Source organism: Rhodococcus sp. 06-156-4, assembly GCF_002259345.1.
In the GTDB taxonomy this organism is placed as follows: Bacteria; Actinomycetota; Actinomycetes; order Mycobacteriales; family Mycobacteriaceae; genus Rhodococcoides; species Rhodococcoides fascians_E.
Map to the genome: position 1 here is coordinate 287,968 of NZ_NPGB01000003.1, position 115,343 is coordinate 403,310.

Consider the following 115,343-nt stretch of genomic DNA (forward strand, 5'->3'; position numbering starts at 1 on the left):
TCGGAGTCGTTGCCGACGGTCAAACCCAAGGGTCTGGCCGTGAAATCGGGCTTCAAGAAGCCAGGCGCGAAAACGCCGGGCAAGGCTGCTGCAGCCCCGGACACCGCGACCGAAACGCCTGCGGAACCGCAAGCACCTGCGTCGGAGACGTCGGCACCGGAGCCTCAGGGCACGGACGTCGACAGTTCCGCACCGGTCGAGGAGTCCAAGCCGACGGTCGCACCCAAGGGTCTGGCCGTGAAGTCCGGCTTCAAGAAGCCAGGCGCACGGACACCGGGCAAGGCCGCGACTCCTGCACCAGCCGAATCGCCTGCAGAGGCCCCGGCAGAACCCGAGGACACCGAACCTCAGGAACCTGCCGAGACGTCGACCAGCGACACGCAGTCCAACGGTGCAGCAGATTCCAACGGCGCAGCAGATTCCAACGGCGCAGCGGAATCCAACGGGGAGACCAGGACTCCGCCTCCGGCCAAGCCGGGTGGACTCGGGTTCCGTCCGGGCACCAAGGTTCCGGGACGAAAGAAGTAACCTGACACCCTTTTTACCGACTCCGCACGCCTGTTCACTTCAGAGCAGGCGTGCGGAGTCGTCAGTAGGGGTGCCAGGTCCCTATAGCACGCTCCGCCCTCGACACTCCGCGAATGTGCACGCGAACGCCCCAGTTATCCACAGCCCCAGGCGTTGTCCACATTTCCGAAACCGCTCTTGTTCCGCGCCGGAGCGGTTGCCACGATTCGGTCATGACGAGAATCGTTTCCAGATCCGATGCCCTGACTCGCGGAGTGTCCGACGCTGAGTTGCAGCGCTTCTGCCGCACGAAGGCCTGGCGACGACTTCGGCCTGGAAGGTTCGTCAGCAGAAGCGACTTCGATGCGCTCACCCCCGCCGAGAAGCACCGCGTCGTCGCCGAGGCGGTACTCGACGCCGCTACTGCAGGCGACGCGATACTGAGCCACACGACGGCTGCGGTCTTCCACGGTCTCGATGTGAACGCGTCGGATCTACGGTACGTGCACATCACGCGGAACCGGACCGGCGGTGGCCGGCGCAACGGTTATCGCATCGTGCACGGGGCGCCGTACTCCACTTCGGACGTGGCCGTCGTCGACGGGGTTCGGGTGACCGCACTACCTCGGACCGTTGCCGATGTGGCGCGATCGCTGACGTTCGCGGACGCCGTCTGTATCGCCGATCTCGCTGCACGAACGAAGAATCTGACTCCCGAGCAGGTTGTTGCGGCGCTCGACGCGTGCGCCCACCATCCGAACAATAGACAGGCTCGTCGGGTGGCCGAGTTCATGACCGGGAAGTCCGAGAGCGTCGGCGAATCTCGTTGCCGGGTGGTGCTGCACCAGCTCGGCTACACCCCGAGGCTTCAGGTTCGAGTGTCCGACGGCAACGGTGTCTTCGCCCGCGTCGACTTCTACCTGGACGGCATTTTCACCGTGATCGAGTTCGACGGGTTCGTCAAGTACGGTCGGCTGGTCCCCACGGGCGAAACACCGGCCGACGTCGCATGGAAGGAGAAGGTCCGCGAGGATCGGATCCGTTCAGGCGGAGCGCAGGTGGTCCGGCTGACCTGGGCCGATCTCGACCGGCCGGAGCACATCGACCGGTTGATCCGTGCGGCTGCCGAACGTGCCGGAAATTCCCCGCGCCCCACTCTGCTGTTCGCCTGAGCTAGCACCTTTTTTGCTGACCTGACACGCCGAATCAGGTCCGAGCACGTGTGCGGACCCCACAAAAAGGGTGCTGGCTCCCGAACCGACCAGCACCGCTCACGGTCGCCACAGCTCCAGTTCAGGAATGCCGGGAGGCGTGAAGCCGAGCACCTGACCGTAGAAGGACAGTTCGGACTCTCGTGCGTTCACCTGTGTCTCGAGTTTGCGGAATCCGTGCGATTCGCCCTCGTACGCCAGGTAGGCGTGGGGAATTCCCTTATTCACCAAAGCATCCCGGAATCGTTCGGCTTGCGACGGTGGAACGATCGGATCCGCCAGGCCCTGCAGCAACAGAACCGGGCACGACAAGCCGTCGACGTTGTTGACCGGTGCGCGCGTGCGGTACAGGTCCAGCGCCTCCGGGAGCGGTCCGATCAGCCCGTCGATGTAGCGGGACTCGAAATCGTGAGTCTCGGCGACGAACATCTCCAGCTCGGCGACGCCGTAATACGATGCACCACAGGCGAAGACATCCGACGACGTCAGCGCAGCGAGCACGGTCCAGCCGCCGGCCGAGCCACCCTCGATGGCCAGACGCGCCGGATCGGCCAGGCCCGCGTCGGCGAGGCCTCGGACAGCGGCGACGGTGTCCTCGACGTCGACGATTCCCCACTGGCCCCGCAGCCTGTTCCGGTATGCACGGCCGTATCCGCTCGAACCGCCGTAGTTGACGTCGACGACGCCGATGCCCCGGCTGGTGAAGTACGCGAACACCGGGTTCAGTGCAGGTGCCACGTGCGCTGTCGGGCCACCGTGAACGAATGCCACGTACGGCGGCAGTTCGCCGTCCAGCCCGGTGTACTCCGGATTGCGAGGTGCGTAGGCGATAGCGTGGACTTCGCGTTCGGGCCCCTGGAACGTGACGGGCTCACCGTGCGGGAGGTAGTCGGCGTCGGGCACGGTTTCGAGTCCGGAACGCACCAGCGTGGTGTCGCCGGATTCGAGGTCCAGCAGTCGCAATCCGCTCGGACTCTGGGCACCACCGGCTTTGAGCAGGACCGATGTTCCGTTGCGCGCCCCGAGTGTCACCGATGTGAGTCCCGGCAGATCGATGTCCTGCAAGGTGCCCGTCTCCGGGTCCAGCACGGCGAGGGTGTCGGTCCCGAACGTGCGGACGGTCAGCAGCTTTCCGTCGTCCAGCACCGAGTACCACCGCGCCCCGAGCTGCCACAGCGGCGCTCCGAAATCGGCTTCGGCCTCGTGCAGTGCGGTTACGTTGCCGGACAGATCGGTTCGGTAGATGTTCCACCACCCGGTCCGGTCGCTGATGACGTAGAGCGTGTCCTCGTCGATCCACTCGGGCTGCAGAACGGATTCCTCGTCGCCGCCGAGAACCACGGTGATCTCACCGGTGGACAGATCCGCGACTCGTAGTTCCGTTCCGTCCCAGGGCATCCGAGGGTGATCCCACGCGATCCAGGCCAGTTTGCTGCGGTCGGGAGACAAGCGAGGGAACGCGAGGAAGTGAGATCCGGACACCAGCGATCGGACACCTGTTCCGTCGAGCCGAATCGCACAGATGTCGCGAGCGACCGCCGTACCGTCGTGCACCTCACGGACCGCGACGACCTCGTCGCCGACGACCGTCAATTCGCCGAAACGCACCGACGACGGAGTCTCCGGCTCCGGCGTCAGCGGAACCGGAGTATCGCCGGGCCTGGTGACGTAGACGCGCTGATCGGAGAACTCGGAGAACACGATTCGCCCGTCGGACACGGTGGTCCAGGCTCCGCCCCCGTATTCGTGAACACGTGTGCGGGCGTTGTACGGCTCCGGTATCACGGTCTCGACGTGCCCGTCCCGATGCCGGCACACCGTCGTCCTGCCGCCCTCCGTCGGCCGCATCTCGGCCCACCGGATCTCGTCGCCGACGAATCGCCCACCCTCCACCGGATGGCCGCTCGCGGACAGATCCGCAGCGGAAATCGGGGACGGCCAGGAACCGAAGGGCAACGAGGTCGCAGTCATGCGGACCAGCGTAGGCAACCGGACAAGCCAGGTACGAGCTGCGGTCGTTACGCGCCGTTCATCCCCCGGACAAATGTGCTGGACAAAATGGAGTCTCGACCCAAGGGGGAACCGTGCGCAACACGACATCGAACAGCGTCGACGACGCAATCCTGGCATTCGGCCGATCCTGGTACGGATACGGCGGAGGCAGCGACGAGGACATCTACGTCCACTTCGGCCTGCCCGCGCGGTCCTACTTCACCCGTCTCAGCGCCCTGCTCGACGGACCGGCAGGCAAGACCCTCGACGACGAGACCCGCGAGAGCATGCGGGCCGTCTGCGCGCGGCGGCTTCGTTAAGCGACCGGATCCAGCAGTTCGGGGCTGTTGTTGCGCACACTGTTGACGGCGGTCCCCACCTCGTAGGGAAGCAGGCGAGGCTCGGGAACGGTGGCCAGCATCTCCTGCACCGATTCCAGTTTCGTGATGGACGGGCTGAGCCAGTCGTCGCGAAGGCCGTCCGGGATGACCACCGGCGAACGGTCGTGGATGTGCCCTAGCGCATCGGCTGCAGGCGCCGTCAGCACGGTGACGGACCAGACCCAGCGATCCTCGTCGTCGTCGGACTTCGTGGGATCACGCCACAGCTCGTACAGCCCCGCCATGGCCAGGACACCTTCTGCGTGCAGGAAGTACGGAACCTTCGCCCCGTCGCGCTTCTCCCACTCGTAGTAACCGTCGGCGGGGACGATGCACCGACGCTTCGACGCAGCCTTCTTGAACGACGGCTTCTCGGTGATGGTCTCCGATCGCGCGTTGATCATCCGGCTGCCGATCTTGGCGTCCTTGGACCACGACGGAATCAGGCCCCACCTCACCGACCGGAGCTGACGCACGGCGTCGGACTCCGGCTCGTCCTTGGGGGTGCGTTCCAGCACCGTACGAACGGTCTGCGTCGGCGCGATGTTGTAGGACGGGGGAAGCTCGTCCCCCACCGATTCTGCGATGTCGAACACCGCGCGGAGATCACTGTCGCTCTGGGTGCTGGCATAGCGTCCACACATGCCGTCGATTGTCGCACCGATTACCGACAAGTAATCCGCTCGCGGTGAGAGAACTTCACCTGGCACGATAAGGGCGTGAGCAATCCGCAGACGATCCACCAGACGCGCCATCGCACACTGCAACAGTCCACGAAGCTGCAGAACGTGCTGTACGAGATCCGTGGGCCGGTACACGCCCACGCGGCGCGGCTGGAAGCGGAGGGGCACCGCATCCTCAAGCTGAACATCGGCAACCCCGCGCCGTTCGGTTTCGAGGCGCCCGACGTGATCGTTCGCGACATGATCGCCGCTCTCCCCTACGCCCAGGGTTACTCGGAATCGAAGGGCATCCTGTCCGCTCGCCGTGCCATCGTCACCCGGTACGAGCTCGAGCCGGGCTTCCCCGAGGTCGACGTCGACGACATCTATCTGGGCAACGGCGTCTCCGAGCTCATCACCATGACGATGCAGGCTTTGCTCGACGACGGCGACGAGGTGCTGATTCCGGCGCCGGACTACCCACTGTGGACGGCGATGACCACGCTGTCGGGCGGCAAGGCCGTGCACTATCTGTGCGACGAGGAGAACGGGTGGAACCCCGACCTCGCGGACATCGAATCGAAGATCACCCCGAAGACCGTCGCACTGCTGGTGATCAACCCCAACAACCCGACGGGCGCGGTCTACTCGCGAGAAGTTCTGCAGGGCATCGTCGACCTCGCCCGTAAGTACCAGCTGCTGCTGCTGGCCGACGAGATCTACGACCGGATCCTGTACGACGATGCCGAGCACATCTCGTTGGCGAGCCTCGCTCCCGACCTGCTCTGCCTGACCTACAACGGCTTGTCGAAGGCGTATCGCGTCGCGGGCTACCGCTCCGGTTGGCTCGCGATCACCGGGCCGAAGGAACACGCAGCCGGCTTCATCGAGGGCATCGACCTGCTGGCGTCGACTCGCCTGTGCCCGAATGTGCCTGCACAGCACGCGATTCAGGTGGCACTGGGTGGCCATCAGAGCATCGAGGATCTGATCCTGCCCGGTGGCCGCCTCCTCGAGCAGCGCGATGTCGCGTGGGAGAAACTCAACGCCATCGACGGCGTCTCGTGTGTGAAGCCCCGCGGCGCACTGTATGCGTTCCCGCGTCTCGACCCCGAGGTGCACGAGATCCACGACGACGAGAAGCTCGTACAGGATCTGTTGCTGCAGGAGAAGATCCTCGTCGTCCAGGGCACCGGCTTCAACTGGCCGGGGCACGACCACCTCCGCATCGTGACGCTGCCGTGGGCTCGCGACTTGTCCGTTGCCATCGAGAGGTTCGGAAACTTCCTGGCGTCGTACAAGCAGTAGGTCGGTTGTTTCGCTTTTCCCTTCGAACCGCCGCGTCAACTGACGGGAAAGTAGGGAAAGTGATTGAAAAGTGACACAAAAAACATCCCCGCTGCCCTACACACGGACCCAAGTTTCTGTAGATTGGCGGTCGGCACCTTGTGTGCCCGAGCACTGGTCGTACCCCACCCCCCCGGGGCGATCAGGAAGGTGGCGGGGAGCAGGGGGGGCGTTCCCCGCCACCGAGCTCCCAAACCTCCCGACCCCCGCGTCGCGCTGGGTCCGACGCGTCGTCACCCACTAGCCTTGCACCGTGGATTCACACGGGCATGGACACGGTCACGGTCACAGCAACGAGCCGGCTCCACTCGGACCCGTCGCCGCCCGGATCGTGATCGGCCTACTACTGGCCATCGGTCTCGCTGTCGTTGCCGGAGCCGTGCTGCTCTGGCCGAGCAAACAGAGCGTCGAGATCCCGCTTCCGTTCCAGACCTCGGGCGGCGGGGCCGTGAACACCGAAGCCGGGACGGTCGTGTCCCAGGACATCGGCGCCTGTGGCAGCGGTTCCGCCGGACGCGTCTTCACCGGTAATCCGACGCCACCGATCGGCGCCGGATACGAATGCCAGCGCAGCATCGTGACGATCGATTCCGGGCCGAACGCGGGGACACGAACTCTCATCGAGATCGTGCCCGGTCCAGGCCAACCCGACATCCGTACCGGTGAGAGCGTGCGACTGGTCCGGCAGACCGATCCGAACGGAACGACGCAGTATTCGTTCAACGATTTCGCTCGCGGATTGCCGCTGTCGATCATCGTCGCCGTCTTCGCGGTCGTCATCTGCGTCGTGGCCAGGTGGCGCGGCTTCCGTGCGTTGATCGGTTTGATCATCGCCTTCGCCGTTCTCGTCGGCTTCATGTTGCCTGCGTTGCTCGACGGCGCCCCGGCGATACCCGTTGCGTTGGTGGCGGGGTCGATCATCCTGTACGCGGTGCTGTATCTGGCGCACGGAGTGAACCTACGCACGAGCTCCGCCTTGCTCGGGACATTGACCTCGATGGCGCTCGCTGCGGTGTTGTCCTACGTCGCGATCCGAATGACTCATCTGACGGGTCTGTCGGAAGAACAGAACACCGACGTCCAGGCCTACATCCAGCAGGTGAGCATCACCGGGCTGCTGCTCGCCGGCTTCATCATCGGATCGCTCGGTGTGCTGAACGACGTCACCATCACGCAGGCCTCGGCGGCGTTCGAGATCGCGTCCGCCGACGCCACCGCCACCCGACGGCAGATCTTCTCGTCGGCGATGCGCGTCGGCCGCGACCACATCGCGAGCACGGTGTACACCCTCGTGCTCGCGTACGCGGGTGGAGCGCTGCCGTTGCTGTTGTTGTTCAGCGTGGCGGGCAGGTCCATCCAGGACGTGCTGACGGGTGACGCCGTGGCGATCGAGATCGTGCGATCGTCGGTCGGAGGCGTAGCCCTTGCTCTGTCCGTTCCGTTGACGACGGGCATCGCCGCACTGCTCGCTCGACCGGGCGGAGTTGCCGGACCGAAGCGGGCGGCACCGAAGAAGTCCGGTCGCCATTCACGCTGAGTGTCAGACGAACGCCGCGGCGACGGTCTCGGACAGCAGTTCGCCTGCGTGCGTGCTCAGCCCGGCCTTCAATCCGGAGTCCTGGGCGACTGCGGCTTCCCATCCCCTGTCCGCCAGTGAGATCACGTACGGCAGAGTCGCGTTCGTCAACGCGTAGGTGGAGGTGCGCGGCACGGCGCCCGGCATGTTCGCGACGCAGTAGAACACCGATTCGTGAACGCGGTACGTCGGATCGGCATGCGTCGTGGGACGCGAGTCCGCGAAGCAGCCGCCCTGATCGATTGCGATGTCGACGAGAACCGAGCCCGGCTTCATGCGCTGAACCAGACTGTTGGAGACGAGCTTCGGAGCCTTCGCGCCGGGAACCAGCACTGCGCCGATCACCATGTCCGCATCGAGAACTGCGTGTTCGAGCTCGAGCGCGTTGGACACCACCGTCTTGACGGCGCCCTTGTACTGGTCGTCGATTGCCCTGAGCGCCTTGACGTTCAGGTCCAGCACAGTGACGTCGGCGTGCATGCCGTGAGCGATGGCCACCGCGTTACGGCCGGACACACCGGCTCCGATCACGACAACGTTGGCGGGGCGCACTCCGGGGACACCGCCCATCAGAACTCCGCGCCCACCTCCGCTGGCCATCATGTGGTAGGCCCCGGCCTGCGGCGCGAGTCGACCGGCGACCTCGCTCATCGGCGCGAGCAAGGGCAGCGTGCCGTCCGGAGCGGTGACCGTCTCGTAGGCGATCGACGTGGTTCCCGACGCCAGCAGTGCATCCGTGCACTCTTTCGATGCCGCGAGGTGAAGGTACGTGAACAGCACCTGGCCCGAGCGCAGTCGGTGATACTCCTCGGCAATCGGCTCCTTGACCTTCAGGAGTAGATCCGCAGCTTCCCAGACCGCATCCGCGGAGGTGAAGATCTGAGCGCCCGCCGCTTTGAAGTCGGTGTCGCTGAACGACGATCCGGTACCTGCTTCGGTTTCGATGATGACTTCGTGTCCGCGCGAGACCAATTCGTGAACACCGGCCGGGGTGATGGCAACCCGGTACTCGTGGTTCTTGATCTCGCGTGGAATTCCGATTTTCATGACGTGCTCCTAAGCCGAATCGATTGAGCTGTTACGCCAACTCTGAATTATCAGCGGTCAAGCCACAACTGATGTGAACATAATTCTGTACAGTCGCATCATGTCTTCGGAAAATTCATCGGGACGCCCCTCGAAGGGTCGCCCGTCGAACGATGTTCGGCACGTTCGGCTCGACGACATCGACCACATCCTGATCGACGAACTTCGCCGCGACGCGCGTATCCCCAACAACGCTCTGGCTGCGGCCGCAGGAATCGCCCCGTCGACAGCACTCAGCCGAGTCAGGTCACTCGTCGAACGCGGGGTCATCCGCGGGTTTCACGCCGAGATCGACCCCGAGGCACTGGGGCAGGGCATCCAGGCGATGATCTCGGTGCGCCTCCAGGCCGATGCGCGCAAGCGAATCAGCGAGTTCGGAAGCCAGATCGCGGCGTTGGAAGAGGTGCTCAACATCTACTTCATCGCAGGCGCCGACGACTTCCTCGTTCAGATCGCCACCGTGGACACCGCTGCGCTACGCGACTTCGTCGTCGACAATCTCAGCGCACACCCGGCCGTCGCCGCGACGGAGACGATTCTGATCTTCGAGCACGTCAGACCGCGAAACAGCCCGTCCCGTTGAGCTAGGGCGCAGGCGGGAACAGCGGCGGAATCGTCGGCAAGGTGAAGTCCGGCAAACCTGGAATCAGCGGCGGCGGCGCGGGCGCAGGTTCGGGAACCTCCTGCGTCGGTGCAGGCGGTGGCGCTTGCTGAGTTTCCGTCACCTGAGTTTCCACGCTCTGCGGCTGCGGAGCGACGGTGGCCTCGGTCGGCGCGGGCGCTTCCGTGGTGGTCGTGACCGGCGGCGGTGGGGCGACCGGCGCGACGGGCGTGCTCGGAACCGTCGAGGGTGGTGTAGTCGCAGCAACACTGGGCGCAGGCGCCGGGGTCACTGCAGTGTCGACCACTGCCGGCTCGCTGCTCGGCCGGGTCAGCAGAAACCCGGATACCGCGATCACCGCTGCCGCGGCGACCCCGACGACGGACCAGGAGCGGACTCGGCGACGAGTCCGCTCGGACTCGTCCTCACCGTCGTCGTCCTCGTAAGCGGCATCGAGCCAGTAGACGTTCTTCAACGCGAAATGGGACACCGGCTTCTCGGACCCCGGCGACTCGGACCCCGGACGCGACGACTCGTCCGGTTCCGATCCCGTAGGCGATGCCGGTTCGGCAGGAGCTACCGGGGGCGGCGTGAACGGCGGAGGCGTGGACAGCGGAGGCGTGGACAGCGGAGGCGTGGACAGCGGAGGCGTCGCACGACTGGGAGCCGCGGCAGCGGACAGAGCCGATGCGCTCACCAGAGGCGGCAGGTCGGCGGGAAGGTCGTCACGTGAGATCGAGATCGTCGGTGTCGCATCGGTCGGGCGCGGCGCGACGGGTGCCGCGAACGCTGCAGGACGCGCGGGCACCGGGCGACCGTTCGGGGCGCCGGAGGGTGCCGGGGCCGCTCCCTGCGCCACTGCACTCTGAGCCACTGCACTCTGAGCCACTGCACCCCGAGCCACCGCAGCCTGACCCTCCGCAGGCCTGGCCGAGAGCGCCGCGCCGCGGGCGGCGACCGATTCCGGCTCGTTGGGGGTCAACGCCGGAAGGTCGAGCGACGGCCCTACCCTCTTCCGGACGAGCGGGATGCGCGAGCCGCCGCCGACGAGAACCACGGCGTCGATGGGTACGTGCGCGGCGATGAGCACGTCGCGTGCGAACTCGATGGACCGGTCGACCTCGTCGGTGATCAAGGTCTCGTAACTGTCCCGGGAGAGCAGGATCATTCCGCTCTCGTCCGGAAGGCACACGGCGTCGTTGCCGGACAGTCGTTCCTTGGCGACGCGGCAGCGTCGGGTGAACAGATCGATGTCCGGTGCGTCGAGGGGCTTGTGGAGCCGCTGCAGTTGATTGTCGCGCAGGATCTCGTCGAAGCGGTCGCCGCTGAACTCGGTGGTGCGACGGGTCGTGATGACACGGCGAGCGTCGAGATCGACGACGCTGACGTTCAATCCCGAGCTTCCGAGGTCGTAGAGCGCGACGGTGGAGTACCCGGCCGCCTCACCGCTGGCGACCAGATACTCGACGACGGCTTCCACCTCGTGCACCAGGCGGTAGTTGTGCAGGTGCTGGTTGTCGAGAGCCCGCACCAGCGTGTCGGCCTGGTGCTCGTCGCGGTAGGCGACGCCGGTGGACATCGACGGCTCGGACTCGGCTGCGACAGCGCTGATGGACTCGGCGGCGAGGTATTCGACGTCGTCGTCGACGGTGTCGATCACCTGGTTACGGAAGAAGAGTTGCTGCGGAGCTTCGAGAACGCGGGGCGGCAGGAGAGCTGTGCCGTTCCGTGGCAGGGCCATACGGACGGCATGGGCGCCCATGGACACCCCCAACAACACGGTCATCGACTGCCTCGTTTCGAAATGCACGGTCGGACGAGAAGGGATCGTCCTCGAAGCGCCACGCTACCGGGTGCATGGAGCCGATGCGGCTCTGGCCCGAGGAGCCGAGCGGTCAGTTTCCGACGTCGAGTCCGGTACCGGAGCCGAAACCGACTTCGGCATACTGCTCCTGCCCCGACTCCGGGTCGACGGTTTCGTTCTGGTCGACGATCCCCGTGTCGCCCGGGAGAGCGCCGAGCAGTTCGGGATCGGGCACCACGGGTTCGGGCAACTCAGGATCGGGAGCAACCACGGTCGGAATTCCTTCGGCGACGGAGACCTGGCTCGTCGGGCTGTCGACGGGATCGATTCCGATTCCCGGCGGCGGGGGCGTGTCTCCACGAACGAAGACGACTGCCCACACCAGCACCACGACCGCCGCGACGGCCGCCATCCCGGCCGCGTCTCGAACGGACCACCGCAGACGCCGACGGGGTTTCGGGGCGGCGGCCTGCGTCGAGGATTCGTCGGTGTCGGCCGTCGTGCCGTGTCCAGGGCGAGAGGCGTCTTCTCGCTCGCGGACAGGCGCTGCCGGGCCGGGCGCGACGATACGAAGAGGCGTCGTGGCTGCTTCCGTGTCGTCGAGTGTCCGGACTTCCAGTACATCCGTGCCGTCGTCGTTCCGGTCGGCGTCGTTCCGGTCGTCGTCGTTCCGGTCGTCGTCGTTCCGGTCACTGTCGGATTCCTCGAACAGCCCGGGGTACTGCTCTTCGAGAACGTCGTCGAGACCCACTTCCGGCGCGATCGGGAGAGCTTCGAGCGCAGCTCCCTCGACGAACACCGATGCGGGCGACGCCGGGACGACGAGCGGGCAATCCCACTCTTGCTCGACGAGGGCTCCGACCAGAGGAATCTGCGCCTGGCCGCCGACGAGCAGGATCGCGTCGGGATCTTCGGGCGACGCCCACGCGAGAGTCTGGAGAAGCGAGGACGTGATTGCTTCCTCGAACTCCTCGCGGGTGAGGAGCATGGGGCCGTTCCCGGGCGCGCGCACACCGGCCGACGCGGTGATCAGTTCCTTGAGCTCACGGAAGAACGCGCGGTATTCCTGTTCGGCGTCCGCTCCGTGGGCAGGCGGCAGGATGCCCTTGGCCATGACGAGACGTTCGACGACGTCGTCGAGTACCTCGCCGGAGAACGCGGCACGTCGCGAAGTCCGAGTGACTCGACCTGCGGCGACGTCGAGCGTGAACGCCGAGGTGCCGTACCGACCCAGATCGAGAACCAGGAGCGCACGTGCGTTCGCGAGCTGATCGACGGACCGTGCGTAGGCGAGCAGGGCTGCGGACTCGTCGACCATCCGGATCGTCGAGGTGTTCCCCGCGTCGATGGAGGCCAACAGCGTTTCGACTGCATCCGAGTCACGACCGGTGAGAACGACGTCGTCGAATGGTCCGCAGTCGGCCAGTTTGCCGTTCAGGAGCCACTTGGCTCCCTCGGCATCTATCGAGTCCTCGATGCGTTGTCCGTCTCGGAAATAAGAGATGCGGACGGCATCGGACTCCACGGCCACGCCGCAGACTCCACCCATCGGTACGTGTTTCCTTCGAATTTCTGTGGTCCCGACCCCATGACCACTGTACTTTGCGCACGCGGTCGCAGCCGTCGATCGAACTCCGGCAGATGCGACATACACCACAGCACGGGCGGGTTCCCGGCTGGTGGCACGGAACCGACAAAAGGTTCTTGGAGCAAACTACCCCGACTCGGTAACGCTTCAAAACAATCTAAGATATTGTTTGGGTGGGTCTGGGGAGACTTCTGGGTTGGAACAGCAGTGCAACTTCCTACCCACGGTCGTGAGTCGAGGCCGTCCGGTCTCGGACATCAAACGAGATTCGGTGGAGGTACTCGGGTGGAAACGCTCAATTCTGGTGACGTTGCTCGTGTTCGGGACGTTCTGGACAAGTTCGGAAAGATGCCCGTGTCCGCGGCGGATATCGACACCGACGCAGATTTGTACGACAACGGCCTGACCTCCCATGCGAGCGTCAACGTGATGATCGCGCTCGAGGACGAGTTCGACGTGGAGTTCCCGGACACCATGCTGCAGAAGTCCACGTTCGGCAGCATCGATGCCATCGCTACCGCGCTCGCGCAGCTGACGGACTGATCGCCGATGTCCACCGTCTACCAAACCGACGCCCCGACGCTGTCCGACGTCCTTGCGGTGTTGCGTGAGCACGCGGACTCGGTCGACCGCGACGCACGCTTCCCGACGGAATCCGTCGAGGCCATGCGCGGAGCTGGGCTGCTCGCTGCGGGCATTCCCACGGAGTTCGGCGGCGGTGGGAAGTCCCTGACCGACCTCGCGCACATCGCCCGTTCCCTGGGAGCGGAGTGCGCGTCCTCGGCGATGATCTTCGTGATGCACCAGTCGCAGGTGCTGTCCATCGTTCGCCACGGCAAGTCCGACGCCATGATCGCGCTGTTGCAGCGTCTCGCTGCCGAGCAACCCTTGGTCGCATCGGCCACCACCGAGATCAACATCGGTGGTGACGTCCGAACCAGTGGCTGCGCGGTGGAGTACAACGGGGAGCACATCACACTCTCCAAGACAGCCCCGGTCATCTCCTACGGCGAGTACGCGCAGTTCGTTCTCGCCACCGCACGCCGTTCTCTGGACAGCCCTCCGAGCGATCAGGTGCTGGTCGTCTGCGAGAAGCCGGACGTGGTCCTCACCAGGACGGGCGAGTGGAACACGTTGGGATTCCGTGGAACGTGCAGCCCAGGATTCCAGCTGGAGGCGTCGACGACGTCGTCGAACATTCTGGGTGACAACTACGGAGACATCTCGGCGCAGACGATGCTTCCCGCGGCCCACGTTCTGTGGGGTGCGGCATGGCTCGGCATTGCGGATGCGGCAGTTACCAAGGCACGCAAGTCGGTTCGCAAAGCGGCCAGTCGTACGCCCGGTGTGACACCGCCCGCGGCACTGCGCCTCGCCGAGCTCTACGTGGTGCACGAGCAGTTGGTGGACACGGTGTTCGGAGCCGCGGGGAAGTTCGAAGCGATCTCCGATTCACCCGCAGAACTGGGAGCGATCGGGTTCGCCGTCAGGATCAACAACGTCAAGGTCACTGCGTCGACTCTCGTCATCGACATCGTCGGGAAAGCGATGCAGATCTGCGGCATCTCCGGTTACCGGCAGGACGGCGAGCTCAGCATCGGTCGCCACCTTCGCGATGCGCACGGCTCGGCCATCATGGTCAGCAACGAGCGCATCCTCGGCCACAATTCGCAGCTCGCACTCGTGTACAAGGGGAAATAGATGACAGTCACCCACGAAGCAACCGAACTGGACACCGCGCGCGCACAATTCCGCAACGAACTCGTCGAGGCCGGCCTGCTGGTCCCCAGCTCCGTCGAAGGCCTGTACGGCCGATCCGGCGAGTTCGAGGACATCATCGAGACCATCGACGAGCGAGTGAAGGCTGCGGGTGCATCCGAGCACGGTTACGCCGCACCGAGATTCCGTTTCCCTCCGGTCTTCCCACGGGAGGCCTTCGAGCGCACCGACTACATCGCATCGTTCCCCAATCTCACCGGCGCGATCAACACGTTCGACGGCGACAACAAGGCGCACGCCGCACTCCTCGCCGACCGTTCGGAAGGCAAGGACTGGGATCACCACCTGGAGTCCGCCGGCACCATGCTGGTGTCGGCCGCATGCCATCCCTCGTACTCGATGATGACCGGAACGTTGCCGGAGGACGGTCGTCTGCTCGACATCTACGGCTACTGCTTCCGCCACGAACCTGCTGTCGATCCCGCACGGATGCAGGCCTTCCGGATGCACGAATACGTTCGTGTCGGTACGCCCGACGACGCCATCGCGCACCGCGAGCGTTGGGTCGCCCGGGGACTGGAGGTCCTCGCGGATCTCGGGTTGGAGGCAGAAGCAGTCATCGCCAACGATCCGTTCTTCGGACGCGCCGGCCGAATGCTGGCCGCGAACCAGAGAAACGAGAACCTCAAGACCGAACTCGTCGTGAAGCTCTACGGAGACCTCGACGAAGGCACCGCGGTCGTCTCGTGCAACTGCCACCGTGACCACTTCGGGCACACCTTCGGGATTCACACCGTCGACGGCGAGCCCGCTCACAGTGCGTGTGTCGGATTCGGCATGGAGCGTATCGCGTTGGCGATGTTGCGCACCCATGGTCTCGACCGCAGCAAGTGGCCCGCCGCCCTGTCCTGACCCTCACGGCAGGCATCTCTCAGCACGTCTCCCCCCTCGACCCGTCTCTCGACCTGATTGGAAGGACGCCGAAGTGAACAGTCGAAGTACTGCACTGCACAATGCCGACGTGCCCAGCGCGGCCGATCCGACCGCCGAGGGGAAGTTTTCGACGTGGTTCGGGCCCGAGGACGCCGGACTCTTCGGAACGGTGCACGTTCCCGCCGGTGGTCTCGCGCGAGGCGCAGTCGTCCTCTGCCCGCCGCTCGGCAAGGAACAGGTCGATTCCTACCGCGGCCTGACGCTTCTCGCGCAGAAACTGTGCGCGCGCGGGCTTCTCGTTCTTCGATTCGACTACGCAGGTACCGGTGACTCGTACGGAGCGCAGGATGCGGCGGACAATGTCGCACTGTGGCAGAACAGCATCGCGACGGCCGTCGACTACGTACGCGGATGTGGCGTCACCGACGTCGCCTTGGTGGGACTGCGGGCGGGTGCACTGCTCGCCGCGTCCGTCGCTTCGGAGGTCGGACCTCTCGCCGCGGTCACTCTGTGGGATCCGGTGGTGCGCGGCCGGTCTTATGTCCACGAGCAGAAGGCCCTGTACTCGGTCAGCGTGACCCAGGACTCGGACGTCGACCCCAGGGTCTCGATCATCGGTGCTGTACTGCACCCGGACGCCGCGAAAGCTCTCGGTCGACTGGACACCACCGCCGTGCCGTCGCTCATGGCTCCCGTGTTGGTCGCGACCCGTTCCGAGCGGGGCGATTCCAAGCCGATTCGCACCGTCGTCGCGAACCAGAACGCCGACGAGCACACCCTGTCCCGCCACGACGCGTTTCTCGAACCGAGCGATTTCGAGGTCGAGCTTCCGACGTCGGACATCGCGCACATCGCAGAGTGGGTGGCGGACAAGTTCGGCGACGTCACCTCCGAGGTGTCCGTGCCGCTGCGCACCGTCTCGAACCTCGGCGCGGTCCGCGAGGAGATCGAATCCGTCGGTCCCGATGCGCTGTTCGGTATTCGCACGTACTCGTCGGAGTGCATACCCGGAGGCCCGGCTGTCGTGTTCTATCCGACAGCGAACGAGCACCGCGTCGGTCCCGTCCGCAGCTGGGTCGAACTGTCGAGAGTGCTTGCTGCTCACGGCGTATCGACATTGCGTTTCGATCGGCGGGGCACCGGCGAAAGCGGTGAGGTCCTCGACGACGAGATCACTCGCCTCTACAGCGACGCGGGGAACGAGGACGCGCTCGCTGCCGTCCGAGCAGCGGGAACTGCGCCGCGGAACGTCATGGTGGCGGGAATGTGCTCCGGCTCGTGGTACTCCAGCTACGCCGCCCGCGAGTTGGGCGTCGGCTCGGCGGTTCTGCTCAACACACTCGACTGGACGACGAAGCGCCTGGAATTCGTCAAACGATCCTCGATGCGCACCGAGGACACCGGCCTCGTCGGCAAAGCTCTCGACGCACTCCACGACATCGGGGTCACGGTGAAGAACCGCGCCCAGTCGGCCATGCCGTACCCCCTGTGGTTCTGGCTCGGCAACCGCGGCCTGATTCAGGTGCCGGAGATCTCCCTGCGTCTGCTCGAGGCCGGAAACGTACGTACCACCGTGCTTCTGTCACCCACCGACACCGAGTGGTTCGTCGACAACCGCGGTCCCGAAGGGATGGAGCGACTGCGCGGCAAGCGTGCGGCGAGGCGTCGACACGGCGGGTCGGTGCGGCCGGCCGTCGTGAAGTCCTTCGACAGTGGTGATCACTCGCTGTACGGTCGAGACCTGCGAGAGACCGTGCGCGCCGAGTTGCTCCAGGCCGCGGCCGAGTCGTTCGACGTCGACATCGTCGCGCCGTCGCCGCCTGTACCGGTCGGGTGGAATCGACTGTGAAGCACCGCGCTCCGAAAATTGCTCCACCCCGGCACGACAATCTGCAACGGCTCGAGTGGTATCCGCTCGAACCGGTTCGCTGGGACATGGGCCTCATGGCTCACACCATGCCGATCCAGAAAGTGCAGGCACCCGAGCCTCACCTTCACGGCACCCCGCTGCTGCAATCCACGAACCTGGACACGTCCGAACAGAACGCGTCGGGCACCGACACCAAGAGCTCCGACCGCAATCTTGCGCTGAACTCGCTGGCCATGATGCTATCCACCGTCGTGACCGGCGGTCTCGGTCTGCTGTTCTGGGCCGCGGCCGGACGCCTCTATCCGGTTGCGGAGGTCGGCAGCGCATCGGCCGTGATCACGTCCGCGGTGATGCTCTCGACGCTGTCCAATCTGAGCCTCGGGTCGATGTACGAACGCTTTCTACCTGTCTCCGGCAGGCTCGCCAAGTCGTTCGTCGTGCGGGGGTACATCACGGTCACCGCGTTCGCGTTCGTGTTGGGCTGCGGATTTCTCCTCGTCGCACCGGTGGACAAGATGTTCACCTCCACCGCCGAGATCGTCTCGTTCCCACCCTTCGTCGCTGTTCTCGCGGTGTTCGCTCTGCAGGACCAGACGTCCTCCGGGCTGGGAGTCGCGCGGTGGGCGGCCGGAAAGAACGTCTTTCACGCTGTCGTGAAATTCGTTCTCCTGCTTGCTCTGTTCTCGACCGCGCGCAGCACCTCGATCATCGCGGCGTGGGCAGTCCCCGCGATCATCGCGTCGGTCGTCGTCTTCCGAGCAATGTTGAAGAACCTCAGGAACGAGCCGCGCTACAAGTCGGAACCGGATCTTCCTCCGAGGCGCGAGCTGTGGTCCTACTTCGGATCCGCCTACGGCATCACGGCGCTGGGCTCGCTCGCTCCGTTGCTCGTTCCGATGATCGTGGTCGCCACCCTGGGCGCCGAGGACAACGCGTACTTCTCGTTGACCTGGTCGATCGTCAGCGCACTGTACATTCTCATCAGCGTGCTCGTCGGCCCGTTCGTCGCCGAAGTGGCGGCCAACCCCGAGCAGTTCAACCGTCTCACCAAACGCTTCATGACGATGGTGTGCATCGTGGCCGTCGGCGGTTCCTTCTTCCTCGCCGTCATCGCGCCGTTCGGTCTGGGGATCGTCGGCGAGCAGTACCGCGAGAACGGCACCATCATCGTGCAGTTGGCGGCGGTGACCATTCCGCTGTCGGTCATCGGCTCGTTGTACGACGGTTTGGCCCGTGTGCAGCGCCGGATGCGGCTCGCCGTCGTCGTTCAGGTCGTTGCCACCACGATCATCATCGTCGGTTCTCTGACCCTGTCGTCCAGGCTCGGAATCGCCGCTGTCGGGTGGGCGTACCTCGCCGCGGAAGCGTTCGGCGCGCTCGTGTTGATAGTTCCGTTGATCAAGTGGATCCGCGAATTGTCCTCACGTGGCGAAGAGCCGCCCGATGATCCGTTCCCGCCCAGCGGCCCGTACCCACCACCACCTGCACGCGACAACTCGTCTCGTGAATTCGGTCCATCGACGCACCGCACCCAGGATCGCGAGTTCAGTTCGGCAGGTGCGCATCACCTCCGAACCGCGCACCTCGAAACCACGGACCCGTTACGCGCCCCCTATCGAAAACCTGCACCTGGAAGAAGCGCACCGTGAGCCGAGCACACTACAAAGCCAGCGCGATGGACATGCTGCGCTCCGAGGGCCGCATCGTCTGCGCTCTCGGACCGGCGGACTTCGGCGGCATCGACAGGGTCAAGGAACGACTTCTCCGGCTCGCGTCGTCCGGCCGCGAGACGCGCCTCGGTTTGCGGGTGGATCCGAACTCGAGGAAGTGGTCCTACCGTCCGGAGTCGGTCTGTGACCACGTCACGACTTCTGCTCCGATCGGTCGCGCCGACGTGGTCGAGCAGTTGGAGCAGCTGTCCGATTCGGTGTCGATCGATGTTCCGATCCGGGTGGTACTCGCCGGTGAATACTTGCTGCTGGATCTGTCGCACGGGTTCAGCGATGCGGTTCTGCCGATCGAATTGTTTGCGTTTCTCGCGGATCCTGTTGCCGTTCCTGCTCTTCCGGGGTGGGCCGAGGCACGTACGCTTCGCAACCCGCTCCCCCGTGCACTGGCGGGCTGGATGGCGCGCAACCCCGGCAAAGTCGTCGACGTTCTCTACGGCAAGTTCGGACAGCCCCCGGCCGAACTCGTGACTCCCGCGCTCGCGCCGATGGAGCAGGCACGGGTGCCGTGGGGCCGCTCGCCTGCGGTGGCAGCAGCGACGTCGGCTGCCGGTGCACCCGCGGCGATCCGTGCGTGGCGACGGGACAATCTCCCCGAGGTGTCCGTCACGTCCATTCTGTGCGCTGCCATCGCGACGGCGCTGTCCACGCGCGGCATCTCGACGTCGTATTCGGCCGGATTCCTGTTCGATTGCAGGCGTTACCTACGTACCGACGGCGTCGCACTCGGCAACTTCGCCGTCGGGATCGACTTCGAGGGGGTCGACCCGACGAACGCGACCGCGTTGCACGAGTCCGTTGCGCACGCCATCGACAAGGGCCGCCCGCTCGCTGCCGGGGCGCTCAGCACGATGACGTACCTGCGCACCCGTTCCGCTCGCCCGGCCATCTCGACGGCGACGGCTCCCGCGACGGCCGATGCGCGGCTCACGTTCTCCGACGTCGGGCGTATTCCGCAATTCGACGGCATCGCGTGGACTGCGGACCCGGAACAGAGCGTCTTCGTGCCGCTCAGCGAACCGAGTGTGCCGGAGTCCATCGTCGTCACCTCCATGCACATTCGCGACGTGTTCCATGTGACCGCGTCGTTCCACGACAATTTCTTCGACCGTGACGCAGTACAGTCCGCGTTGAACCTGGCGATGTCCGATCCCGTTGCTCTACTCAGTGCGCAGGAAGTGTCCCGATGAGCATTCACATGCAGCAGGCCCGCCGGGCGCTGCGCGGCAACCCGACCACCGGACCGGACGCGTCCCTGTGGGCACGCATCGGCTACTGGGCAGGTCTGTCGGTGGTGCAACTGTTCGTGTTCGAGTTCGTCGTCGCGGCGACGTGGCGGGGTCTGTACAGCTACCGGACCAACTTCATCAGCGAACTGGGCGTTCCGTTCTGCGGCCCGACCGGTTCGTGGCCGTGCAGCAAGCTCTACGTGTTGGCCGACGTGTCGATCGCGCTCGTCGGCGTTGCCCTCGTGGTCGCGGCTGTGGCGTGGATGGTCACGGGTGTACTCGACGTCCGCGGCGGTGTCCTCCTTGCTGTCGCCGGGCTGGGTGCCGTCGTCGCCGGGTCGATCAACCAGGGTCTGAACTACAGCGTGCACTCGTTCGGCGCGACGCTGATGTTCGTCGTCGGATCGCTCGGGCTCATCGTGGCGGGTGGGCATCGCTCGCTGCACGGCTCGGTCCGGATCACGGTCACGACGCTCGGGTGGATCGGACTGGCCGCGTCGCTGTGCTTCATCGGTGGACACAACTTCGGGTTGGGAATCGGCACCATCGAGCGCGTCGTCGTGTACGCGATTCTGGTCGCGACGGTGGTGCTCGCCGTCGCGCATCGCAGGACTGCGCGCCGGCTGAGAATTCTGGACACCGCAGCGGGCAGTGAGGCGGACGAGTCCGCCGATACGTACAGCCCCGACGAGCGTCCGGTCTACGGCAGCACGAACGCCGACCGGCACCGTGGACCGATCGGCACGAACGATCGATGACCCATCGCTATGATCCGCCGACGGTCGAGGTATCACGACTTCCGTCCTCCGGGACTCCGCCGCGTCTTCCGCATCGGCGGACACGACGGTGGCCGTCGTTCGCAGTCCTTGCTGTGGTTCTGCTTCTGGCTGTCGGGGTGGGTGTCGTTGCGTACCGCGAGTTGTGGCCGCAGTCCGATGCGACGGGTTCACAGGCAGCGGACGCCGAAGCGGTGAACGGTTTCACGGTGTACGACCAGTTCGACGGACCGTCCGGATCCAGGATCGACTCCAGCAACTGGAGTTACGACACCGGCCGGACCGGGTGGGGTAACAACGAGAAACAGAACTACACCGATTCGGTCGACAATGCGTACCAGGACGGGTCCGGCAACATGTCCATCTCCGCGTTGCGCACGCCGGACGGCTACACCTCCGCGCGGGTGACGACGAAGGACAAGTTCGAGTTCACCTACGGCCGCGTGGAAGCGCGTATCAAGATGCCTGCCGGCGCTGGGTTGCATCCTGCTTTCTGGATGCTCGGGACCGACATCGACGACGTCGGCTGGCCGATTTCCGGTGAGATCGATGCGATCGAGACGTTGAACGAGGCGGACAACTTCCACATCGGTGTGCACGCTCCACAGGCGGACAGTCTGAACAGCCAGAAGGTTCAGCTCGCCGGGTACCCGGCCAACAACCTGGCCGACGAGTATCACGTCTATTGGGTCGAGAAAGCGCCCCGGAAGATCGTGATCGGCATGGACGATCAGGTGCTGCAGACGGTCACCCCGGCGCAACTCGACGGCGCCGACGAATACTGGGTGTTCGACAAGCCGTTCTACCTGCTGTTCAACGTCGCGGTCGCCGGCGATTGGCCAGGTCCTACCGACGCCGACACCGAATTCCCGGCGACGATGTCGGTCGACTGGGTCCGATACCGAACCGACTGACTCAGCCTGCTCCAGAACACGTATTTCCCCGTGCAGTATCGAAAGGATCCACCCCGTGTCGACATCATCCGTTCTCCAGCCTGCACTCGTCAGCGCGCAGCCGCCCGAGTGGTCCGGCGCGGTGTGGATCGGAGACGTCGACATCGAAGCCGCGTTGCCCGATCGTCTCGCCCTCGACGGGGCTGAGGGATATTCGCGCGCGCGGCTCCTCGTCCGACGTTCCGCCGACCCGCTCGGATTCGTCGATCTCCCGATCGTCTCGGAGGGCATCGACACCCATGAGCTCGTCGAGGCCGTTCGCAAGCTCGACGTTCACGGCGCCGAATCACTTCCGGAGGGTGACGGCGCGGAGCCGGACATCACGGTCGTGATCTGCACCAGGGACCGGATCGATCACCTGCGCGGTGCGCTGGCCTCGGTGTTGGAGGTGGATTACCCGAGCTTCGAGGTCGTCGTCGTGGACAACGCTTCCGCGACGGACGCGACCACCCGCTACGTCACCGAACTCGGTGATCCTCGCGTGCGCGTCGTGTCGGAACCGGTTGCCGGACTGTCTCGCGCGCGCAACACGGGCCTGCGTGCTGCGCGGCATTCCATCGTCGCGTTCACCGACGACGACGTCGCGGTCGACGCGCGGTGGTTGTCCTCGATCGCTCGCGGCTTCGCCCGGGATGCCCGCGTCGCGTGTGTCTCGGGGATCGTCCCCAGCGGCGAGATCCGCACTCAGGCCCAGGCCTACTTCGACCGGCGTGTCGGGTGGGCGAGCTCGGTGACGCCTCGTATCTTCTCGCTCGCCGAGCCTCCCGCCGACGTTCCGCTGTTTCCGTTCCAGGTCGGCATCTACGGGACGGGCGCCAACTTCGCGGTGCGCCGCGACCGAATGTTCGACCTCGGTGGTTTCGACGAGGCTCTCGGTGTCGGTTCTCCCACGAACGGTGGTGAGGATCTGGACATGTTCTTCCGCGTCCTGATGGCCGGAGACAAGTTGGTGTACGAGCCTGCCGCGATCGTGTGGCACCGGCACCGTGCGGATTCCGACGCCTTGGCCGTGCAGGCCAGAGGCTACGGACTGGGCTTGGGTGCGTGGCTGACGACGGTGGCGACGAACAGGCGTTCGGCATTGCTCGCGGCGCGAGTTGCGTTCCGCCGGCTCGGCAGCACGGTCGTGTTGTCCGCACGGATGTCCAAGGTTGCCTCTCCTCCCGAGGATCTCGCGGACGATCTTCCCGAGGGCATCGGCAGAATGGAACTACTGTCCATCGCGAAGGGCCCGGGTGCGCTGCGTCGCAGCCGCAAGGAAGGCCGCAAGCGTCAGCCGTTGTTGGAGGTGAACCGTGCCCCGGTCCTCGGTTGATCGTCGGTTCTCGCTCGATCGGCAACCGTCGATCGCGGTGACGCCTCTGCCTGCACCTCGGCCCGAAATTCGATTCGCCGACGTAGCCGTCGTCGCGTCGGTGTGCGCCGCGGCGGCGATGCTCCCTCTTCCCGGTGTCGTGCGCGCGGTTTTCCTCGCGGTGCTGATCTTCGTCGGACCCGGCGCGACGATTCTGACGTGGGTCTACGTTCCTCCTCGTGCCCGTTTCGCAGCGGTTCCGGTGCTGAGCTTGGCACTGATGACTCTGGTGACGACCGGTGCCATGTGGGGTTATCAGTGGAACCCCCGGTGGATCACCGCGCTCGTGGCTCTCCTGCAGATCGGCTCGTCGCTGTTGTGGTATCGCAAGTACAGGGCGTGGCCCGATGCCTCGGGGTGGTCGACGTGGCTGCGACGGCTGGTCGATCGACGCCAACTCGGTGAACACGCGACGACGCTCGTCGGCAGGGTATGGGATCGAGAGTACTTGCGCCGCAACGTCGCCGGGCTGATGCTCGCGCTCGCCCTCGTACTGTGGCTCCCGTCGTTGCCCGGCCTGGAGAAGGCCGGTTACTCCCAGTTCGGGTTGCTGACTGCCGGTACCGGGCCGGTGCTGGTGGTGTGCATGGCGTTGGTCGTCGGGGCATTTCTGTTGGCGGTCAAGCGTCATCAGTTTCGTTCGGCGGTCGCCGCTGTAGCCGTGGCCATCATCGTGCAGCGTCTGACGGTCACACTCGTCACCGATGCTCCCGTCTACGAGTGGACGTACAAGCACGTCGCTGTCACCGAGTACATCCTGTCGTTCGGCTCGCTGCCGCCGAACGGCATAGACATCTACGCTCAGTGGCCCAGTTTCTTCGTGGTCACTGCATGGTTCAGCGACGTGACCGGGTACGGCATCATGTCGTTGGCGCATGTGTTCGCGCCGCTGGTGCACGTGTTGATCGCATTCTTCGTCTACGCCTTGGCGCGCGTGTTGAAGCTGAAGCCTCGAACAGCCGTGACCGCCGCGATGCTCGCGGAACTGGTCAACTGGGTGGGGCAGGACTATTACGCGCCGCAGTCGCTCGGCTTCGTTCTCGCCATCGGTTTCCTCGTTCTGCTGATGGCCTCGACGCAGCTTCGTGTCGCGGGATTTCTTGCGCTCGTTCCTTTCGCGGCGTTGGTACCGACCCACCAGTTGACGCCGTACTGGCTGTTCGCTGTGGCCGGGGTCCTGCTGGTCACTCGCCGCGCGAAGCCGTGGTGGCTGATGTTCCCGCTGGCCTTGATCCTGATCGGGTACCTGATTCCACGGCTGGACATCGTCGCCCCGTACGGCCTGTTGTCCGGGTTCGATCCGGTCGAGAACGCGGCGAGCAACGTGCAGACGCCCGGCATCCTGGGCAAACAGGTGACCTCGCTCATCTGCCGGGCTCTCTCCGCGGGCGTGTTCGGCTTGGCCATGATCTCGATCGTCTATGCCTGGCGGACGAAGAAGCCGTTCTGGGCTCCGATGGTGATGGCATTCGGTTCCATCGGGCTTCTCGCGGGCCAGAGCTACGGCGGCGAGGCCATCTTCCGTGTCTATCTGTACGCGATTCCCGGATGTGTCCTGCTCATCGCGCCGATGCTGATCGCTGCACTCGACGCGGATGTCGCGGGTGCACGCAGCACGGTACGGATGGTGTCGACGCGAGTGGCGGTCGCCTGCGCGTTCGCCGGAACCGTCGGCGCGGCGACGTTCGGACTTCAGGGGTACTTCGGCCTGTGGCCGTTGGTCGTGGAGAACAAGTCCCAGGTCGACAACACACAGGCGTTGGTGGCGAATTCGCCTGCGGGATCGAAGTTCACGATGCTGTATCCGGCCGGCTATCCGATTCGGTCCACGGCCAAGTACGTGGAGCAGGCGGAAGCCAACGAGATGTTCGACGCGCCGCTGAACTACTACGGTCCCGAGTACATGTTGGAGTTCCCGACTCCGGATCAGCTCGAGGCGTTCGAATGGGAAGCGTCACAGCAGGGGGCGCCGTCCTACGTCATTCTCACGCGGCAATCGCTCGAAGCCATGAACTACTACGGTTTCATGAAGAACGGTGCTCCGGAGGCCTTCGAGCGCTGGTTGCGGTCCAATCCTGCGTGGTCGTTGCACTACCAGGACGCCGACACGATCGTGTTCGAGAGACGGAACAGCTAAACCACCCGCAGGTATGAGCAATGTCTCTCGAAACCGCCATACGGTTTGTTTATTCGTAGCTTGACAAACTCGTAGCTTCTTTTAAGGTTGTACACAGTCGATGAAAACGAGATCCTGACCCTTAGCGGGGCGCAGGTAACGTCTCTGTGGATCCGCCGGGGGTCGCGTCACAGATCTTCTGAGATCAGTCGGAAACACTGCACTCAACCCGTCTGGAAAAAGGATATGTCGAACTCCCAGAACCCTCGCATCAGCGTTGTCATCCCAACCCTCAACGAGGCCGCCAACCTGCGCCACGTACTGCCGTTGCTGTCCCACGACTACGAACTGGTCTTGGTCGACGGCGGCAGTGTCGACGGCACCATCGACGCTGCGCGTGAAATACGCGGAGACATCCGCATCATCAAGCAGACCCGCAAGGGCAAGGGCAACGCTCTCGCGTGCGGATTCGAAGCTGCTACCGGCGACATCATCGTGATGTTCGACGCGGACGGCTCGGCCGATGCGGACGAGATCCCGCGCTTCGTCGACGCCCTGCTCTCGGGCGCGGACTTCGCCAAGGGCAGCCGCTTCACCGCGGGCGGCGGCAGCCACGACATCACTCCGCTTCGCCGCGCAGGCAACGGCGGGCTCCACCTCGTCGCCAACACACTGTTCGGAACCAAGTTCTCGGACCTGTGCTACGGCTACAACGCTTTCTGGCGCGACCTGGTGCCGGTTCTCGACCTTCCCGTGGTCGATCAGGAGGACGTGGCGCCGGGCGAGATGCTCTGGGGCGACGGCTTCGAGATCGAGACCATCATCAATTGCCGGTTCGCCGAGGCGGACGTCCGGATCCAGGAAGTACCGAGCGTCGAGCTGGCTCGTATCTACGGGCAGAGCAACCTTCGCACGTTCTCCGACGGCTTCCGCGTCCTGCGCACTCTTTTCACCGAGCGTCTGCGCGCACGCAAACTGGCGAAGAACTCCATCCCGCGTCCCGACCGTCGTACCAACGTTGCACGGACGGACATGGACTTGGAGTTCGAGGCCTTCGAGGTGTTCGACGAGCTTCCGTACCAAGAAAAGTCGGCGTGATCGACAGGTCGTCGGGGACTGACACAGCAGGCGAATCCAGGGCATCTCAGCTGGCGAGGCCCACGTGCTCGGTAGTCATCTGCGCGTACACGCTCGATCGCTGGGACGATCTGAGCGCAGCGGTCGATGCTGTGCTCGGCCAGTCGAACCCCGCGTCCGAGCTTCTGGTCGTCATCGACCACAACGATCGTCTGTTGTCTCGCGCGCGTGAGCAGTTCCTTCCCCGCGGGGAAACCGTCGTCGTCACCCCGAACACGCATCCCCGTGGATTGTCCGGAGCTCGAAACACGTCGTTGGACATCGCTACCGGTGATGTCGTCGTATTCCTCGACGACGATGCGACGCCGCGGTCGACGGAGTGGTTGGCGTCGATTCTGGGCCACTACTCCGATCCGTCGGTGTACGCGGTCGGCGGATCTGCCTATCCCGTGTGGCCGACGTCGCGTCCCCCTTTTCTCCCCACCGCTGTAGCGGGTCAACCGGGCGAGCTGGATTGGATCGTGGGCTGTACGTACAGGGGGCAGCCCACGACCACTTCGGCAGTGCGCAATCTGATGGGCGCCAACATGTCCTTCCGACGTGAGCCCGTCGTGGCTCTCGGTGGGTTCGTGTCCGGAATCGGCCGTATCGGTCGAATTCCTCTCGGCTGCGAGGAAACCGAGCTGTGCATCCGGCTCCGACAGACACATCCGGACGCGGAGATCGTCTTCGACCCGTCCATCGTCGTGGATCACACGGTCAGCGCGGACAGGACCCGCCCGAGATACTTACTGTCCCGCAGCTACGCCGAGGGCGTGTCCAAGGCAGCGATCGCGCGGCTGATCGGATCGGAGGACGCGTTGTCGTCCGAGCGCGCATATACCGCGAAGATCCTGCCACGTGCCGTCGGGCGTGAAGCCTCTGCCGCGGCCCGTGGAAACCCTGTTCGTGCCTGGGGAGCCATGGCTGTGGTTGCCAGTGTCGGCGCTGCCGGATTCGGTTACGTCCGAGGCCGACTCAGCCGTATCGCGGCTAGCTGATCTGCGCGCGCTTGATCGAATTGAGCGCGCGCACGTGGCCGGACACCTTCGCCTTCGATCCGGTCAGGGTCAGCACCCGCTCCGCCCCCGGTGCAAGGTGGAACCACGAGTCACTGACCTCCATGCCGTCGGTGTCGACGCAGACGTAGTGCGCCGCCCATCGACTCGACACGGTCAGTGACCACTCACCGGGGCCGACGTTGTGTGCCGAGGCGCTCAGACCGACGTCGTTCTGACGAGGGTGCCGCTCGCCGATCAGGTGAGTTGCCTGATCGAGAACCGCTCCGTCTGCGCCGACGAGTTCGACGACCACGGCGGAGTACTTCTGCGCCCCGAACCTGTAGGCATGGTTGGCGTCGGTGAACGATCCCAGAACGCGGTCCAGCGACACACTGTCGGTCGTGTGCGGTCCGAGGTCGATGTGCACCTCGGCGGGCTCCCCCACCGGGCCCGTCGTCCCGTAGAGCACAGCTCTGAGATCTCCCGACACCGATTCACCCGTGTCGTTGGCGACCTGGATCGTCAATCCGTCCAGACCGTCGTCCACGACGAAGACGCAGATCGGGCTACTGAGTCGAGCCAGGCTGTACCACGGGGCTTTCGATGTGCCCGTGGAGTCTCGCATGCCCCAGCCCGCACCGGGCACGAGGTCGCGCAGTGTCAACACCAGTGCGCCTGCACACTCGGAATCCGCCCGACGCCAGTGCGAATACGCGGACTGTACTGCCTCGCACACGGCCGCTCGCCCGTAGTCCAGATACAACTCGGAGTCGTCGCGGCGTATCAGGTGTGGATCGACGCCGAATATGTCTCGCACGTAGTGATCGCGGACATCCTCGAAGTCCCACGACGATCCCCGGTCCCTCGGTATCGCCGACTTCCAATCGGGGTGGTGGCCTGAAACATTCGCGCTTCCGAACATCGCGTCGACGGCTCGGCGCTCCGGCGGGACGGCGAAGGCAAGGCACTCGGCAGCGAATCGAACGCGCGCAGTACGGACGTCGGACAACGGCCGCAGATAGCCGCCGACACCGAAGTAGTGAGCGATACCGTCGCCGACGTGAGTGTGGAGCTCACCGGAGGTGGACGACGGGCTGGATGTCACGTACGGCGTTCCAGGAAGTCGACGTTCGAGATGATCGGGAATGACGTTCTCCAACAGCTCCATCCGCTGGTTGTCCGATGGAACACCGAGCATGGTCGGCTGCTGCTGGGTTTCGCTACCGCCACTGACGACGGCCAAGGCGGGATTGCCGCCGACGATCGCGAAGAATGCGTCGAGCTCGCGGCGGACTGCATCGAGGAACTCCGGATCGGCGGGCGGGTCGGTGGTTGCGAACATCACGTCCTGCCACACCAGGATCCCGAGTTCTGCACACAGTGACCAGAATTCAGGTTGCTCGTACACCATGGTGCCGACTACTCGAACCATGTTGAATCCTGCATCGCGGACATCGGTCAATTCCGCTCGGAGAGTGTCGGAATCGACCCACATCCGCACCGGATCGAGCGGTACCCAACACCCACCACGGGCAAACACGCGAGTTCCGTTGACCGAGAATGTCACCGACGCACCGGACTGCTCCAGCTCCACCTGCCGAAATCCCAGACTACCCCGTCCCTCGACACGGCCGTCGACGTCGAGCTCCCATGGATACAGGGCCGGCCGGCCGTGCGTGTGGGGCCACCAGGGTGCCACGTCGGCGACGGTCACGGTGACGTCCAGGTCGCCCTCGCCGCCGGGAAGGTCGAAGTCGTGTTCACCGACGCGCAGGGACACCGAGTCCGCCGGCGACGTCAAACGTGCGCGGACCCGGACGGTACCGTCGTCACCGGACAGCGTCGCGTGCACCCGAATGTCCTCGGCGACACCCCGTTCACGGAGACGGACGGATCGCCACAGACCGACCACAGGGGGCACCTGCCCGTACACCGGCGCCCGCCCGAGGAGACTCGTGCGTTCGTGTCGTAGACCTTGCCGATCGATCAGAGACGACCGCCAGCGTCCGCGCGGCGTGCGCTTCTTCAGGCGAGCGTCCATCGAGTCGACGCGGACAGTGACCTGCACGCGCCCGTGCCCGGTAGGGATGTCGACGGACACCGGGACGAACATCGACGTCGTCGTTGCCGATTCGATCCCGTCGACCCAGACGGTGGCGTGGGTCGCGATACCGTCGAACGTCAGGACGAACGCGCTGTCACCGGATGCGGGGACGGTCGTGGTGAACCACCAGTCGACGGAATCGGGTGGCGATGCCACCGTCGACGCCGCCACACCGCCGGGCACCAGAGCAGGGGTCCACACGACATCGTCGTCGAGCTCGTCGGGATGATCCACCGAGCCCGGCGATACCGACGTGACGCTCCACTGCAGTTCAACGGCATGCGCGTCGGACACGCGATTGGGTCTCACAGGCGATGAATACTTCCTTGTCGGCTGGGTCAGAGTACAGCCGAGACGATGTCCATCGCCGCCGACCAGTTCGACGCCATCTCGGCGAGGGGCTCACCGAGTGTCACGGCACGACCGCGTGACGCCCGCGCCATCCGGAATTGCACCGCTTTTGCGCCCTGGGCGACCTGGAGGAAGTGCGGGACGGCGTCGGCGATTCCGGCGACGCCACGGCCGTCGAGGTAACCGACGAGGTCGGCTGCCAGTTCCGCGGTGGCTCCACATTGACGAAGCAGCCCGAAGGACCACAGATGGAACGCATCCGGGCCTGCCGTCTGCACGAGTGGGATGTCGGCGGTGATTCTTTCGGCGAGACGTTCGACCGGATTGCCGTCGGCGCGCCGAGCCAGGTGCGCGCGTGCCACAGCGAGGTCGCGGTCACCGACTCCGTCGGCGATCGTGTTCTTCCGCAGACGAACCTGCTCCACGTAGGGCAGAAGGACCTCGGGGTGCGGCGCGGGAGCCAGATTGAAGACGCCGTCGAAGTCCGCGCCGGACAGCTCGAAGTATCCGCGATTGTGGAAGTAACCGAGCACCTTCTCCGTCTCGTCCAGCATGTTCGGAACGATCGTGGTCTTGGTGTGCTGATTGCGGTAACTCGTTCCGGCAGTGTCCGGGAGGTAGAAGCCGTCGACCTCCACGGTGAGCAGAACGCCGTCCTCCAGTCCTTCGCGGACGTGCTCGACGACGGATCGCCACACGTTCATCTCGCCGACCTCGAGGCCGTAGAGGGTGCGCAGATCTTCCGACTGCATCTTGACGAAATCCCACTGGCGACCGTCGCAATCGGCACTCAGCACGAACGCCAACGCGGGAACTGGATCTGCACCGAGCGAGTGGAGAAGTTCGATCCACAAGTCCACGTAGCAGTTCGTTTCCGTCCAGACGCGGTCGTGTGCGTGGATCGAGTGAGTGAGATAGGACTGCGGCCGAAGGTGCAGCACTCGGTGCGCCGTCGTGGGGACCGCTTCGGCGGACAGAACATCGTCCGCGTCGATGGATACGCTGGTCGGAAGTGTGTAGTTCGACATGCCTGGTGCCTCCTGCCGGATCACAAGCTCACGGTCCCCACGCCGAAATGCCCGTATTGCCTGATTCAAACGCTCATTCTAACCAATCGGTTTGTTTGACGCTTCTTTTTGGTCCGTATGATCGGAAATACGGTGCCGAGCTAACGATTTACCGTTCCGGTGAGGAATGCGAGAATCGGCCGCCTGAAACGGTCGCATTCACAGAGGGAACAGTCGCTTCCGCGCCTGTAATGCTGATGCGCGGTACGCGCATGGCCACACTTGCATACGGGGTCTGAGCTGGGCACATACGGAGTCTAGTCACCGTAGGATCGACCGATTGCCGCTTGCGGCCTGGAAGAAATGGAGGCGTGCGGATGCGCCGCGTCCTACGCACATCAGCCGTCGTCGTCGCCAGCGGAATACTTGCCTTTTCCACGGGGATGCTGGTCGCGCGCGAAGTAGGTGTGACTCAAATCACACTGGTTGCGTTTCTGGTCGGTATGCCATTCGCGGCCATTCCGGCAGCGGTCTCCGGCGGCCTGTTCGCACTGGCCAAGTCGAGGGTGGGCGTCGCAGTGTCGTTGACCGCGGCCGCTGTATTCGTAGCGATCCAGGTGCCGAGTTTCGTCACCGCCGACCACGTTGCCGACGGCACCGAATTGACCGTTCTCACGATCAACGTGGCCCACGGCGAAGCGGACGCAGCGGCCATCGTCGCCCAGGTCCGGTCGTCGGGCGCTGACGTCCTCGCCGTGCAGGAGCTGACCGACGAGGAAGTGAACGATCTCGTGGCGGCCGGTCTCGAAGAGGTCCTTCCCTACAGTGTCACCGCCCCCCGACCCGTGGCCGACGGAACCGGCCTGTGGAGCAGGACGCCGCTCACCGACGGGGAGGAATTGGCGGACTTCGGGTTCGTGCCCGTTCGCGCTCGCACCGTCGTCGACGGCGTCGGACTCACGCTCGTGTCGTTCCACGCGATGTCGCCCGCGACTCCCCGCCACACCGAACAGTGGGACCGAGATCTCGCTCGCATGCGCGACCTCATGAACAGCTACCCGGGTGTAGTCGTCGTGGCGGGCGACTTCAACGCCACCGGGGACCACCGCCAGTTCCGCACGCTGGCCTCGGACGGCTTCCAGGATGCGGCGGACGCGGCCGGGGCCGGCCTGTTCCGCACCTTCCCTGCGTCGCGGCCGCTCGCGCGGTTGGACCACGTCGTCACCAGCGACGGCGTCGACGCGCTCGAGGTGAACCCGGTGAACATCCCCGATTCGGACCATCTCGGTGTGGTGGCCCATCTACGACTGCCCGCAGCGGAGGATCTATCGCCGACGAGCGCGGATCAGAATCGAGGCAGTTCGATGACCGGCGGCGGCGGAAGCTGAATCTGCGGTAGCTGGAACTCCGGGAGTCCGGGGATCAGCGGCGGAGGCGGCGGGGGCGCTGGAGCCGGTGCGGGCGCCTGGTATTCGGGCTCCTGGTACGTCTCGACCGGCGCCGGTGCGGGGGGTGGCGCTTCGACGGTGGTCGTCGGTGGGATTGTCGTCGTCGTGGGCGCGGCGGTGGTGCTCGGAGCCGACGACGGAGCCGAGGTCAGCGGCTTCTCGTTGTCGGCAGGTGCGCTGGTGGAGTCCTCGGAGCCGCCGTAACCGAGTGTCAGGCCCAGGGCTGCGACGACGGCGAGGCCACCTGCCACGAGGGCTGCTCCGCGAATCTTGCGCTTGGAGGTCGCGGACCGATCCGCCGGATCGGGACTGAGCCAATCCGGCGCGCCGCTCAGCTCCGTGGCACCGTGCTGCGTTCCCGTGCCGTGCTGCGGTCCCGTGCCGTGCTGGTTGCCGGCATCGGTCTGGCCGCTGTACGCGGCGGGTGCCGAGTCGTGGGGAGGCATCGGGGACGCACCGCCGGCGGGGGCAGCTCCGACGGGAGTGGCGAGCAGTGCCGCACCTTTGGCGGCAACCGATTCCGGTTCGACAGGCGTGACGACGTGGAGTCCGGTCCAGGACCGGAGGATTGCCTCGACCAACGGGATCCGTGCACCGCCGCCGACGAGGAACAGTGCGTCGACGTGTTGGGGGGATCGCGAGATGACGTCACGCACCAGTCGCGCGGAGTATTCGATCGGGACGGTCACGAGCGCCTCGAACGATTCGCGGGAAATGAGGATCACGCCGCTCTCTCCCGGCAGGCACACGGCGCCGGAGGTGGAGAGTTGCTCTTTGGCGATGCGGCATCGCGTGATGAACTCGTCGAGACCGACCGAGTCGTTCAGGTCGACGCCTTGCTTGGCGAGCTGGTTGTCGCAGATGAGTCGGTCGAAGTCCGAACCGCTGATGTCGGTGGTGCGCTCGGCGAGAAGCACCTCGCCGGAGGCACGATCGACGACGCTGATGGTCAGGCCGGAACTGCCCAGGTCGTACAGCGCGATGGTGCCGAAGTCGCCGATCTCGCCGGAGGCTTCCAGGTAGGCCAGCGCGGCGCGGGCCTCGGGTACGAGCCGATAGTTGTAGAGCTGCTGGTCCGACATTGCCTGCTGGATGTCGCCGAACTGCTGCTGGTCGCGGTAGGCGACGCCCGTTGCTTCGACGTAGCGGTCACCGTGGTTCTGCGCGAGCATCACTCCGATGGTTTCGGCAGCGACTTCCTCGGCTCTGTCCCAGTGGGCGTCGACCGTGTCGTTCCGGAAGTCGAGTTCGCGGGCACCGGAGCCACGCAGGCGAAGGTCGGGCCGGGCCATGCGAACAGCACTAGCCCCCACCGACACACCGAGAACCTCAGTCATGACCTGCCTCACTTGGACTGCAGGGGACTCGCCGACAAGATTTGTAACGATCCAGTCTCGAACCCCCGCTCGGCCATCACTGTAGCGCGAGACCTTCAGGATTGCGATTACTGGGGAGCCTGCGGAACGGCCGGGGTCTAAGGTGACCGACGTGCATGTCCTTTTCGTTTGTACCGGCAATATCTGTCGATCTCCTACGGCGGAGAGGCTGGCTGCGGCGTATGCGCAGGAGAGTGGCCAGGAGTTGACGACGTCGAGTGCGGGGACGCACGGACTGTCGGGGCATGCGATGGACGAGACGGCGGCGACGGTGTTGCGTCAGCTGGGCGGTGAGTCGGAGGGCTTCGTGGCTCGTCGGATTTCACCACGGATCGCGGACGAGGCGGATGTGATCCTGACGATGACGACGCGGCATCGGGACGAGGTGTTGGCGATTGCTCCGCGGAAGCTTCGGAGGACGTTCACACTTCTCGAAGCGGCTGCGCTGGCGGAGGCGTCGGGGGCGCAGACGATCGACGGTATCGCCGAGGCACGGGCGCGGCACCGGGTGGACGCCACGGACATCGACGATCCGTATCGCCGTGAACACGAGGTGTACGAGTCGGTCGGTCAGCAGATCGCCGATGTTCTGCCTGCGGTCCTGCGCCTGCTCTGACCGCGCGCGAATTCCTACGCCGAGCGCACCTGCGATGCCCTGCGGTAGCGTTCTCGCAGCACCGCCACAGGTCGATGTGGCGGTCCGAGCGGACAAGGCTTATCGAACATGCGCGACAAAGTCATCGCGATCTCGGCGGTGGCGATCGCCGGAGTTGCCGTCGTCGTCGGTCTGTCGATCGGTGCACTGGGTGGGGCGTTCGACGACACCAGCGACAGGGTCCAACCGCCTGCACTTCGTTCGGATCTGAGCACGGTGGTCAGCGCGACGACTTCGTCGGTGATCACGGTCCCGCCGTCGCCGACATGGCAGGTCGCTGTTCCCACGACACCGAAGCCGACAACGACCGCGCCGACGACGACCGCGCCGTCGCGAACTCCGGGGTCCGAGACGACGAGCAGGTCTCCGCGTAATCGTGGTACGACCACGACCGAGACCGAGTCGGATTCGGAAGACACCACGACGACGCGGTAGGTCGTACTTTCGGAGGACGTGAATCTCGCTCCGACAGCCGACGCGGCGACGTGCTGTTCTGCGCGACGCTGTCTTCATGACATTCATGGGCTTCGAACGATGATCGCCGCCGTCATCGTCGTCTGCGAGATCGGGTTCTGGGCGTTGATTCTGAGCGGCCTTCTGGTCCGTTACGTGCTGGGGAAGCGTCGAATCGCGACGTGGTTACTTGCGTCGGTTCCGGTGCTGGATGTCGTCTTGATCGTCGCGGTCGCGTTCGACCTCGGTCGCGGCACGCCGGTCGGTTCGGTGCACCACCTTGCTGCCTACTATCTGGGGTTCAGCGTCGGGTTCGGGCCTGCGATGATCGCGTGGCTGGATGTGCGCGTCGCTCATCGCTTTGCCGGTGGCCCGCCGCCGGTGAAGTTGGACAAGGATTCGGAGGCGTACCGCCGTTACCTGTGGGAGGACTGGTTCCGCGCGGTCAAGGCCTGTGCGATCGCGGCGGCAGTTCTGGTGGGCCTGGCGTACACGGTTGCATCGGACGAGCAGGCGGCGACGTTGTTGTCCAGCATTCGTCCGCTCGGATTGATCCTGGGCATCTGGTTTCTCGCCGGTCCGGCGTTCTCGCGGGTCAAGCAATCGGTCCAGTGATCCGCCGGCGTCGTCACCGTCCGGTGAACCCGATCTCGGCCAGATCGGCCACGAACTGCGTGCCCGACGGTGCCAGCTCGGCCACCCAGATCAGAACCGCACGTAACCCGGTGGGTGCGTCGACGGTGATGTCGGTGGCACCTGCGCCGAGGGTCCCGGCCCCGAGGAGTTGCGTCGACGCGAGGGTTCCGTCCGGTTCCGGTGGGGTTCGGATTTCCACGACGGCTCCGGGCTGCGGCGTCGCGACCCATACTGTCGTCAGGTCGACAGCGTCGGCAAACGCCACGACGACTCCTATCCCGTTGTCGGTGTCTCCGAAGGGTGCGCGATAGAGGTCGGTGGACCACGAGGTCGACGGGTCGGCGTCGACGGCGCGGGTGGCGTCGGCTGCGTTGTCGGGCGCTCGGACGGCCGACCATATTTCGGCACCGGACGGCAGGATCGGAGTGTCGACGGGTGCTGCGGCCACTGGTTGGACCTGCGCGGTGGGCAGCGTGGGCACGGCTACGGCGCCGCGCACGTCGCCGTAGTCTCCGCCTGCGATGCTCGTCGACACCAGCCATCCTCCGCCGCCGAGGACGGCCAGGAACGCCGCAGCCACGGCTGTGAGACCCAATACCTTTGCTGCGCTTGGCTTTTCCCGGCCTGTTTCGGCGCGGTGCGTCGACGGGGCCGCGTAGTCACCGACCACGGCGACGTAGGGCACCGTGGTCGATGGGTCGACCACGCGGACTCGTCCGACACTGCTCGTTCGTGCCGATTCACAGAACCTGCGGACCGCATCAGGTGAGGGATCCCTCGCGTGGATCGAGTCGACATGAACCAGCGTCAGGGTGGTGTGCCTGCCGGTCGACAGGTCGTCGGCCGTCCAACGCGTCAGCCACGGTGCGGAATCCTGCCTGGCCAGCAGCCGATAGCGTCGCGCTATTACTTCCCCGGGAACGGGTGACGGAACCATGAGCGCCTCCGTGTGCGGCGCTCCTGCCCGGGTCGTCCCCCAGGCTCCACTCTCGGGCCGACGCCGGAATGGACGAGCCGCTCTCGACGGTTATTGTGCTCCGTCACAAACAGCGCTGTCCGCGCTTTGACCACGCGAAATTATGTGGCGGGATCCCAGACCATATGAACGGTTGTCCCGTCGTGATCGGAGGTGACGGCCGTCGAGTCGGCCAAGGCGTGCATCAACGGCACTCCACGTCCACGGGTGGCGTCGGGGGCGTGTACCGCCCAGGCACCGTGATCGCGCACCGTCACTTCGATACGCCCGGAGTCGGGCGTCCACAGAGCGTACAAATCGAGCGTGCCCGAACTGCCTGAATACGCGTGCTCCACCGAGTTGGCCAACGCCTCGTACGTCGCCAGAACCACGTCGTACACGCGTTCCGGCGCGATCTGCAAGCCCGTCAGCCACTCACCGAGCGCAATGCGCAGCGCGGACGCGCGCTCCGCGACCGCCGACTCTCCGTCGAATTCAAGGCGCATGACGTCCCCTGGAACTTGTGCGGAAGGCGGCTTGGTAGCAGCGGCCACGGCGTCTTCTCCACCGAATGCAATTGCCATCATGATCCCGTCATACCCAGAAGTTCAGGAATTACCCGTCTGTAGCGCAGCCAGCGCTTCGTCGACGGTCGCGTAGATACCGAACACCTCGTGCAGACCGACCAGGGTCAGTGGACGACCGGTGGAGGGACCGTCGGCGACGACGGCGAAGCCCGCCGCACCACCCAACTTCTGGTGGGTGGATGCCAGGAGGGACATGCCTGCCGACGCAAGGAACGACACGTCGGAAAGATCGATCACCACCGACGAAGGGCCCTTCTCCAGGACCAACTCCACCGACTCGGACAATTGTGGGGAAGTCACCAGGTCGAGTTCCCCCGACACGGTCACGATCACGGCGCCGTCGCGCCACTCCACAGCCACATCGAAATGCTGGGGGCCTGGCCCTGCCTCGTCTAGCGTCACAGCCGCCAACATACCCGAGTCCGTCCTGTGATCTCCCTCCGCGGACAGTGCCGACCGACTCGGTGGCCGATAAGGTCTCGTTGTGTGATCCCCACCCGCCCCGCAGTGAGCGCGACGGTGGCATTCGGCGGAGCGGTCGGTGCGGTGGTTCGGTACGAGATCTGGCACTGGCGGGATTCGCCGAAGTGGCTGTTGATCAATACTTTCGGCATCAACGTGGTCGGGTGTCTGTTGCTCGGCGCGACGTTGGGCTACCTGTCGGGACGGAATGCGCCGCTGGCGCGTGCTGCGGCCACGGGCCTTGCCTGCGGATTCACGACGTTCAGTTTCTACGCGCTGCAGGGCATCACTCACGACGGAGCGTGGAGGTCGGTTCTGTACATAGTCGCGACGCCGGTCGCCGCGGTGCTGGCTCTTGCTGCTGGAGCTCTCGTGACAAGGCCTGCGCCGCGATGACTCTGTTGCTGCTCATCGCGGTGGGTGGGGCGTTGGGTGCCCTGGTGCACTATCACGTCACTGCTGCTGTGTCCGATCCGGAACGCGTCGTGATGCTCACGCTGATCACCTGCGGGGTTCTGGGGTTCTTCACGGCCGCTGCACCGCCCGATCGGCTGGTCGGCGTCGCGAGTTTCGGATTTCTTGCTGCACTCGCGCCGATGAGTTCCGTGGCGCTGGTCTTCGTCACGCAGGTCAGGGCGCGGCGGTACAGGCGCGCGGTCGTGGTGCTCGCCGCGACGGTGATCGGCGGTATCGCGTGCGCGATGTTGGGGTTCCTGCTGTACAGCTCGGGGCTGACGCTCTACCGCAAGTTCTGACAGTCGCCCTGCACGGCGGCCTTCGCGAACCCTGCCAGCTGGTAGAGGTACGTGTACTCCCAGTAGACGAGGGAGAAGTTGTACGTCCGCGGGACGGCCTGCATGGTGACGTCGCCGTCGAAGCACTGTCCGAAGATGTGCTTGGCCCTGGGCAGGTGATAGCGCCAGCTGACCACGATGACGTGGTCCCACCCACGTTCCTCCGCCAGGCGCTGCGTGAAGATCGCCTCGCCCCGAGTCGTGCTGGGGATCGGCTCTTCGCACAGAACGGAGTACTTCTCGGTCGTCACGCCGCAGTACTTCTTCATGTAGGGGTCCGACGGCCCGTAGGGGTCGGAGAGTACGACGGTGTCCGCCACCCCTTGCTCCGCCAGCGACACTCCGTACGCCTCACGGCCGTCGTGCTCGCCACCGAGAACGACGATGGCGTCGGCTTTCGTGATCGGGTCTATCCGGGCTTTGGTGAACGCCAGATAGCCACCGACACCGACGACGGACACCACGAGTACCGGCAGCACCACGGCCAGCACCACGAAGAGATTCCGACGATTCACTCGTCAAGGGTATGCAGGGTGATCCCCAGCGCGCCCGGTCGGCGATGGACATCACGTTCTCGCCGGTGTGTGTGCGCGATCTGCACCAACCCGAACAACGGCGCAGGCTGACCCGCGCCGTTGGTTCGGTGAGCCCGGTCTACTGACTCGGCTCGGGGAGGTTGCAGTCGGTGACCTTGGGGTTCACGCCTGCGTAGTTGAGTGGGCCTGCGACCACGGTCAGTGCGATGGTTCCTACGCCTGCGCAGTTCTCGGGTGCACTGTCGAAGTACCCACGTTGGAAAACGGCGAAGGCGCCGATGACGAGCCAGACTACGACGATCAGAGTGACGAAGCGCATGATTTTCCCCTACCCGTAGCCGTGTCTCGGCTACCGCGAATCGGGCGAGTACCCGAATTCCGGCATGCTAACCGTCGACTACACGGTCACGGGCCGGAACCTGCCACCCTTTGTGCAGAGTCGACACGCCTTGTCACGTCAACGCAGGCGTGCCAGGTCCGCACAAAGGGTGCCAGGTCCATCACCCGAGGTATCACCGTCAGGCCCGTACCGCCTGCGCTCTCGGAGCCGGGGTGAGTGAGGCGTCGGCCAGGCCGAGGTGATCGCGCAGTGTCGTGCCGGTGTAGTCGGTGCGGAACAGTCCGCGTCGCTGCAGCTCGGGCACCACGTATTCGACGAAGTCGACGAAGGTGCCCGGCGCCTGGGCTGCGGACAGGATGTAACCGTCGGCCTCCCCGCCGTGGAAGCCTTCTTCTATCTGGTCGGCGATCTGAGTGGCGGTGCCGACGAACTGTGGCAGCAGAACGCCCTGGGCGTAGAGCTTGCCGATGTCGCGCAGGGTCAGTGCGTCCTTGTCGCTGAGCCGTCGGGCCAGGTCGAACAGGCCTTGACTGCCAGGAACGGCGACTTCGGTGATGGGTGAGTCCAGGTCGTACTGCGAGAAGTCGTGGTCGGTGTGGACCGACAGTGTGATCAGCCCGGAGATCGGGTCGGCCAGTTCGTTGTGGAATGCCTGCTTCTCGCGTGCGATGGCTTCCGTCTCGCCGACGAACGGGACGAACGAGGGGAAGATCTTGATGTCGTCGGGGTTGCGGCCGAAGTTCGACGCCCTCGACTTCACGTCGTCGTAGTAGGCCTTGCGACCTTCTTTCGTGGGGTCGATCTCGAAGATCGCGTCGGCCCAGCGGGCGGCGAAATCGCGACCGGTCGGCGACGAGCCTGCTTGGAAGATGACGGGTCGGCTCTGCGGCGAGTGCGGTGCGGTCAGCGGTCCGCGGGATTTGAAGTAGGTCCCGTCGTGGTCGATGGTGCGTACCTTGTCCGGGTCGGCGAACACTCCGGAGACCTTGTCCTGCACCAGAGCGTCGCGATCCCAGCTGCCCCACAGGTCGTAGGCGACCTCGAGGAATTCGTGGGCGCGGTCGTATCGCTCGTCGTGCGGCAGGTGGTTGTCGATCCCGAAGTTCTGGGCCTCGGCTTGGTTGAGGGAGGTGACCACGTTCCAGCCCGAGCGGCCACGGCTGAGGTGATCGAGCGTGCTGAAGATGCGTGCGACCTCGTACGGGTGGAAGTACGTGGTGGACTTCGTGATTGCCAGACCGATCTTCTCGGTGACGCCGGCGAGTGTTGCGGCGACGAGGGAGGGATCGATCGTCGCCGACGCCTGGGTTCCGCTGCTGAGCGGCACTTTGATGTCGTTGCCGTAGCGCACGGGTGTCGCCAGGAGGTCGGCGAAGAACAGGAAGTCGAACTTGCCGCGTTCGAGGATCTTCGCGACTCGCTCGTAGTAGTCGGGGCCGAGGTAATCGGTTTCCGACGCCGGGTGCCGCCAGGCGGCGTGCGAGTGGGTGACGTGGGATGCGATGAGAAATCCAGCGAGGTGAAGTTCACGAGACATGTGAAAGCCCTTCTCAGAAGTAACCGTTGAACGGCAACGGTTCGCCGTTGAGTACGTAGTTCCCGATCGCCGACGCTTTGTAGGCGGCTGGGTTGTGCAGTGTGATGGTGCGAATGTTTCGCCAGTGTCGGTCGAGGTTCTTGGCGCGTGATGCGGCGGATGCGCCACCGACTTCGAAGAGCACTGTTGCTGCGCGGGTGGCGATCTCGTCGATGTGGACTTTGGCTTCGGAGGCGCGAAGGGAGGCGTTCGCCGCGAGGGCCGCGTCGGGCACCCCGTTGTTCAGTGAGGCGTGGGCGGTGTCGATGGCGTCGGCCGCGGCGAGGGTGGTGGCTTCGGCGGCGAATGCCGTGCTGGCGAGGGTTCCCAATGCGTTCAGCAGGAGTGGGTCTCGGTGGAGTTCTTCGGTGGGTCCGTGTGCGAATCCGCGGGTACGGCTCTGGATCAGGGTCTTGGCGTCGCTGACGACGTTACGGAGAATTCCGCTGACCAGGCCGTGCAGGTAGAGCTGCAGGAAGGCGAATTGGTACGACGGGTCCGGTGCTGCGTCGAGTGGGATGCGCGAGACGATGTCGTCGTCGGTGACGTGCACCTTCTGGAATCGTGTCGTTCCGGTTCCGGTGCGGCGCTGGCCGATACCGTCCCAGTCGTCGACGATCGTGACGCCGTCGCGGTCGGTGGGGACGATGACGGAGGCCACGGCGACACCGTCGACGTCGGCCCAGATGCTGACGTAATCGGAGAACAGTGTGCCGGTGGAGTAGAACTTCTCGCCGTCGAGGAGGTATCCATCCGTGTGTGGGGTGAGGTGGGTTCCGTACTTGAAGTTTCCGACGGCCTGCGCGCCTCGTTCGCTGCTGGCGTTGCCGAAGATCTTGCCCTGCAGGATCAGTTGGATCCATCGGTCACTGTCGTACCCGGCGTAGTCGACGGCGGTTGCTTCGCGCAGTCGCTCTTCGACGAACCAGTAGTGCGTGCGGAGGATGTGCGCGACGATGGGGTCCGCTTCGGCGAGATCGATGATGACGCCGAATGTTTCGCGGACGGTCAGTCCTGCCCCGCCGATCTCCTTGGGCAGCCGCAGGGCACCGAATCCGGCGCGTCGGAGGGCGTCGATCTGCTGGTGTGGGTTCTCGTCGGCGAGGTCGCGGGCGCTCGCGCCTTCGGCGATGGAGGCGAGCAGTTCTCGGTATCGGGGCGAGCCCGGCTCGACGACCCCGACGGACTCGACTGTGGATGTCATGCAAAAGCCCTTTCGATCGTGTGCAGTCCGACCGATCAAACTTTCAATATCGAGGGCTCGGTGTCACCAGTTGCGATCACGGTGAGCCTGAGAGTTGACTGTGACCGGGCGTCACTGTCAACGTGTCGAGCTCCTTCCCCTTGGTTTCCGGCGCGGCGTAGGCCATCCACAGCACCGCGAACACGACGAACGCGGTGACGATGGCGAAGGTCAGTGGCAGTCCGAGGATCGGCCACATCACCGACCCGAACAGCAGGGGCGCGAAGCCGGTCGCGATACGGCTGACCGAGGAGGCGTACCCGAATCCCGACGCACGGAGCTCCGTCGGGTAGAGCTCGGAGACGTAGCAGTACAGGACCGGGATGGCGATCTGGATCACGAACCCGAACACTGCGAGACACACCAGCACGCCGGATCCGACGTCGAGCATCACCGCGAACAGCACCAGCGCGGCGCCTGCCAGTGGCCCGGAGATTCCGATGACCCATTTCCTGCCGACGACCTCGACGAGGTACGCGGACACGGCGACGCCGACGATGCCGACGGCGGTCATCAGCGTCGTTCCGGCGAAGGCCGCGAAATCGTCGTAGCCCTCTCGGCGCAGGATCGACGGCATCCAGCTGAGTGCGGCGTAGTAGAGCAGCATGATCGACACGAACAGCAGCCACGACGCCGAGGTGATCCGTGGGCTGTAGCGCCAGACTGCGGCGAGGCCTCGTTTCGGCGAGGCCTGGGCGACGATCGAATAATCTTGCGACGCAGCGCCTGTACGGGTGACCATGTCGTCGATGATCGCTCGCGCTTCTGCCTCACGGCCCACCTTGGCGAGGTAGATCGGAGATTCGGGGATCCCGCGCCTGACCCAGAACAGAAGCAGTGCAGGAAGAATCATGAACAGCAGCATGATTCGCCAGCGCACGTCTCCGTCGATCGGCACCAGCAGGGTGGCGACGACGCCGCAGATGGTGGCTCCGATGGGCCACCAACCGTCCATGGCGGACAGTACTTTTCCGCGAATCCGCCGCGGCGAGAATTCACTGACGAGTGCGTAGTCGACGGGGATGCAGCCGCCGAGGCCGAAGCCCGCGAGGAACCGCAGCAGTACGAAGGTCTCGAAGTTGGGCGACAGCGCCCCGAGCACCGAGAACAACGCGAAGATCAGCAGGGTGAGCGCGAAGGCCTTCTTGCGTCCGAGACGGTCCGCAATGGTGCCCCACACGACGGCGCCGACGGCCATTCCGATGAGGTTGCCGGTGGCGACCAGGCCTCGCTCGGCCTGCGACAGGTCCCAGTAGGACCCGAGGAGTGGCGTCAGGAAGCCGTTGAGGGCCACGTCCCAAGCGTCGAACATGAAGCCGAGACCACCGATGACGAAGATGCGGCCTTGCACGCCCCACTTCCACGGAAGTTCCTGGACGATCTGTTCACCGGTTTTCACCGATGCATCCTCTCACTGCTCGGCCGTATAGTGTCATCTCCATGCGAGCTGGGGTGGCGCTGCTGGCGGCGGCGAGCCTGTTTCTTGCCTCGTGCAGCAGTAACGAAGTGCAGTCCGAGACCGAGTCGACCACGGAAGCGACTGCCGTGGATCTGCGGTTGGTGTCGGGTTCCTTCACCGTCGGCAGCCCTGTTCTGGAAACTCCCCCGCCGTTCCACGGGGTGCCGTCGGACTCGACTCCCACCGCTCCCGGTGACGAGTACGGAGATTTCGGGATCGCGGACGTGCAGGTCGACGATGCCCGGGCGGTGTTCACGTTCACCGGCGAGGGCGTGATCAATTACGTGGGCCGGTACGTCGACTCTGCCACCACCTACGCGGGAGGCGACCTCGATGTGCCGGGGACGTCGATTCTGCAGGTCGAACTGATCTCGTCGCCGTCGGCGGATCCGCGGAACGACGTCGAGGTAGCGGCCGACGGCGGCATTCGGTCGCTGCTGACGTCGAGCGCGACGCCCGGGGTCACCCAGGCCTTCGTCGGGACGGGGTCCGAGCGTCCGGATTTCACCGTCACCACCGAATCCGATCCACCGGCACTGATCGTCACTCTCCTCGGTTAGTTCCCCTCGTCAACGGTTTGAGCACTCGGCTGGGCACCCAGTGCGTCACCGTCTCGCATCGATCCTTGGACATGAGTTGGTAGGTGACGCGGCCGATCCAGTCACCGTCGACGGTCATCGACCACTCGGTCAGGTCCCCCGGCACGACTCGTCGGACGTCGAAGCCGTCGGCGGTGAAGGTTCCACTGTGGTGCGGAGGTTGCGGGTACAGGACGGACAGGTCGATCAGGACCTTGACTGCAGGCGTCAGAACCTTGAACGGCCGACGATGCGGATCCACTCCGCCGCTGGAACCGTTCACTCGCATCGTTCGATCATATGTTCGAAGCAAGATCGACTCAATCCAGCGTTGACGTACACTGTACGGCGAGGAAAGGGCGCGCCATGATCTTCACTCTCCCGCCGCTGGAGCAGCAGGCAGCCACGCTGATCGAACTCGGTGTCCACACCTTCGCAGGTTTGACCGAGAACGATGTTGCCAACGCCGTCGCGGACAACACCGACGACGCCCTCCTGGTCCTGAGCCGTGCGCAGCCGTCGCAACTCGCTCCCCTGCTGCGGCGCAGCGGCCGGGCCGGGTTCGTGGTGACCGACATGGTCGACGTCGACCGTTTCGAACCGATCGAGTCGCTGTCCATGCCGCCGGGACCGGCCTATGTCGTCGACAGCCCCGAGCGTGGGGACGAGATGAAGAACTGGAGCCCGGACGAGGCGCTGCCGTCGATCACGGCGGCCGGCCGCAGCCCTCTTACCCTTCTCGAGGGTATTCACTGGCTACTGCAGGTACCCGAGGTACTGGAACGGGGGCACTGCTTCATGACGATCGGCTCGCGGCTGCGTAAGCCCGACGGCGCTCTGGACACCCGTACGCCCGCGGTGTGGATCAGCAACGGCACCGGCCGCGACGGGGTGGACAACCGCAACGCCCCCAAGGTCGGGTGGTGCTGGGCGGGCAACAGGCACACCTGGCTGGGTTTCGCCTCGACTGCAGGCAGGCGTCCGCTGTGACCCAGCCTGTTGTCGTTCGTCACAACGGCCCGTATTGCGAGATTCGACATCGCAGCGCGGAACTGTGACTGTGGAGGACGCAGAATCCGCCGAGAAGTTTGGAGAAGTACCCGCATGAAGGCCTCGTGTCGCTCGATCGCAGTCCTCGCAGCCACCCTGAGCTTGGGCCTCGCCGGTTGCAGCTCCGACGAAGGGACCGACAACGGCGCCGAGGCGTCGGGCGGCGACCTCTGCACGCACCTCGAGGACATCTCGACGTTCGAGATGAACTCACAGACTTCGGCGCAGATCGATCCGGCCGACTGGCCGGGTATGCAGGCGGTACTCCAGGAGTACGGCGACGGACTGTCGGAGCACTACGACCCGGCCATCGCCGCTGCCGATCCGGACATCGCGGCCGATCTGACGACGGTCCGGGACGCGAGCGCCCAGGTGACGAATCTGGTCACCGAGGCATCGACGTTCGAGGAGTACCAGCAGAAGACCGAAGCGACCATCGACGTGGACAGCTTCACCGCGGCCCGCGATGCGAGCGCTCGTATCGATACCTACGCGCAGTCCAACTGCGAGTTCGCGAAGCAGATGCAAGAGCAGCAGCAACAACCGCAGCAGCCTCAGCTCGAGGAAGTCCCCGCTCAGCCCGGCGGCTAACCCCTACGTGAGTGGAAAATGTAGGCCAGGGCCTACATTTCCACTCACGTACGAGTACCCTTGCCGTCATGACACAGCAGAAAGGCGCATGAGCGCCCCGCATTCGCTGGACGGGCAAACTCGCCGTAGGTTGTTGCGGCCCCGCCACATTCATGTCGCTGCCGGGTACGTATGGGTCATCGATGAAACCCAGCCCGTAGCAGCCCTCTTGGATCCCGCGACCGGCACTCTCGAGCGCTTTGTCTCGTGGCCGGAACTTCCCGCGACTTCCAGAACCCTTGACATCTCGAGCGACGAAGGCGGTCTTTGGCTCCACTACCGAGGCGCCGACGCCTTGGCCCGCGTCACTCCCGACGGTCTCCGTCATGCCGAATACATCGGAGGAGCAGCACTTCTCACTTCGGGCAGCATCGGAGCATGGTGTTATCGACCGGGGCGGACCCGGCGGGACGTCGCGCGGAATCCGGATACTCCGCCGCTGCGGCGTTCGTACGCAGGCCCGCAGCTGCTGCTGGCGAAACCGGACGGCGGCACGGCGGTTGTCACCCTCCGCGGCCATCTGATCACGGCCGACTTCGATGAGAAGTCACTTCATCTAGGCGTCGAGCACGAACCGTGGTCACGCACCCACTCCGGGCCCGACGGATACGCGGTGGCCTGGACGCAATCCTGGGTCGAGCTTCCTCTCGACACTGTGGCCACGAGCATCGATCCGACCGACTACCCGCGTCGCCCCCTCGACGGAGACTGGCACACCGGTGAGTACGCCGACGTCACCTACAACGAGTCCCATCGACGCAAGCGAGCCGTCGGTAACGGAATCAGATGGCATTGGGGTCAGGACACGTCGTGGAAGACGATGATTGTTCAAGCTGTTCGCGGCGACCGAGTGGTGCATCGCCGGACTTTCGCCGGCACGCGAGGGGTCGAAGGCGCGGCCATCGGGGAGGACCTGTATCTGATCACCTCTCAGCGGAGCCTCCTACACTTCTCTACGCATTCCGAGACCCGAACGATAACCAGCACTGAAGAACTCGACATTTCCGAGCACTGCCGTCCTGTCGCACCGTGTCCACCGGATCATGAGTCCTACGTCGCATACTGCATTCGTCGGCTTCACGGCAGGCAGTTCTCCTCGCGCATGCGAGATGTCGACGTCCGCTTCGTCGGCGAGTGGCCTGACGGCAAGCTGCAGGTCAGCTTCACTCATGACAACTACGAGGGCATCACCCTTGTGTCCACTCTGAATCTCTACGACGAGGAAGGCAAGCGACTCGACGACGTGACCCGTTATGCCCCCGTCGAATTGATGGAACAGGCAGACACCCAGGCCTACCCGGATCCCTCCCTCGCCGTCGACGGGGTGCTCCATGTATGACTGTTCCTGTTCACCCAGGCTGCGGAGACAAGAGTGTCACCAACCTCGGTCGGCCATCAGGAGACCTCCAGGCCCGGCGTCAGGGCGATCGATTCCAGGAGTTCGATCGAAAGCGATTGAGATCCTGCAGAACTGGCCGAGATCTGCACGCGGGTTCCGCCCGGCCGCGTCACGGTGACAGTGTTGGAGGAGCGCTGCTGGTAGTCACCGTCGCCTTCGCCCGTGACACCGTAGTAACCGGCCGACGTCTGCACGACGGTCCCGTCGGCGAGGGAACGGAACGTGTCCTGTGTGCCCGAGTACGGGTCCGGCCGGATCTCGTCCTCGACGGGTACGGCCTGGCCCCCGGCGATGCTCAGCTGCAGTGTCTCGTCGGCGCCGACGACGTTCGACGCCATGCACAGCGTGTCCAAACCCATGTCCGACGGTTGGAGCGTGTCGAGCTTTCGATCGAGGGCCACCGCTCCCAGGTCGACCGATGCGAGTGCGGAGTTCAGTCGTTGCTGGTCTTCACGTGTGAGATCGGGTCCCCCGTTCTCGGTGTAGCCGCTGCATCCTTCGCTCGGCGGGGGTGTGCCGGGCGGAACCGGCGTGCTCACTCGTAGTGCGGGTTTTGTTGCGATCAGTTCCAATTCGGGGAGCGCCAACGGGATTTCTCCGCTGTTCGCCGGCTCCGGTGTATTGGTTCTGTCGTCGGCGCTCACGTGAATCCAGGTTCCGTCGGTTGTGTACGCCTGCACGCTGCGACTGATGGTGCGGACGCCGTTGATCTCGGCCCAGGTGTCGAGCAGATCGACGACCGTGCCGTCGGGCAAGGTCTTGCGTTCGTCGAGCAAACCTGCGACGCAGCCCGGCACCGTGTGTGGCCCTTGTTGCACACTGACCTGGACCGAGCCCGACGCGTCGCCGCGGTTTACGGCACCCCAGGCGTCGGTCGATCCGCTGTAGGGGGGTTCGTCGCCGTCGCCGAAGTCGAAGATCGGGCCGAACAGCAGCGATTGTTGCGGCGCGGCGAAGGCGAGTTCGACGTCGTCGGGAAGCGCCGAGGCGACTGCGTCGGACATGGCGGTTGCTTTGGGTCCGTTGAACCATGGGAACCTGGGGTTGTCGTAGGACCGCTCCCCGACGACGCTCATGCTGAATCTCTCCTCGTCCGCTTCGACGACGGTGTCGCATCCGGGGATGGGCGCGGAGGTATCGACCGGCTCACTCACCCGCACGTATTCTTCGGGTGCGGTCGGCTCGGGTTCGACGGTGGGAGATGTTGCTGCCGTTGTCAATTCGGGCTCGGCAGGGGCCTGCAGGGCTCCGGCCACGACGATTCCGACCGCGACGATACTGACGACGACGAGACCGTCGGTCCACCGTGCTCTGGCCGATCTTTCGCTCATGATGCTCGCCGCCTACTCGATGTCAGTACGACGGCATTGTCGTTCGTACCGACAGGTTCGTTACGAGAGGCAACGATAGGCCATTGCGAGTCCCGACCGCCTAGCCCTGCGTCAGTTCCTGTACGAAAGTGACGGTGTTGCCTGCTGGGTCCGGGGCTGCGACGGTTTTGACGACGCCGGGGTATTCCTGAATTTCGCCGACGGTGATGCCCGCGGCCGTCAGCGCCGTCGCGTGGGCGTCGATGTCGCCCACACCGATGACGACCGAGGTCTTGCCCGCCGAGGCGGTGTCGATGCAGACCTGAACCCAGGCGTTCTCGGCGATCTGCCATTCGGCGGTGTCTTCCATGGGTTCGACGTCCGGCTCGCGGCCGAAGAGGGTGGTGTACCAGGCACGCGCTTCGGCGAAGTTCTCCACCGGAAGAATTGCAACCACACTGTCGAGCGTCATCTGGCCTCCTGGTATGCGGGTGATCTGGACAATACCGACAGACCACGACACCTACAACCGATGTGCTTGCCGAGGCGGTAGCGTCCGACCGATGCGAATTCTTGTTGCTGCCAGTGGCGGTGAAGGCCATCTCGGTCCGCTGCTTCCCTTCGTCGACGCTGCGGCCGAGGCCGGTGACGACGTCACCCTCGTCGTGCCGCCGGGGCAGGTGGCCACTGCGCGGTCGACGGGTGCCGATGTACGCGTCGTCGATGCACCGCCTGCCGACGAGGTGGCCCGGGTGCGGCGGGCGTTGGCGTCGAGCGACCGGGAGGTGCGGGTACGTGCTGCCGAGGTCGAGTTGTTCGGCCGCATCAACACTGCGGCGGCACTGGAGAAGACCGTCGCTGCGGTCGCTGATGTCGAGCCTGAGTTGATTCTGCGGGAACCCTGCGATTACGCGAGTGCCATCGCCGCGGTGCGGAGCGCAGTACCTGTGGCCACGGTGGGCATTTCGCCTGGACTTGCCGATATTTCCGGCTTGCGAATGGCGAGCCGAGTCATCGAGGATTACGCACCGGGTGTCACGACGACACTGGAGGCCGCGCCGTATCTGACGCGTTTTCCGGGCGACGATCCGACGGGGTATCCGGATACGCGCCGTTACGGATTCACGATCGATCTCGATGCACGTACCGAACAGAACCCGCCGTTGGTGTGGCTGACGATGGGCACGGTCAACACGCAGCTCGAGAACATTCGCGGCACGTGGGATGCTGCGGTGACCGCGTTGGCCGACCTCGATGTGCGCGTCCTGGCCAGCACCGGCCGCGGTGGATCGACTGTGCGCGGCACCGATCGCATGGAGGTCGTCGACTGGGTCGAGCTGCAGGACATTCTGTCTCGTGCAAGTGTCGTCGTATGTCACGGGGGTTCGGGCACGACGCTGGCAACGCTGGCTGCGGGTGTTCCGTTGGTGACCGTTCCGATGATCGCGGATCAGCCGACCAACGCAGCGATGGTCGAGAGCCTGGGCGCGGGGATCACCGTCCCGCCCAGCTCGCCCGCCGCCGGTCTGACCGTCGAGGATGCTCCGCGGTTGCGTCGCGCGATCCACGATGTCCTGACCGATCCCACCTACCGTTCCTCGGCACGCCGAGCAGCGGCCAGCTTCTCCGAAGTTCCGTCGGTCAGCGAACGCTTGGCCCAACTCCGGCTCACGTGACGAGGCCCTCGCTCCGCAGCCATTCGTAGGCGACGTCGGCTGGGTCTTCGCCTTCGATGTCGACCTTGCCGTTGAGTTCCTGCATCAGGTCGTCGGTGAGGCGCTCGGAGATCACCCCGACGAGGTCGGCGATTTCCGGGTGCGCTTCGAGGACAGGTGCGCGGACTACGGCGGTGCCGCTGTAGGGCAGGAAGAACTTTCGATCGTCTTCGAGCACGGTCAGGTCGAGGTTCTTGATGCGACCGTCGGTGGTGTAGACCATGCCGAAGTTGCAGGGCGAGCTCTGCGCGGTGGAGGTGTACACGACGCCCGCGTCCATACGGGTGACGTTCTTGCCCTCTACGCCGTTCGGTCCGTCGAGGGGAATGTCGTAGGTGTCGAGCATCGGACCGAATCCATCTGCGCGGGAGAAGAATTCGTCGTCGACGCAAAAAGTGCGTTCGTTCGGGGGCAGCGCGGCGACGTCGGACAGGGTTTTCACGCCGAGCCGCTCCGCGGTGGCCGAGGAGGCCGCGAAGGCGTAGGTGTCGTTGAAGTTCGCCGGCGGCAACCATTCCAGATTGTTGGAGCTGAGCTCGAGGTCGTGTACTCGCTGCCACAGCTCGTCGGGATCGGCGATCGTCTCGGTTTCACCGTGGTAGTTGACCCAGCCGGTGCCCGTGTACTCCCAGAGGATGTCCGCGTCTCCGTTCAGCTGGGCCTGGCGTGACGACGCTGATCCTGGTGCCCCGGTGAGGTCGCTGACGTTGGCGCCGGCTGCCGCGAGGTACGTCGCGGTGATCTTGCCGAGCAGTACGCCCTCGGTGAAGCTCTTCGAGGTGACGACGAGAGATGCGCCGTCCAAGGGTTTTTCGCCGTCGGTCAGGCTTGTGGACTGGAAGGTGCCGGACGAGCTGACGAGTCCGCAGCCGGCGGCGACGCTCGCGATGAGCGCGAGGGCTCCGACCCGTAGAGAATGCCGAATCATGCCACTCCTCGTGGGGTTGCGAACAGTTCGACGAGGCGTCCCAGCCAGTCGATCGTCAGCGCCAGCAGCGCGACGAGGATGGCGCCGGAGATGAGCAGCTTCGGGAGGAACAGCGTCACGCCGGTCGTGATGAGGGTGCCGAGGCTGGTGGCGCCGATGAACGTGCTCAGCGTCGCGGTGCCGACCAGGATGACCAGCGCGGTCCGCACTCCGTTGAGAATGACGGGAACGGCCAACGGCAGCTCCACCTGGACGAGTGTGCGGATACCGGAGTACCCGATGCCTCGGGCGGCTTCGATGGTTCGCTTGTCCACCTGGTCGATGCCGACGATGGTGTTCTGGAGGATCGGCAGGATGGCGTACACGACCAGGCCGACGACGGCCGTCCGGAAGCCGGTGCCGAGCCACATCGTCAGCAACACGATCAGTCCGACGGCGGGTGCGGCCTGGCCGATGTTGGCGAAGTTGATCGCGAACGGTTTGAACGGCTTGACCTTCTCGCGGGTCAGCAGGATGCCGAGCGGGATCGCGATGACGACGACGAACACGGTTGCCGTCAAGGTCAATTGGATGTGGTCGAGGATCGTGGTCTTCAGGGTCGACCAGCCGAGCGATGCTTCTTCGGTCGGAGTGAGCGTCGTCGATCGGTACCAGAGGAAGTAGCCGACGCCCAGAACGATGATGAGCAGCGGCTCGAACCACACGTCTATCGGTGTGCGGCGCAGTCGATTCATGTGGCCGACCCCTCCGCGTGCTGGGTGTAGGAGACGTGCCCGTCGCCCTCGCGGGCTTCGTCGAGTTGTCCACGGACGACCGACATGACGGTCTTGATGGTCAGCGACCCTGTGACGACGCCGCGGCCGTCGGTGACGACGACTCCGCCCTGGCTGGCGGCGAGCATGACGTCGAGTGCGTCGTTGAGCGTCGACGACGGTGCGACGACGGGTAGGCGCGGGTCGATGTAGTCGGAGACCGTGTCCTTGGTGGCGACTTCGTCGAGCGATGGCCAGGACCGTGGTTTGCCGTGCTCGTCGACGACGACGATCCAGGTCACGCCTGCGGCGCGTGCGCGGCCGATGACTTCCTGCGAGGAGTCGCCGACGCGTGCGGTGACGACGGGCTCGTGTTCGACGTCCTTGACCCTCGAGAGCGTCAGGTGGGCAAGCGTCGCGCCGGAGCCGATGAACTCTTCGACGAAGGCGTTGGCGGGCTTGGCGAGAATTTCCTCGGGGGTGGCGTACTGCTCGATCTTTCCGCCTTCGGAGAGGATGAGCACCTTGTCACCGAGTTTGGTGGCTTCCTCGAAGTCGTGGGTGACGATCACGATGGTCTTGGCGACTTCGTGCTGGATCGCGATGAGGCTGTCCTGCAGGCGGACTCGGGTGATGGGGTCGACGGCACTGAAGGGCTCGTCCATCAGCAGAACCGGTGGGTCCGCCGCGAGTGCACGTGCGACGCCGACGCGCTGTTGCTGTCCGCCGGACATGTCCTTGGGGAGTCGGTCTCGGAAGGTGTCCGCGTCGAGGCCGACGAGGTCGAGGAGGTATTCGGTGCGCTCGGCGATGCGTTTCTTGTCCCAGCCCAGCACTCGGGGGATGGCGCCGATGTTCTTCTGCACCGACCAGTGGGGGAAGAGTCCGCCTGCCTGGATGACGTATCCGATGGACTGACGCAGCTTGTCGGGATCCTCGCCGGTGACGTCGCGGTCGCCGATGAAGAGCCTGCCCTCGGTGGGCTCGATCAGCCGGTTGATCATCTTGAGGGTCGTCGTCTTGCCGCAGCCGGACGGCCCGACGAAGGCGACGATGTGTCCGGCTTCGATCTCGAGGTCGATCTTCTGGACGGCGGGCTTGGTCTGGCCACGATACTGCTTGACGACGCCGTCGAGCCGAATCGAAGCACCCGAGACGGTGCGGTCGGTGTCGGTCATGACAATCCCTTCGAGATGGTGAGGCGCCCGAGAAGGACGAGCAGGGCGTCGAACACCAATGCGATGACGACGATGAGAACGGTTCCGGTGACTGCCATTTCGACGGAGTTGGTTCCGCCGAGCCTGGACAGTCCGTTGAAGATGAGCGATCCGAGGCCGGGTCCGAGGACGTAGGCGACGATCGCGGCGACGCCGACGACCATCTGGGTGGACACGCGGATGCCGGTGAGAATCACGGGCCACGCGATCGGCAGCGATACGGAGACGAGAATTCGCCAGCGGGACAGTCCGATTCCGCGGGCGGATTCGATGGTCGCGTCGGGTACCGATCGCAGTCCGACGATGGCGTTTCCGATCACGGGCATCGCGGCGAAGAACGCGAGCATGATGAACGACGGCACCACGCCGAGCCCGAACGGGACGATGAGCAGTGCCAGCAACGCGAGCGACGGGATGGTCAGTGCCACTCGACTGCTCGTCAATGTAAGTGCCGAGAACAACGGGAGTCGGTGTACTGCGACCGCGACGACAATCGCGACGAGACTGCCGACGAGAACAGTTTGAAATGCCAGTGACGCATGCTGATACGTCAGAAAGGAGAGGAACTGCCCCCGCCCCTGAAGATAGTTCCACAAATCCACGCGTATCTCCCTTTTGCAGCCGCGTATTTCACCGAACACAGTGCTGCCGGTTTCAGTTCGGGGACGTTACCGGCATTTCCCCGCCTTCGCGGGGTTTTACCCCTCCGGCGGGTGTAGGGTCGATGCGTCGCGAGAACGGGATCGTGGCCCGTTCACCTGCAGGGATTCCGACCTCGGGGACGCTTCGCGGAACGCTGGTCGCACTTAAAATCAGCTCGAGCAGAATTGCCCACTCCCGTGGCCGCCGGACCGTCGAGCGGTCGGGTTCATCGAAGAAAATGAGCGACTCGACGGGATCGAGCGCGGCTCGCGGGCGGGCCGACGGTTTGCGGACACGCGCGGTCGACAGGGGCCCCACGCTGGGGCGATGCCTCGGGTACCGTTATCGGACCGGGAAGTTCGGTAATGAATTGTCGCCTACTCCCGATGAACCAGACACATTCCGAGCCAGGAGGGACATGCCGAACCGCAGCCGAGCACCCAGGCACGCTGCTGCCCTGGTGAGCGCGGCTGTCTCGGTGGGGGCTGCGGCCCTGCTGCTCGCCGGATGTACCGCCGACGCCGAGGCTCCGACGCCGGTGAGTTCCGCGGCACCCACCACGACCGCGGCCGCGGACAGCACGTCCACCAGTTCGGTGCCGCCGCCTGCACCTGCCGCCGAGGCGACGACGCCCCTGTTGGTGCCACCGAGTGTCATTGCCTCGGCGTCCGAGCCGCCGCCGTACGAGCCACCGTCGTACGAGCCACCGTCGTACGACCCGGCGACGCAACCGCAGGACGTCACCTACGATCCGCCGCCGGTCGCCTCTTTCGATCCGCCCGAGCCCGTGACGCCGCCTCCGAACCCGATCGACTCGCGAGGATTCCCGCTGGGCACGACGTGTGGGCCGGTGTCCTGCACCTCTCCCGACGGTCTGATCTTCGTCAATCCCGAAGCGGTCCCCAATTTGAGCGACCGGGGCTTCGACCTGTGTGATCACACGTACTGTCCGCCTCCGGGACTGCCGATCGTTCCGGATCAGCTGCCGTCGACGGGCAGCTCGGGCGGGACTCCGACGTCACCTCGCTGAGTGCGTACGGCACAATTCGGGCGTGCTGAAGACGCGGCGGTATCGCATTCTCCTCGCGGGCGGAGTTCTGCTGGTGATCGTCGCGGGGTTGCTCCTCGGCCCACTCAGGAAGCCTGCGCTGTACGTATGGAATGCCGAGTGCTTCGGCTGGAGTACCTCCGACAGTGGAGTTCGTATCGCCGCTCTCGGCGATTCCATCGCGGAGGGAAACTCGGCCGTCGGGTGGGGAATCCACGGTGACACCTCGTGGTATTCCCATCTGGTGTGCGGGGCGGACGCACGCGGCGCCGATGCAATCAATGCAGGTCGACGAGGGCAGACGACGGCTCAGATCCGGGCCCGTATCGACGAAGTCCTGGACGCGGAACCCCAGGTACTGGTCGTGGGCGGTGGCACGAACGATCAGGCCCGCGGGGTGCCGCTCGAGCAGACCATGGACAATCTTCGTTTCATCCTGGACAAGGCGCGCGATATCGAGACGGTTGTACTGACGACGGTGCCGCGGTCGAGATCTGCGACGGACGATCGTCTCGACACTGCGATCAGAATCCTTGCGGCTGAGCGTGGGATCCCCCTCGTCGATTTCGCGTCGACGCTGACACGACCGGGCGCGACGTTCGACGGAATCCATCCGACGGCCGATTCGGCCAGGATCATGGCAGATCAGGTGGCCGATGCCGCCGGTCTGCGCGTAAGAATCGCGTCGAGCGAATAGCTCACCCGAATCGTCTCGATGGTCCACTATTGACGCCATGAACTCGGACCACGGCATGTCGACTCTCCCTGATGTGGAGAGCGCGCAGTCGATCACGGCCGTCCTGTTGTCCGCCGGCGGGGAGTCCGACGGGTGGTCCGGGGAGGTGCTCGAGGCACTGTGCCGCACCCATGCGCGTGCGCATCTGCATTTCATCCTTCCTCCACCGTCGAACATCTCCATTCAGTTGTGCAATTCGATGTCGGCGGCGTTCGGCGCGTTCACCGGTCCGTTGCCGGATTACTCGTCTGCGGAGACCGTGATCGAGAACCTTGCCGAGCAGTTGGCACCGACGGGGCGCGGATGGTCGTGGGCCCCGAGTCCGTCGGTGATCGGTAAGTCGGCGACTGCTCGCTCGAAGCCTCGTACGGTGCTCGGAGCTCGTCGTCGGCCGCTGTACGCACTGTGGTTCCGGGCGTTGAATTATCGGCCCATCTGACCGTTCACGGCTTTCGTTCACACTGATCCAATACGTGGTCGATCCGGCTGTGGTGCGCCACCATAGCGGTCATGACGACGGTAATCACACGTAGCGCTCCACCCGCTCTCGATTCCGACGAGTTGCGTTCCATCATCGAGGAAATCGCAGCCGACGCGAAACGTCGACGCGACGGCGAGGACGGACCGCCGTTCGTGGCCATCGACCTGATCCGTGAGCACCGATTGGGTGCGGTGCGCCTTCCGGTGGAGGAGGGTGGAGCCGGATACACGCTCCGAGAACTGTTCACACTGTTGATTCGTCTGGCGGAGGCCGACCCCGATGTTCCGCACATCATCCGTATTCATCTCGGTTTCGTCGAGGAACGTCGACGCACACCCGATCGTGTGTCCGGGGAGTTCTGGCTCGACAAGGTGCGTGACGGACTGCTCATCGGCGGCGCGAACAGTGAACTGACCTCTCGCGCAGTCGGTGTCTACACCTACGACACCACGCTGACGCCGGACGGAGACGGTTATCGCCTGGACGGCACCAAGTTCTACAGCACCGGAAGCCTCTTCTCCGACTACCTGCGTGTGTCCGCGAACGATTCGGAAGGAAAACAGGTTTCGGCTGTGGTCCCTGCCCACCGCGAGGGCATCGAGCACGTGAACGACTGGGACGGAATCGGTCAGCGCCACACCGGTAGCGGCACGACGCGGTTCGTCAACGTGAGAGTCGAGAAGTCGGAGTTGTTGCCGTTCCAGTGGTCCGAGCACTCGGTGCGTCCGCGGCAGGCGTTCCCTCAGTTGCTGCTGCATGCCGTCGGTGCGGGAATTCTGCGCTCCGTGGTGTCCGACGCGTCGGAACTGGTGCGCGGACGCGCTCGCTCCTACACCTTCGCGGCAGCGGAGGAGCCGCGCCACGACCCGCAACTGTTGCAGATCATCGGATCACTGTCGGCCGCAGCGTATGCCGCGGAGGCGATCGTGTTGACGGCGTCGGATGCACAGGACATCGCGTCGGCGGCGTTCCTGGCGTCCGGAGAACCGGACGAGAAGCTCGAGCACGACGCAGCCCTCGCCGCAGCGAAAGCCAAGATTTCCGTCGAGGGTCTGGCATTGAACGCCGCAACCGAGCTGTTCGGCGTCGGTGGCGCGTCCGCGACCAGGCAGAGCGCGCACCTGGATCGGCACTGGCGCAATCTCCGTACCTTGTTCTCGCACAACCCAACCGTCTACAAGGCACGGACCGTCGGGGACTTCGTGGTCAACGACGCCGCACTACCGTCGGTCGGTTTCTTCTGATCGCTCGACAGGGTGGAGATGCATGGGCTGTGCATCTCCACCCTGTCGACGGGGTTACCGATCGAAGGCGAGGATGGCGCGGTAACGAGGCGATCCCCACCACGCGAGCTCGTCGAGTGTCTCGACCGGAACCGGGTGGTTGTGCAGGTCCACCCAGGTTTCGCCGACCTCGACGGCGGTCGAGGAATCCTGCACCAGGAAAACCCCGTCGTGGAAGCCGTGGACGACGATCCAGTGCGGTCCATGCCTGCCGCGCTGGTAGTGGGAGTCGATCAGCGGTATCAGAATCTTGCCCGACTCGGCCAGCTCACGGATGAAGTCCGCAGAGATGTCCTGCACGACGGTCTCGACTCCGAGCTCGGCTGCTTCGTCGGCGAACTGACCGGAGACGAAACGTCGCAGCTCGCGGTCCTCCTTCGAGCGAGAGGTGTCGGTCCGCTCGGGGTCTTCGTCGGTCAGGTACAGCGTCGGGACGTACCCTCGCCTCGCCGCAGCAACCGCAAGCCCGTAGGGCATGGTGCCGCCGCTCGCGGTCCCTTCGCGCCACAGGCCCAGCTCACGGGTGCGATCGAGGCCCTCCCCCGCACCGAGCAAGTCGAACGTCACCATCAACGACACAGGCCCACAGGTGAATCCTGTGGTCTGACGGTAGTACGGCGGCTCGACGGGATCGGCCAAGGCGACACGCCACTTCACCAATCCGACCGGAACGGCACCGTAATCTGTTATGTCATCGGCGAGTTCGTCGACGACGGGCCGTACCGGGTTGATCGGCTCCCGCAAGGACTCGTAGCCGAGCGCCTTCACCTGCGCGACCAGCGGACTTTCCTGTGGTAGTTGCCATTTGACAGCTACCGCAGTACGCGCGAATGCGTACTCCTCCAAGGCTGCCACCAGTTCGGCGAGCACCGGCTCACCCAGCCAGGCGCCCACCACCTTCACGTACGCTGCGTGCGGACGGTTGACGACGAGCAACAAACCCTGAAGTGCGCCGTCGGCGATCGCGGTGACGGTGTGCGCTTCCTGAACACCGCCGTAGATCTCGGCCTCGGCCACGAACTCGGCAGGCAATCCGTCGATTTTCGCCAGGGCTTCGACCGGCCGTGTGTCGAGCAAGGTCACCTCGATCTGCGTCATCGGACCACCGCCGTGAACTCCTCGGTGATACGTGCTTTGACAGCGGGCTCACGTGCTTCGCGCTCGGCGAGATCGGCGACGACGGCAGGTGCCTCGTCCTGGGTCAGGACGGCGATACCGTCACTGTCACCGAAGACGATGTCGCCGGTGGCGATCACTGCGCCGCCCGCGTCGACGGGCTGTCCGACCGATCCTTCGCCGCCGATTCGGCGCGTGGTGCGCGGACTGACCGACCGGTAGTAGACCGGCAGTCCCGACGCTGCGATCTCGTCGAAGTCGGTGATCGCGCCGTTGATGACGATGCCGTTCGCTCCCGACACGGCGATGCGGTGCGCGACGATGCCGCCGATCGAAGCACGACTTCCCGAACCCGGTTGCGAGACGACGAGAACGGTACCCGGGGTGAGCTGATCGAGCGCCTCCTTCAGGGCCGAGGCGTCGTATTCGCCGATCTGGACCGTCAGCGCGACACCCGTGAGCCTGATCGGACGCGAGATGGGATGGAGCTCGGTGACGAACCCGTGGTCACGGTGATGCCCGAGGGTGGATGTTCCCACCGTCGTGAGGTGCCGGAAGGTTGTCTCGTCGATCTCCGGTCGTCGTGTCTGGGTGCTCATTCCCTCTCTCCTTCAGTTGATTCCACCACTAGAAACTTCTTCAGCGACTGTTCGAGGGCTGCGGTGGTGAGTCGGATCGATTCGACGTCGACGCGTTCGTCGTCACCGTGGAATCGGCTACGGAACGACGCCATGTCGACCTCCCGGGAGTACAGACCGAATCCGTAGACGATCGAGCCGGCGGCCCGTAGGTGGCGTCCGTCGGTACCACCGGGCATGATCATCGGAACAAGATGCGCGCCTGGGTAGAACTGCCTCATTGCGTCCTCGATGACGGAGTAGAACTCCGTTCGAGGGGGCGAGCTGCTCGCGGCACCGGTGAACTCCTCGATCACGTCGATGGACGACAAGAGTTCGTCCAGAACAGTTTTCAGGTGACGTTCGACGTCGTTCTCGTCCTGGCCTGGCAACAGGCGGATGTCGAGTCCGACGGTGGCGCGACCTGGTATGACGTTGCGCTTGTCCCCAGCATCGACGATGTTCGGCGAAACGGTCATATGCGTCATCGCGTGGCCGTAGCCCTTCAGATCCCCGAGTTCGCTCAGCGCGTCGTTCAGAGTCGTCGGATCGAGCAGTCGTGCGCGCAGTTGCGGAGAGAAGTCGGAGGCCTCGACGAAGGACTGCCAGTGCTCGAGAACCACAGCTTGGCCCGGTTCGTTCAGTAATCTGGTGACGGCCTCCGCGGCAATACCCGCCGCGTTGCGCGCTCCCCATGGCGTCGATCCGTGGCCGGGTCTCCCGTGGATCTCCAACCGACGCGGCGCTCCGCCTTTCTCTCCTACTGTCAGCGTGACGCCGGGCGAATCCTGCTCACTCAACACGATTCCGCCGTTCTCGGTGAGCGAGTACGTCGCCGCGATGAGTTCGGGCCGGTTCTTGGTGATCCAACCGGCTCCCCACGTACCGCCGGCTTCCTCGTCGGCCGTCGCCGCGAAGACCAGATCGCCGCGTAGCCGAATCTTGCTCTGCGCGAACGATTTGAACACCACCGCCATCGAGGCGACGAGTCCGAGCATGTCGATTGCGCCTCTGCCCCAGACGGTCCCGTCGATCAACTCACCGCCGAAGGGATCGTGGGTCCACCCCGACGGGTCGGCCGGAACCACGTCGAGGTGGCCGACCAGCGCCACCGACGGAGCTCGAGGATCGGTTCCTCGTAGCCTGCCGATCAGGCTCGCACGACCTGGCGCAGGTTCGACCACCTCGAAGTCGACGCCGATGTCCCCGAAGAACTGCTGCAGCACCGCGACGTTGCGGGTCTCCTGACCCGACTCCACGGTGCCGTCGTTGACGCAGGCACTGCGAATCAGCGCCTGCAGCAGTTCGACTGTCTCGCTCACGACGCCACCACCGCGTCGATATCGGTCGGAAACAGTGCGTCGACGTCAGCGGGCGTGTCCAGCAGGCCCTGCTCGTAGTGCTCGGTGAGAAAGTCGGAGATCATGGTTCTGTTCTGCTCCAATCCGTAGGGCATCCAATCGCGGCCGAACACCCGCTCGGTGGTGCGGAGTTCGTCGACCAACCACGGGGTGACGTCGGCGAGTTTGTTGTGACGCAGGATGCTGAGACGCTTCGAGTCCTCGATGGCGCGTACGACGGCCAGGACGGTGTCCGGCGATTCGTCGAGCAGCGCCGTCCGCGCGGCCAGAACGTGAATGCCGGGCACGTACCCGACCCGCAGGTAGTACGCGGTTTCGGCCGCTCGGACATCCGGGAGCAGCGGGCGCAGCAGCGAGTCCGCAGCATCGAAACCCGGCGGCATGAACGGGGTCATCACAGCGTCCAGGCTCTTGTCCGACAAGCCGCCGACCAGCGTGTCACCGTGGTCGAGGTGCTGCACGTGCGGGCCGGGGCGTGTGGGCCCGATCCTGTCGTGGGCTGGGTGGGCTGGGGTCAAAGGGCCTACGCGCCAGTCGATGTCCTCCAGAGCTACGCCTTCGTCCCGTACCAATGCGCGGGTCCAGGTGTTACCACTGTCCGGCCATCCGGTCAGGCCCACGGTGGCCCCGCGCAACTGTGTGAGCGAGTGCAACGGCGAGTCGCTGCGAGTGATGATGCATCGATGTCGAAACCCTTGCATGACGAACACCGGTAGTGCGGTCACCGAGTGGTCCCCGCGGGCTCGGTGTTGGACGTACTGGCTGAACGAGGTCTCGGCAACGTCGATCCGTGGTTCGGCGTAGATGTTCGGGGTGCTGTCCCGACGTTCGAAGTGCAGGTCGACTCCTTCGGCCGTGACGTCTCCCAGCGCGAGTGGCAGCAGGTGGTCCCAGTGCCGCGCGACGAATGTCAGCGTCATGCCGCCCCTCGATCCGAGGTTGTCGCCTGTCTGATGGACTCACCCAGCACGACGAATCCGGCCACCGCGAGAGTCAGCACTCCAGCGGGGTACACCAGCAGGTGCGGTGCCGCCTGGAAGTAGTTCTGTGCTGCCGACAATTGCAGACCCCACGACTGCGCCGGAGGTTGCAGGCCGATTCCGAGATAGGTCAGCGTCGCCTCGGCGGAGATGACTGCGCCGATCTGCAGTGTCGCCAGGACTATGACCGGGCCGACGGTGTTGGGCACCACGTGGCTGACCAGTATGCGTAACGTCCCGAGACCGGACGATCGTGCAGCGACGATGAAGTGGCGGTTTCTGATCGACAACGCTTCCCCGCGGGTCACGCGCATGGCGGTGGGCCAGGCGAACACCGCGAGAACGACGCTCAACAACCAGACACTGCGCCCTTGAATGGAATTGAGTACCACAATCGCGCCGAGCAACAGTGGTAGCGCGAAGACGATCTCGGACAGTCGCGAGACGAAGGCGTCGACGAGCCCGCCGAAGTAACCGGCCGCAATCCCCAGGACCACAGCAACGACGGACGTCAGCAGGGTCACCGTCACTCCGACGACGATCGATGCACGAGCGCCGTGCACGACACTGGCGAACAGGTCGCACCCCTGCACGGTGAACCCGAACGGATGTCCGGTGGACCAGTCGGGAGCGCCCCTGCTCAGTGACAGTTCGCACACACGCGGGTCCCCGTGACCGAAGAGTCCGGCGATCGGGCCGGGGAGTACTGCGATGAGGAGGAAGAAGGCAACGATCGGAGCGCCGATCCAGAAGCCGGGGCTGCGTTTCAGGCTCGTCCAGACTCGTCCGGTCTCGATGTCTTCCCCGGGTGGAAGTTGGATCATCTACTTGTCCTGTCGAATACGTGGGTCGAGCAGGTGATGCGCGATCTCGACGACGATGTTGACCGCGACTGCGACCAGCACCAATGCCGACACGATCCCGACCACCACGGTTCCCTGTTGTGAGCTGATTCCGGTGAACAGTTCGCCGCCGACACCGGGAAGATTGAAGATCCCCTCGACCACCACCGATCCGCCCAGTAGGCCACCGAGATCGAGACCCAGGTAGGTCACTACGGGCACGAGGGCATTACGCAGGATGTGCCGCACCGTCAGTCGTCTGGTCGAGATGCCCTTGGCACGAGCAGTTCTGACGAAATCCGCCGACCGCGTCGACAACACACTCGACCGAGTCAGACGCGCAACCGGCCCGAATCCCAGTGTGGCCAGGCAGATTGCAGGCAGCAGGTACGACGTCGGCCAGCCCTCGGAAATTCCGGCCACCGGGAGGATGCCCCAGGACACCCCGACGATCGACTGTACGAAGAAGGCCAACACGAACGTGGGAACCGCGAGCGTCAGTACCGTCGCCGCCAGTACCGCTTTGTCCAGCAGACCGCCAGGTCGCAGCGCGGCGAGCGTGCCCGCGGTGACACCGACGATCAGTTCCAGGACCCACGCTGTCAGAGCAAGTTTGATCGCTACCGGCCACGCACGCGCGAGAATGGTTCCGACGTCCTCACCGCCGACAGTGGTACCGAAGTCTCCGCGAGCGATACCCGAGACATAGCTCCAGTACTGCACCAGCAGTGGATCGTCGAGATGGTATTTGGCGCGGATGGCCGACTCGACGGCGTCGGTCAGTACTGCGTCGCCGATCAGTGCTTGCACCGGATCACCAGGGAGGGCGAACACCGCGACGAACACTATGAGTGACGTGCCGATCAGAATCAGCAGGGCCTGGCCTAGCCGCGCCGCAATCCGTCGTGCAGTTCGTGTCTTCGTGGCGCCCGCGGTGGAGGCGGACCGAGGCTGTTCTCGGTCCGCCACCGCGAGTGCCTGCTCAGGCAACGGTCACCGTGGTGAACGGGCTCTTGTTGAACGGATCCTCGGTGTAGCCCTCTACGTTGTCCGCGACTGCGACCGCCCGCCCGGCACTCCACAGCGGAATGTTCGGAAGCTCGTCGAGCAGGATGTCCTTGGCCTGGTCGTAGAACTGGGTCGATTCCTCGTTGGTCGCCGCCGCCGCCTGATCCAGCAATGCGTCGAATTCGGGGTTCGAATAGCCGTTGTAGTTGGTGCCGCCTCCGGTCCGGTATGCATTGCCCAGCAACGCGAACGGCGACGGGTAGGCAACAGGGGTGTTGAGCGACACCGGGTTGGGGACTTGCCTGCCCCGAAGTGCAGCATGGGTGTTCTCCGACGGAATGAATTCCAGTGTCACATCGGTCAGACCCAGCACCGTCGCCCACTGGTTGAGGACGGCCTCACTCCACTCGTCGCGTCCGGTGCCGGTCACGACCGTGATCTTCACCTGGCCGTCGATACCGCCTGCTTCGTCCCACAGCTGCTTCGCGCGTTCAGGGTCGTAGTCGAGGTTGGTCGAGTCGGTGTCGGCACGGTAGCCGTTCCCGGACGGCGCACTGAAATCGGTCAATGGCTGGGTCGACGAGTCGAGGAGCGCGTCGATGATGCCCTGACGGTCGATCGCCAGCGACAGTGCTCGGCGGATTCGCGGATCCGCGTAGGCCGGGCTCCAGGTCGGCACCCCGAGGTAGGTGAAGTTGGAGCTGGCTGACTGGACGAACTTGTCGCCGAGGGTTGCCTTTGCGCTTTCCACGTCCTGCTGCAGCAGTGCGGTCACGTCGACTGCACCGGCCTGGAAATCGCGGTAGGCGACGTCGTATCCGGTGTAGATCTTGAAGGTGACGCCGCCGTTCTCGGCTTTCTCACCGCCATACTCGTCGTAGCGGACGGTTTTGATCTCCGGTCCACCTGTCCACGGCTCGCTGATCTCGTAGGGGCCGTTGCCGATCGGCTTCGTCGCGAAGGCTTCGAGATCATCCAGCGCTGCTGCCGGCAGAGGATAGAACGCCGGTTGGCCGATCTGGTACAGGAACTGGCTCTGTGGTTTGGTCAACGTGACGGTGAGGCTCAGCGGCCCGGTGACCTCGACGCCGGACAGGGAGTCGGCGGTCGGTGCGCCTTCGTCGGGGTTGAGCGCGTCGTAGCCTTCGATGCCTGCGAGCTGCGAGCTGCCGACCCAGGCGTTGGCTGGGTCTGCTGTGGTGTTCCATCCTCGCGCGAAGGACTCGGCGTCGACGACCTCGCCGTTCTGGAAGGTCCATCCGTCCTTCAGCGTGATGTCCCAGACCTTCTGGTCGTCGGTCTCGATCGAGTCGGCAACGAGGTTGACCGGTTCCCCGGTGTCGCTGTCGTACTTCACGAGTCCGGAGAACAAGGTCTCGGAGACCGACAGTGCGAAGTACCCGCCTGAGTTCCCGGGCACGATGGATGTCGGTTTCTGCGTCGCGACGCGGAGGATGTTGTCCGACGGCTCGCCGGACGCCTCACTGGACGAACCTCCGCCGCAGGCGGTCAGTACTACTGCTGCGACAGCGAGCAGAGCACTGCCGATCAGGGGTGTGCGTTTCATCTGTTCTTTCCATTCGACTTGCCCGAACCTGGTCAGGTTCGGTTGTGCACCGTTGTGTTTCAGACTTCGATCGGCACGCGAAGACCCGGAACGGCACCGAGCAGTTCTCGGGTGTAATCGTGTTGCGGGTTGTCGAACACCGTTGTTGTCGAGCCGTATTCGACGATCTTCCCTTTGGTCATCACGGCCACGTCGTCGGCGATCCGGCGCACGACGCCGAGGTCGTGCGAGATGAACAGGTACGTCAACCCCAGATCTGTCTGCAGTGTCTGCAGCAGGTCGAGCACCTGCGCCTGGACCAGGACGTCGAGCGCGGAAACCGGTTCGTCGCAGACGATCAGCTCGGGTTCGGCGGCGAGAGCACGGGCGATGGCGACGCGTTGGCGTTGCCCACCGGAGAGTTCACTCGGTCGCCTGCGCAACGTGGCCGCCGCAAGTCCCACAAGGTCGAGCAGCTCGGCTGCACGGGCCTTGCGGGAGGATCGATCACCGATACCGAACGCAGACAGGGGCTCTCTCAAGATTCGGTCGACGGTGTACGTGGGGTCGAGCGAGGCGTACGGGTCCTGAAAGATCGGCTGGACGCGCCTGCGAAACGCACGAAGTTCGCGCCCCTTCAACGACGCGACATCGGTGCCTTCGAAGAATACGCGGCCCGCACTCGGGGTGTTCAGACCGAGGCACGACCACGCTGTCGTGCTCTTTCCCGAGCCGGATTCCCCGACGAGTGCCAGCGTCTTGCCTCGCTCGAGAACGAAGGACACGTCGTCCACCGCGGGTACTCCGCCGAAGCTCTTGGACAGGTTTCTCACTTCGAGCACGATCGACGCCTCAGCCGGGGTCGCGGCTTCTCGAACCGGCCGCGCCGAGGGGACGGATGCCAGTAGCGCCCGGGTGTAGTCGTGTTCGGGTTGGCCGAATACCGCAGCTGCAGTGCCGGATTCGACGACACGGCCGTGACGCATCACGACGATTCGATCGGCGCGTTCGGCGGCGAGCGCAAGGTCGTGCGTGACGAGAAGAATCGCGGCACCGGAACCGGCGACGACCTCGGCCAGGTTGTCGAGGATGCGCCGTTGCACGGTGACGTCGAGCGCTGAAGTGGGCTCGTCGGCAATCAACAGTGCGGGCGAATTCACCGACGCCATGGCGATCAACGCGCGCTGACGCATACCGCCCGAGAATTGGTGCGGATACTTCCGGCGCTCGGCACCGGGAAGGCCTGCACGAGTGAAGGCCGACGCAGTCTCGTCGTGCACCTCTGCGCGCGGCAGGCGCCTGTGCGCCCGCACGGCCTCGTCGACCTGGTGTCCAATTCGTAGCACCGGATCCAGGTTGGACATCGGGTCCTGGGGCACGAGGCCGATGCGGCGTCCTCTGATCGTTCGCCAGTCGTTCTCTTTCCAGCTCGTGGTGTCCGAACCGTCCACACGAATGGTGCCGGAGGTGACGGACGCGGAACTGGGGAGCAGCCCGAGGATGGCCGATACGAGAGTGGACTTGCCGGACCCCGATTCTCCGACCACAGCGACCACTTCGCTCGGTCCGATCTGCAGGTCCACGCCGTCGACGGCGACGTGCTTGTTCTTGCCCGATCCGAACTCGACGACCAACCCGGCGATGTCGACGATGGAATTCGACTCGGGTACTGCACTTTCCGACACTGGCTGCATCCTTCGCTTCTCAACGCTTGCTCGCTTCGGTTTGAAGCGAGCCAGGTTTTGCTCGGAAGCACCCCGCCGCTGAACGAGGGTTGCTGTCCACCAGCCGAGCCATACGGTGGATCTCTGAACCGAGTTCGAAGATAGCGACTTACTGATGAGTTGTTTAATTTACATACCTATGACTATTGCCACTATCCAGTAACCACGGACGAGGTGGACCCGTCGTGACCTGCGCAAACGACCCACCGGCCGAACCATCTCATTTCGGACATCGGCTCACGTCGGAATCAGACTGAACGAATATATTGACAAACTCGGGTTACATCGCGTCGTAGAAGAACGATGCGACTTTTGGGCCGTCCAGGCCTGAGAATCGGATGGAAACCTTCCACTCCCCCGGCGCTGGGACGACCAGGTGCTCGCTGCGCCAGATGGTTCGGTCACCGTCGTGCACAGGTTCGGTGAGTTCGACGGGCAATCGGGCGACGTTGGCGTCCACCGAGGACAGGTCGGCGCTGACGCCGACGTCGGAAGCCCCCGCACCTTCGTACGTGACGGTGAGCTGCTGGGGTCCTCGCCTGATCGAGTCGATTCCGATGTCGAGGACATCCGAGGAACCGAAGTCGAGGGTGGTGGCGATGTTCGTCGTGTACACGTCCTTGGCCGGCGTGTGCGAGGACAGGATCGAGGTCAGGGCCAGAACCGCTACGGCCACTGCGGTTTCCACGAGAAGGGTCCGGCGTCGGAATCGTCGGTACGCCAGATGTCCGAGGCCGACGACGAACGCGACTGCGAGAACTTTGGCCAGCAACACTGCTCCGTACGACGTCCTCCACAGCGCCGGCAGCGGCTGGACCTGCAGCAGCGACAGACCGAGGCCCGCAACGACCACGAGTCCGACGTGCACCGTCGCGATGCGGTGCCAACGCTGCAGTCGGGGTGCCGCACGCAGTACGAGCAGCATCACCGCGAGGCCGCCCAGCCACACCGTCATGCCGTAGACGTGCAGGAGCGTCGCCAGGAACGCCCACGGCCATCCTCCGGCAGAGCCGCCGTGGCCGCTGAGAGTCACGGCGAGAATCGCCGCGCCGGCGTACACGAGACCGAACACGATCGGGGTGCGCCCGATTCCGGCCGCAACCATCGACAATCCCACTGCCACAAGCAAGGCCGAACCGTGCGGCGTGACGAGCACAGTACCGAGTCCGGCGGTCGAGATCTCTCGTGCTCCCCCGGATTGTTGCGCGACGAGTACGAACAGTCTGCCTGTCAGTCCGAGAGCCACTGCGAGAGCACCGATTCGGTACACCACCCGAAAACGGGTCGTACCCACCGCTGATCTCCACACGAGCAACGAGGACAGCAGAACACCCGCAGTGGCCACCAAGCCCAAATAGGCAAGGGTTTTGGCCGGGTAGTTCAGGTATTGTTCGACGCCACCGCCGGACTCCCCTGCGTCGAATTTTCCCTGCTGAGTCACCGATCCGACGGTGAACTGGATCGACAACGACACCACGTGTGTGTCGGCCGAGACGACGCGAGCCGTGGCCAGGTACGCACCGTCCTGGACGGTGACGGCGGGGACGAGGACGATCCGGCGTCGACCGTCGTCCACGCGTACGTCGGAGAAGTCGAATGTCTTTCCGTCCCCGTCGATCAGCTGCGCCGACCCCTCGATGAGGGTGACGGGTTCGTTCAGCTGCAGAGTCAGCTCGCTCGGGGCGTCGTCGACGTGCGTTCCGGTGGTCGGAGTCGTCGAGATCAGACTTGCGTGTGCGGACGCGGTCCCGCTGCCGAGCAGTAGCCCGGCGGCGAGCACCACGAGCACGATGCCGAGGTCACGAACCCGCGCCACGACCCCGCCGCACCACCAGTCCCAACCCGGCGATCGCGGCTACGGCGAGCACCAGGCTCACCACCGAGACGGTCGGCCACACCCAGGTGGTGCCATCGGTTTCGGTGTCCTCGTGCCGGGCCGACGCGGTGTCCCCGTGTCCGTCGCCGTGGCTGTGCGCGTCCGACGCCGCCACCAACGCGACCTCGGGTGCGGGGTGCTCGGGTTCGCTGGCGTCGTCGACGGCGACCTCGTTCCAGGACACGACCGAGCCGTCCGAGTAGGACTGGTCCGACGGCAGTGCGATGGAGTCGACGTCGTCCGGCCACGGTCCGCCGGAGAACGAGAAGTCACGGAATTCGTCGACGCCGTATCCGCCTGCGGGGTCGGCGACCGTCCAGCTGATCCTGGCGACGCGGCCGGTGTCGCCACCTTCACGCTCCACGGTCGCCGTCCACCCGGGGACGGGAAGGGTGCGCGCCGACGTCAGGTCGACGCCGTCCGGCAGCGTCACTGTCAGCCGGACGGTCGACGCCGTGGCCGATTCTCCCGGCACGATCAGTCGGACGATGCCGTAGCCGCCCTGGGGGACCGGATCGCCGTCCGTCCGTACGTGTGCTGCCGCGGGTGCCGCGAACGCGAGGAGTGCCACCGCTGCCGTCGTCGTGACGGCACCTGCCCGGCGCAAGGAATGGGTCATCGTCTTCTCTCTCGTCAGTTGGTGTGTGCGGCAGTCACAGGGATGTTCGCGCCGTGGTATTTCGATTCGAGGAACTGTGCGGTTTCGGGGCTTTCGAGCGCGTGCGTCAGTTCGAGCACCCGCTCGTCGCCTGCGAGACGTGACGGGGCGACGACGACGTGTGCGTACGGATTCTCGGGTCCTGGTTCGACGGCGAGTGCGTCGGTCGCCGGGTCGAGTCCGATGGACTCTGCCTGCTTCGGGGTCAGGACGACGGCGTCGTAGTTGTCGTACAACCCGTCGACGAATTCGCCGTACTCGAGCGGTAGCAGGGACAGGTGCCGCAGCGAGTCCACCACGTTCGCTTCCGTGACGGTCAGGTCCTGCACGGTGGTGCCGCCGAAGGGTCGGTCCAGCTGCGTCAGGCCGGCGCTCTGCAGCAAGTAGAGTCCGCGGGCGAAGCCGGTCGCGGTGTTCGGCAGGACCACCTTGGAGCCGTGCGGCAGGCTACTACCGGTGACCTGGTCCTCGACGAGGTCGACGTTCAGCCAGTCGGCAGTGTCGGCGAGGTCCTTCCATGTCGACGAGTACAGCCCGTAGGGAACGACATTGACCTTGGACACGATGCTCAGCGCGTCCAGGCCGTTCTCCTGCTGGTCCGCCTCGAACGCCGGAATGTGCTGGTAGTACGACAGATCTCCCTCCCCGGCCGCCACCTTGGAATTGGAGTGCTCGTCGGCATCGATCAGTTCGAGCCGAAGGTCGGGTAGCAGAGTGTCGGCCGCGTACTGCAGGATCTCGCGGTCGTCACCGGCACCGACGTACACCGTCAGTGTGTCGGTGCCGGCCGAACCGTCGTCGATCCGAATGTTCGAACCGCACGCGACCAGCAGCGGAATGACGAGTGCTACCAGTGTTGTTCGGTATCTCATCTACTCGTGAGTCCTCGTTGCCATCCGGTCACCTTCCACTCGACGCCGGTCATGACGGCGTTGACCAGAATGCCGATCAGGCCGAGAGTGAGGATGCCTGCGTACATCTGCGGAGTTTGGTAGCGAAGTGCCGCGTTGTTGATGTAGATGCCGATGCCTTGTGCACCGCCGACGAGTTCGGCCGCGACGAGCGCCGTGAACGCGTTGGCAGCGGCCAACCTGATGCCGGGGAAGATGCCGGGAATGGCGGCGGGCAGCACGACCTGGGTGAAGATGTACACCCGTCCTGCACCGAGCGTGCGTGCTGCATTCAGCAGGATCCGTTCGACGCTCGACACTGCGCCGACGGCGGTGATGAAGATCGGCCAGAAGCACGCCCAGAAGACGATGGCGATCTTCGATTCCTCACCGATGCCGAGGAAGACGACGAACACCGGCAGCAACGCCAGCAGCGACAGGTTGCGGAAGAACAGCAGCACCGGCTCGGTGAGCTTCTGGAAGATCTTCACCGAGCCGACGAGGATGCCGAGCGCGATACCCCCTACCAACGCGAACGCGAACCCGACGAGTGCGCGCTGCACGCTCGGCCAGATCTCCGACGTCAGGGTGCCGTCGACCAGGCCGTCGACGAACGCCGAGAACACGTCGAGCGGCTTGGACAGGTAAAGGTCGGAGACGTAACCGAAATCGACGACAGCCCACCAGACGACGAGAAATCCGACCAGTCCGATCGCGCCGTAGACGAACCGGTCGTACTTGTCGAGGAAGGGATTTCTTCCTTTGGGAGGCGTCGTCACCTCCTCCTGCTCATCGAGCGCCGAGGACATTGTTCACCTCGTCTTCCAGGACTCGGGCGACGCGGGAGCGAACGTGCACGAACTCCTCGGAGCTGCGGATCGCATTGTCGCGGTGGCGTGGCAGATCGACGTCGATGATGTCCTTCACCCGGCCGGGAGATTTGGTCATGACGGCGATGCGGTCGGACAGGAAGACCGCCTCGTCGATCGAGTGGGTCACGAACAGGACCGTCTTCTTCTTCTCGCCCGACTCCCAGATGCGCAGTAGCTCGCCCTGCAGGAATTCCCGGGTTTGCGCGTCGAGGGCCGCGAACGGTTCGTCGAACACGAGTATCTCCGGTTCGTACGCGAGCACGCGGGCGATCGCGACGCGCTGACGCATACCTCCGGACAGCTGGTGGGGCAGCCGGTCGGCGGCGGATTCGAGCCCGACGGTCTTCAGTACTTCCGCGGCACGCGCCCTTCTCTCGGCCTTGGGCACACCGCGGATCTTCAGGCCGACCTCGACGTTCTTCTGCGCGGTCAGCCACGGGAACAGAGCGTATCCCTGGAAGACGACGCCCACGTTCTTGTCGACGCCGTCGACGCGCTTGCCGTCGATCAGGACGGCGCCACCGTTGTAGGACTCCAGGCCGGCAAGGATGTTGAGGTACGTCGACTTTCCGCATCCACTCGGTCCGAGCAGGGACACGAATTCGCCGCTCTCGATCCGTAGGTCGAAACCGTCGAGCACGGTCGTGGTCCCACGCCGTGTCCCCGGCGTGGGGTACAGCTTGACCACCCGCTTGGCTTCGATCTTGGCGTGTGTCGTGTTGTTCGTCGCGCTGCGTGCGCCGTCGAGCAGTTGTTGACTCATGGCAGTTCACCTGTTCCGATCCGTGGTGGTCATTCTTCGAGTCCCTCGATGTCGACCAAGTGGGTCTTGAAGATTCCGTCGTTCTGTTCCTCGGTGACGATTTCGGTGTTGAAGTCCTGGGACTCGATCAGGTCGGCCGACGTGGCGTACGGGTTGAACGCGTTGGTGGCGATGTCCTCGGGCTTCAGGTGCTCCGAGCCCGGCAGCGGTGTTCCGACTTCTTCGACCAGGTCCCACCACAGTTGCAGGCTTGCTTTGTCGAGCAATGCATTCGGTGCGTAATGCCAGTTGGTGGTCTGCTCGACGGGGTAGCCGGTGGTCTTGCCTGCGATCTCGGCGGACTCCTTGGGGTGTGCGTTGGCCCAGTTCGCCGTGCGGGCGATGACACCGACGAATGCGCGTGCAGCGTCGGGGTTTTCCTTCAACCATTTGTTGCTGGCCACGTACGGGGCTTGGCCACCGAGCGGACCCCAGTCCTCGTAGGAGGTGAACGCCTGGGTGAACTTGTCCGGCTGGCTGAGCAGAACTCCGATGAGCGGTGGGTGGAAGACACCGAGGTCCACTTCTCCGCGCTCGATGGCCGGTGCGATCAACTCGTTCTTGAGTTCGAGGAAGTTGACCTTGTCCAGGTCCACACCGTTCTTCAGCAGGTACCGCTTGAGGACGAGGTCGGTGCAGCTGTTGAAACCCGAGAGCCCGACGGTTTTGCCCTCGATCGCTTTCAGGTTGTCTCGCGTGATGTCGGAGCCCGCCTGGGTGAAGTACGACATGTGCGGTTCTTCGGGCAGATCGAGCATGCTCGACGCGATGGCCGTGAACTCGAATCCTTTGACCTTGCCGTCGATGTCGTTGTTGAACATGCCGGTGGCGATGTCGATGGCGCCCTGGTCGAGGAGTTGCACGGCAGGGACGGCCGTTGCGGGGCCGACGTATTCGGGCTTGACTCCGGCGTCGTCCCAGTAGCCGAGTTCGTCGGCGATGCGAACGAGGGACAGCGCAGTGGGTGAGTTGGCGAACCGGAAGGTGACGGCTCCGTCGTCGGCGGAGCTGGTGCATCCGGCCAATAGTGGCGCGGCGACGAGTGCGGCGATGATCGGCACCAATTTCTGGATCGAACGGATTCTCATGCCGATGTCCGCCGATGTGTTGTGGAGCTGCTCAAGACATTTCCTCTCGTGCACGTATGTCGGATTGGAGGAACCATAGACAACTGTGCATCCCGACCACCATGAATAGATTCATCGTGATTGCAGGTCGAAATTCGGATGAAGTAATTCTGTACGGTTTTCTGAAATCTCGAAGATTCGAATTGTCATTCGGAACCTTCGACTGAATTACTTTGGCTGTAGTACGCATTCGATTCGAAAGGTTGTCGATGACCACCGCCACCGAAGTAACAACAGACCCGAGAACCCATCCGGTATATCGTGAGTTCGCCCGCGTCGTCGAGGAGGTCATCGCGCCTCGTGCGGTGGAGGTCGACCGCACCGAGGTGCCGAGATCGCACATCGAGGCGTTGCGGGAGGTCGGGTACCACCGGTGGTTCGTTCCGGCCGAATACGGAGGTCTCGATGTTCCACGGGAGGTGCAGAACGCAGCGGAGGAACTTCTCTTCGGCGCGGACCCGTCGACGGCCACCATCGTCACCCAACACGGTGCACCCGTCGTACCGGCCATCAAGGCCGGGACGCCCGAGACACTCGCCCTGCTACCGCAATTGGCGACCGGAGCGCTGATCGGTGGAGCCGGGATGGGTCACGTCCGATCCTGGCCGCAGCGCCGAGGAACGATAGCCCGCAAGGTGCCCGGCGGATATCGCATCGATGGGGTGATCGGCTGGCACTCCGGCTGGGGACTCACCGACGTGGTCTGGCTCGGCGCTGTCGACGAGGCCCGCGAGGACTACGTGTTCGGTATCGCGCCGCTCGACCAGCCCGGCGTCTCCGGCCGAGTGTCGAGACTGACGGCCGTGTTCGGCTCGCGGACTGCCACACTGACGTTCGAGGATGTATTTCTGCCGGACGAGTTCGTGTCCGAGGTAGTTCCGGTCGCGGAGTGGAAAGCGCGCGACGGAGTGCTCGGCCTGGACGCGCGACGGGCGCTTCAGCTCGATCCGACGGTCGACCCCGCCACCGTGACGACGTATCCGCCGGTGGGTCCCTACGGTCTGGCCAGGGCTGCACTCGACGACGCGGCGGCACTGTTCCCCGACGACCGATCGTTGGCCGCCATCTCCGACGAACTGGAGCTCGCGTACGCAACTCCGCTACCGGATCCGCACTGGCGCGTGGTCCTCGACGAGATCGCAGTTCGTGCCACGACCGCGGGTGTTGTGGCACGCGGTGGCGTCGGGCTGCTCGAGGACGACATCGCGCAAGTACGAGCCCGCGCAGCTCAGTTCCTCCAAGTACGCGGGCTCGCCCCGGCCGTCCGGGCGGCTCATTTCCAGCGTTACACCCGCTAGCCCCTTGTGAGTAGTGGCAGCAGCTGGTCGCCGATGCGCGCGACCTCTCGGGCGTAGGGGGTGTCGGACAGCACGAAGTGGCTGACGCCAAGGTCCGCGTAGCGCTCCAGGGCCGCCGCGACTTCTGCTGCCGTTCCGACGAGCCAGGTGGTTCCGGCTCCGCCTCCGCCGTGCCTCCCCGGCGCGGTGTAGAGGTTGGTGTCGAGAACATCGCCTCGTTCCGCGAGGTCCAGAAGCCGCTGCTGTCCGGTGGCGTCCCGAGGATTGGCCGGGCGCAGCGGATCTTTCTGGCCCGCCATCTGCGCCACCTTGGCTTCGGCGTCCCGCCACGCTTCCTCGGCGGTGTCACGGATCAGAGTGGTGACGCGAAGACCGAACTGCAGTGGTTCGTGTTCTCGTCCCACTTTGTCGCTCAACACCTTCAGGCGGTCGATGCGTTCGGCGACGCCGTCGAGCGGCTCACCCCAGAAGAGTTGAACGTCGGCCTCGGCGGCCGAGACTTCCTCCGCGGCAGCGGACGCGCCACCGAAGTACAGCCGGGGTCGGCCACCGTCGGGCAGCCGGGGAACGACGGTCGAGTTCTCCACCTGCCAGAATTCGCCGTCGATGCTGACGTTCTCCTCGGCCCACAACGTGCGCACGATCTTCAGGAATTCCCGCGTGCGGTCGTACCGTCGTGACTTGTCGAATTCTCCGTCGCCGTAGGCTCCCAGATCGTCGGTGCCACTGACGATGTTGACGAACACCCGACCTCGGGTCAGCGAGTAGAGCGTCGCTGCTGCGCTCGCGAAGTGAGCGGGCTGCCAGTACCCGGGCCGGATCGCGATGAGCGGGGTGAAGTTCTCGGTCCGCGCCGCGAGAGCCGTGGCGACGGTGAAGGTGTCCGGCCTCCCCCATCCCGTTCCGATCAATGCTCCTCCCCAGCCGTGCTTTTCGGCGAGGAGAGCCTGCTCGACGGAGAATTCGAGCGTCCCCCAGCCGTCGACGGTGTCGTCGCCTCGGTGGCCTGGTGAGGTCGTGTTGGGGATGTACCAGAGGAATTCGCGGCTCACGTGAAGGTTCTCCGTTTCGTCGTGCGCGTGGGTGTCAGGAAGGGAGGGGCGCTTCGGTGCCCAGGTTCTCCGGCTGAATCGAGCGATGCCCCGCCACCTGATCGGCCAGCTTCGCGAGCCTGGCTTCCTGATCCGCCGTCAACGTGACCGCCAGCGCACCCGCGTTCTCGCGGACGTACTCGGCGTGCCGCGTTCCAGGAATGGGCACGACGTCGTCGCCGCGTCCGAGAATCCACGCCAACGCCACCTGCGACGGTTTCACACCGAGATCGGCTGCGACCGCGACCACCTCGTCGGCGAGGGCTTTGTTGGTCTGGAAGTTCTCGTCGGCGAAGCGGGGATGGTCCACCAACCTGCCCTTGATGTCCTCTTTGGTGTGCACTGCGCCGGTCAACCACGCGCGTCCCAGCGGGGAGAAGGGCACCAGCGCGATGCCCAGTTCTCGCGCGACGGGCACGGTGGATGTCTCGATGTCCCGGCTGAACAGTGACCACTCGCTCTGAATCGCTGCGATCGGGTGTACGGCGTGAGCGCGGCGGATGGTGTTCGGTCCTGCCTCGGACAGTCCGATGTGGCGGATCTTGCCGGCGCCGACGAGTTCCTTCAGCGCGCCGACGGTGTCCTCGATGGGGACCGTCGGATCCACGCGGTGGAGGTAGTAGAGGTCGACGTGGTCGACTTCCAGACGTCGCAGCGACGCGTCGATGGCGGTCCGGACGTACTCGGGGCTGCCGTCGATTTTCGCGTTCGGATTGGTCTCCCGGTCGAGTGGGTTGCCGAACTTTGTTGCGAGGACCACCTTGTCGCGTCGACCCTTCAGCGCTTTGCCGAGCAGGATCTCGCTGTGTTCGGGTCCGTACACGTCGGCGGTGTCGAAGAACGTGATGCCGGAGTCCAGTGCCGCATCCACGACGTCGGTGGCGGCACGTAGGTCCTCGTGGCCGGAGCCGGTGCGGAAGCTCATGAAGCCGACGCCTGTCGGCGAGACCACTGGTCCGTCGGTGCCGAGCTGTCGTGTCGATGTGTCCGTCATGTCTTCTCCTTGTTTGTTGTCGATCGGTCGGTCGCGATGTCAGCCTGTGTGTTGTGCGAAGTTGTCTCGCAGCGTGGTTCCGGAGTATTCGCGGCGGTGCACTCCGCGTTCCCACAGCAACGGAACGATGTGGTCGGCGAACTGCGGCAACGACTCCACGAATACCGTGAACCCGTCGGCCGCTCCGCGCTCCGTCCACCCGATCAGGTCGTCGGTGATGGACTCCGGGGTGCCGAAGACCCGGCGATGACCGCCTCCGCCGAGGACGATGAATCGGCGGAGCGTGAGGTCGCGGTTGCTGCGGGCGAAATCGGCTCCGCCCTGGGCGAAGCCGATCGATCGTGTGTTGTCGGTGACCGCCACCTGGGGTGGTACCGGTCCGTCGAGGTCGATCTCGTCCGGGTCGAGGTCGAATCTGGATGCGAAGCGGTGCAGCGCATCCGTTCCGTCGAGTGCGTTCTCGGCGTCGTGCAGCAGGCGATCCACCTCGTTCGTGGTACTTCCGACGGAGAAGAAGATGCCGGGCAGAACGAGGACGCCCTCGGATCCACCGCGGGTGTTACGGGTCTCCTTGTTCAGTCGCTCGCGGTAGTCCCGGGACGCGTCTTCCGTGAGGCCCACCGAGAACACCGCGTCGGCGAATCTGGCTGCGGTCTCGATTCCTCGATCGGACCCACCCGCCTGGAACAGCACCGGTCTGCCCTGCCGGGAACGCGGTAGTTGCAACGGGCCTGCGACGGAGAAGAATTCGCCGACGTGGTCGATGGGCTCTCGTCGGAGATTCTCCAGGTCCCAGTTCTCGGTGACGTCGTCGCGCCACGAATCCCACAGCGCCAGAACCACCTCGGTGAATTCGTCGGCCCGACGGTACCGTTCCTCCCGCGGCGGTGGTTCGCCGCCGCCGAAGTTCCCCGCGACGGTCGGGTCCATCGTGGTGATGATGTTCCAGCCGGCTCGGCCGTGGGAGATGTGGTCGAGCGACAGAATCGACCGAGCCAGCGCGTACGGCGTCGAGTAGGTCGTCGACGCCGTCGCGACGAGACCGACGTGCTCGGTCTCCCGGGCGAGCGCCGGCAGCACTGTCAGCGGATCCAGGTACGCGAAGCCGCGCCCGCCGGGAGGAATGCCCTGCGAGTCGGCGAAGAACACCGCGTCGAGCCTCGCCTGCTCGGCGAGTCGAGCCGAGCGGACGAAGTCGTCGATGTCGACGAACGGATGCGTCGCGCCCGGCCCTTGCAGAGCGCCCGGGATGAGGTTGGTGGTGAAGCGCAGGTACCGGCTCATGCGCCGTGGAACGGCTCTCCCGAGACTGCCTCGGACTGTCGTCCGTCGACACCCACCGGTACGTCCCCTTCGAGCGTGACGCGGTAGAGCACTCGGTCGTGACCGAGGTGCCCGGCGTCGGCGATCGCGAGGTGAGCGGTTGCGCGGTTGTCCCAGAACGCGACACTGCCGGGCTTCCACTGGAATCGGACCGTGTACTCGGTCTTCGACGCCTCGGCCCACAGCAACTCGAGCAGCCGCTCGCTCTGGTCCGGGGTGAATCCGCGGATTTCGCGTGCGCCGCGAGTGAATCCGGGGCTGACGAACAGCGCACGCTCGCCGGTCAGTGGGTGGACTCGAACAGCCGGGTGGTAGGCGACGAGGTTGGCTTCCTTGATCTTTCGGTCGCGCTGGCTGCCGGCGGCTGCTCGTGCCTGGAACTGGTGCTTGATGTCGAGTGTGTCGACGAAGTTCCGCAGTTCCTTCGGTAGGTTCTCGTACGCGGCGACGAGGTTGGCCCAGGCGGTGTCACCGCCGTAGGGCGGGAGGATGTCCGCCCGCAGGATCGACGCTGCCGGCGGGTTGATCAGGGCGGTGACGTCGGTGTGCCAGCTGTGGTCGTAGGACGTGCGTTTGCGGCCGAGGTTCTTGTCGTAGCGCCTGCTGTCGATCGGCAGGATCTCCGGGAATCCTTCCGGCGGGTTCTCCTCGTGCGGATGAGCCGGGGTGACCTTGCCGAACTTGCGGGCGAACGCGACCTGCTCGGCGTGCCCGATCTGCTGGTCGCGGAAGAACACGACCTTGTACTGGTTCAAGGCGCCCTGGATCTCGGCGACGGTGGCGTCGTCGAGGTCGTCACGGAGGTCGACGCCGGTGATCTGCGCGCCGATGTAACCGGCGACGGGAACGACGTCCAGGCCTACGGCTGTGTCCGGTGAAGCGGTCATGCTGTGTCTCCTTTTTCGTTGGGCTCCCAGGTGGGGATCGATCGGACGAGCTTTCGGGTGTACTCGCTGGTGGGCGCCGAGAACACGTCCTCGGTGCGGCCTGCTTCCTGGACGACTCCGCGGCGCAGGACGGTGACCGTGTCCGACAGCTGGCGTACGACGGACAGGTCGTGCGAGATGAACAGGTAGCTGACGCCGAGCCTGACCTGTAGCTCGATCAACACCTGCAGGATCTGTGCCTGCACGGTGACGTCGAGCGCGGACGTCGGTTCGTCGAGCACCAGTACTTTCGGGCTCAGGCTCAGTGCCCGGGCGATGGCGACTCGTTGTCGTTGGCCTCCGGACAGCGCGCGTATTCTTCGGCGCAGGAACGTCTGGTCCAGTCCGACGAGATCGAGAACTTCGACCGCGCGTTCCCTCCGCTCGGTTCGTGAACCGATCTTGTACCGCACGAGCGGTTCCGCCACGAGTTGCTCCACGGAATACGTCGGGTCGAGCGAGTGGAAAGGGTTCTGGTACACCAGCTGTAGGTGCCTGCGGGCATCACGCAGTCCACGTGTACCGAGGTGGGAGATGTCCTGTCCGGCCACGACTATCTGTCCGGCGTCCGGTTCCTCCAGTCGCAGGACGAGCCTGGCCAGGGTCGACTTGCCGGAACCCGATTCGCCGACGAGTGCGTGCGTCCGGCCTGCCGGGATCTCGAAGGACACACCGTCGAGAGCTTGAATGCGGTGCCGACCGACGTCGAAGGCCTTGTGGATGTCGACGACCGACAGGGCGGGTTCGGTATCAGGCTGGGCGCGTTCGGCCTTCGCCGCTGCGAATCGATCGGGGTCGATGCTGGGAATGTCGCCGATCAGGTTCCGTGCGTACGCGGACTTCGGATCGGCCAGGACCTCCGCCGACGTTCCGGACTCTTCGACTCTGCCTCGGTTCAGCACCACGACGGTGTCCGCGCGCTCGGCGGCGAGCGACAGATCGTGGGTGATGAGCAGAACCGACAGGTCCCGCTCGGTTTTCAACCGATCGATCAGGTCCAGGATCGTCTTCTGGATGGTGACGTCGAGCGCCGACGTCGGTTCGTCCGCGACGATCAACGCAGGTCGCTGCGAGATCGCGATACCGATGAGCACGCGCTGCAGTTGACCGCCGGACAGTTGGTGCGGGTACGAGTGCAGCGCCCGCTCCGGCGTCGGGATCCCCACCGAATCCAGCAGTGCGACAGCCTGATCGTGGAAGTTCTTCGGCTGTGCGTATTCCGGGAGGCCGGAGGATCGGAACGCCTCGAAGATCTGGCGATCGATCCGCCGGACCGGATTGAGCGACGCCGTGGGATCCTGCGGCACGAACCCGATGCGCCGTCCGCGGATTCGTCGAAAGTCGCGCTCCCGCAGCCGCAGGATGTCCCGCTCTCCGAACTCGGCCGTCCCACCGACGGCGACGCGGTCGCCGAGAAGCTTCAGAACGGCGCCGACGACCGTCGACTTGCCGGATCCCGATTCGCCGACGATCGCCACCGTGCTTCCGGCTCGAACGTCGAACGAGACACCCGAGACCGTCGGGTGATTCAGGTTGCCGTCGTACGCTACCGCGAGATCACGGACGGCCAGCAGTGGTGCCGGGTCCGAGATCGAGTGGGCGTTCTCGCGCAGTTCCGCCGTTGCCGTCATGTCACCTGTCCTTGTTTCCGATGGACTTGCTGAGTTGCTGGAGAGCGAGCACCGACGCCACCATCACGACGCCCGGGGCGTAGACGAACCAGGGGTACCGGTAGAAGAAGTCCTTCCCCTCGGCCACCAACAGTCCCCAGTCCGGACTGGGTGGCGGGTTGCCGTAGCCGAGAAACGCGAGGGCGGACACGTTGATGATGGCGAGCCCGAACTGCAGGACTGCCAGCGCCAGCACCGATCGATACACGTTCGGGAGTACGTGTTGGAACAGGACCGTCAGCGTGCCTCCGCCGATCAGCTTCGAGGATTCGACGAAGGCCGAGTTCTTCACTCGGAGCGTTTCGGAACGGATGAGCCGGGCGAACACGGCGATCGACGAGATACCCACGGCGATCGCGGCATTGACGCTCGCGAACCCGAGTGAGACGACGACGATGACGGCCAGCAGGAAGCCGGGGATCGCGAGCAAGGTGTCGATCACGCGGCCGAGGACGGCGTCGACGCCGCGCCCGAAGAATCCGGCGACGAGCCCGACGATGCTGCCCGCGACCGATCCGATGGCCACCGCGAGCAACGCGGTGAGTACGGCCGACCGAGTGCCGTGGATGACGCGGGTGAGAATGTCGCGGCCCAGTTGGTCGGTGCCGAACAGGTGGCTCCAGGACGGCGGCAGGAACTTGTCCGCGGTGATCCCGAGGTACGGGTCCTGGCTGGTGAACAGGCCGGGTGCGATCGCCCATGCCGCGATCAGCAGGACGAACAGCAGCGCGGCGACGGTGTAGCCGTTGCGTGCCTTGGTGGCGGATCCGAGCACGGCAACCGCTCCCGTGACGGTGGCGGTGCGTGGGCGGTCGAGGATGCTCATGCCGTCACCGTCCGACGCAGGCGCGGGTCCAGGACGGGATACACGAGGTCGACGACGAGGTTGATCGCGAGGAACAGCACCGCCGCGAGTACCACGGCCGCCTGCAACACCGGCACGTCCTGCTCGCCGACGGCCTTCTCGACGACGCTGCCGACGCCGTTTCGGCCGAAGATCGCTTCGGTGATGATCGACCCGCCCAACAGATCGCCGACGATGATCGCGGTGATCGTCAAGGTCGGCAGCGCCGCGTTGGGTAACAGGTGTCTGGTCAGCAATTCGAATTTCCCGATTCCCTTGGACACGGCGACGGTGGCGTACTGCTCGGACCGCGCGGTGTCCAGCGCGCTGATGAACACCTGTGCGATCGGCGCCGACGCCGGGATGGCGAGGGTGACGGCCGGGTAGATCAGCGAGTCCACGCTGCGGAAGTCGCTGAGTACGAACAGTCCGAGCTGGAAGGAGAACACGTTGATGACGACAAGCCCGATCAGGAAGTTGGGCAGCGACAGGAACAGCGACGGGAATGCTCGAAGTACCCCGCCGCCGAATCTCGTCGGCAGGAAGAACGCGCCGACGGCGACGGCGGCTGCGAACACGATCGCGATGACGAACGCCGTGCCCGCGAGCTGCAGGGTGGACGGAACTCCCGACCACAACAGCGTCGACACCGGAAGGTTGGACGCATACGACAGGCCGAGATCACCGTGCAGCAGTCGTTCCAGCGCCACCCACAGCTGCTCCCAGGCCGGGCGGTCCAGTTTGAAGTAGACGAGCATCTCGGAGATTTCGTCGGCGGTGTATCCGTATTCGGGGTTGCTCAGCCTGCCGGACACGGGATCGCCCGGCAGCAACGTGACGATGACGAACACCACGATGTAGACGAGAAACACCGTCAGCAGAGCCTGCCCGATTCTCGAGAGCGCGTACCGCGTCGTGTGAGACAAGAGAATGAAGTCCTTACGTCGTTCGCCGGTTCGACTCGTCGATCCAGGCGTCGTAGAAGTTGATCAGCCCGAGACCGTCGACACTCAGGTCCTTCAGGTGGTTCGCGGCGCCCCAGGTCTGACGGAACTCGTGGATCGGTATGTACAGGGCGTTGTCGATCACGTACTCCTGCACCGCCTTGGACGCGTCGATGCGCGCGGGCTCCGATGTCGCCTGCACCAGCGTGGTGAGCAGGCCGTCGAGTTCCTCGCCCGGGGTTTTGAACTGATTGGCTTGCGAGCTGTGCCACCACCGCCACATCTCGCTCTGACTGCCTGCGAGCCAGTGGTTCTCGTACAGCGGCACGTCCGGCTGGGCCGTCACGGTGTTGTAGTTGGAGAAGTCGGTGCCCTTGATCTCGAGCCGAACCCCGATCCGACGCCAGTGCTGGGCGACCAACTGCAGGTCGGCCTCGGAGGTGGTGATGAACACCGAGGGGTAGATCAGCAGGCTCAGCTGCTCGCCGTCCTTGACGCGGTATCCGTCGCTGTTGCGGTCCGTCCACCCCGCCTCGTCGAGCAGACGGTTCGACAGGTCGGGGTCGTACGCGAATCTGTCGCGCAGATCCAATGTCCCTGGCACGATCTCGTTGAACGTCGACTTCGCTTCGGTCCATGCCCCGCTCGGGTAGTTGGTGGCGATGATGTCGGCGCGGTCGACGCCGTGGGTGAGCGCTCTACGCACTCGGATGTCGTCGAGATGTGCTGCGGTCAGGCGGAGTTGAAGACCCCAGACGCTGCCGAAGAACGTCGGTGCGATGAGGGTGAATCCGTCGGTGACGAACGGCTCCTCGGTCGGTTGGACGTAGTGGATGATGTCCACCTGGCCTGCCTGGAGCGATCCTCCGCGCAGCGAGGGTTCGATCACCTGCTGCACGGTGATCTTCTCGAGGTAGGCCGGGCCGTCGTGCGCGGTATCACTGCGCGGCCAGGAGTAGTCCTCTCGGCGGCGTAGCACCACCTCCTTGCTCGGAAGCCATGATTCGACGACGAACGGCCCGGTCCCGAAGATCTTGCTCAGATCGGACTGATCGGCGAGGCCGGCGTCGATCGTCGCGGGGGCAAGAATTCCGACGGTCGTCCACGCCCCGAGTTTCTGGATGAAGTCACCGAACGGTTCGGTCAGGCGGATCGTCACGTCGTACTCACCCGTCGCCTCCGCTACGTCGTAACTGGGCGGGAAGTACGCGGCTCTCGGGACTCCTCGCCCCTTGTCTCCCGTGCCCAACAGGTTCAGGTTCGACGCCACCGCGGCGGCGTCGAGCTTCTCGCCGTTGGAGAAGGTGACGCCCTGCCTGATGGTCAGGCCGAACTCGGTGCGGTCGTCGTTCTCGGTGAATCCTGTTGCCAGGTGCGGACGGAACACGCCGTCGGCGTCGTAGTAGAACAGCCTCTCCACCACTTGGTTCCACACCTGCGCCACATGCCAGGATCCGGTGCTCTGCTGCTGGTATCCGTCGATCAACTTCTCGTTGAGGTACGTGACGGTACCGCCGGGTGTCGGGGAACCCGATGCCGCAGCACTCCCGGTCGGAGTGGTGGCGCCGCCGCATGCAGCCAGAAACCCGGTACCGACCAGCGCAGCCCCGAAACCGAGGAAGCGGCGTCGATCGAATTCGTGAGTCATGTGAGGAATTTCTGGCCCTTTCAGGATGATTCGTGGCATCGCCGGGGGAACGCACTCAGTGTGGGGTCCGTCGCCGCGAATACCAACGAAGTTCATCTACCGAAATGGTCAATTACAACTTAACGATGCGAATTCGGGCCTCCTACCTGCACGTTCGCCGCGACCGTCCGAAGGCAAGGGATGAAATCATGGTGAGCGTTACACGCTCTGGAATCATGCTGAGTGGAACTCGTGAATTCCGTGATCGAAGGGGTTACGTTGTGCGATGGCCGTTGTCGCAGCGTCGACCAGCTCGGCCTCGAACGTCATGGAGGTGGACGACATCACGGATCTCGTAGCGGACCAGGTGATCACGACAGCACCGTCGGAATCCGTCCTGGGCCTCATCGGAAACACACCTCTGGTGGACCTGGGAAGACTGGGATCCAGCACCGAGGCAACACTTCTGGGCAAGGTCGAGTTCGTCAATCCCGGAGGATCGGCCAAGGACAGAATCGCGGCGTCGATGATCGAACACGCCGAGCGCGAGGGTGCGTTGACCCCCGATTCTGTGATCATCGACGCGACGTCGGGCAACACCGGCGCCGGTCTTGCGATGATCGCGGCCGCCAAGGGGTACCGAACCATCCTGGTGGTGGCGGACAAGGTGTCGCCGGAGAAGATTTCGGTTCTTCGTGCGTTCGGGGCGGAGATCGTCCTGACCAGCGCCCAGTATCCGCTCGGCCATCCTCGAAACGCCCGTACCATCGTGACGCGTCTGGTGGAGCAGGTGCCGAATGCATGGACCTCGGCGCAGTACGACAACCCTGCCAATCCCGCCGCGCACTTCCGCGGGACGGGGCCGGAACTGTGGGAGCAGACAGAAGGCCGGATCACCCACTTCGTGGCCAACATCGGAACCGGTGGAACCATCAGTGGCACAGGGCGTTATCTGAAGGAAGTATCCGACGGCCGGGTCCAGATCATCGGCGCCGATCCCGTCGGATCGGCCTATTCGGGCGAGGTCACTCCGTACTACGTGGAGGGTGCGGGCCGCGCGATGCCCGACGGCGACTGGCCGACCACGTACGACACCGACATCGTCGACCGCATCATCCGGATCGACGACGCCGCCAGCTTCCGCAGCGCTCGGGCGCTGGCTCGCAACCATGGGCTGCTCGTCGGGATATCCTCGGGAACGGTGGCGGCTGCGACGGTCGAGTTGGCGCGCGATCTGCGGGCGACGGACACGGTCGTCTCGTTGCTCATCGACTCGGGTCGGGGCTACCTGGGCAAGCTGTTCGACGACGCGTGGCTGACCGAGCGGGGACTACCGACTCCGGCCGACGAGGGGTACTCCGACGTCGTCGACGTGCGAGACGAGGGTCGAGAATTGGCCGCCGACCTGGCCCACTTGGCGCCCACCTATTGACGTTATCGTTTCGTTATCACTCGGTGATGGCACCGTGATGGAACGATTTACGGCTACGAGACCTTCTGCTGCGAGAGTTGTCCTTGACGAACTCACGACGCGAAGGCAGAGAACATGATCACTGCAGCACATCCACTGTCCGTCGACCTTGCTTCCGACCCACAGGAGCACGCTCCTCGGTTCACGATCGACACCGAGTCCTACTCCTCCGACTTCGCGGTGCTCCGGGCTACCGGCGAGCTGGACATGACCGCACGCTTGCCCCTGATGGACAGCATCGAGGAGCTCACCTCCGAGCACTCGGACGTCCGCGTCGACCTGTCGGCTGTCACGTTCATCTACTCCGGAGCCGCCAGCGTCATCGTCGACGCGGTCACGGCATCCACCGCCGAGGTTCGAATCTTCGCGCCGACCAGGCCCGTGCGCATGATCCTCGATGTCCTCGGTGCCGGCCACCTCATCGTCGACAGCCTCGACCCGCAGGAGTCGCAGCGATGACAGGCAACGACGACACCGGACCCGAGGAACGCGACGAGCAGCCGAGTACAACGCCGGGTACATCGTTTCTGCAGATGTTCCTGGAAGCGAAGAACTCTCCGGGACAAAACTGACCGCATCTAGCGAGCAGTGACTGCACGCGTGAGAAATTCGTGGTTGGACCGGGTTTTCGCGAGTTGCGTGACGAGAAGTTCGATTGCCTGTTGCGAGTCGAGGCCGCTGAGCAGGTGTCGGACTTTCTGTACGGCCGAGTATTCCTCGGCCGACATCAGTAGTTCGTCTTTCCTGGTTCCCGACGGGTTAACGTCGATGGCTGGGAAGATTCTTCGTTCGGCGATCTTGCGATCGAGTTTGAGGTCGGCGTTACCGGTGCCCTTGAATTCCTCGAAAATGACTGTGTCACCTTGGGAGCCGGTTTCGACGAGGGCTGTTGCGATGATGGTGAGCGATCCACCGTTCTCGATGTTGCGGGCGGCACCGAGGAAACGTTTCGGCGGATAGAGCGCTGTGGAGTCGATTCCTCCGGAGAGAATCCGGCCCGACGCGGGCGAGGAGTTGTTGTAGGCGCGCCCGAGTCGGGTGATGGAATCCAGGAGCACCACAACGTCTTCACCGCTTTCGACGAGACGCTTGGCTCGCTCGATTGCCAGTTCGGCGACGGCCGTGTGGTCCGTCGGCGGCCTGTCGAACGTCGACGCGATCACTTCGCCCTTCACCGACCGCATCATGTCGGTCACTTCTTCCGGGCGTTCGTCGACGAGGACCACCATGAGATGGCACTCGGGATGGTTGAGCGCGATGGCGGCGGCGATGTCCTTGACCATTGTGGTCTTACCCGCTTTCGGCGGTGACTGGACAAGCGCGCGTTGACCTTTGCCGATGGGCATCACGAGGTCGACGATGCGGGTGGACAGGCGGTCGGGAGTGGTTTCGAGCCGCAGGCGCTGGTTGGGGTACAGCGGGGTCAAAGCCTCGAACTTCGGGCGTTTCTCCCCGGCGTCTCGGCCGTTGATGTCGTCGACGCGAACGAGTGCGTCGAACTTCTGACGTGTTTTCTCTGCTGCACGTGCGGCGCCGGTGACGAGGTCACCTGTACGTAACCCGTTCTGGCGCAGGATGTTCGACGGTATCTGGACGTCGATGGGTCCTGGCAGGTAGCCGGTGGTCCGTAGAAAGGCTGTGTTGCCGTGGATGTCGACGATGCCGGAGACCGGGCGTAATTCCGATTCCGACACCGCATTCAATACAGGTGTGGCGTGTGCTGTGGTCATGAGTCTCTACTTCCGAGATTCGCGCGAAACGCGATGTGAGCGGGAAACGACAATTTCCCCCGATAGGTCCTCGACGCGGACCGTACCGGTCGGCGGAGAACTACCGCCAAGCTACATCAGCACTCCGGGTTCCACAACCCCCTCAAAAACCTGCCCGGTCACGCAGGGTGCGAATCGCCTGGTCGGACTCGGACAGAAGCGCCTCGGTGTCGACCCTGACCAATTCGTGGTCACGCTTGTGGACGACCCCGTCGATCATGACGAACGACACGTTCGACGGCCGGACCGCTCGGACTGCGAGGCTGGTCGCGTCGTACATCGGGGCGGTGTTGAGTGCGTCGGCGTCCACCAGGATGATGTCCGCCGGTCGACCCACGGCCAGTACACCGGCTGTGTCGCCGAATCCGATGGACCGTGCGCCTGTGGCCGTGGCCCAGTCGAGCACGCTCGCGTCGGTGACGGTGCCCTGTTTCGTCTGCATTCCGCCGGGGAGGTCGGCCGTCAGTTTCATCACCTCGAACATGTCGGCGGTGCCGGACAGTACCGTGTTGTCCACCGACAGTCCCAGCGTCACTCCCGAATCCCGAAGCGCCGCAATGGGAGGGAGCCCGTAGCCCACCTGCAGCTCCGTCCACGGGCTGATCGACACCGCCGTTCGTGTCCGTGCGATGGTCTCGAGGTCGGCCGGTGTCGCGGCGGTCAGGTGAACCAGCTGCACGTCGGGTCCCAGCCCTCCCCTGGCGTCCAGCTTGGCGATCCCGCCGAGCGCCGCGGCGGCAGCGTCGGACGCCATGTGCGTCGTGATGGGAAGTCCGAGGGAACGTGCGACGTCCCATTCCTGCTGCCACACAGCATCTTCGGACCGATCAGGGCCGCGCGCGCAGATGCCGAGCGAGATGAGCCCGTCCGGGAAATCGGATGACCAGGAGCGTAGATGGTCCAGATCCATCGGCTGATCGGCGCCGAGATCCTGCGGGTATCCGTAGGCGAATCGCCCGCGCACTCCGGACTCGGTCATGGCCTGAGCCTCGGCTCCGGCGTGCTCAGGGCTTCGGACGTTGTGGGCCCAGTTGTGGACGGTGGTGATTCCCGCCGACACGGCTTCGGCCAGTGCCAGCCGAACTCCGAGGGCACTGTCCGACGCAGTGAACAACGGCGAGATCGACGCCATGGACGGTGCGAATCCGCCCTTCGACGTCTGCCCGAAGCCTCGGGCGATGGAGTTCCACATGTGCCAATGCGTGTCGACCAGACCGGGCATGACGATCGATCCGGATGCGTCGATCTCGTCGGCGCCGTCCTGCTGCAGCCCCGCGCCGATCTGCGCGATGCGCCCGGATTCGATCAGGATGTCTACATCGTTCAACTCACCGACGTTCAACTTACCGACGTTCAACTCACCGACGCTCGGGTCCATCGTCAGGACCGCGCGTGCGTTGCGGATCAACACCGCACGGGACTTCGCTTCATCGGTCTGCGTCTCGTTCGTCTGTGCCCGTGCGCAGGAGGCCAAGGCTGTCGATCCGCCGACCGCGGCCGCCAGCCCACCCAGTAGTGCTGTTCTCCGCGAAACTCCCGACATGATCGCCTCTCTAGGTATGAATGTCCTTACAAATCAATATGGACATATCCACCAGAAAGTAGCCGTAAACACGTCTCACCGCTCGGCCCGACGCCTCCCTCGCACCATCGCGTCGACTCCGCCGACGGCGAGCAGTATTCCGAGCAGCGTCAATCCTGTGTACGCACGGGGCGCCCAGATGTCGAGAACGAGGTACTGCCAGAGCGTCCACCCGACGGCGACGATGCCGACGACGCCGGCGAAGACACGTGCACCGGGGATGTCGACGATCACGCCCGCCGCACACACCAGGGGTGCGATTCCGAGGGCTACGAGCACGAAGGCGCCTGCGTAGCGGTAGTCCCAGGTGTGCCATTCGGGGAGCATGTCGACGCTCAGGCCCAGGGTGCCGCCGTCGGGATCGGAGACCAGGGCGATGCCGTTGAACAGCCCTGCTGCGCCGAGCGTCAGCAGCACCGCTGCGGTGACGAACTTCTTCACACCTTCACCTTGCCGCATTCAGGCACAAAATTGCCCCCGACCCATGACGGGTCGGGGGCAATCCCGAGTCGAGGGAAATCAGATTCCCATGCCCTTGGCGAGCACCGGCCACGAGTCCTTCAGGGCCTGCTCCCAGTACGGCCAGTAGTGCGTGCCGACCGGCGGGAACTGGTACGTCGCCGGGATCCCGATGGAGTCCAGCTTGTTCTTCAGGTTGTGCGAGCAGAAGTTGGTGGCGCCTTCGATGACGATGCCGAGACCGAGGTTGATGACACCCTGAGGTCCGTTGCCCTCGGTGTAGTAGCGGATGTCCTCGGGCTGAGGGTTGCCGTTACCGCTGGAGATGTACAGCTCGGTGCCGCGGAGCTTCTCGGCGTTGACGACCGGGTCGTTCTCGACCCACGCCGGGTCGTTGTCCGGGCCGTACATGTTGATGGTGTTGCCACCCTTCCATGTCTCGACGGAGAACTTCACGAACTGGCGGCCGATGGGATCGGCGATCTGTGCGCATCCGCTGTACGCGGCGACGGCGCCGTACAGGCCGGGCTTGGCTTCGGCGAGCTGCAGAACCGAGGTACCGGAGGTAGAGACACCGGCGATCGAGTTCTTGCCGGTGGAGCCCAGGGTCTCGTCGAGCAGGGGAGGCAGTTCCTCGGTGAGGAAGGTCTGCCACTTGTTGACGCCGAGGACCGGGTCTTCCTGCTTCCAGTCGGCGTAGTAGCTGCCCTTGCCGCCGATGGGGAGCACGAGGTTGACGTGCTTGTCGGAGAAGAACTCGAGCGCGTCGGTCTGCTGCTGCCAGCTCGCCGATCCTTCGCCTGCGTCGAGGCCGCTGAGCAGGTAGGCGTTGGGGGCGGGCGTGGACTCGTCCAGAGGGCGCTGAACCTCGACGGTGATGTCTTTGTTCATCGCGGCGGAGTAGACCTGAAGGTTCCAGTTCCGCCCGTCCTTGTCGATCGACGAGACTGCAGGCGCCTTCGCGGGCTCGGCCGTCGCGACGCCGCCGAGAGCGGTCATTGCCAGAGTGCCTGCCGCGATGAGTGCAGCGGCGCGTAGTGAAGAAAGCTTCATCTCGAAGTCGATTCCAGTTCCCGGCCGGTCCTGAGCCGTGTTAGTTCGTCCCCCGCACGCATGCGGCCTTCGTGTCCCTCGACACTTTATGTCTTCCGGAGCCCGCTGTTCGTTACTGGGTCGAATCAGACGAAATTCTTGACCTGATCGTGTCTGAAGTCCTCAGCGGATCAAATTCAACCTCGACTCGTTGACGACCAGCACCCCGGCGCCGGTTTCCTGGAGTGCGACTTGTTCGGATCGCCCTCCGGTGTTACCGAGCAGGCCGTCGAGCGACACCGATGCCCGACGGTGTCCTGTGGCGGGATCGATGACGAGAATGTCCTGCCATCCGACGGTGTAGGCGGATCCGTCGTACGCGGCGGTCGGCAGTACGGACTGTTGTTCGACGTCCGGTTCCCACAAGATCGCGCCGGTGCGCAGGTCACGGGCCGGGCCGTACATCCACATGACGACGCCGTCGATGATCGCGAGGTCGGAGACAGGGCTCTCCTCGTCGAATTCCCACAGCTGAGCACCGGTACGGGGATCGTAGGCTTTGCCGTCGAACAGGACGGGGTCTCCCGCACGGGAGTTGTCGACGGACAGGCGCTGCCACACCTCCTCGTTCGCAGTGGCGATCACGTTCGATGCCGAGTCGACCAGATCGGTACGGAATTCGAACAGGTCCGAACAGCGTCTGCCGATCACGAAGAACGCGTCGCCGTCGCGCAGCTCACGGCTCCGCGCGCAGTCGGGAGAGTCGAAGGTGTCCACGGCTGCGCCGGTGCCGGCGTCGAACACCGCGGTTCCCGAGGTGAACCTGGCGACACCGACACCGACACCGCCAGCGAACTGCACGATATCGCCGAACGTCGTGGAGTCGACCCAGGTGTTGTCGTAGGTGGTCGTCCAGTTCTCGTCGAGATCCGACAACGATCCATTGTGGACGCGGACGGTGTAGCCGTCCGGGTCCCCTTCGACGACGTAGACGTCGGTGCCGTCGGTCCCGACGCCGTGTATGTTCCATCGGGTCCTGTAACGCGTGAGCTCACCGTCGCCCGGGTCGATGGTGACGACATCCGAGTCGCTGCGGCACAGTATCTTTCCGTCGAGCAGTGCCGTCGAGCATCGTCCGGTCCCGTCGGCAGGCGTCGTCCACCGAACAGCGCCGGACGCCGCGTCGATTCCGACGAACTCTGCCCGCTCGAATTTCTTCGAGTCCTGATTGGTGAGGCCGGCTTCGGCAACGAGCACGTCCCCGGCGTCGACGACACCGCCGAACACTTCACCGTACCTACCGCCTACGGGGTCCTCGAACGTCGCGAACTCGTTTTCGAGTACATCGGAGGCGTCGACGGTCCAGACAGCGCCAGGGGCGGTTGCCGTGGCCACCGAGGGCACATCGGACTCGTTCGTGGACGTCGAGACCAGGTACACGGCCGCACCGACCGCCACCACCGCGACCACAGCTGTTGCGGCCAACCTTCGGTGCGCGTTCACAGGACATCCAACCCGTCGGCAGTCGCGATGGCGATGAGTGCGTCTGCGGTGAGCGGCTCGTCGGGTTTCTCGGCGTGCGACCGGACGTCCACCTGCGTACCCGACGGGTAGGTGACGGTCACGACGCGCGCCGACCCCCCAGCCGGGCCCGATTCCGGCGCAGGCGAATAGGAGTAGCCGTTCTCGTCGACCTCGAGTACCGCTCCGCTGTCCAGAGTTTCGGTTCTCATCGGCCGGTCGGCGTAGGACGGGTCGTAGACGTCGGGGACCACGGGGAGTTCGGCCCCGCCGGTGATCGTGACGGTCAGGTCCGCACCCGTGTTCTGTACATCGACGTGCGTGCACACTGCCGACGTACTGAAATCGACGAGCATCAGGCTGTCCAGTGCGGGGCTGAAGGACTCACCGATGTCGAGGTCGCCCAGCGCGTCGTTCAGCTCACCGGCTGTATCGCCGTCGATGGTCGGCCCGTCGTATTCGAAACCGAAGGAATCGGAGCACCCACGGGTCGGCTCGGGCGTGTCCGCGGGGACCGGTGCACTCACACGCAGTTCCGGTTGCTCCGCGATCTTTTCGAGCTCGGCGACGGTCAGCACGATGTCGCGATCACCGGTCCTGGTCGACGGAAAATCGGGCGCGTCCGACGCTGTCGCGGTCACCTGCGTTCCGTCCGGATAGTAGGCCTCGACGGTGCGAAAGTTCGTTCTGTCCGGCCCGTACTGGTACCAGGATTCGTTCACGTCCACCACCGATCCGTCCGCGGAAACACTTCTCTCATCGACCTGGCCTGCCACACACGACGGCACCGAACCGTCGCCTTTCCGGACCGAGACCGCGAGCAGTCCCGACGTGTCGCCTCGTGCCATGTCGGCTGTCGCCGAGGCGAATCCTGGAGGCCGCGGTCCACCCGGATCAGCGGGAGACTGGGGAATCGGTTGGAAGATCAGAGAAGTGCGGCGGCTGCCGAACTGGACCTCGACCCTGTCCGGCAAGGCGGCAGCAACGGCGTCGGTCATCATCACCGCTCGCCGGCCGTCGTACCAGGGGTACTGCGGGTTGTCGTAGGTGTCGACGCTGGTCGAGATCTGGCCCCGGATCGCGGACTCGGCAGGAGGTTCCACGGTGTCGCAACCGGGTATGGGCGCGTCCGCGTCGACCTCGGGTTCGAGGTAGGTCGTGTCCGTTGGTTCGGGCACGGGGGTGGGCTCTCGGGTGGGCTCTCGGGTAAACGACGACGGGGCGGCCTCGGACTGCACCGTGTTCGGCGGAGACACCCGGTCGACGACGGCCGCAACGCATACCCCGAGTGCCACGAGGGACACGATCGTCAATGCGTCGGCCCAGATGCCTGCGCGGCGCGAGTCCAGTCTTCTCACTGGTCGAAAGTACCGGGTGCACGGCTGTCGGTTCCCAGGCAGGATCACGGGTATGAACACATTTCAGCGCGTCGCTGCTCGGTTCAATGCGCTTGTACGTCCGCTGTTGAACGCGCCGGTCGTCGGCAGATTCGTCTCGGGCACGATCACCGAGGTCACCTACACGGGCCGCAGATCCGGCAAGCAGTTCAGCGTCCTGGTGGGCTACCGTCGCCGCGGCGACGAGGTGATCATCGGCGTCGCAATGCCGGACAAGAAGAACTGGTGGCGGAACTTCTACCCCGACGGCGGCCCCATCTCCATCGACCTCGACGGCATCACCCGGACCGGCCACGCCGTCACCCGCAAGGACGGGTCTTCCGTCTCGGTGAAGGTGACACTCGATCCGCGCGCATGATCGCGTCGAGGGTCCAGCCTCTTGATCAGGCGCGGCTGGACCCTCCGCTGACTTACTTCTCGAACAGTGCATCCGGCAGTGCGGTGTCGACGCTCAGAATGTCGAGATCCCGCGCAGATCCCTCGGTTTCGAGGTAAACGCAGATCCCGGTCTGGACGTCCAGTCGCACGGTCGACGGTGGTCCGGGTATCCATTCGTCTTCGACGAACTCTCCCGAGAGCATCGGGCAACAGTCGCATCGTGGGTCGTACGCGGCGGTCGGGGTGGCGATCGCTTCCCACGCCGTGCGGCCGTGATGGGTCACCACCCTCGACTGCGACAGATCGACCGTCGGGCCGGAGGTCGTGTCGTGGGCGGATCTGGCCAGTTCGACGGGGTTGAGCATCGCGACCCAGAGGTAGTCGTCGAGCATCGGGTCGTCCCACTCCACCGACGGGCCGTGCATCTCGGGCGGCACGCTCTCGACGAGACCGTCGGCGTCGTACACCGGAACCACTGTGGACGGCCAACGTCCTTGCACCGGCAGCAATGGGCCATTGTTGCTCCGCGTCATGGCACCGTCGAACGGCCTCCTCGCCTTGTGCACCACGACGCGACCGCCGTTCACTTCCACCCGCATCGCCCCTGGCCGACGGATCCACGCGTGGACACCGGTGTCGAATCGGTCTGGCGAACGGGTGAATTCGACGCTCGTCCACCGCCACGGCGACGACTGCGCGAGGCGGCGGAACTGCAGAATGGACGGGTTCTCGATCACCAGTTCATCCTCGCAGGCCCCGCCACTGATTTTTCCTTCTCGCAGTTCGGTCCGCCTTCGGGCAGGATCAGGCAAGTGATCGCTGCGGAAGTGCTCCTCACTACGCTGAGAACGGCGTCGAGTCGGACCACACCTGCTCGTTCCTCGGCCGGCCGTGTCAGGCCGAGCACCGAGAGTCTTTCGGTTGCATTGTGACTGTTCCTGGCGGTGAACTCCGTCGTCGACTCGGGCTCGTCGATGCAGTGACCGTCGGATTGGGCGCCATGATCGGCGCTGGAATCTTCGCGGCGCTGGCTCCCGCCGCTCGGGCTGCGGGATCGGGTTTGCTCGTTGCATTGGCCGTCGCCGCTGTGGTCGCCTATTGCAACGCCACGTCGTCGGCACGGCTTGCCGCGTTGTATCCCTCGTCGGGAGGAACGTACGTATACGGGCGTGAGCGTCTCGGCGAGTTCTGGGGTTACATCGCCGGGTGGGGATTCGTCGTGGGCAAGAGTGCGTCCTGTGCCGCAATGGCATTGACGGTCGGTATGTACGCATGGCCCGAACACGCGCATGCAGTGGCTGCGGCGGCGGTGCTCGGGCTGACCGCCGTCAACTACGTCGGAGTGCAGAAGTCCGCGTGGTTGGCGCGGATCATCGTCGCCGTGGTCGTCACGGTTCTCGTTGTGGTCGTGGTGGCATCGCTGGTCCACTCGCCCGGGCATCCGGTGGAAGTCTCGGCGGCCGATGTCACCACCATAGGTGTACTGCAGGGTGCGGGCCTGTTGTTCTTCGCCTTCGCCGGTTACGCGCGCATCGCAACGTTGGGTGAGGAGGTCCGCGATCCGGCTCGTACCATTCCCCGAGCGATTTCGATCGCGCTCGCCCTGACCTTGGTGCTGTACGCGTCGGTCGCCACAGCGCTGCTGTGGGCGCTGGGCCCGTCGGGGCTCGCGCAAGCAAGCGCACCGATCGCCGACGCGGCCCGCGTCACCGGTCGATCCTGGTTGGTGCCAGTGGTGAGTGCGACCGCTGCGGTGGCAGCGCTGGGATCGTTGCTCGCCCTCGTACTCGGCGTCTCACGAACCATTTTCGCAATGGCCCGTGACCGGCACCTTCCGCACGTTCTGGCGGCCGTGCACCCACGGTTCGGCGTACCTCACAAGGCAGAGCTGATGGTCGGGGTGGTCGTCGCCGTCACCGCAGCCACCGTCGACATCCGTACCGCGATCGGCTTCTCGTCGTTCGCAGTGCTCTGCTACTACGCCGTGACCAATGTGTCGGCGTCGACCTTGTCTCGCGCCGAGGGCCGCCCAGCGCGCCTCGTTCCTGTGATCGGCCTCGTGGGTTGTCTCGTGCTGGCGTTCTCGCTACCTGTGTCATCGGTGGCAGTGGGTGCAAGCGTACTCGCAGCGGGTGCCGCCGTCTACGCGCTCAGGAAGCGCCGATCACACGACGACTAGTCGGAAGCTGTACCGGCAGAACGCATCGCGCCGGCAAGAATGACGGGCGGATTCGCACTGATGTTCGAAAGCTTGTCGGTGGCACCGGATAGTCTTCTCACATGCTTTCAGGGGGAGATTCAGAAGCAATGGCTCAGTCAACGATTGTCACTGACACACAGCCACATTGGCGAGCATCCGGTGACGGTGTTCCTGTCATCGCTCCCTCGTCTCTGCGCGAGGTCGTCAAGATGATCGAGAGGGGCGCGGAGGAGATCGGTCGCATGCAGACAGCCGGGCTTCACAATGCGGATCGACGCGCTCTACTGGTGCGCATGGAAGTGGTTCGTCAAAAGTTGTTCGCGTACAGCCACACCTGGATCGCAGATCTCGTCGACCAGCGAGGCTTGGACGACATCTACGGGTCGGTTCCCGAAGCCCTGTCCGTGTTGTTGCGATCCTCCGGAACGCGAGCGGGGCAACGTATCCGCTTGGCCATGGAGTTCGGTGAGCGCACATCCGTCACGGGTGAGCGTTTGGGACCGTTGTCACCGAACACTCTTCGCGGCGCGGAGGACGGGCTGATCAACGAGGAGCATCAACAGATCATCAGAAAGTTCTTCTGGCGTCTGGGATCGAAGGTCGACATCGAGACGCGGGAGAAAGCGGAGGCTCAGCTGGCGGAACTGGCACGCCAGCTCAGCCCCGACCACCTGAAGGCAGCTGCCTCGCGCTTGTACGACCTGATCGACCCCGACGGTGATGACGAAGACCCCGCGCGGGTCGCGGATCGATGCTACGTCCAGTTCGACGAACAAGGAGCTGACGGGTTGTCCCGCGGAAAGATGGTCGTCGACTCCGAACTGCGTGCGTACATCGAGGCCGTATTCGACAAATGGGCGAAACCCGGACAGGCCAATCCAGCAGATCCCCCACCGGTCGTCGACTCACCTGATGACGCGGATGGTTGTGACGATCGACCTGATCAGTCGAGCGTTCCGAAAGACGCCACGGGCGACGGCCAGCCCGCTGAGGGCGAACCGGTCGATGAAGAGGCGGCAGCGCGGGCGCGTCGAGATCATCGAGGTAAGGGGCGACGGCAGCACGACGCGATGAAGATGGTGTTCCGGCAGATGCTCGCATCCGGAAAGTTGGGGATGCACAGGGGACTTCCGGTGACAGCCGTGTTGACGATGAGCGTGAAGGATCTCGAAGCCGCTTCGCGCCATGCGGTGACCGCAACCGGGTCCCTGGTGGGGATGCGGGATGCCATTCGGATGGCGTCGCACGCCTATCAGTGCTTGGTCATCTTCGACAACGACGAACGCCCGCTTCAACTTCGGCGCGCCAAGCGATTGGCCTCACCGGACCAACGAATCGTGTTGATAGCAGCCGATCGTGGATGCAGCTTCCCCGGCTGCACCCGCCCTGCGACATGGAGCCAGGTCCACCACATCGAAGAGTGGGCGGCCGGTGGAAACACCGACATCGAGGACCTTACTTTCGGATGCGATCGGCATCATCCCCTGGTCGGCCCGAGGGACACCGACTGGGCCACGACCAAGGCCGGCCCCGACCACCCCTATCCAGGCCGCACGCTATGGCATTCCCCGACAACGCTCGACCCACTTCGACGTGGGCTACTCAATCACTATCACCACCCCGACGAGTACATCCGACCCATCCCGGAACTCCCCCTGTTCGGTCCCGTCGACTCCATCGATACTGAAACGAGCGACCCCGAAACCAACGACCCAGAACCAGGCAACCCAGGGGCCGCCCGAGAATAGGTCGACGCCCGAGCCCACGGTGGCGGGTGACACCACCCCACCGTGGGCAGGTAGCAGACCCACAGCGGCACAGAACTTGACATGTGCCGCCTACAGTCATGCCCTGAGCCCGCTGCCTGTGCCGTACACCGCTGACCGATGCGTCATGATTCGATTCCGAGTTGCGACGACCACTTCGGCCGAGCTCTCAATCGGCGAAATTAACTCGGTCCGACACAGAAGCAACTGGTCTACGGAAATGTGGCTGTAGTGCGGCAACGATGGCGGCGAAGACTGCGGCAGGTAACGCTCCCATCAACATCAGCACCCAGAACCCGGTCCAATTGAGCAAGCCGAAGATGGCCATGAATCCCAATGCAACTGCTGCACAGAGTGATACGTTCCGGTTCAGGGCGACACCCGCAATTACAGGTGGAGCCGCCAGCAAGATGCCGAGGAGCGCAACGGGCACCAACCCCACTGCGTCGAGAATGGAATCCGTACAAGTAAATCCGGATCTCCCGTAGAACGGGCTCAGTTCACCAATCTTCCCGCACGACATCGAGATTGTCGCAACCGGAGACAGTCCGGAGACGATGGCGTACGCCATCGCCAGTGCGGCGAGCGCGAACCACGTCCCGCGGAACAGTACTCGACTCCTCATAGTGCGAGACTAATCGAGACCGACGATGACACCCAGCTCTTCTCAGCTCGGTGCGCTCACTTCGACGTGCGCTGGCCAGATGTGCATCTCGACATGCACTCGAGCGTCCTCGTCCGGGGCTGTGTAGCTGTCGAAGTACTTCGCGCGACCACGAACGAACACTCGGATGCGGTAATCGCCTTCAGGCAGCGTGAACGGTGCGACGACTTCTCCGGTGGATCCGTCGAGGAAGACCTCCGGGTCCTCGCAGGCGTACGCGACTTCTTGGGTTTCCTCCCATAGCGCACGCTCGGCGTCGGTCAGTGCGGGTGCTGCTGGTCCAATTCTCACCGTTACGTGGACTTTGCCGCGCCCACCTGCGTGGATCACCACCAGACCTCGGCCTCCCTTCACCAGATCGGGCGGTGTCGGAAAGCGTTCGGTAGGGACTCCATCCCTGTTTCCGATCGAGTCCAGGATGAGAGCCCCGGCCATCAGGTCGATGTCCACATCGATTACTTCGCGCACCTCCCCGACGTTACCGACGAGCATCAGAGCAGTACCTCGAGGATGCCGCCATAGAGGCAGCCCTTAGATATCGACTAGCCCTCGGCCTCGCCACCAGAAGGCATTGCCCGTAGGTACTGCCCCGGTGTGATGCCTGCGACGCCTTTGAAGTCGCGGATGAGATGTGCCTGGTCGGTGTAGTCGAGTGCTGCGGCGATGGCGCTGACGTCGGCGTCGGGAAGTGAGAGTCTGCGCACGACTTCTTGGAGGCGGATGCGTCGGGCTATTGCTTTGGGCCCCATGCCCAGTGTCTCCTTCAGTGCACGTTGTATTGCGCGTTCGCTGACGCCGAGTCGGTGTGCGAGGGCGGGTCCGGTTCTCGATCGAACGCTCTCTGCCAGGTCGTCTACCACCGCGTTCGCGAGTAGTCGGGACTCGGTGATCAGGTGCTTCTGCAGCAGATCCTCGATCAATCGGTCTGCTCGTTCGGCGCGGTCCGACGGGGATGTTTCGGCCGCGATGGTAGTCAGATGCCGGGTGAGGGCGGCGTCCAGATCAGCGGTGACGGGTTGCTCCTGCTCCACATTCGACGGGTCGAGGTCGGACAGCACGGCCAGTCCTGCCGGGCGCAAACGGATCCCGAAGACCCTGCCTGTGCCGCGGATCGTCCTCGACCATGCCCGGCGTTGGACGTTGGTCAGCATGAAAGGTGCGGGGACCGAGCCGAATTCGATGCTCAGCGTCACGGCGGGGAATTCGAGCACCTGCTGATCGATGTTCGTTCCGTCCGGCAGGTTCCACTCGACGCTCCAGTACGTGTCGACGACGTCGCGCACGGACTGCGCGGGCGTGAACCACTGCGCGTCGAACAAGGGCAGGTTGGCCGGACCGAGCACGCCGGACCGTTCGGTCACGTCGATCGGTCGATCCACCGGGTGTCGAACCATGTCGCAATTGTGCAATACGCTGTCGCTGCCGGTGGGTGACGATGTCGCCATGAGCACCGATTACCGCAATGTCTTCATCGAGGCAGCCCCGGACTGCCCGGCCACCGAAGGCGAGGAGCCGCCCGCCGGGCGCGGGAATGCCACGGTCGCGAGGCTGCAGTACGAACTGCTCTCGCGGGCGCCGTACGAGATGAGCTCGGACGACGTGCTGTTCGCCGTTCACGCCGCGAGAACCGGCGTTCCGCCGAGCGAGATGGACGAAGCGAGGGCAGCGTTCTTCGCCAAGGATCAGGCGTGCCTGCGTGCCTCCCCGCTCGGCAAGCGCTACGGGTGGGGCACGCACCACGACGGTGAGGGTCGCGTCGCACTCTATGGACTGGGTACAGCCGAGTACGAACGCCTGGCCCGCGACCCGAACCTGGGGCACAAGGCCGCCATGAAATCACGACGGTAAACAGCGCCTGGGGGGCTGTGGAGAAGCATGTTCGCGGAGCCTCGAGGGTGGAGCGTGCCGTCGGGACCTAGCACCCCTACTGAACGACTCCGCACGCCTGCTCTGACGCGACCAGGCGTGCGGGGTCGGTAAAAGGGGTGTCAGGTTCCTGCCTGCGTCAGTCCTTCGTACGGGAAGGGTGGCGAGGACACTGCGAGGCTGAGTCGCTCGTCGTCGGTGAGCCTGCCGATCAGTCGGTAGCCGTCGGGTGAGGTTGCACGGACGGATCCGAGGTCGTCGGCAGATCGGTCGTCGACGCTCCATCCCCAGTCCGCCCAGGCGTGCGAGAGGACGGACAGCGCGTCCCGCCCGGTGCATCCGAGTACCCAGTACGCGGCCGAGAAGCGATGTGGCCCATCGATGGTGGTGTTGTCGTCGTAGGCGGGCTCGAACTTGCCGAGGGCGAGCTGTGATTCCGGGAAACCGGGGTGCCTACGGTTCAACTGCACGTCCGACGGTAGTGCGCGTCGAGACTTCTCGAGTGCGTCCAGTGCGCTGTCTCGTGCGTCGGTGCCGAATAGCGTTGTCATGCAGCACCCTTGCCTGCGATGATTCGGCCGATGGTGTCGAGGGCAGGGTTTCCGCGGTCGAAGTAGTTGCTTCCGTCGAAACGCGCGGTGCCCTCGACCGGGCTGGTGGCGTCGAGCGATCCAGGAAGCGACGTGTCGGCTGCGGCCACGACGACGTCTCCGTCACCCAACGAAGCCCGCTCGACGACGACACTGCCGTACCCGTGACCGAGGACGGTGTGGTGCGCGGCGTCGCCTTCGTGGGCCGCACGCAGACCTTCCTGAAACCGTTCCAGCCGCGGGGCACCGGCGTCGGCGAAGCTGTCCGAGGTGGCGTCGAGCAGGGTGGGAGGTGCGTTGTATCCCAGCCATGCGATGACCGAGTTGCGTGCGCCGCTGACCATGTTGGCGGAGTCGAGCAGGTTCTCCGCGCGTGAGAGGTCTCGTCCGATGGAGGCGAGCACCGTGGATGCTCCCGGCACGTAGGTGGCGACGTTCTGGGCGGTGTCGGGGTTGTTCAATGCCAATGCGCCTCGGCCGTGTTCGTCGATGTTCAACAGGTAGGTGGGCGCTCCGGCTCGGCTGAGTTCGGCTTGGACGGTGTCGTATCCGGCGAGGGCTGTCTCGGCGGCGTCGCGGTCGTCGAGCCATCGGGCGTAGTCGCGCAGGGCTGCTGCGTCGTCGTGGTTCTCGCTGGGGAGGTTGCGATCCTGCAGCCAATCGCCATGGCGCGCTTCGACTTCGGCGACACGGTCTCGCGCGTCGGACACGAGGGTGTGCAGGAGGACGGTGTTGTATCGGGATTTGTCGTCGGCGGGCAGTCCGTCGCGGTTTCCGATGGTCGGGTCCCACACCGCCAGGCCGTCGCGCTCGTACGGGGTGAGCCTGCTCCACAGCTCGGCCAGGTCGTGGGGTTCGTCGGGGAGGATCGACCGGATCTCCGGGATGTAGGGCTGCGGCTCGGCGACGGGCTGGAGGCCGAGGACCACGTCGACTGCGCGCTGCAGTTTGGTGGCGTAGGTGTAATCGGTGTCCACTGCGCTGCTGAGCATGGATTGCAGTTGGGTTTCGATGCCCTGCGCACGCTGCTGCAGATCGGGGTCGGCGACGCGCACGCTGCCGTCGTCGTGGACGTCGAATCCACCGGCGAGCGCGGTGTCGACGACCGCGAGAACGGACTGGCGGACGGCGGCGATCTCCCGAGCGGCGGCGTCGAACACTGCGGTGTAGGCGTCGATGGCGTCGACGATGCGGGTGTCGGCGACCTGGTCGACGAGGACCCGGGCGGTGTCGGCGGCGTCGCCTTCCCACCGTTCGAGGGTGTCGCGTGCAGCGCGGGCGACGCTGCGGAGGGACTCGTCGAACACGAGGTTGATCTGTGCCAGATCGTCCCCGACACAGGTCAGGGTGGCCGGATTCCAGGCTCGCAGTTGCGAGACGGTGACGGTCATGCCTGCTCGCCGAGGAACTTGTGCAGTTGCTCGCGGAACGCAGCTTCGGTGCGGTCGTAGCTGGTGGCACTCGATCCGGCGGCCTCGGCGATCTGACGGATGCGTTCGGCGGCCGTGCGGTAGGCGGCGAGAACTGTCTCGGCGGAGTTGCCCGCTACAGCCCCGAACGCCGAGTGAGGCATGGCCTCGACCCCCACCCGGAGCGGCGGCGACGGGTCGAGTGATGCCACAGCGTCGGCTGTCCTCGTCAGTGACGACGACAGCGCACGCAACGAGTCGGGATCGACCTGAAGCATCCGTACCCCCTCGGTTCGGCGGCCGTGCCTCAGGCCGCCATCCGCATCAAACGCCTTCTATTCCTGTTCGACGCAGCGGGGAGTGAAACGGTTCCCTCGATTTCCGAGATGAAGCTACAACTTGCCTGTCATGGCTGCGGCAGCGAGAGCTATCAGCACTGCAGTCCACAGGCCGACGACCGCGGCAACATGGAGGGGACGATTCTTACCGGGTGGGCGAGGGGGCGCCGTACGTGATGGCATGAGGACGATTGTGCAGGAACATGCTCTTGGATTGGTTTCGAGAACAAAAAAATACTTCAGTTGAATGCATGAGCTTGGTCATACCGCGCGTCTTGTTCCACGCAATGTCACAGGCAACCTGTCTAGCTTCCGATCGGCCGAAATCCTGCTCCTGTGCCGCCGCGTGCGTTCAACCGCGCCAGAGATTCGGCTGCGGATGCGTAGACCGTCGGGCTCAGGACGGGGACGGTGTCGGCGTGGCTGGCGATGCCGACGAGAGTGGTTCCGCTGACCAGAGCTCCGCCCGAGTCGGCCCAGAACGTGGGCGTTCCTGTGACGATGTCCGTGTCCGGTCGGACGTCCAGGACGGTGCCGCATGTCGTGGCGGTGGCAGCGCCGATCTTGCAGACAGGCTGGCCGGGGAATGCGGGTCCGATGTCGGTGACGGTGATTCCGCCGCGCGAGGACACGGGTATCACCTTGGTCGGGTCGAGTTCGACGACACCGTAATCCGGACCCCAGTGGCCCGAGACGGTCACGCCGACCGGTCCGGCGCCGAGGTTGTCGACGAGCGTGACCGGCAGGCCGGGCGACAGCACGCAGTGTCCGGCGGTCAGTCCGACGAGTCGTCCGGCCGCGTCGTATCCGACGGCCGCGAACGAGCACGCCGTGAGGTCTTCGATGCCTCCGGTCGTGATGTATCCGGTGCCCGGCCCCACGAGAGCAGCGGGGGCAGCTGGGGCAGCGACGGCCGGCGATGCCACTGCAATGCTCGCGACGAACGAGAACACGGCGGCTGCGCCGAGCAGCGTCGCTTTCATTCCTTGTATCGCCTCGACGGTGCAACGCCGTTGTCGAGTGCCCCCGGCTTGCGCACGGAGGTCGCCGGAGGCCGCGGGGTTCCGGGCGGCGTGGCCGTCGGGGGACGCGGTGTCGACGTGCGAGACGGCCCGGCCTCGTACGACGTCGGCGCAGCAGGCGGTTGTCCCGTTCCGTACGGCGATGCGGGCGGCGTGACCGGCGGCGGGGTCACCGGGGGCTGTGCGGCCGGATGCGCGACCGGTGGTGATACCTGAGGCGACGCGACCGGTGGTGACGCCTGAGGCGGCGCAGCCTGCGGTGCGGCGGCCTGTGGCGGGGAGGCCTGGCTGCCGTCCCATGCTGTGACGCTCGATCCCGGTGTCACCGGGTTGGGGGTCTGACGAGGGATCGACGAGTCCGTCTCGTAGTAGTACGAGTAGTTGTCGCCGCCCTTGCGTCCGGCGGGCATCATCGTGAACACGGCGCCGAGGATGTGCGCGCCGATGGTTTCGAGGTTGCCGACGGCTCGGGCCACCTCGTTCTCGGTGGTGTGGCCGTAGCGTGCGACGACCAAGGCGCCGTCGCTGTGGGTGGTCAGCAGTGCGGAGTCGGTGACCGGAAGCAGCGGGGCACCGTCGACGATGATGTAGTCGAATCGGCCGCGGAGTTCGTCGATGACGCGCCTGGATGCTTCGGAGCCGAGGAGCTCCGAGGGGTTCGGCGGCAGCGGTCCGGAGGCGAGTACTTCGAGGCCTTCGTATTTGGTGGGCTGCATGACGTCGGACAGGTCGGCCTGGTTGGCCAGGACGGTGGACAGACCGACGGATCCGATCAGTCCGAGGTACTTGGAGACCCGCGGACGCCGCAGGTCACCTTCGACGAGTGCGACGTGGTGGCCGGCCTCGGCGAGGGCCAGGGCGAGGTTGACGGCGACGGTCGTCTTTCCTTCGGCCGGAACGGCACTGGTGACGACGATGACGCGCGGCGGGTGGTCGACTTCGAGGAACTGGAGGTTGGTGCGCAGCTCGCGGTAGGACTCGGCGCTCGGCGAGTGTGCCGCGCCGAATTCGACGACGGCGTTCTCCTTGAGGTTCTTGTCGAACGGCAGGCTTCCGACGAGGGGGGTCTTGGACGCTGCTTCGAGCTTGGTGCGGGTCTTGATGGTGTTGTCGAGTCGGTCGCGCAGTACTGCGAGTGCGATGCCGAGCAGTAGGCCGACGGCGGCACCGAGGGCGAGGTTGCGGGTGGTCTTGGGGCTGACAGGGGCCGACGATTCCTGTGCCTGCTCCACCAGTCGCACTCCCGCGGCGGGGGTTCCGCCGTCTTCCGGCGTCTCGAGTTCACGGACCAAGGTGGTGAGCTGCGTTGCGAGGGAGTTGGCGATGTCGCGTGCCAGGCCGGGCGAGGTATCGACGACGACGATGTCGAGCAGCACGGTGTCCGGGGTGGACGTGGCCGTGACCTTCGACGCGAGCTGGGCCGGCGTCATGTTCAGGCCCAGTTCGTCGATCGTCCGCGCAGCGAGCGTCTCACCGGTGACGAGCTCGGAGTACGACGCGACGCGCTGCTGCGAGAACAGGTTGCCCTGGTAGGTCTCGCTGACGGTCGATCCTCCCGACGTCGAGACGAACACTCGGCTCGACGACTGGTAGGTCGGAGTGGTCAGTAGCGACACCGCAAGTGCACCCAGCACTGCGACGGCCACGGTGACCACGATGACCATCCATCTAGTTCGCAGTATCTGTAGGTAGTCCTGGATTTCCACTTGGGGCTCCCTCATCTTTTCCAGCAACGCTCGTGTTCATGTTTTCATGCTTGTCGGTCTTCTCGCGCGCTAGTTCATCAGCACTCGCCCGGCGTCAGGGTGAACTGCACGACATCTATGCGTCCGTCCTTGAATCTGGACGAACATCCGGTCAGGTAATGGATGTATCGCTCGTAAACTTCGCTCGAAGACAACGCAATTGCGGCTTCTCGCTGATCGACCAAGCGATCGGTCCATTCGTCGAGCGTTCTCGCGTAGTGCGGCCCGAGTGCGTGCTCACGTTCGAGCCGTAAGCCCGCTTCGGACGCTGTGGCGACCACCATGTCGGATTGTGCGAGCTGCCCGCCGGGGAAGATCTCCCGCATGATGAAGCGTACGAAGTGTGCGTCCTCGCGGGTGAACACGACGCCACTCGCCAGCACTTCGGCGATCGGCCGCATGACGATGGTGTGCAACAACATTCGGCCGTCGGGTGGCAGCACGGCTCGGCACTTGTCGAAGAACGCGGAGTAACGCTGGCGCCGGAAGTGCTCGAACGCTCCGACGCTGACGATGCGGTCGACGGTTCGACCGGCGGGTGGGCTGAATTCCTCCCACCCCTGCAGACGGATCTCGACGCCGTCGAGGTGCGCGACGACGGCACTGGCACGGTCGAATTGGTTGCGGCTCAGTGTCAGTCCGATGACGTCGACGCCGTACTTCTCGGCGGCACGCTTGGCGAGTGCACCCCATCCGCATCCGATGTCCAGCAACGTCATTCCAGGCTGCAGATCCAACTTGCCGAGCGCCAGGTCGATCTTGGCGGTCTGGGCCTCTTCGAGCGTCATATCCTCGCGTTCGAAGTACGCGCAGCTGTAGGTCATGCTCGTATCGAGGAACAGGGCGAAGAATTCGTCCGACAGATCGTAGTGCGCTTGGACGTTGTCCACATAGGGCTGCAGATTGGTGGTCATCACGCCACACCTTCCTTCGGCAGAAGCAGGCCGAGTTCTCGGCCGAGTGCGTGGGCGCCTGCTTCACCCAGCATGTTCTCGTGTTCGGCGTCGACCCGCACTACCGAGACCGGGCCGTCGACGAACTCGTCCCACTGCTCCGCGCCGCGCGATCCGCGTGCTGCGAAGTAGAGAACGTCCCCCTTGAACACCTGCGGCCGGTACGCGGCGACCCACTGCGGCGCGTCGGCGACGGGTGCGTACATGCGACGCAGGTTCTCGACGGTCAGGAAGGCGAGTTCGCCGCGGCCGTGGACCAATCCGTCTCGGATCTCGTCGAACGATTCGCCGTCCACGCCGAGCTGATCGGCGAGGTCGGCGATGCTGAACGGTGCGCTGTCGGTGGGTGCGGTCAGGGTCGCGTCGACCAGCGTCAGCTGCGCCACTTCCTCGCCCATGGACTGCAGCTGAACGGCGGCAGCGTGGGCGATCACGCCGCCGAGCGACCATCCGAGCAGGTGGTACGGGCCGTCCGGTTGCACGGCGCGGATCTCCGCGACGTAGCGCGCCGCGAAATCCTCGATGGTCGACGGCGCATCCTCCCCGCCTGCGATGCCGGGAACCTGCAGTCCGAAGAGCGGCCTGTCGGTCTCGCTCAGCAACGAGAGGTAACTCCACGCGATCCCGATGGCGGGGTGGATGCAGAACAGCGGCTCACCGGGGCCGTCGGTGCGGATCGGGAGCAGCACGTCGAACGCGCCGCCGTGGTCACGGGCGCCGGTCCGGAGCTGCGCGGCCACACCGGCGACGGTGGGGTGAGTCAGCATGGCCGTCACCGGGACGGTCAGCCCCAGCCGATCTCCGAGAGCGTCGACCACTTGCACCACCGACAGCGAATGCCCACCGAGATCGAAGAAGTTGTCGCCGACGCCGAATCGGTCGGCCGGTAGATCCAGCACGTCGGAAAACACTTGGTGGACTGCATGTTCGAGCGGTGTCGTCGGCGCCAGCTTCGGATCCGACGCCGGTGCCGGCTCCGGCAGGCGTGCCGCGTCGACTTTGCCGGACAGCGTGGTCGGGAGGGTGTCGACGCGGGTGACCGTGCTTGGAACCATGTAGGCGGGTAGGGTGCGGGCGAGGAACTCGCGCACCGAGCGCGGCCGCGCCGGTCCGACGATGTAGGCGGCAAGCGATCCGCTGCCGTTCAATTCACTGCCGTCGGATCCGCTGCGCCCGATTGCCGACGCCTGTTCCACTCCCGGGTGTTGCAGGAGAGCGGACTCGATTTCGCTGAGTTCCACTCGGTGGCCACGGATCTTGATCTGCGAATCGGCGCGGCCCAGGTATTCGAGTGAGCCTCCGACCCATCGGACCAGGTCGCCTGTGCGATAGAGACGTCCGGTTCCGAACGGGTTGGCCACGAAGCTGCTCGACGTCCACCCCGGCTTACGCAGGTATCCCTCGGCGAGGCCGTCGCCTGCAAGGTAGAGCTCGCCGACGATGCCCTCCCCCACCGGTCGCAGCCGGGAGTCGAGGACGGCGGTGGTGAATCCGCGGGTAGGTCGGCCGATGGTGACCGGACCGGCCGGGGGCGCAGCGTCCGTGCACGTGCTCATGACGGTACCTTCGGTGGGTCCGTAGGCGTTGTACACGCGGCGACCTGTCGACCACCGTTGCAACAGAGCGGCATTGGTGGCTTCACCGGCCATGATGACGACCTCGACCGACGGAGTGGCGTGCGGGTCGGTGATCTGCAGGACCGTCGGGGTCAGGCACACGTGGGTCACCTGGTGCTGCGCGATCAGGGTTTCCAGTGCGCGTCCGGCGTACACGTCGGGCGCGCCCACCACGACGGTTCCGCCGGAGCCGAACGCGAGCAGCAGTTCGAAGACGGATGCGTCGAAGGCGAGCGATGCGAACTGCAGCACGCGTGAATCGGGCGTCACGTCGAACAGTTCACGCTGGCTTTCGACGAGGTCCGCGATGCCTCGGTGCGTGACGCGCACACCCTTGGGTGTTCCGGTGGAACCGGAGGTGTAGATGACGTACGCGGTGCTGTCCATGGGAACGGTCCGGGCAGTGAAGCTCTCGTCCGAATCGGTGCCCACCGTCAGCCATGTCGGCTGGGCGAGGCCGGAATCGATCGCTGCGATGCCGGTGATCGGTGCGGCGTCGGACAGGATTTCGCGGATCCGGTGGGTCGGCAGCGTCGTGTCGATCGGGAGGTATCCGGCACCGGACTTCGCAACGGCCCAGAGAGCGATCACGGATTCGGCCGACCGCGGCAGGGAAACGGCAACTAGCGATCCTGGCTCCACGCCACAACGAACGAGGTTCTGGGCCAGGGCATTCGAACGCTCGTCGAGCTCGCGGTAGGTCAGCTCCTCGTCACCGTCGAGGATGGCCGTGTTGTCCGGCCATCGACGCGCCGCCTCGGTGAACACTGTGGCCAGCGTGTACTGCTCGGCAGAGCCGTCGGTGCTGACGATCGCGGACGAGTGGGCTGCGGCGAATTCGGCGCTTCCCAACCGGACGCTCGGATCGTGCGCGACGAGGGTGAGCACGGCCGCGAGCCTGTCCGCCAACGCAGCGGGCACCGAGGGTCCGAAGCGAGTGGGCGAGTAAGCCAGCCGCCCGGTCAGCCCGTCGACCGTTTCCTCGACGACCACTTCCAGGTCGAATTGCGTGCTCTCGATGTCGATGCGCCGGGGAGTCACGGAGGTGGAACCGAATTCCAATGTCGGCGCGCCGAGTTCACCCATCGCGAGCAACACCTGGAACAGCGGGTGCGTGTCGAGTGTGCGGGTGGGCGCCACGGCGTCGACCACCCACTCGAACGGAACGTCGGAGTTGGCGAAGGCGTCGAGGTCGCGATTGCGCACGTCGATCACGAATTCTTCGAACGTCGTCGACGGCTGCACGTCCGTTCGCAGTACGACGGTGCCGACGAACATGCCCACCAACTCGTCCAGTGCAGGGTGCGACCTGCCGGAGACCGGTGTACCGATGGCGATGTCCGATGAGCCGCTGGCCTCGGCCAGCACCGCTGCGAGGGCTGCGTGAACGACGACGAACACCGTCGCCCCCAGGCGATGCGCCAGGCCACGTAGGTCATCGAGAGTGTCTGCGTCGATACGGAATTCACCGGGAGTGTACGCAGCGTCGGCGTCCAAGACCCCGGTCGGCAGATCGAGGTAGCCCGGCAACCCCGACAGCGCAGTGCGCCAGTAGTCGAGCTGTGGTGCGGCGACACTGGCGAGGACGTCCTGCTGCCACAGCCGGTAGTCGGCGTAATCGACTGCGAGCGGTTCGAACTCGGGTGCCGAACCTGCACCGCGTGCCGTCAGTGCAGTGTCGACATCCCGCGCCAGCGGACCGAGAGACAGCCCGTCCACAGCAACATGATGCGCAACCACCGTCAGAACCTTGACTGTGTCTTCGGGTCGCTCCTGCAGGCTCCGCTCCTGCCTGGGTCGCTCCTGCAGGCTCCGCTCCTGCCGGGGTCGCTCCTGCAGGCTCCGCTCCTGCAGCGAGAGCCGTACCGGTGGTTCCATCGTCAGATCGAAGCCCTCGACGGGTGCTGTCGATGCGTCCGCGTGGCGTTCGTCGAGTGAGGAGACGACGGTGACCGCGTCCAACAGCGTGGTCGTCGGGCCGTCCGGCGTCGACGGGTACACCGTGCGCAACGGCAGGTGGCGCTCGACGACGTCGGTGATGGCAGCTCGTAGTACCTCGACGTCGAGGTCGTCGGGTAGTGCGAGCTCGAACGCGATGTTGTAGGCCGCGGAGTCGGGTGCGTACCGGTTCTGCAGCCAGATCCGGCGTTCGGCGGGGGCCGGCTGCGTGAACGATCGCGCGTCCGAACGGTGGGTCAGCGCAGGCCGGGGAGCGTATTCGGTGGACAGCTTCTGCACCGATGCGCCGAGAAGCTTTGCCGTCGGCGATTCGAAGATCGTGCGCACGGGCACGTGGGTCCCCAGGGCTGCGCCGATCCGGGTGGCGGCTCGGGCCGCGCGGAGCGAGTCGCCGCCCATGACGAAGAAGTTGGCGTCGACGCTCACGTTCTCGGCAGCACCGCCGAGGGTGTCGGCGAAGATACCGAGGATGACGTCTTCGGCGAGGGTGCGAGCTACCGCGTCACCCGCGAGTGCGTCGGGCGACACCAGGGCACGAGTGTCGACTTTTCCGTTGGCGGTCAGCGGTAGTCGATCGATCGGCACGATCGCCGTGGGCATCAGCGCCAGCGGCAGTCTGTCCAGCAGCCACAGCTTGGCGTCCTGCTCGCCCACTCCCACGACCCAGGCCACGATTCGGCCGTCCCGTGCGTCGGCGACGGCCGCGGTGACGTCGGCATGCGTGCGCAGTGCTGCCTCGATATCGCCCAGTTCCACTCGCACTCCGCGAATCTGGACCTGGGTGTCGATGCGTCCGCGGAAATCGAGCTCGCCGCCCTCCCCGATGCGTACCCGGTCGCCGGTGCGATAGAGACGGGTACCGCCCGGACCTGCGACGAAGCGCTCGGCGGTCAACGCTGCCCGCGAGCCGTAACCCCGGGCCAGTCCGCCCGCCAGATATAGCTCGCCGACGCCGCCGCGCGGCACCGGCCGCAGCCGTGTGTCCAACACGTGCGCCGAGATGTGCGCGAGGGGGCGCCCGATGGTGACGGGACTGTCGGTCGTCAGGCCGTCGGTCAGCGTCGCCACCACGGTGGCTTCGGAGGGGCCGTAGGCGTTGAGCATCAGCCGGTTCGGGCTCCACTGCGTCACGACGTCGGCTCCGAGGACGTCGCCGCCGACGGCTACCGTCGTCACGCTGTCCACGGGTGGGACCGTGGCGAGGACTGCGGGAGTGGACAGGAAGTGGGTGACGGCGTGTTCGGTGAGGAACTGGGCCATCGCGTCGCCGTCGACCAGGTCGGTCGGGGCGATCACGAGGGTTGCGCCCGCACCGAACGCCAGGATCAGCTCCAGCATCGCAGCGTCGAAGTTGACCGAATAACCGTGCAGTACCCGGGATTCTGCGTCGACGCGGTAGCGCGGAACCACCTGCTGCGCCAAGGCATGGACGGTTCCGTGGGTCACGGCGACCGGTTTGGGTGTGCCCGTGGATCCGGAGGTGTGGATGACGTAGGCGGGGTGCGCCGGCAGCAGCGTCGAGGTGCGCTCGGCGTCGGTGACGGGTGCGTCGCTGAACAGTAGGGCAGCGGCTTCGTCGACCCAGTCGATTCCGGTCTCGTTGCCGCCGAACCCGATTCGGATGCCGTCGAGGATTGCGGTGCGTCGGGCTGCGGGGTAGGTCGGGTCGACGGGGACGAACGCGGCCCCGGCCTTCGCCACGGCCCACAGGGCCAGCACGTAGTCCGCCGAGCGTTCCAGCGACAGTGCGACGAGTGATTCCGGCCCGACTCCCTCGGCGATGAGCAGGCGCGCGATGCGGTTGGAGCGACGGTCCAACTCGTCGTACGTCAGCGTCTCGGCTCCGTCGAGAGCGATATTTCCGTCGGTCCACACGTCCAACAGAGTGCCCACGGGTGCATCCACGGCGGGCTGCTCCGGCTGCCCCAGTTCGATGTCGCCCAGTTCGATGTCGCCCACCACCGCATCGGGTGTGTCGGCGACGGTGCTGAGCACGGTGAGCAGGGTGTCCGCGAAGTGCTGGACCGTCCGGTGCTCGTACAGGTCGGCGGCGTACTCGATCTGGCCGGTGATGCCGTCGGCGGTCTCGGTGAGTACCAATCCGAGGTCGAATTCCGAGGTGTGCGTCGGAACCGGCACGACGGTGATCGGGAGGTCGTCCACCGACCGGTGCTGTGCGTTGTCGAACGCGAGCATGACCTGGAAAATCGGGTGCCGGTCCAGTGATCGGTCCGTCGCGAGGGCGTCGACGATGCGCTCGAACGGCAGTTCGGTGTGCGCGAATGCGTCCAGGTCGTTGTGCCGGACGGCGGCAAGCAGTTCCGTGAAGGTCGACGAGGGATCGACGTCGACCGCCAGGGGCACGGTTCCGACGAACATTCCCACCATGTCGTCCAGTGCCTCGTGGCCGCGGCCGGCCGACGGTGTGCCGACGACGGTGCGCGAGGCGTCCCCGAACCGGGTGAGAGTGGTGGCGAGTGCTGCGTGCACCACCATGAACGTCGTTGCGTTGGAGGCCTTCGCGAGATCGCGAATCGCGGAGTGCACCGACGCGTCGACGGTGATCGGGACGTCGGCGGTGACCAGGGACTGCACCGGCGGGCGTGGATGGTCGGCGGGGAGGGCGGCCAGCGGACGATCGGTATCCAACACGGTTGTCCAGTAGGCGAGTTGGCTTTCCGCGACGGCGTCGACGACCGCTCGGTTCCAGACCGCGTACTGGCTGTACTGCGCGGGGAGTCTCGACCACGTGGGTGCGTGCCCGGCGAGTCGAGCGGCGTGTGCGACGGCGAAGTCACGGACCAGCGGGTCGATGGACCATCCGTCGATCGCGATGTGGTGCAGCACGATCACGACGGTCACGTCCTGATCGGACTGCAGAACGGCGGCGCGAATCGGCACGTCGTCGGCAACGTCGAAGCCGGCCGACGCCAGTGCGGCGATGCGCCCGCCCAGATCGTCCGGGTGCACCGCGTACGTGGGGATGTGGCCCAGCACCTGGCCGGTGGGCTTCACCACCTGGCGTGGGCCGCCCTCGTCCGCTGGAAAGTACGTGCGTAGCGATTCGTGCCGTTCGAGCACGTCTCGCAGTGCGGCCACCACGATCGATCCGTCGCCCGCGGTCGCATCGGTGATCCGCAGCGCGACCGGCATGTTGTAGGCCGGGGAACTGGCGTCGAACTGGTTGAGGAACCACATGCGCTGCTGCGAGTAGGACAGTGGAATCCGTTTCGGCACCGGCATATCGAACAGAGCCTGGGTGTCGAGCAAGTCGAGCGACGAACCCTGGTCGGCGGATGCGTCGAGGGCGGCAGCGACTCCGGCAACGGTGGGGACATCGAACAGCGTCGGCAGTGTCACCGCGCCGCCGAGCCTGGACAGCACGCGCGTGGCGCTGAGGGAGTCCCCGCCGAGGTCGAAGAACGAGTGTTCGCGCCCGACAGCCCGTCCTGTGAGACCGCCGGCGCCGAGGACGTCGGCGAAGACGGTCGCGACCAGCGTTTCGGTCTCGGTCCGCGGCGCCACGTACGCGGTGTCCTCGCCCACGACCGGCGCCGGCAGAGCACGTCTGTCGATCTTTCCGCTCGCGGTCATCGGGAAAGCGTCGAGAACCGTGACGTGGGCGGGCACCATCCACCGAGGCAGGTGCGCGGAGAGATGCGAGTCCAGATTGTCGGTTAAACCAGTGACATACAGCGTGATTCGTTGATCGTGCACGGCCGCGACGGCCGCCGTGACGCCGGGCGATCGGGCGGCGACCGACTCGATCTCGCCGAGTTCCACGCGGCGCCCCTGCAGTTGGACCTGGCGATCGCTGCGGCCCAGATACTCGAGCGCACTGCCGTCGACAGCCCACCGCACGACGTCTCCGGTTCGGTACAACCGAGCGCCACCGACGTCCGCAACGAAACGCGAGGCGGTGAGACCGGGTTGGCCGTCGTATCCGCGGGCGATGCCGTCGCCCCCGAGATACAGCTCGCCGACGCCTCCGCGCGGTGCAAAACGCAGGTGGGCGTCGAGAACAACGGCGCGGACGCCGGGAAGAGCGGTACCGATCGTGACGCGTTCGCCCACCGTCATGGGCTCGGAGAGCGTGGCCAGGACGGTCGCTTCCGTCGGTCCGTAGGCATTGAGCATCTGCCGACCGGACAACGCGTTGGCGGGCATATGGTTGGAGGCTGCCGCGAACCGGTCGCGCAGTTCCGGTGGGCATTCTTCACCGCCGACGTCGAACACGTCGATGCCCGCGAGGTCCTCGGGTTCGAGTGTCGCGAGGACTGCCGGGGAGGTCACGAGATGGGTGATGTTTTCTGCGGCAATGAAATCGGCCAGCATCCTGCCCGCGTACACCTCGGCGGGTGCGATCACCAACGTGGCACCGGCTGCGAACGCGGAGAGTATTTCCTGGATCGACGCGTCGAAGATCGGCGATGCGAGGTGCAGCACCCGAGACTCCGGCGTCACCGAATAGCGTTCCACCACAGCAGTTGCCAGCTGCGCGAGTCCGCGATGAGTGACGCTGACGGCTTTGGGACGCCCGGTACTCCCCGAGGTATGTACGAGGTAGGCCTCGTTGTCGAAGCGTGTTGTCGGAGTGGCTATCCCGAACGACTGCGCGTCGAGCAGATCCTCGATGGCCAGCCATCGCACCGACCCGGGTAGCGACGCCGCGAGCTCGCGGGTGGTGATGCCGACCTCGACGGAGGCGTCGGTGAGGATCTGCGTCAGCCGATCGGCCGGCTCGAACGGATCGACGGGCACGAACGACCCACCGGCCACCGATACCGCCCACGCCGCCAGAAGCGAGTGATACGACCGTCCGATCGCCACGGCAACTCGCGTCTCGGTACCGACCGGCAGCCCAGAGGCCACTCCCGCCGCGCTCAGGGCGAAATCGGCAGCGGTGTGGTCGATTCCGCCGTACCGAACGACTGCAGATTTCTGCAGCAACGAGGTCAACAGCTGCGGCTCGGTGGTACCCCACGCTGCGCTGTCCTCCGCGCCGGGGACGGTGAGCTCCGAGACCGACAAGCCGTCGGGAGCGCCGACGAGTTCCCGCAGCAGGTCGAGAAACCGTGCGTGGTGGTAGCCGAGCTCGTCGGCGGTGTACACGGCCGGGTTGCCGAGGAAGTCGACGCGGGTGGTCGCCCCGGCGACGCCCGGGTAGACGTTGACCATCATGTCGTCGATGGGACCGCTCGACAGCACTCGATACTCACCGACGACATCGCCGAGTCGAATTGTGCTGTTGTACATCATAATATTGACCGACGGACCGAAGATGCCGCGACCGGCGGCAGCGCCGACGTCGGTGCCCGCGGCACGCTGCATGTCCTCCACCCGGAACCGCTGGTGCCGAAGTGCGCCGGTGAGCTCGACCTGAATGCGTCGGAGAAGCTCTTCGACGGTGACCCCGGCCTCGACGCCGATGCGCAGGGGTACGACGTTGGACATCATGCCGGAGGAGTCGCGCAGCTTGGTCGTCGCACGTCCGGAGACGGGGAGGCTGAGCATGACGTCCTCGGTGTCGGTCATCCTCGCGAGGTACAGCGAGAACGCTGCGAGTACGACGGGCACGTCGGAGGAGTTGTAGCGGCGCGCGAGTTCGGCCATGGCGTCGGCGATCTCGGGCTCGAGCTCGGCCCCGACGCTGATCGAGACGCCGCTCGGCACCGAGGACGAACGCGCGAGGCGCGGGGCGTCACTGTGTCCGTCGAGCCGGCCGAGCCAGTACTGACGGTCGGCCTCGTAGCGGGACGACGCGGGGTAGGCGGCCTCGTAGTCGTAGATCTCACGGACGCCGACGGCTCGGGTCTTCGGCGCATCGGTGCCGGTGAGCAGAGCGGTGTAGATGGCGGCGGTGCGTTCCTGCACGGAGATGGCCCCGAGGCCGTCCATGACGATGTGGTGGGCGCGGCTGAACCAGTAGTAGTGGTCGTCGCCGACCTGGATGATGTCCGACGCGATCAGTTGATCCCGCACCAGGTCGACGGGTGTACGGTACTGCGCGTTCATGTACTCGTGGGCGTAGGCGACGGGATCGAGTTGGCCGCGGAAGTCCCGGTAGATCATCGCGTAAGGCACGTTGGTGTCGAACCATTGGTAGGGACGGCCGTCGATCTCGGTCAGCCTCACGCCCGGCGACTCCAGGTCACGACAGGCGATATCGGT

The 115,343-nt window shown here is 65.1% G+C and carries 102 protein-coding genes, 1 pseudogene and 1 riboswitch (2 of these 104 only partly in view); of the genes and pseudogenes, 40 read left to right on the plus strand and 63 right to left on the minus strand.

All coding sequences use genetic code 11. The features are described from left to right. Positions 1-528, plus strand: the 3' end of a protein-coding gene (locus tag CH290_RS01530; protein WP_033189137.1) for a heterodisulfide reductase-related iron-sulfur binding cluster. 2,982 nt of this gene lie to the left of the window's left edge; the window shows 528 of its 3,510 coding nt (coding positions 2,983-3,510); the start codon falls outside the window, past its left edge; its stop codon occupies positions 526-528. A 212-nt stretch (positions 529-740) separates the two neighbouring features. Next, on the plus strand, positions 741-1,679 hold the full coding sequence (locus CH290_RS01535; RefSeq protein WP_033189136.1) for a hypothetical protein: 939 nt from the start codon (positions 741-743) through the stop codon (positions 1,677-1,679). Between the two features lie 99 nt (positions 1,680-1,778). Here the strand turns inward: CH290_RS01535 and CH290_RS01540 are convergent, their stop codons facing one another. Then, the gene (locus tag CH290_RS01540; RefSeq protein ID WP_033189135.1) at positions 1,779-3,689 is read right to left on the minus strand and encodes a prolyl oligopeptidase family serine peptidase; all 1,911 of its coding nucleotides are present in this window, start codon (positions 3,687-3,689) and stop codon (positions 1,779-1,781) included. Positions 3,690-3,802: 113 nt separating this feature from the next. Here CH290_RS01540 and CH290_RS01545 point away from each other — a divergent pair, with 113 nt between their 5' ends. Continuing rightward, complete coding sequence (locus CH290_RS01545; RefSeq protein ID WP_033189134.1) at positions 3,803-4,030, plus strand: DUF3263 domain-containing protein; 228 nt, start codon at positions 3,803-3,805, stop codon at positions 4,028-4,030. Here the strand turns inward: CH290_RS01545 and CH290_RS01550 are convergent. Continuing rightward, positions 4,027-4,734 carry an SOS response-associated peptidase gene (locus tag CH290_RS01550; RefSeq protein WP_019663840.1) on the minus strand — a complete coding sequence of 236 codons (708 nt, stop codon included), beginning with the start codon at positions 4,732-4,734 and terminating at the stop codon, positions 4,027-4,029. The two genes, CH290_RS01545 and CH290_RS01550, sit on opposite strands and share 4 nt — an antisense overlap. A 75-nt stretch (positions 4,735-4,809) precedes the next feature. Between CH290_RS01550 and CH290_RS01555 the strand changes: the two genes are divergently transcribed. Next, entirely contained in the window at positions 4,810-6,060 is a 1,251-nt protein-coding gene (locus tag CH290_RS01555; RefSeq protein WP_019663841.1) for a pyridoxal phosphate-dependent aminotransferase, read from the plus strand. Between the two features lie 292 nt (positions 6,061-6,352). After that, the gene (locus tag CH290_RS01560; protein ID WP_033189133.1) at positions 6,353-7,636 is read left to right on the plus strand and encodes a YibE/F family protein; all 1,284 of its coding nucleotides are present in this window, start codon (positions 6,353-6,355) and stop codon (positions 7,634-7,636) included. 3 nt (positions 7,637-7,639) lie between these two features. Here the strand turns inward: CH290_RS01560 and ald are convergent, their stop codons facing one another. Beyond that, positions 7,640-8,722, minus strand: coding sequence for an alanine dehydrogenase (ald, locus tag CH290_RS01565; RefSeq protein WP_033189132.1), 1,083 nt, complete (start codon positions 8,720-8,722; stop codon positions 7,640-7,642). 100 nt (positions 8,723-8,822) lie between these two features. Between ald and CH290_RS01570 the strand changes: the two genes are divergently transcribed. Continuing rightward, on the plus strand, positions 8,823-9,344 hold the full coding sequence (locus CH290_RS01570) for an Lrp/AsnC family transcriptional regulator (protein WP_027498627.1): 522 nt from the start codon (positions 8,823-8,825) through the stop codon (positions 9,342-9,344). Between the two features lies 1 nt (position 9,345). Here CH290_RS01570 and CH290_RS01575 read toward each other — a convergent pair whose 3' ends face one another. Both CH290_RS01575 and CH290_RS01580 read right to left on the minus strand, forming a co-directional pair. Next, the gene (locus CH290_RS01575) at positions 9,346-11,148 is read right to left on the minus strand and encodes a DUF7159 family protein (RefSeq protein WP_033189131.1); all 1,803 of its coding nucleotides are present in this window, start codon (positions 11,146-11,148) and stop codon (positions 9,346-9,348) included. Positions 11,149-11,257: 109 nt separating this feature from the next. After that, the gene (locus tag CH290_RS01580) at positions 11,258-12,715 is read right to left on the minus strand and encodes an Hsp70 family protein (RefSeq protein ID WP_033189130.1); all 1,458 of its coding nucleotides are present in this window, start codon (positions 12,713-12,715) and stop codon (positions 11,258-11,260) included. Positions 12,716-13,039: 324 nt separating this feature from the next. Here CH290_RS01580 and CH290_RS30615 point away from each other — a divergent pair, with 324 nt between their 5' ends. The 12 genes from CH290_RS30615 to CH290_RS01640 all read left to right on the plus strand — a co-directional run bounded on the left by CH290_RS30615 (position 13,040) and on the right by CH290_RS01640 (position 27,548). Beyond that, positions 13,040-13,297 (plus strand): acyl carrier protein, encoded by a 258-nt coding sequence (locus CH290_RS30615; protein ID WP_020110747.1) that lies wholly within the window; start codon positions 13,040-13,042, stop codon positions 13,295-13,297. A 6-nt stretch (positions 13,298-13,303) separates the two neighbouring features. Beyond that, positions 13,304-14,455, plus strand: a complete 1,152-nt coding sequence (locus CH290_RS01590; protein ID WP_033189129.1) for an acyl-CoA dehydrogenase family protein — start codon at positions 13,304-13,306, stop codon at positions 14,453-14,455. Further along, positions 14,456-15,385, plus strand: a complete 930-nt coding sequence (locus CH290_RS01595) for an amino acid--[acyl-carrier-protein] ligase (RefSeq protein WP_033189128.1) — start codon at positions 14,456-14,458, stop codon at positions 15,383-15,385. Positions 15,386-15,458: 73 nt separating this feature from the next. Then, a complete protein-coding gene (locus tag CH290_RS01600) occupies positions 15,459-17,255 on the plus strand; it encodes an alpha/beta hydrolase family protein (protein ID WP_052083140.1) in 1,797 nt (598 codons plus the stop codon). Beyond that, complete coding sequence (locus CH290_RS01605; protein ID WP_033189127.1) at positions 17,252-18,925, plus strand: lipopolysaccharide biosynthesis protein; 1,674 nt, start codon at positions 17,252-17,254, stop codon at positions 18,923-18,925. Before CH290_RS01600 ends, CH290_RS01605 begins: the two co-directional genes overlap by 4 nt. Beyond that, positions 18,922-20,193 (plus strand): hypothetical protein, encoded by a 1,272-nt coding sequence (locus CH290_RS01610; protein WP_033189126.1) that lies wholly within the window; start codon positions 18,922-18,924, stop codon positions 20,191-20,193. Before CH290_RS01605 ends, CH290_RS01610 begins: the two co-directional genes overlap by 4 nt. Continuing rightward, a complete protein-coding gene (locus tag CH290_RS01615) occupies positions 20,190-20,990 on the plus strand; it encodes a DUF998 domain-containing protein (RefSeq protein ID WP_020110741.1) in 801 nt (266 codons plus the stop codon). The genes CH290_RS01610 and CH290_RS01615 overlap by 4 nt, the downstream gene beginning before the upstream one ends. Further along, complete coding sequence (locus CH290_RS01620) at positions 20,987-21,922, plus strand: glycoside hydrolase family 16 protein (RefSeq protein ID WP_230620964.1); 936 nt, start codon at positions 20,987-20,989, stop codon at positions 21,920-21,922. The genes CH290_RS01615 and CH290_RS01620 overlap by 4 nt, the downstream gene beginning before the upstream one ends. Before the next feature lie 55 nt (positions 21,923-21,977). Beyond that, on the plus strand, positions 21,978-23,276 hold the full coding sequence (locus CH290_RS01625) for a glycosyltransferase family 2 protein (RefSeq protein ID WP_052061801.1): 1,299 nt from the start codon (positions 21,978-21,980) through the stop codon (positions 23,274-23,276). Beyond that, positions 23,257-25,452, plus strand: coding sequence for a putative glycosyltransferase family protein (locus CH290_RS01630; RefSeq protein WP_052083139.1), 2,196 nt, complete (start codon positions 23,257-23,259; stop codon positions 25,450-25,452). Before CH290_RS01625 ends, CH290_RS01630 begins: the two co-directional genes overlap by 20 nt. 225 nt (positions 25,453-25,677) lie before the next feature. Continuing rightward, on the plus strand, positions 25,678-26,529 hold the full coding sequence (locus CH290_RS01635) for a glycosyltransferase family 2 protein (protein ID WP_033189123.1): 852 nt from the start codon (positions 25,678-25,680) through the stop codon (positions 26,527-26,529). Then, positions 26,526-27,548, plus strand: coding sequence for a glycosyltransferase family 2 protein (locus tag CH290_RS01640; protein WP_052060148.1), 1,023 nt, complete (start codon positions 26,526-26,528; stop codon positions 27,546-27,548). The genes CH290_RS01635 and CH290_RS01640 overlap by 4 nt, the downstream gene beginning before the upstream one ends. Here the strand turns inward: CH290_RS01640 and CH290_RS01645 are convergent. Both CH290_RS01645 and CH290_RS01650 read right to left on the minus strand, forming a co-directional pair. Beyond that, positions 27,541-29,961, minus strand: coding sequence for a glycosyl hydrolase 2 galactose-binding domain-containing protein (locus CH290_RS01645; protein WP_230620963.1), 2,421 nt, complete (start codon positions 29,959-29,961; stop codon positions 27,541-27,543). The two genes, CH290_RS01640 and CH290_RS01645, sit on opposite strands and share 8 nt — an antisense overlap. A 29-nt stretch (positions 29,962-29,990) precedes the next feature. Further along, positions 29,991-31,031: a DUF1839 family protein gene (locus CH290_RS01650; RefSeq protein ID WP_230595498.1), complete on the minus strand. Its 1,041-nt coding sequence runs from the start codon at positions 31,029-31,031 to the stop codon at positions 29,991-29,993. Between the two features lie 446 nt (positions 31,032-31,477). Here CH290_RS01650 and CH290_RS01655 point away from each other — a divergent pair, with 446 nt between their 5' ends. Beyond that, positions 31,478-32,398, plus strand: a complete 921-nt coding sequence (locus tag CH290_RS01655) for an endonuclease/exonuclease/phosphatase family protein (RefSeq protein WP_230593848.1) — start codon at positions 31,478-31,480, stop codon at positions 32,396-32,398. On the opposite strand, the gene CH290_RS01660 is transcribed toward CH290_RS01655, so the two are convergent. Beyond that, positions 32,356-33,795, minus strand: coding sequence for a DUF7159 family protein (locus CH290_RS01660; RefSeq protein ID WP_196250050.1), 1,440 nt, complete (start codon positions 33,793-33,795; stop codon positions 32,356-32,358). The two genes, CH290_RS01655 and CH290_RS01660, sit on opposite strands and share 43 nt — an antisense overlap. A gap of 151 nt (positions 33,796-33,946) precedes the next feature. Here CH290_RS01660 and CH290_RS01665 point away from each other — a divergent pair, with 151 nt between their 5' ends. From CH290_RS01665 to CH290_RS01675, 3 genes are all read left to right on the plus strand, one after another. Continuing rightward, a complete protein-coding gene (locus CH290_RS01665; protein ID WP_080733846.1) occupies positions 33,947-34,450 on the plus strand; it encodes an arsenate reductase/protein-tyrosine-phosphatase family protein in 504 nt (167 codons plus the stop codon). A 108-nt stretch (positions 34,451-34,558) separates the two neighbouring features. After that, entirely contained in the window at positions 34,559-34,924 is a 366-nt protein-coding gene (locus tag CH290_RS01670; RefSeq protein ID WP_020110730.1) for a hypothetical protein, read from the plus strand. A gap of 99 nt (positions 34,925-35,023) precedes the next feature. Then, entirely contained in the window at positions 35,024-35,557 is a 534-nt protein-coding gene (locus CH290_RS01675) for a hypothetical protein (RefSeq protein WP_019663871.1), read from the plus strand. A gap of 13 nt (positions 35,558-35,570) precedes the next feature. Here the strand turns inward: CH290_RS01675 and CH290_RS01680 are convergent, their stop codons facing one another. The 3 genes from CH290_RS01680 to CH290_RS01690 form a co-directional block, all read right to left on the minus strand. Further along, complete coding sequence (locus tag CH290_RS01680) at positions 35,571-36,515, minus strand: protein kinase family protein (RefSeq protein ID WP_033189120.1); 945 nt, start codon at positions 36,513-36,515, stop codon at positions 35,571-35,573. 140 nt (positions 36,516-36,655) lie between these two features. Then, entirely contained in the window at positions 36,656-37,039 is a 384-nt protein-coding gene (locus CH290_RS01685; protein WP_020110728.1) for an ATP-binding protein, read from the minus strand. 102 nt (positions 37,040-37,141) lie between these two features. Beyond that, the gene (locus CH290_RS01690) at positions 37,142-37,522 is read right to left on the minus strand and encodes an STAS domain-containing protein (protein WP_230593845.1); all 381 of its coding nucleotides are present in this window, start codon (positions 37,520-37,522) and stop codon (positions 37,142-37,144) included. An 84-nt stretch (positions 37,523-37,606) separates the two neighbouring features. Between CH290_RS01690 and CH290_RS01695 the strand changes: the two genes are divergently transcribed. After that, a complete protein-coding gene (locus CH290_RS01695; RefSeq protein WP_230620962.1) occupies positions 37,607-37,978 on the plus strand; it encodes a fluoride efflux transporter FluC in 372 nt (123 codons plus the stop codon). Next, complete coding sequence (locus tag CH290_RS01700; RefSeq protein ID WP_033189119.1) at positions 37,975-38,337, plus strand: CrcB family protein; 363 nt, start codon at positions 37,975-37,977, stop codon at positions 38,335-38,337. The genes CH290_RS01695 and CH290_RS01700 overlap by 4 nt, the downstream gene beginning before the upstream one ends. Here the strand turns inward: CH290_RS01700 and CH290_RS01705 are convergent. From CH290_RS01705 to CH290_RS01725, 5 genes are all read right to left on the minus strand, one after another. Beyond that, positions 38,322-38,891 (minus strand): YdcF family protein, encoded by a 570-nt coding sequence (locus tag CH290_RS01705; RefSeq protein ID WP_033189118.1) that lies wholly within the window; start codon positions 38,889-38,891, stop codon positions 38,322-38,324. The two genes, CH290_RS01700 and CH290_RS01705, sit on opposite strands and share 16 nt — an antisense overlap. 139 nt (positions 38,892-39,030) lie before the next feature. Continuing rightward, positions 39,031-39,231 carry a hypothetical protein gene (locus CH290_RS01710; protein ID WP_019663878.1) on the minus strand — a complete coding sequence of 67 codons (201 nt, stop codon included), beginning with the start codon at positions 39,229-39,231 and terminating at the stop codon, positions 39,031-39,033. Positions 39,232-39,430: 199 nt separating this feature from the next. Continuing rightward, complete coding sequence (locus CH290_RS01715) at positions 39,431-40,789, minus strand: LLM class flavin-dependent oxidoreductase (RefSeq protein WP_033189117.1); 1,359 nt, start codon at positions 40,787-40,789, stop codon at positions 39,431-39,433. A 13-nt stretch (positions 40,790-40,802) separates the two neighbouring features. Beyond that, positions 40,803-42,032, minus strand: coding sequence for an acyl-CoA dehydrogenase family protein (locus CH290_RS01720; RefSeq protein ID WP_033189116.1), 1,230 nt, complete (start codon positions 42,030-42,032; stop codon positions 40,803-40,805). A 76-nt stretch (positions 42,033-42,108) separates the two neighbouring features. Further along, positions 42,109-43,470 (minus strand): MFS transporter, encoded by a 1,362-nt coding sequence (locus CH290_RS01725; protein WP_033189115.1) that lies wholly within the window; start codon positions 43,468-43,470, stop codon positions 42,109-42,111. 41 nt (positions 43,471-43,511) lie between these two features. Between CH290_RS01725 and CH290_RS01730 the strand changes: the two genes are divergently transcribed. Continuing rightward, positions 43,512-44,090, plus strand: coding sequence for an AMIN-like domain-containing (lipo)protein (locus CH290_RS01730; RefSeq protein ID WP_230620961.1), 579 nt, complete (start codon positions 43,512-43,514; stop codon positions 44,088-44,090). Here CH290_RS01730 and CH290_RS01735 read toward each other — a convergent pair. Continuing rightward, positions 44,074-44,397, minus strand: coding sequence for a hypothetical protein (locus tag CH290_RS01735; protein ID WP_019663884.1), 324 nt, complete (start codon positions 44,395-44,397; stop codon positions 44,074-44,076). The genes CH290_RS01730 and CH290_RS01735 overlap by 17 nt on opposite strands. A gap of 77 nt (positions 44,398-44,474) precedes the next feature. Between CH290_RS01735 and CH290_RS01740 the strand changes: the two genes are divergently transcribed. The 3 genes from CH290_RS01740 to CH290_RS01750 all read left to right on the plus strand — a co-directional run bounded on the left by CH290_RS01740 (position 44,475) and on the right by CH290_RS01750 (position 47,127). Next, on the plus strand, positions 44,475-45,098 hold the full coding sequence (locus CH290_RS01740) for a DUF5701 family protein (RefSeq protein ID WP_033189113.1): 624 nt from the start codon (positions 44,475-44,477) through the stop codon (positions 45,096-45,098). A gap of 114 nt (positions 45,099-45,212) precedes the next feature. Next, entirely contained in the window at positions 45,213-45,749 is a 537-nt protein-coding gene (locus CH290_RS01745; protein WP_033189112.1) for a hypothetical protein, read from the plus strand. 88 nt (positions 45,750-45,837) lie between these two features. Further along, entirely contained in the window at positions 45,838-47,127 is a 1,290-nt protein-coding gene (locus tag CH290_RS01750; protein WP_141216228.1) for an NHL repeat-containing protein, read from the plus strand. Between the two features lie 56 nt (positions 47,128-47,183). Here the strand turns inward: CH290_RS01750 and CH290_RS01755 are convergent, their stop codons facing one another. Then, positions 47,184-48,518, minus strand: a complete 1,335-nt coding sequence (locus CH290_RS01755; protein ID WP_033189110.1) for a hypothetical protein — start codon at positions 48,516-48,518, stop codon at positions 47,184-47,186. Positions 48,519-48,618: 100 nt separating this feature from the next. After that, positions 48,619-48,969, minus strand: a complete 351-nt coding sequence (locus CH290_RS01760) for a VOC family protein (protein WP_033189109.1) — start codon at positions 48,967-48,969, stop codon at positions 48,619-48,621. Between the two features lie 91 nt (positions 48,970-49,060). Here CH290_RS01760 and CH290_RS01765 point away from each other — a divergent pair, with 91 nt between their 5' ends. After that, complete coding sequence (locus tag CH290_RS01765; protein WP_033189108.1) at positions 49,061-50,173, plus strand: glycosyltransferase; 1,113 nt, start codon at positions 49,061-49,063, stop codon at positions 50,171-50,173. Here the strand turns inward: CH290_RS01765 and CH290_RS01770 are convergent. Genes CH290_RS01770 through CH290_RS01785 form a run of 4 tightly spaced genes read right to left on the minus strand, consistent with a single transcriptional unit; the run spans position 50,166 to position 53,711 of the window. Then, on the minus strand, positions 50,166-51,140 hold the full coding sequence (locus CH290_RS01770) for a glycine betaine ABC transporter substrate-binding protein (protein ID WP_033189107.1): 975 nt from the start codon (positions 51,138-51,140) through the stop codon (positions 50,166-50,168). The two genes, CH290_RS01765 and CH290_RS01770, sit on opposite strands and share 8 nt — an antisense overlap. Then, positions 51,137-51,874, minus strand: coding sequence for an ABC transporter permease (locus CH290_RS01775; RefSeq protein ID WP_026347574.1), 738 nt, complete (start codon positions 51,872-51,874; stop codon positions 51,137-51,139). The genes CH290_RS01770 and CH290_RS01775 overlap by 4 nt, the downstream gene beginning before the upstream one ends. Next, positions 51,871-53,070 carry an ATP-binding cassette domain-containing protein gene (locus CH290_RS01780; protein WP_019663895.1) on the minus strand — a complete coding sequence of 400 codons (1,200 nt, stop codon included), beginning with the start codon at positions 53,068-53,070 and terminating at the stop codon, positions 51,871-51,873. Before CH290_RS01780 ends, CH290_RS01775 begins: the two co-directional genes overlap by 4 nt. Continuing rightward, positions 53,067-53,711, minus strand: coding sequence for an ABC transporter permease (locus CH290_RS01785; RefSeq protein WP_019663896.1), 645 nt, complete (start codon positions 53,709-53,711; stop codon positions 53,067-53,069). The genes CH290_RS01780 and CH290_RS01785 overlap by 4 nt, the downstream gene beginning before the upstream one ends. Positions 53,712-54,169: 458 nt before the next feature. On the opposite strand from CH290_RS01785, the gene CH290_RS30120 reads away from it, so the two are divergent. From CH290_RS30120 to CH290_RS01805, 4 genes are all read left to right on the plus strand, one after another. Then, positions 54,170-54,781, plus strand: coding sequence for a hypothetical protein (locus tag CH290_RS30120; RefSeq protein ID WP_155295521.1), 612 nt, complete (start codon positions 54,170-54,172; stop codon positions 54,779-54,781). Between the two features lie 22 nt (positions 54,782-54,803). Continuing rightward, positions 54,804-55,496 carry an SGNH/GDSL hydrolase family protein gene (locus tag CH290_RS01795; RefSeq protein ID WP_020110711.1) on the plus strand — a complete coding sequence of 231 codons (693 nt, stop codon included), beginning with the start codon at positions 54,804-54,806 and terminating at the stop codon, positions 55,494-55,496. Positions 55,497-55,533: 37 nt separating this feature from the next. Next, positions 55,534-55,974: a hypothetical protein gene (locus tag CH290_RS01800; RefSeq protein WP_020110710.1), complete on the plus strand. Its 441-nt coding sequence runs from the start codon at positions 55,534-55,536 to the stop codon at positions 55,972-55,974. 71 nt (positions 55,975-56,045) lie between these two features. Next, positions 56,046-57,260 (plus strand): acyl-CoA dehydrogenase family protein, encoded by a 1,215-nt coding sequence (locus tag CH290_RS01805; RefSeq protein ID WP_020110709.1) that lies wholly within the window; start codon positions 56,046-56,048, stop codon positions 57,258-57,260. 54 nt (positions 57,261-57,314) lie between these two features. On the opposite strand, the gene CH290_RS01810 is transcribed toward CH290_RS01805, so the two are convergent. The 14 genes from CH290_RS01810 to CH290_RS01875 form a co-directional block, all read right to left on the minus strand. Continuing rightward, on the minus strand, positions 57,315-58,397 hold the full coding sequence (locus CH290_RS01810; protein ID WP_052083137.1) for a peptidase C39 family protein: 1,083 nt from the start codon (positions 58,395-58,397) through the stop codon (positions 57,315-57,317). Beyond that, complete coding sequence (locus CH290_RS01815) at positions 58,394-59,014, minus strand: RraA family protein (RefSeq protein WP_020110707.1); 621 nt, start codon at positions 59,012-59,014, stop codon at positions 58,394-58,396. The genes CH290_RS01810 and CH290_RS01815 overlap by 4 nt, the downstream gene beginning before the upstream one ends. After that, positions 59,011-60,354, minus strand: a complete 1,344-nt coding sequence (locus CH290_RS01820) for a M20/M25/M40 family metallo-hydrolase (protein ID WP_020110706.1) — start codon at positions 60,352-60,354, stop codon at positions 59,011-59,013. The genes CH290_RS01815 and CH290_RS01820 overlap by 4 nt, the downstream gene beginning before the upstream one ends. After that, the gene (locus CH290_RS01825; protein ID WP_033189106.1) at positions 60,351-61,313 is read right to left on the minus strand and encodes a PhnD/SsuA/transferrin family substrate-binding protein; all 963 of its coding nucleotides are present in this window, start codon (positions 61,311-61,313) and stop codon (positions 60,351-60,353) included. Before CH290_RS01825 ends, CH290_RS01820 begins: the two co-directional genes overlap by 4 nt. Further along, complete coding sequence (locus tag CH290_RS01830) at positions 61,310-62,197, minus strand: ABC transporter permease (protein ID WP_020110704.1); 888 nt, start codon at positions 62,195-62,197, stop codon at positions 61,310-61,312. The genes CH290_RS01825 and CH290_RS01830 overlap by 4 nt, the downstream gene beginning before the upstream one ends. Continuing rightward, a complete protein-coding gene (locus tag CH290_RS01835) occupies positions 62,198-63,205 on the minus strand; it encodes an ABC transporter permease (protein WP_249277800.1) in 1,008 nt (335 codons plus the stop codon). Beyond that, positions 63,198-64,790: a peptide ABC transporter substrate-binding protein gene (locus CH290_RS01840; RefSeq protein ID WP_033189105.1), complete on the minus strand. Its 1,593-nt coding sequence runs from the start codon at positions 64,788-64,790 to the stop codon at positions 63,198-63,200. Before CH290_RS01840 ends, CH290_RS01835 begins: the two co-directional genes overlap by 8 nt. Positions 64,791-64,849: 59 nt before the next feature. After that, positions 64,850-66,463, minus strand: coding sequence for a dipeptide ABC transporter ATP-binding protein (locus CH290_RS01845; protein ID WP_052060143.1), 1,614 nt, complete (start codon positions 66,461-66,463; stop codon positions 64,850-64,852). A gap of 8 nt (positions 66,464-66,471) precedes the next feature. After that, positions 66,472-66,584: riboswitch (SAM riboswitch) on the minus strand. A gap of 189 nt (positions 66,585-66,773) precedes the next feature. After that, entirely contained in the window at positions 66,774-68,309 is a 1,536-nt protein-coding gene (locus CH290_RS01850; protein WP_033189103.1) for a copper resistance CopC/CopD family protein, read from the minus strand. After that, the gene (locus CH290_RS01855) at positions 68,293-68,988 is read right to left on the minus strand and encodes a YcnI family copper-binding membrane protein (protein ID WP_033189102.1); all 696 of its coding nucleotides are present in this window, start codon (positions 68,986-68,988) and stop codon (positions 68,293-68,295) included. Before CH290_RS01855 ends, CH290_RS01850 begins: the two co-directional genes overlap by 17 nt. Positions 68,989-69,002: 14 nt before the next feature. Next, a complete protein-coding gene (locus CH290_RS01860; protein ID WP_033189101.1) occupies positions 69,003-69,899 on the minus strand; it encodes a MetQ/NlpA family ABC transporter substrate-binding protein in 897 nt (298 codons plus the stop codon). Continuing rightward, positions 69,896-70,726: an ABC transporter permease gene (locus CH290_RS01865; RefSeq protein WP_019663905.1), complete on the minus strand. Its 831-nt coding sequence runs from the start codon at positions 70,724-70,726 to the stop codon at positions 69,896-69,898. The genes CH290_RS01860 and CH290_RS01865 overlap by 4 nt, the downstream gene beginning before the upstream one ends. Further along, entirely contained in the window at positions 70,707-71,552 is an 846-nt protein-coding gene (locus CH290_RS01870; protein ID WP_019663906.1) for an ABC transporter ATP-binding protein, read from the minus strand. The genes CH290_RS01865 and CH290_RS01870 overlap by 20 nt, the downstream gene beginning before the upstream one ends. Positions 71,553-71,581: 29 nt before the next feature. Beyond that, entirely contained in the window at positions 71,582-72,679 is a 1,098-nt protein-coding gene (locus CH290_RS01875) for an ABC transporter substrate-binding protein (protein ID WP_033189100.1), read from the minus strand. A 248-nt stretch (positions 72,680-72,927) separates the two neighbouring features. Here CH290_RS01875 and CH290_RS01880 point away from each other — a divergent pair, with 248 nt between their 5' ends. Beyond that, the gene (locus CH290_RS01880; RefSeq protein WP_033189099.1) at positions 72,928-74,016 is read left to right on the plus strand and encodes an acyl-CoA dehydrogenase family protein; all 1,089 of its coding nucleotides are present in this window, start codon (positions 72,928-72,930) and stop codon (positions 74,014-74,016) included. Here the strand turns inward: CH290_RS01880 and CH290_RS01885 are convergent. Genes CH290_RS01885 through CH290_RS01920 form a run of 8 tightly spaced genes read right to left on the minus strand, consistent with a single transcriptional unit; the run spans position 74,013 to position 83,456 of the window. Then, on the minus strand, positions 74,013-75,068 hold the full coding sequence (locus tag CH290_RS01885) for an LLM class flavin-dependent oxidoreductase (RefSeq protein ID WP_033189098.1): 1,056 nt from the start codon (positions 75,066-75,068) through the stop codon (positions 74,013-74,015). The genes CH290_RS01880 and CH290_RS01885 overlap by 4 nt on opposite strands. A gap of 34 nt (positions 75,069-75,102) precedes the next feature. Next, positions 75,103-76,101, minus strand: coding sequence for an aldo/keto reductase (locus CH290_RS01890; protein WP_033189097.1), 999 nt, complete (start codon positions 76,099-76,101; stop codon positions 75,103-75,105). A 39-nt stretch (positions 76,102-76,140) separates the two neighbouring features. Further along, positions 76,141-77,385 carry an NtaA/DmoA family FMN-dependent monooxygenase gene (locus CH290_RS01895; RefSeq protein ID WP_033189096.1) on the minus strand — a complete coding sequence of 415 codons (1,245 nt, stop codon included), beginning with the start codon at positions 77,383-77,385 and terminating at the stop codon, positions 76,141-76,143. Beyond that, the gene (locus CH290_RS01900; protein WP_019663912.1) at positions 77,382-78,311 is read right to left on the minus strand and encodes a TauD/TfdA dioxygenase family protein; all 930 of its coding nucleotides are present in this window, start codon (positions 78,309-78,311) and stop codon (positions 77,382-77,384) included. The genes CH290_RS01895 and CH290_RS01900 overlap by 4 nt, the downstream gene beginning before the upstream one ends. Next, positions 78,308-79,981 (minus strand): ABC transporter ATP-binding protein, encoded by a 1,674-nt coding sequence (locus CH290_RS01905; protein ID WP_033189095.1) that lies wholly within the window; start codon positions 79,979-79,981, stop codon positions 78,308-78,310. Before CH290_RS01905 ends, CH290_RS01900 begins: the two co-directional genes overlap by 4 nt. Position 79,982: 1 nt before the next feature. Then, positions 79,983-80,846 carry an ABC transporter permease gene (locus tag CH290_RS01910; protein ID WP_033189094.1) on the minus strand — a complete coding sequence of 288 codons (864 nt, stop codon included), beginning with the start codon at positions 80,844-80,846 and terminating at the stop codon, positions 79,983-79,985. Further along, a complete protein-coding gene (locus CH290_RS01915) occupies positions 80,843-81,790 on the minus strand; it encodes an ABC transporter permease (protein ID WP_019663915.1) in 948 nt (315 codons plus the stop codon). Before CH290_RS01915 ends, CH290_RS01910 begins: the two co-directional genes overlap by 4 nt. A 13-nt stretch (positions 81,791-81,803) precedes the next feature. Then, positions 81,804-83,456 (minus strand): ABC transporter substrate-binding protein, encoded by a 1,653-nt coding sequence (locus CH290_RS01920; protein ID WP_020110687.1) that lies wholly within the window; start codon positions 83,454-83,456, stop codon positions 81,804-81,806. A gap of 265 nt (positions 83,457-83,721) precedes the next feature. On the opposite strand from CH290_RS01920, the gene CH290_RS01925 reads away from it, so the two are divergent. Together CH290_RS01925 and CH290_RS01930 are read left to right on the plus strand one after the other, a co-directional pair. Next, positions 83,722-84,867 (plus strand): PLP-dependent cysteine synthase family protein, encoded by a 1,146-nt coding sequence (locus tag CH290_RS01925; RefSeq protein WP_033189093.1) that lies wholly within the window; start codon positions 83,722-83,724, stop codon positions 84,865-84,867. A gap of 114 nt (positions 84,868-84,981) precedes the next feature. Beyond that, entirely contained in the window at positions 84,982-85,365 is a 384-nt protein-coding gene (locus tag CH290_RS01930; protein WP_019663918.1) for an STAS domain-containing protein, read from the plus strand. A gap of 119 nt (positions 85,366-85,484) precedes the next feature. On the opposite strand, the pseudogene rho reads toward CH290_RS01930, so the two are convergent. The 6 genes and pseudogenes from rho to CH290_RS01960 form a co-directional block, all read right to left on the minus strand. Then, positions 85,485-86,600, minus strand: a pseudogene (gene rho / locus CH290_RS01935) (transcription termination factor Rho); the annotation flags it as partial. A 178-nt stretch (positions 86,601-86,778) separates the two neighbouring features. After that, entirely contained in the window at positions 86,779-88,218 is a 1,440-nt protein-coding gene (locus CH290_RS01940; protein WP_033189092.1) for an amidohydrolase family protein, read from the minus strand. A gap of 75 nt (positions 88,219-88,293) precedes the next feature. Then, positions 88,294-88,698 (minus strand): hypothetical protein, encoded by a 405-nt coding sequence (locus tag CH290_RS01945; RefSeq protein WP_230620959.1) that lies wholly within the window; start codon positions 88,696-88,698, stop codon positions 88,294-88,296. 78 nt (positions 88,699-88,776) lie between these two features. Then, positions 88,777-89,769: an alpha/beta hydrolase gene (locus CH290_RS01950; RefSeq protein WP_033189090.1), complete on the minus strand. Its 993-nt coding sequence runs from the start codon at positions 89,767-89,769 to the stop codon at positions 88,777-88,779. Positions 89,770-89,931: 162 nt separating this feature from the next. Further along, on the minus strand, positions 89,932-91,251 hold the full coding sequence (locus CH290_RS01955) for an outer membrane protein assembly factor BamB family protein (RefSeq protein WP_230620958.1): 1,320 nt from the start codon (positions 91,249-91,251) through the stop codon (positions 89,932-89,934). Further along, complete coding sequence (locus tag CH290_RS01960) at positions 91,248-92,627, minus strand: hypothetical protein (RefSeq protein WP_033189088.1); 1,380 nt, start codon at positions 92,625-92,627, stop codon at positions 91,248-91,250. The genes CH290_RS01955 and CH290_RS01960 overlap by 4 nt, the downstream gene beginning before the upstream one ends. A gap of 52 nt (positions 92,628-92,679) precedes the next feature. Here CH290_RS01960 and CH290_RS01965 point away from each other — a divergent pair, with 52 nt between their 5' ends. Further along, positions 92,680-93,024: a PNPOx family protein gene (locus CH290_RS01965; protein WP_020110679.1), complete on the plus strand. Its 345-nt coding sequence runs from the start codon at positions 92,680-92,682 to the stop codon at positions 93,022-93,024. Between the two features lie 52 nt (positions 93,025-93,076). Here the strand turns inward: CH290_RS01965 and CH290_RS01970 are convergent, their stop codons facing one another. Next, complete coding sequence (locus CH290_RS01970) at positions 93,077-93,781, minus strand: hypothetical protein (RefSeq protein ID WP_033189087.1); 705 nt, start codon at positions 93,779-93,781, stop codon at positions 93,077-93,079. 188 nt (positions 93,782-93,969) lie between these two features. On the opposite strand from CH290_RS01970, the gene CH290_RS01975 reads away from it, so the two are divergent. Then, positions 93,970-95,223: an APC family permease gene (locus CH290_RS01975; RefSeq protein WP_033189086.1), complete on the plus strand. Its 1,254-nt coding sequence runs from the start codon at positions 93,970-93,972 to the stop codon at positions 95,221-95,223. Positions 95,224-95,453: 230 nt separating this feature from the next. Further along, a complete protein-coding gene (locus tag CH290_RS01980; protein ID WP_033189509.1) occupies positions 95,454-96,992 on the plus strand; it encodes an HNH endonuclease signature motif containing protein in 1,539 nt (512 codons plus the stop codon). A gap of 187 nt (positions 96,993-97,179) precedes the next feature. On the opposite strand, the gene CH290_RS01985 is transcribed toward CH290_RS01980, so the two are convergent. The 3 genes from CH290_RS01985 to CH290_RS01995 are packed head-to-tail and all read right to left on the minus strand — an operon-like array spanning position 97,180 to position 99,068. Continuing rightward, positions 97,180-97,635: a hypothetical protein gene (locus CH290_RS01985; RefSeq protein ID WP_033189085.1), complete on the minus strand. Its 456-nt coding sequence runs from the start codon at positions 97,633-97,635 to the stop codon at positions 97,180-97,182. Positions 97,636-97,677: 42 nt separating this feature from the next. Further along, positions 97,678-98,166, minus strand: a complete 489-nt coding sequence (locus CH290_RS01990) for a hypothetical protein (RefSeq protein ID WP_033189084.1) — start codon at positions 98,164-98,166, stop codon at positions 97,678-97,680. Positions 98,167-98,216: 50 nt separating this feature from the next. Then, on the minus strand, positions 98,217-99,068 hold the full coding sequence (locus tag CH290_RS01995) for a helix-turn-helix domain-containing protein (RefSeq protein WP_033189083.1): 852 nt from the start codon (positions 99,066-99,068) through the stop codon (positions 98,217-98,219). A gap of 49 nt (positions 99,069-99,117) precedes the next feature. Here CH290_RS01995 and CH290_RS02000 point away from each other — a divergent pair, with 49 nt between their 5' ends. Continuing rightward, positions 99,118-99,522, plus strand: coding sequence for a DUF6157 family protein (locus CH290_RS02000; RefSeq protein ID WP_230620956.1), 405 nt, complete (start codon positions 99,118-99,120; stop codon positions 99,520-99,522). A gap of 140 nt (positions 99,523-99,662) precedes the next feature. Here the strand turns inward: CH290_RS02000 and CH290_RS02005 are convergent, their stop codons facing one another. The 8 genes from CH290_RS02005 to CH290_RS02040 all read right to left on the minus strand — a co-directional run. After that, positions 99,663-100,091: a hypothetical protein gene (locus tag CH290_RS02005; protein ID WP_033189081.1), complete on the minus strand. Its 429-nt coding sequence runs from the start codon at positions 100,089-100,091 to the stop codon at positions 99,663-99,665. Continuing rightward, positions 100,088-101,521 (minus strand): alpha/beta hydrolase, encoded by a 1,434-nt coding sequence (locus CH290_RS02010; protein ID WP_033189080.1) that lies wholly within the window; start codon positions 101,519-101,521, stop codon positions 100,088-100,090. The genes CH290_RS02005 and CH290_RS02010 overlap by 4 nt, the downstream gene beginning before the upstream one ends. Continuing rightward, the gene (locus CH290_RS02015) at positions 101,518-101,817 is read right to left on the minus strand and encodes a type VII secretion target (protein WP_033189079.1); all 300 of its coding nucleotides are present in this window, start codon (positions 101,815-101,817) and stop codon (positions 101,518-101,520) included. Before CH290_RS02015 ends, CH290_RS02010 begins: the two co-directional genes overlap by 4 nt. Before the next feature lie 114 nt (positions 101,818-101,931). Next, positions 101,932-102,060: a hypothetical protein gene (locus tag CH290_RS30920; RefSeq protein WP_254924982.1), complete on the minus strand. Its 129-nt coding sequence runs from the start codon at positions 102,058-102,060 to the stop codon at positions 101,932-101,934. A gap of 122 nt (positions 102,061-102,182) precedes the next feature. Next, on the minus strand, positions 102,183-102,860 hold the full coding sequence (locus CH290_RS02025; RefSeq protein ID WP_052083136.1) for a chymotrypsin family serine protease: 678 nt from the start codon (positions 102,858-102,860) through the stop codon (positions 102,183-102,185). Beyond that, positions 102,857-104,605, minus strand: coding sequence for a tyrosine-protein kinase domain-containing protein (locus CH290_RS02030; protein ID WP_033189077.1), 1,749 nt, complete (start codon positions 104,603-104,605; stop codon positions 102,857-102,859). Before CH290_RS02030 ends, CH290_RS02025 begins: the two co-directional genes overlap by 4 nt. A gap of 77 nt (positions 104,606-104,682) precedes the next feature. Further along, entirely contained in the window at positions 104,683-105,558 is an 876-nt protein-coding gene (locus CH290_RS02035; RefSeq protein ID WP_033189076.1) for a cyclopropane mycolic acid synthase family methyltransferase, read from the minus strand. Continuing rightward, on the minus strand, positions 105,558-115,343 hold the 3' portion of the coding sequence (locus tag CH290_RS02040; RefSeq protein WP_230620955.1) for a non-ribosomal peptide synthetase. Its footprint extends 162 nt past the window's final position; 9,786 of the gene's 9,948 nt are visible here — the last part of the coding sequence; its start codon lies beyond the right edge, outside the window — the gene reads right to left on this strand; the stop codon is at positions 105,558-105,560. The genes CH290_RS02035 and CH290_RS02040 overlap by 1 nt, the downstream gene beginning before the upstream one ends.

What these genes read in the sequence shown, in the direction of transcription:
- CH290_RS01570 (WP_027498627.1), top strand. Translation starts at nt 8,823, where the DNA reads ATGTCTTCGGAAAATTCATCGGGACGCCCCTCGAAGGGTCGCCCGTCG.
- CH290_RS30120 (WP_155295521.1), top strand. Translation starts at nt 54,170, where the DNA reads ATGCCGAACCGCAGCCGAGCACCCAGGCACGCTGCTGCCCTGGTGAGC.
- CH290_RS01950 (WP_033189090.1), bottom strand. Translation starts at nt 89,769, where the DNA reads ATGAAGCTTTCTTCACTACGCGCCGCTGCACTCATCGCGGCAGGCACT.
- CH290_RS01635 (WP_033189123.1), top strand. Translation starts at nt 25,678, where the DNA reads ATGTCGAACTCCCAGAACCCTCGCATCAGCGTTGTCATCCCAACCCTC.
- CH290_RS01750 (WP_141216228.1), top strand. Translation starts at nt 45,838, where the DNA reads ATGAGCGCCCCGCATTCGCTGGACGGGCAAACTCGCCGTAGGTTGTTG.
- CH290_RS02000 (WP_230620956.1), top strand. Translation starts at nt 99,118, where the DNA reads ATGAGCACCGATTACCGCAATGTCTTCATCGAGGCAGCCCCGGACTGC.
- CH290_RS01740 (WP_033189113.1), top strand. Translation starts at nt 44,475, where the DNA reads ATGATCTTCACTCTCCCGCCGCTGGAGCAGCAGGCAGCCACGCTGATC.
- CH290_RS01900 (WP_019663912.1), bottom strand. Translation starts at nt 78,311, where the DNA reads ATGACCGCTTCACCGGACACAGCCGTAGGCCTGGACGTCGTTCCCGTC.
- CH290_RS01840 (WP_033189105.1), bottom strand. Translation starts at nt 64,790, where the DNA reads ATGAAACGCACACCCCTGATCGGCAGTGCTCTGCTCGCTGTCGCAGCA.
- CH290_RS01700 (WP_033189119.1), top strand. Translation starts at nt 37,975, where the DNA reads ATGACTCTGTTGCTGCTCATCGCGGTGGGTGGGGCGTTGGGTGCCCTG.
- CH290_RS01805 (WP_020110709.1), top strand. Translation starts at nt 56,046, where the DNA reads ATGACGACGGTAATCACACGTAGCGCTCCACCCGCTCTCGATTCCGAC.
- CH290_RS01965 (WP_020110679.1), top strand. Translation starts at nt 92,680, where the DNA reads ATGAACACATTTCAGCGCGTCGCTGCTCGGTTCAATGCGCTTGTACGT.
- CH290_RS01930 (WP_019663918.1), top strand. Translation starts at nt 84,982, where the DNA reads ATGATCACTGCAGCACATCCACTGTCCGTCGACCTTGCTTCCGACCCA.
- CH290_RS01745 (WP_033189112.1), top strand. Translation starts at nt 45,213, where the DNA reads ATGAAGGCCTCGTGTCGCTCGATCGCAGTCCTCGCAGCCACCCTGAGC.
- CH290_RS01855 (WP_033189102.1), bottom strand. Translation starts at nt 68,988, where the DNA reads ATGACCCATTCCTTGCGCCGGGCAGGTGCCGTCACGACGACGGCAGCG.
- CH290_RS30920 (WP_254924982.1), bottom strand. Translation starts at nt 102,060, where the DNA reads ATGCCATCACGTACGGCGCCCCCTCGCCCACCCGGTAAGAATCGTCCC.
- CH290_RS01710 (WP_019663878.1), bottom strand. Translation starts at nt 39,231, where the DNA reads ATGCGCTTCGTCACTCTGATCGTCGTAGTCTGGCTCGTCATCGGCGCC.
- CH290_RS01880 (WP_033189099.1), top strand. Translation starts at nt 72,928, where the DNA reads ATGACCACCGCCACCGAAGTAACAACAGACCCGAGAACCCATCCGGTA.
- CH290_RS01845 (WP_052060143.1), bottom strand. Translation starts at nt 66,463, where the DNA reads ATGCAGCCAGTGTCGGAAAGTGCAGTACCCGAGTCGAATTCCATCGTC.
- CH290_RS01865 (WP_019663905.1), bottom strand. Translation starts at nt 70,726, where the DNA reads ATGTCCTCGGCGCTCGATGAGCAGGAGGAGGTGACGACGCCTCCCAAA.
- CH290_RS01540 (WP_033189135.1), bottom strand. Translation starts at nt 3,689, where the DNA reads ATGACTGCGACCTCGTTGCCCTTCGGTTCCTGGCCGTCCCCGATTTCC.
- CH290_RS01720 (WP_033189116.1), bottom strand. Translation starts at nt 42,032, where the DNA reads ATGACATCCACAGTCGAGTCCGTCGGGGTCGTCGAGCCGGGCTCGCCC.
- CH290_RS01910 (WP_033189094.1), bottom strand. Translation starts at nt 80,846, where the DNA reads ATGAGCATCCTCGACCGCCCACGCACCGCCACCGTCACGGGAGCGGTT.
- CH290_RS01595 (WP_033189128.1), top strand. Translation starts at nt 14,456, where the DNA reads ATGACAGTCACCCACGAAGCAACCGAACTGGACACCGCGCGCGCACAA.
- CH290_RS01810 (WP_052083137.1), bottom strand. Translation starts at nt 58,397, where the DNA reads ATGACGCAGATCGAGGTGACCTTGCTCGACACACGGCCGGTCGAAGCC.
- CH290_RS01770 (WP_033189107.1), bottom strand. Translation starts at nt 51,140, where the DNA reads ATGATTCGGCATTCTCTACGGGTCGGAGCCCTCGCGCTCATCGCGAGC.
- CH290_RS01620 (WP_230620964.1), top strand. Translation starts at nt 20,987, where the DNA reads ATGACCCATCGCTATGATCCGCCGACGGTCGAGGTATCACGACTTCCG.
- CH290_RS02005 (WP_033189081.1), bottom strand. Translation starts at nt 100,091, where the DNA reads ATGACAACGCTATTCGGCACCGACGCACGAGACAGCGCACTGGACGCA.
- CH290_RS01985 (WP_033189085.1), bottom strand. Translation starts at nt 97,635, where the DNA reads ATGAGGAGTCGAGTACTGTTCCGCGGGACGTGGTTCGCGCTCGCCGCA.
- CH290_RS01920 (WP_020110687.1), bottom strand. Translation starts at nt 83,456, where the DNA reads ATGACTCACGAATTCGATCGACGCCGCTTCCTCGGTTTCGGGGCTGCG.
- CH290_RS01925 (WP_033189093.1), top strand. Translation starts at nt 83,722, where the DNA reads ATGGCCGTTGTCGCAGCGTCGACCAGCTCGGCCTCGAACGTCATGGAG.
- CH290_RS01765 (WP_033189108.1), top strand. Translation starts at nt 49,061, where the DNA reads ATGCGAATTCTTGTTGCTGCCAGTGGCGGTGAAGGCCATCTCGGTCCG.
- CH290_RS01755 (WP_033189110.1), bottom strand. Translation starts at nt 48,518, where the DNA reads ATGAGCGAAAGATCGGCCAGAGCACGGTGGACCGACGGTCTCGTCGTC.
- CH290_RS02035 (WP_033189076.1), bottom strand. Translation starts at nt 105,558, where the DNA reads ATGACCACCAATCTGCAGCCCTATGTGGACAACGTCCAAGCGCACTAC.
- CH290_RS01825 (WP_033189106.1), bottom strand. Translation starts at nt 61,313, where the DNA reads ATGACGCTGACATTCGTCGCGCGGCACTGGGACCACCTGCTGCCACTC.
- CH290_RS01550 (WP_019663840.1), bottom strand. Translation starts at nt 4,734, where the DNA reads ATGTGTGGACGCTATGCCAGCACCCAGAGCGACAGTGATCTCCGCGCG.
- CH290_RS01830 (WP_020110704.1), bottom strand. Translation starts at nt 62,197, where the DNA reads ATGATCCAACTTCCACCCGGGGAAGACATCGAGACCGGACGAGTCTGG.
- CH290_RS01890 (WP_033189097.1), bottom strand. Translation starts at nt 76,101, where the DNA reads ATGACGGACACATCGACACGACAGCTCGGCACCGACGGACCAGTGGTC.
- CH290_RS01895 (WP_033189096.1), bottom strand. Translation starts at nt 77,385, where the DNA reads ATGAGCCGGTACCTGCGCTTCACCACCAACCTCATCCCGGGCGCTCTG.
- ald (WP_033189132.1), bottom strand. Translation starts at nt 8,722, where the DNA reads ATGAAAATCGGAATTCCACGCGAGATCAAGAACCACGAGTACCGGGTT.
- CH290_RS01685 (WP_020110728.1), bottom strand. Translation starts at nt 37,039, where the DNA reads ATGCGCCTTGAATTCGACGGAGAGTCGGCGGTCGCGGAGCGCGCGTCC.
- CH290_RS01815 (WP_020110707.1), bottom strand. Translation starts at nt 59,014, where the DNA reads ATGAGCACCCAGACACGACGACCGGAGATCGACGAGACAACCTTCCGG.
- CH290_RS01875 (WP_033189100.1), bottom strand. Translation starts at nt 72,679, where the DNA reads ATGAGAATCCGTTCGATCCAGAAATTGGTGCCGATCATCGCCGCACTC.
- CH290_RS01800 (WP_020110710.1), top strand. Translation starts at nt 55,534, where the DNA reads ATGAACTCGGACCACGGCATGTCGACTCTCCCTGATGTGGAGAGCGCG.
- CH290_RS01660 (WP_196250050.1), bottom strand. Translation starts at nt 33,795, where the DNA reads ATGACTGAGGTTCTCGGTGTGTCGGTGGGGGCTAGTGCTGTTCGCATG.
- CH290_RS01670 (WP_020110730.1), top strand. Translation starts at nt 34,559, where the DNA reads ATGCGCGACAAAGTCATCGCGATCTCGGCGGTGGCGATCGCCGGAGTT.
- CH290_RS02010 (WP_033189080.1), bottom strand. Translation starts at nt 101,521, where the DNA reads ATGACCGTCACCGTCTCGCAACTGCGAGCCTGGAATCCGGCCACCCTG.
- CH290_RS01535 (WP_033189136.1), top strand. Translation starts at nt 741, where the DNA reads ATGACGAGAATCGTTTCCAGATCCGATGCCCTGACTCGCGGAGTGTCC.
- CH290_RS01760 (WP_033189109.1), bottom strand. Translation starts at nt 48,969, where the DNA reads ATGACGCTCGACAGTGTGGTTGCAATTCTTCCGGTGGAGAACTTCGCC.
- CH290_RS01680 (WP_033189120.1), bottom strand. Translation starts at nt 36,515, where the DNA reads ATGGTTCCGTCACCCGTTCCCGGGGAAGTAATAGCGCGACGCTATCGG.
- CH290_RS01735 (WP_019663884.1), bottom strand. Translation starts at nt 44,397, where the DNA reads ATGCGAGTGAACGGTTCCAGCGGCGGAGTGGATCCGCATCGTCGGCCG.
- CH290_RS01675 (WP_019663871.1), top strand. Translation starts at nt 35,024, where the DNA reads ATGATCGCCGCCGTCATCGTCGTCTGCGAGATCGGGTTCTGGGCGTTG.
- CH290_RS01990 (WP_033189084.1), bottom strand. Translation starts at nt 98,166, where the DNA reads ATGCTCGTCGGTAACGTCGGGGAGGTGCGCGAAGTAATCGATGTGGAC.
- CH290_RS01650 (WP_230595498.1), bottom strand. Translation starts at nt 31,031, where the DNA reads ATGTCGAACTACACACTTCCGACCAGCGTATCCATCGACGCGGACGAT.
- CH290_RS01730 (WP_230620961.1), top strand. Translation starts at nt 43,512, where the DNA reads ATGCGAGCTGGGGTGGCGCTGCTGGCGGCGGCGAGCCTGTTTCTTGCC.
- CH290_RS01905 (WP_033189095.1), bottom strand. Translation starts at nt 79,981, where the DNA reads ATGACGGCAACGGCGGAACTGCGCGAGAACGCCCACTCGATCTCGGAC.
- CH290_RS01775 (WP_026347574.1), bottom strand. Translation starts at nt 51,874, where the DNA reads ATGAATCGACTGCGCCGCACACCGATAGACGTGTGGTTCGAGCCGCTG.
- CH290_RS01980 (WP_033189509.1), top strand. Translation starts at nt 95,454, where the DNA reads ATGATCGAGAGGGGCGCGGAGGAGATCGGTCGCATGCAGACAGCCGGG.
- CH290_RS01780 (WP_019663895.1), bottom strand. Translation starts at nt 53,070, where the DNA reads ATGACCGACACCGACCGCACCGTCTCGGGTGCTTCGATTCGGCTCGAC.
- CH290_RS01615 (WP_020110741.1), top strand. Translation starts at nt 20,190, where the DNA reads ATGAGCATTCACATGCAGCAGGCCCGCCGGGCGCTGCGCGGCAACCCG.
- CH290_RS01590 (WP_033189129.1), top strand. Translation starts at nt 13,304, where the DNA reads ATGTCCACCGTCTACCAAACCGACGCCCCGACGCTGTCCGACGTCCTT.
- CH290_RS01715 (WP_033189117.1), bottom strand. Translation starts at nt 40,789, where the DNA reads ATGTCTCGTGAACTTCACCTCGCTGGATTTCTCATCGCATCCCACGTC.
- CH290_RS01860 (WP_033189101.1), bottom strand. Translation starts at nt 69,899, where the DNA reads ATGAGATACCGAACAACACTGGTAGCACTCGTCATTCCGCTGCTGGTC.
- CH290_RS01580 (WP_033189130.1), bottom strand. Translation starts at nt 12,715, where the DNA reads ATGGGTGGAGTCTGCGGCGTGGCCGTGGAGTCCGATGCCGTCCGCATC.
- CH290_RS02025 (WP_052083136.1), bottom strand. Translation starts at nt 102,860, where the DNA reads ATGAAAGCGACGCTGCTCGGCGCAGCCGCCGTGTTCTCGTTCGTCGCG.
- CH290_RS02015 (WP_033189079.1), bottom strand. Translation starts at nt 101,817, where the DNA reads ATGCTTCAGGTCGATCCCGACTCGTTGCGTGCGCTGTCGTCGTCACTG.
- CH290_RS01575 (WP_033189131.1), bottom strand. Translation starts at nt 11,148, where the DNA reads ATGACCGTGTTGTTGGGGGTGTCCATGGGCGCCCATGCCGTCCGTATG.
- CH290_RS01940 (WP_033189092.1), bottom strand. Translation starts at nt 88,218, where the DNA reads ATGTCGGGAGTTTCGCGGAGAACAGCACTACTGGGTGGGCTGGCGGCC.
- CH290_RS01995 (WP_033189083.1), bottom strand. Translation starts at nt 99,068, where the DNA reads ATGGTTCGACACCCGGTGGATCGACCGATCGACGTGACCGAACGGTCC.
- CH290_RS01870 (WP_019663906.1), bottom strand. Translation starts at nt 71,552, where the DNA reads ATGAGTCAACAACTGCTCGACGGCGCACGCAGCGCGACGAACAACACG.